This is a genomic window from Limnoraphis robusta BA-68 BA1, from assembly GCF_034932365.1.
Classification (GTDB): Bacteria; Cyanobacteriota; Cyanobacteriia; order Cyanobacteriales; family Microcoleaceae; genus Capilliphycus; species Capilliphycus robustus.
The window spans coordinates 16,310-131,652 of record NZ_JAYGHR010000062.1 but is presented as its reverse complement, the minus strand read 5'-3'; the positions used below and the strand labels follow the sequence as shown (position 1 = coordinate 131,652).

Sequence of the window (115,343 nt, the reverse complement as noted above, 5' to 3'; positions counted from 1 at the left end):
TGAGAGAAAAAAGTTAGCACCTTGCCATCTACCGGATGAGTCCTCTAAGGATTATAATACTGAGATTCAAGGGCAGTAGAACAGATCAATCTAGATGGATCAAGTTTTTATGAGCGATCGCATATCTTCCTTTGTAATACCCCGATTTTACCAAACTGCTATTGCCCTGGGGAGCAATTTGGGTGACTCTGCTGAAACCTTAGAAAAAGCCCTGCAAACTCTTGATCACATTCCCGAAATTCGGGTCAAACGGCGATCAAGTTGGTACAAAACGGCCCCCATAGGCCCAGCGCAACCGGACTATCTCAACGCTTGTGCTTTGCTAGAAGTACAACTCACACCTTACCAATTACTCCAAACTTTACTCAACGTTGAAAATCAATTTGGTCGTGTTCGTCAAGAGCGTTGGGGGCCACGAACTCTTGACCTGGATTTAATTTTGTTTGAGGATTTTATCTTAGAAACTCCTGATCTACAAGTTCCCCATCCTCGTATGAGTGAACGGGCTTTTGTTTTGGTTCCTTTAGCAGAGATTGCGCCCCATTGGATCGATCCGATCTCCGGGAAGACAATTGCTGAATTGCTTGAACAAGTGGAGCGATCAGGAGCAGTAACTTAGTTGACAATTTATGGTACAACACGGTACTATCTGTAAGATAACAGAATACATCTATGCAACGAGCCTTTGTAAGAATTGCGGTGTAAGCATTGACCGTGATTTGAATGCCAGCCTAAATTTAGAACGTTTTGCCGAAGGCTATTCGGTTTAAGCCTGTCTGACCGGGTGCTGCCGACAGTCCGGGGTGATGCAGGAAGTAAACATTAACACGGTTTGTACCGCGTTATATCAGTTTTATAAAGCAGTCAATAAAGTCTTATCCATTTGAAGTTTGGATGTCTTTCTTTAGGTGACTTGATCTAAAAAAAGTCCATTGTATCTAAGACTGCCTTGATTTTCGGAACTTCATGGGTTCTGATCAGATCAGTTTTTCCGAGAAGAGCAAGTACAGCAAAAAAAAGTTGACCATTGCGACGTTCTTCTCCAAAGAATTCAAAGGCATGGGGAAGTTGTTGACAAATCGGAAATCCTAACGTCCTCAGTCGAAAGCTGGTGAGCATCGTTTTCATTTGATAGCGAATTCTCAGCAGACTTTCTTTGAGATTTTGGTATTCAAAACCAAACCCAGCATCGATAAAGATTTTCTTGACTCCTAAGCCAGTGGCGACTTCTATTTCTCTCGCGAAATACTCGTACATTAGCTCAACCGGATCGTCTCCTACCGTAAAGTTAACAACTTCCCTGGCATTTCCCCCTTGAAGGTAGCAAATGATCACTCCAGCATCGAATTCTGAAACCAGTCGATAAATGGCTTCGCTGTCTGTCGAACCCGTCAAGTTGATTATATTTGCCCCAGCTTGCAAGCATTCTTTTGCCACTTGCGGGTAGTATGTTTCTATAGACGTCAAAATTCCCCGTTTGTGCAGATCACGAAGCAAAGGAATAATCATGCTGATTTGTTGAAAATCCTCCACTCGCTCTGCCTGGCTGCCTGTTGCTTCCGAACCAATATCAATAATATCAGCGCCCCCAGCATTCAGAATAATGCTACGACGAACCGCTTGCTCTGTCGTCAAGCAAATACTTTCTTTGTGTTTGGAATCTTTAGAAAGATTGACAACGCCTAAAATTGCTGATCGCACGTTAAAATCGAAGATCTGATCGCCGATCGCAAATGTTTCAACTTGGGCATCAAGAGCAGGCCGATATTTTTCGTGAATTTCGTAGAGATCCTCAAGCCGAAGCATAGGTAAATCGTGTTAACCGAGATGGTTTTCTATTAGGTTCGTTCAAAGCTTAACACCCCATAGACTACAATTTCCAGCCTCCCGATACTTCTAATACTTGGCCTGTGATATAGTCGGCTGTGGGAGCAATTAAAAACCTAACCGCATTGGTGATTTCTTGTAGGGTGGCGGGGCGTTTGCTGGGTAAGCGAGGAATAACCCCTTCTAAACCAACGGAATTTTCAACAACTCCGGGTGCGATGATGTTGGCGGTAATCTGATCGGGTATCAGTTCAACGGCTAGGGATTTGGTATAAATAATAATGCCCGTTTTAGCAATCATATAGGGTGTATCGAGGTTTCGAGCAAGGACGTTTTGAGCGCTTGCACAGGCAAAATTAATGATACGACCCCCGCCTGCGGCTTTGAGATAGGGAATGGCTGTGCGAGTCGTGTAAAAGGTAGAATTCAGGTTGGAGTTAAGGATTTCGTGCCATTCTTCTAGAGAAACTTCGCTTGTTTTCCGTTGCAAAAAGTTGCCAACATTGTTGATCATCACTGATAATCCTCCTAAACGATCAGCAGCCTGATCAACGAGTGATTGGGCGCGATCGCTGTCGGTAATATCTGCCTGAAGGGTGATTGCTTTAACGCCATAGGTTTGGGCTTCCTGAGCGGCTTGGTTGGCCGCTTGTTGATTGCGGTTGTAGTGAAAGGCAACATCAAATCCTTGTTGGGCCAGATCGAGGGCGATCGCTCGTCCGATCCCCGTTGCTGATCCCGTGACGAGTGCTTGTTTTAGCATTCTGATTTTGCCTCTTGATCAGTAATAACATTGAATTTGTATCTTTTTATGTTACCCCAGTTGATTTACGTTAGGATTAATCATCTTAAAGCTTAGAATCAACTGGGGTTTGTTGCTGTAGGAATCAAAATTTTTTCGCCAACACTAATCTGAGAATGGGAGGAACCCCTCAAAAATCTGTTGAAGAATTCGTAACCCAACCATGTTAAAACGATAAACAGCAGAATATCAACAATTAGAGGAGGGGATTTTCGCGTAGACACTCTACTGAATAGGATCACTTCAATAGTAGTATAGATCAACACCACCATGAAACCTATTGTTTTCTGTGATTTTGATGGCACGATAACCGCCGAAGAAACTTTTGTTGCCATGCTCAAACAGTTTACTCCTAAAATGTCGGCGGAGATTATGCCAAAATTGTACAATCGAGAGTTAACCCTACGTCAAGGGGTACGACAGATGTTGGAGTCGATTCCTTCGGTACGATATCCAGAAGTGATTGCCTTTTCTCAAAGTCAGCAGATTCGCCCTGGATTGGTAGAATTGATTGATTTTTTGGATAGTCAAGCGGTTCCTTTTGTCGTGGTTTCCGGGGGAATTCGGATTATGGTTGAAACGGTATTAGGCGAATTAATCAATCGGGTTGCGGCGATTTATGCTGTTGATATTGACAGTCAGGGAGAGTATTGGCGGGTTAAATCTGAGTTTGAAGCTGGCACTGAATTAGTTGCCAAAGTGAAGATTATGGATTTGTATGAAAGTGATGAAAAAGTAGCGATTGGAGATTCAGTCACCGACTTAAATATGGCTCTGAGTTCGCCGCTTGTGTTTGCTCGAGATCGCCTTGCTCAATACCTTGATCATCAGCAAAAATCTTATATTTTTTGGAATGACTTTTTTGAAGTCCGCGATTATTTGGCTCAACGTTGGAATCGCTAGTTGTTCTCGATTTTATTAGTTTGGAGGCTGAATTGATATGGCTAAATTTACTCGGATTTTATCGATTGATGGCGGCGGCGTGCGCGGTTTAATCCCAGCTAAAATTTTGATTTATGTTGAGCAAAAATTACAGGAAAAAACGGGAAATCCCCAGGCTAAACTGGCTGAATATTTTGATTTGCTTGCCGGGAGTAGTGCCGGAGGGATTTTAACGAGCTTATATTTATGTCCTGATCCCAACTCGCCAACTAAACCCATGCTATCCGCAGAGGAAGTCTTACAGTTTTATTATGAGAAGTCTGATCAAATTTTTGCAAAATCCTTTTTGCATAGTTTACTGAATTTTGGAGGATTTCTCAATGAAAAGTATTCTCACTATAGCTTTGAAAAACTCTTGGCTACTTTCTTTGGAGATTTAAGATTGAGTCAACTTTTAAAGCCAAGTTTAATTACGGCTTATGAAATTGAACAACGCAAAGCTCATTTTTTTACTCAACATGATGCACGGCTTGATTCTCGATATGATTTTTTAGTTCGAGATGTTGTTCGTTCGACAAGTGCGGCTCCGACTTTTTTTGAAGTTGCTCAAATTAGATCTCTGAAAAATGAAGTTTATACCTTTGTCGATGGGGGTGTTTTTGCCAATAATCCCGCCCTTTGTGCTTATGCAGAAGTTCGTCATAAATTTAACCGTTACTTTAATTTAGATGAACGTTATGAAAGTGGCCCGACTGCCAATGAAATGGTTATTCTTTCTTTAGGAACGGGCGATGTTAAACGAATCTATCCCTACAATAAAGCGAGAAACTGGGGTAAGATTGAATGGTTAATTCCGTTGTTTGATATCATTATGACGGGAGTATCTGAAACCGTTGATTATCAGATGAAGCAAATTTATGACGCGATCGAAAAACATAGCCAATATCTGCGAATTAGTCCGGTTTTGAAGGGTCAAGATATATTCCCGATTGATAATACTTCAGACGTTAATCTTCGGAGTATTGTTAAGTTAGGTCAAGAACAAACCGAAAAATATCAAAATCGTCTGGATGATTTTATTGATTTGTTGTTGATGTAGCGTCAAAAAATTAGTGAAGATTGCAGGAACAATTAAAATCATTCAAACCGTCAGAGATCACTAGACAGCACACCGCCGGATAAACCATGTTTAAAGATGCTCGGAATGCTCAAATTTTGTTTCTTTCCCTCTTTTTAGGTTTAGGGGTTAATACCCGAGACTGGACCATTAAACCTGAATTCATTATAGCAGTGATTGGCACTTGTTTATTAACCCAGGGTTTGATGATTGGGTTACAACAATTAAATTCTCAATCGCTTCAAGTTGGGGACTTTAATAAAGCAAGTTTATCCTCCTGGAAAAGTGCTGTAATTACCGCTTTGGGATTATGTTTATTATTGCGGGCGAACAGTGAAACAACGATGATACTCGCCGGAGTTTGTGCGATCGCCAGTAAGTTTATTTTACATTACCGAGGCAAACATTTCTTCAACCCAGCTAACTTTGGAATTATTACGGCTTTAACCCTCACCTCCGATGCTTGGGTTTCTCCGGGACAATGGGGAACCGAAAGCTGGTATTTTCTGTTATTCTTAGGACTGGGTGGAATGATCTTAAAACAAGTCGGACGTTGGGAAACCTCAGCCACATTTTTAGCCACCTACGCCGGACTAGAAGCCATTCGTCATCTCTATTTAGGATGGAGTTTTGATGTCTATACTCATCAGTTAATGAGTGGGAGTTTGCTATTATTTGCCCTATTTATGTTAACCGATCCTCGTTCCATTCCCAATGCTTCTAAAAGTCGGATCATTTGGGCAATTAGTATCGCTGTTCTCACGTTTATTCTACAGCATTTATTCTTTTTGTCAACCGCTATATTTTGGGCGTTATTTCTCCTTTCTCCCCTAACGCTAGTTTTCGATGAAATTTGGTCAAATCCTCGGTTTATCTGGTTAAATTATCGCTCAACTCAGTTTTCCCTTTAACCTTTTTTTTCTTTTGTTGACTGACCATGAAAAAGATTCCTCAACTTTCAATTATCCTCCCTTTAATTCTAGCAGCTTTTACTCTATTTGCGCCCTCTGCTTGGGCGTTTTGTGGATTTTACGTCGCGAAAGCCGATAGTCGTTTATACAACCAAGCCTCACAAGTTATTCTGGCGAGAAATGGAAATCGCACCGTTTTAACAATGGCGAATGACTACAAAGGAGACGTTAAAGATTTTGCTTTAGTTGTTCCGGTTCCAGTTGTTTTAACTGAAGATCAGGTGCGAGTCGGTGAACCCAAAATCATTGAACGAATTGATGCTTTTAGTGCGCCTCGACTGGTTGAATATTTTGATGATAATCCTTGTATGACTTATTCCGGTGGAGGCACCCGAGGCGGAGGAGATGTGTTTCTGCAATCAGCCCCGGAAGCTGAACCCCAAAGCAATAAAACCTTAGGTGTCACAATTGAATCTCGCTTTACCGTCGGAGAATATGATATTATTATTTTAAGCGCAAAAGAATCCGATGGATTAGAAACTTGGCTGATTCAGAACGGGTATCAAATCCCTCAAGGAGCGAGTCAGCTTTTACAACCTTATATTCGACAAAATTTAAAGTTTTTTGTTGCTAAAGTCAATTTAACCGAATTTGATCAGGCGGGTTTTCAATCGTTACGTCCATTGATGATGGCTTATGAATCACCCCGATTTATGTTACCGATTCGCTTAGGGATGATGAACGCCACCGGAGAACAAGATTTAATTGTTTACTTGCTTTCTCCTCAAGGTCAAACCGAAATGACCAACTATCGAACAGTGAAAATTCCGTCTAATGTAGACGTTCCTGAATTTATTCAAAATAAGTTTGCCGATTTCTACCAAGCAATGTTTAAAACAGCCTATGAACAAGAACAAAAAAGAGTCGGATTTTTAGAATATTCTTGGAATATGCAAGGCTGTGATCCTTGTGCGGCTGACCCCTTAACCCCTGAAGAATTGAAGCAAGCAGGTGTCTTTTGGTTAAACCCCGGACAACAGACAAATGTGTTTATCAGTCGGGTTCATCTGCGGTATACTCGTGAGACGTTCCCGGAAGATTTACAGTTTCAAGAAACCGGAAATCAAGAGTTATTTCAAGGACGATATGTGATTAATCATCCCTACACAGGTGAAATGACTTGCGATCTCGCTGACGCCTATCAAGAATCTGTTCGCGATCGACAAGAAGAAGAAATCCAAAATTTAGCCCGGTTAACCAATTGGAATATTAACGATATTCGCAGTCAAGCCCATTTACTCCCCGTTGAAGAAAAACCCTGGTGGCGGCAGTTATGGGATTAACGAACTAACTGTGACATTTTATTAAGTTAGATTGAGAGACTCATCCCTAGTTTTTGGGCAGATTTCCTGCTATAAATAGAGTGAATCTCTGCCAAAAATACCCCCATTAGAAAGGCTATGGAAATTGAGCGGACCTATGAACGTTTACCTTTGGAGTGGCACAAAGAAACCCTCAACAATGATCGCCGTTGGTTAGAGTCAATTATTCGCAATGCAGCACCCTTTTCTGACGGATGGACAAAAGCCCGTATTGTGCAGCTTGCTTACACTCAACCCACAGGCGTTAAACCCGAAACGGTTTATGGTTTACCCACCTATGGCGGTTATAACAGAGAACAGGCGATTGTCGAGGCAATTCATTCAACTTGTGATCCGAATGAATACCCAGAATTTGCCAAACAAGTGAATGAAAATTACGTGATTCGCACCCTGAATAATTGGCACAATAAACAGTTTACCCCGGCGGTGAGTCGCAACTTTGAAGTTTTTGTGAATCGAGAATATTCTAACATCTTTTTAGTCATTAGTACAGCCCCAACGTCATTAAATGTGGCTCGAAAATTACCGCCAATCGATAAATTTCGTCCCCTCTTTAATATTGCGGAGTTGGGGATTATCCTGCGATCGCAAAACTTCAAACGCTTGACTCTAAGAACTCATGGTTACTCAACTCCCGCCGAACAATTCTATACATCTTTTGATAGTGAAGCGGAATCCTTGTGCTTGAAAGGGCCGATTAATTATATTGGCACCTTAGAAGATAAAAGTGCTTATATTGGCTATACTTGGCCGGGAGAACAACCCTTTTTTACTCCCGCACTTTGGACAGATGCGCGATACAATTGGGGGATTTTCTTCAAGTTTTTATTAACGATGGCGTTATTGGCTTTGACAGCCGGAACAGTGCTTTATATCCTTGCGGCTTTAGCCATTGTTCCCCTCTTACAAACTTTCGGACTAGAACCCATTTTAGATCCGCTTTGGGCTTGGTTCAACTTCTCAAAAATCGGAGCATTAATTGCACAGTGGCAAGCAGTGGTTTTTGTCGTGTTTGTCCTGTGGTTATTATTAATGCAAATTTTGCGATTAGTCGTCTATCAACGCGATCGCTATCGAGCCATTCATTACGGCGCACCAGACTTAGCAGAGTTCTTTTGGCGCTTAGATAAAGTCTTGGGGCAAAATCCTTATATGAGTATGCCGTTTGACCCCGAAACTCAACCAGATAGGAGTTTTCCCCCTTTAAACGTCAATTTAATCGGGCATAGTATGGGAGGATTAGTATTAGTCAATGTTTTAAGGATATTATCCGATAAATTCGGCAAAGACGAACGAATAGAAGAAGAAAAAAATCAGATGGGAGATTATCTAATTCTAAATAAACTCATTTTATCTGCCCCTGATATCCCCCTAGAATTCCTGCGAGAAGGACGGAATAACTATGTCCGCTCTGCCATTCAACGCTGTCAAGAAATTTACTTATTTTCCAGTGATCGAGATCTCGTTCTCCGATATCTGTCTTTACTCGGCAATTGGTTTACCGAACCCAGTTTAGAAATGTCAGGATTACGGTTAGGAAATGTTTATCTAAAACCGATTAAAACCGTGCAGAATCAGAGCGAATATCGTCCTTATGTTCGAGTGATGGTAACAACACAACCTGCCGTAGAACCCACTTCAGCCTACGACTTATTTGAAAAGTTCAATTATCTCGACTGTTCCCAAATGAAAGGCGTAAATACCGTTGATTGGCAGTTAAATATCTGGAATGGTTTGATGATTGATGCGATAAATACCATTGCAAATTTTCGCAAAAAAATTGATGTACATAGCGGTTATTACCTCGTTGAGACACCGAGTTTTGATATCTTGAAATTTTTGATTACCCGAGATGACTTGTCTCACACCGAAGCGATCGCTGAAATTAACCGTTTAATCAAAGATACACCCATCCGTTTCTGGCCTTGTCAACCGTTTATGAGTCGGGGAACTCGTTAGACAGTGACCAGTTTTTCAGTGAACAGTGACCAGTAAACAGTGACCAGTAAACAGTGACCAGTGACCAGTGACCAGTAAACAGTGACCAGTGACCAGTGACCAGTTATCAGTGACCAGTTATCAGTGACCAGTTATCAGTGATAACTAATAACTAATAACTAATAACTGTAAACTGTAAACTGTAAAAACTGGTCACTGTAAACTGTAAACTGTAAACTGTAATAAACCCGCTCTTACTTCAGTTCTCAGGTTGTCTTTCCCGGAGAATAAACTCAGCAACCCGCAAATCGACTGGAGTGGTAACTTTTAGATTGGTTTCCTCCCCTTCAACAATCCGAACAGGTAAACCACACTTTTCAAACAGCGCCGCATCATCTGTCACCGCCCAACCTTGAGACTGTCCGCTATCGTGACATTGTTTCAACAACTTCACCTCAAAGCCTTGGGGAGTTTGGGCAGCCCATAACTGTTGTCGATCTGGGGTATCTTGAATGAAGCCATTATTATCAACAATTTTAATCGTATCTTTAACAGGAATCGCGGCAATTAAACCCGGACAAGTTTGCAACACCTCCGCACAACGATTAAATAACGCAGGCGTCGCCAAACATCGGGCGCCATCGTGAATTAACACCCGTTCCGCCTCGGGGGGTAAAGCCTGTAAGCCGTTGTAAACCGACTCCTGACGGGTTGAACCGCCTGGAATGAACTGGATGGGGGTTGTGAGGTTTAGTTGGGCGAGAATCGCTTCAAAATCGGGGAAATCAATGGGTTGACCGATAATTCCTATCCAGGTGATCGCAGTAGAAGCTTCTGCGGCTTTGAGTGTCCAGGCCAGTAAGGGTTGATCAAGGAGAGTCAGAAGCAGTTTATTGCGGGAAGATCCCATGCGTCGCCCCAGGCCTGCTGCCGGAATTAATAAGTGCATTTTGAGATTTTGAGTCTGTAAGGTGGTATTCCATTAAAATTAAGCTGTTCAGTAGATTAACTTGTATAGAGATGAGAATACTAGCCCTTGTCCCTGGCGGAATTGGCGATCAAGTTTTGTTCTTTCCGACTTTAGACGATCTCAAACAAGCTTACCCCCAAGCCCAAATTTCTGTCGTGGTTGAACCCAGGGCTAAAGGTGCTTATCGGGTGTGTAAATCGGTTTCCGAAGTCCTCACCTATGATTTTAAAGACCGCAATAGCCTCGCAGACTGGGGAAATTTTCTCGGCATTGTTCGAGAACGAGAGTTTGATTTGGTGGTATCTTTGGGACAACGATGGACAGTCGGTTTGTTGTTGTGGCTGACGGGAATTCCCCAACGGGTAGGATATGCTGGAAGTGGAGGGGCGGCTTTTCTCACCAATGCGGTTCCCCTGAAAACCGAACAATATGCCGCCGAAATGTATCACGATTTGCTGCAAGGATTGGATTTAAGCGTACCGTTTAAGGGATTGGCGATCAATGTTCCTAAATCCGATATTAGCTGGGCTGAGGCGACTCAGCAACAGCTAGGGGTTAAAGACAGTGGTTATATCCTGATTCATGGCGGTTCTAGTCTGTTGGCTCAACAAAAGGGAATTGACAAGATTTATCCCGTTGAGAAATGGCAGAAAGTGATTCAAGATATGCAGCAACAACAACCGAATTTACCTGTTGTTGTTGTTAAGGGGCCAGAAGATCAGGCTTGGGTGAGTCAGTTAACCCAGGTTTGTCGAGAGGTGAAGGTGACAACGCCGGGAGATATTGGTAAACTTGCGGCAATGATTGCGGCAGCGAATTTGATGATTTGTACCGACAGTGCGCCCATGCACTTAGCCGTTGCGGTGGGAACTTATACCATTGCCTTGTTTGGGCCTACTGACCCCGAGAAATTATTACCGAAAAGCGATCGCGTCATTGCGGTGAAATCTCCGACCGGGAAAATAGCCGATCTCTCACCCGACGATATTCTCAAAAAAGTTTGGGGAGGTTGAAGTTTGAGGGCGGGTTTAGTTATAAATCTCTTTGAACAAAATAGTTGAGCGCAGTCCCCACCTAGAATTTTTAATTTAGGTGGGGGAGCGCGAAACAACAAAAATAAGCGGAGCATCCTTAGTCTGGTTTTTCCTGATTTTTCACATACTCAATCAGTTTATCCAGGGTGGCTCCAGTTCCTACTGTAATTAAAGCGTAGCTACTGGCCCAAAACATAGGTTTTGATGACCAGTAGAACTGCTTCAGGTGCTGCTCATGTTCTTTCCTCGTCAGTCGAGAGGAAACGGTTTTTAGATTGTTAACCAGCCGTGAAAGCTCAATACTGGGGATAGCCTCAAACAAAATGTGGATATGGTCGCTTTCCCCATTAAATTCCACCAATTCACAATCCCATTTGTGCAATGTCTCTCTAAAAATCTCGTTCAGCCTGTCAATCATCTCGCTGGTCAGGCTTTTATTCCTGAACTTAGTTACAAGCACGAGATGATAGATTAACCGAAATGCTGAATTGGAGCGAGTCTTGAGTCTAGTCATAGTCATGTAACCAACCCTAGAACTAAGTTGACAACCAAGTGGTACTAGAGTAGCATGATATTTATCTAAGCTGAGGTCGAAGCTATGGTCAAGAAGAAAGTTAAAAAGCAATCCAAGCGGAAAAAAACCGAGAAAGAGTCAAACATCAGAACCGATGTATGGCAATTAGCAATGACCTCCGAGCAGCGTCGATTAGCAATCTTGACCGTAGCGCAATACCGACATTTTCTGAAGCCATTAGTGCTTATTAGCTATTGGAATTGGGGAAATCTCTCGGGATTAAACAGCAACGAAAGAGTCAATACTCTAGAAAAGCTGGTTCACAAAACAGAGGATAATCCTAATCCCAAATACTATTGGTATTTCCAGAAAAGTATTAGTCGTTATCCTTCATTCCAGAAATTCCCCAGTTATCTAAGACGTGCTGCGATTCAAGATGCTTTAGGTATTGTTAGTAGCTTCTTTACTCGCTGGGATACTTGGAACAGAGGAGAACGGAAGCATCGGTACGACAAGCCACCCAGGTTGACCGTGATGTGCAACAGCTATCCAGCTTTGTACAAAGGTCAACAAGTTAAATATCACTCCAACTTCGATGCAGTAGAGCTAAAAATATGGAATGGTACTGACTGGGTTTGGATGAAAAATATTCCCGTCAAAAAACATGGAAAAAGTCGGCATATCAGAGAAGGAGCAAAGCTCTTATCTCCCTCTTTCATTGCCAATAAACGAAGTGTGCATCTTTCCATGCCTGTAGAGGTTAATCCTCAATCTCTACCCGATTCAGATTATATTTGTGCTATTGATATTGGTATAAACACAACAGCAACCTGCTCAATAATTGGCAAGGACGGTACTGTAAAAGCCAGGAAATTCATTAATCCTGCTAGAGACATAGACCATCGAGACCAGCGTAAACAGCGCATTGCTACCAAATCCAAGCTAACTCGGAAAATCATTAACCAAGATTTGCCCAAGGGCTTCTGCCAAGGTTTATATCGAAAATCCAAAAACATCAACAAACACATTGCTCAAACTGTTTCGAGACAGATTGTTGAGTTGGCCCAAAAACATCATGTCAGTGTGATTGTGTTTGAGGACTTGTCGAATTGGAAAGCCAAAGGCGGGAAACAGGGTTCTCTGCAAAAACAGAGATTTCATCAATGGTGCAAGGACAAATTGGTTGAACTGACCATCCAGAAATTCTCCGAATTAGGCGGAAAAGTGAGCAAGATTAACGCCAAGTACACCAGTGCTTATGCCTTTGATGGTAGTGGCTTAATCAAGCGGAGCAATAAGAAGTATTCCCAAGCCATATTTGAGAACAACTTGCGCTACAACGCCGATTTATCCGCTTCTTACAACATCGGTGCCAGATATTGGTACGCGGTATTAACAAATAGTAAATTTACTAGGGTCTGGGAAGGCAAAAGTTCCTCCCAGACGCTGCGAACGCCAGTGACGCTTAGTACCTTATGGGGTCTAAGCAAAGCCTAGCATAAGAATCCCCAGCTAGAATTTTAATTGAGCTGGGGTGCGTTCAACCCGTCTAGACTTTCAGCGAAAATCAAAACAGATAGCATCAAAAAAGATGATTGGGGCGGGTTTAGTTCGGTTGTTGTCAGAGCAATAAATCTTGCTGAACCCGCCCCTACTGGGAAAATTAGATGTATTTTATCGGAACATACTGCTGACTGAAGTATCTTCGTGAATACGCCAAATGGTTTCTCCCAGCAAGTTAGCAACAGACAGCACCGTTAACTGCTTAAATTGTTTTTCCGGGGGAACTGGAATGGTATTGGTGACAATCACTTCTTCAAACAATCCTTCCGATAACCGTTGAACTGCGGGGGGAGAGAAAACCGCATGAGTCGCACAAGCATAAACTTGTCGAGCGCCTTTTTCCCGCAGCAGTCTCGCGCCTTCGGTAATTGTGCCTGCGGTGTCAATCATATCGTCCACCAACACCGCCGTTTTCCCTTCAACGTCTCCGATGACGTTTAACACTTCAGCCACGTTGTGAGACTGACGTCGTTTGTCGATAATTGCCAAGGGCGCATCATCCAACTTCTTCGCAAAGGCTCTCGCCCTAGCAACACCGCCGACATCGGGAGAAACCACCACGATATCGGGTAAATTCTTACTCGCTAGGTAGTCCAGCAACACCGGAGAACCATAAACATGGTCGAAGGGAATGTCAAAATAGCCCTGAATTTGCGCGGAGTGTAAGTCCATTGCTAAAACTCGACTCGCACCCGCTTCTGTAATTAGATTCGCCACCAATTTCGCCGTAATTGATTCTCGACCTGCCGTTTTGCGATCAGCTCTGGCATACCCATAATAAGGGATAACGGCTGTCACTTGGCGAGCCGATGCACGACGACAAGCATCAACCATAATCAACAATTCCATCAAGTGATCATTGACGGGATGGCAGCAGGGTTGAATCAAGTAAACATCGCAACCGCGAATGGATTCTTGAATCTGCACATACAATTCACCATCCGCAAATTGTTTGCGAATCATCGGGCCTAAGTCCAGCCCGAGATAGCGACTCACTTCCGTCGCCAGTGAGATATTTGACGAGCCGGAAAACAGTCGCAGTCGATTATGATCGGGAACCAAAGGTTCCGGATGGGGAACAGGTAAAGTAGCAGAACGGATCACGGTATGGCCTCGCAGTTCATTCATGGAAATCTTACCACTGTTATGGGGGAGCAAATCAGGATTGACAGGACATAGACCCATAGAGCCTCAGCTTCGTTCCGGTCTTTCGCTTACTAACTTAACAGCCACAACTTCAGCATCAATCTATCAAAAGTGGGTCTCTCTTTTATTGTTAAAAATTCTGCGTCAAATTAAAATGGGGGAAATACGGATCTTGATCTCAAAGTGGATACATCTACTAAGTTCAAACCGATTTCAGAAAACCTTAATCCTCATCCCCTAGACCCGGCAAATGGGGGATCTTTTTACAAAAGGTACAGTGCATGAGTTTAAAGGATCAAATCAGCGAAGAGATTAAAGCGGCGATGAAAGCTCAGGATAAAGTCCGGCTAGAGGCGGTTCGCAGCATTAAGAAGGTTTTGATTGAGAAAGAAAGTGAGGTCAGAGGTAAGGGTCAAGATACTCTGACACCTGAACAGGAACTTGAGGTGTTAATGCAGCAAGCCAAACAACGACGAGATTCTATTGAACAATATCAAAAAGCTGGACGCTCAGACTTAGTTGACACCGAAAAAGCCGAATTAGCCATCATTGAAGAATACCTCCCTCAGCAACTTTCAGATTCTGAGGTGGCTTCTATTGTTGATGAAATTATTGCTGAAGTTGGGGCGAGTTCGGCTAAAGATATGGGGAAAGTTATGGGGCTAGCCATGCAGCGCTTGAAAGGTCAAGCTGATGGCAAAAAAGTCCAAGAATGGGTCAAAACGAAGTTAAGTTCATAGCGATAAATTCCTAGAACAATATTACTCTCCCGTCTCCGTATTTTCTCGGAGACCCCAATATCGAGTCAACATCACATCAATGATTAAAGCCTTGCTGGTTGACTGCATGGGAACCTTAACTACCACCCTCTCCGGTCAACCCTTTCCCCAACATTCCCACGATTTACAACCCCTTGCAGGTGTCACCGACGCGATCGCCTATTTCTATCGAAGCGGATGGAAAATTATCGCTCACTCCAATCAAGATCAGATTAATCATCCGACTACTCCTCAATCTCTAGAAGCCGTTCAACAGCAAGTTGTCTATACTTTGCAGTTGTTTCCCGCTATTAGCAAGGTTTATTTTAGTGATTGGACTGGGGAATATTGTTGGTCTGTAGAACTCGATTTTTCCGTTCAAAACAAAGTTCAAATCATTCAAACCCAATATCAACGCTCAGATTTCCTCAATCTTAGCCGCCCCGGTCAACAACACTATGATTCTTTTCGTAAACCCGGCGCCGGAATGTTGAGATTAGCTCTATTACAACTAACAGATGATCCTCAAGAAGTTTGGGTGATTAGTAACCATGCTGTAGATCGAGATGCGGCGATCGCAGCTAAAGTTAATTTTTGTCCCACTCCCACCTGGTTAAAACGATACAAAGAATTTTAACACCAGTTCCTCCCCTGTCAGATTTGTTGTATATCCATCCGTAATGCCTACACCGATTTACAACCTTTGCTACCCTGAGCAATGGACAAAAAATAAAAGCTCCCAAACCCTTGATTAAAAGGATGAGGAAGCTGAAAAAGTCATCTAAAAATCTATCTCGGAAAACCAAAGGATCTAAACGGTATGAAAGCCAAAGAAAGCAGTTAGCTAAATTTCACGCTAAAGTAGCTGATACCCGAACCCATTTCCTGCACAAACTGCTATCGAAAACTGATATAACACGGTATAAACCGTATTAATGTTTCGTTCCTGCATCACCCCGGACTGTCGGCAGCACCCGGTCAGACAGGCTTTTTACCGAGAAGCCCTCGGCATAATGTAATATAGCACTACGCATTATGGTTAGGACATTAGTAAAAGCTGAAAACCTTTTTTATCTAACTTTTGCCTTTTGCCTTTTGCCTTTTGCCTAGCGCGTAGCGCTATAAATTTAGGCTAGCATTCAAATCACGGTCAACGCTTACACCGCAAGCCTGACAGTTGAAAACTCGTTCTTTCAGAGCTATTTGTTGAACGTGACCGCAATTTGAACAGGTCTTAGTTGACGGATAAAATCTGTCAGCAAAAACTACTCTTGAACCATACAGACTTATACTCAACTTGGCGGCGAATTTCAGAAAAAGCAGAATCAGCAATAGCACCTGCTAACTTATGATTCTTTAACATCCCAGAAACATTCAAGTCTTCTAACCCGATGACTGCGTGGTTTTTGCATAGCCATGAGGTTAATTTGTGAATTGTATCTTTCCGAACCCTCAAACCCAATCTCAGAGCCAGGTTAAGCAGAAGCGGCGACGGGTTCCCACCCGGGTTATTCCGGCTTGAGGCGCACGCGCTTACCCCCGCCGGAGACTTGCAGGGTTTGGCCGCTCACCCAGGACCCCGCCGGTGACGCTAGCCACAGGAAGGCGTTGGCAATATCCTGGGGTTTACCTGCCCGCCCGGTCAGGTTATCGGGGTGAGCCAGGGCATACTGGGCTTTTTCATCCAAACCCGCCGCCGCATAGCCCTCAGTGATCACCGTACCGATAAGCACCGTGTTGATGCGAACTTGCTTGGCAAAATAGTGAGCCAAACCCAGCATCATGTGGTTGAGGGCAGCTTTGGCGGCGGAGTAGGCGATGAAGTCAAAGGCAGGTAAAACCCCCACCAAAGAACCCGAGTTGGTAATAGAGGCATTTTCAGCTTGCAGGAGATAGGGGCGGCAAACGGAGGTCATCCGCATGGCCGACAGGGTATTGAGCTTGTAGCTGTCGATCATCTCTTCTAAGGGAACATCGAGGGGATCGTCGTAGGCTTTGCCCCAACCGACGTTATTAACCAAAGTTGAAACGCCCCCAAAGGCTTCGACGGTTTTGGCGACGCACCCTTGAATGTCCGCCTCAACAGTGACGTTGCAGCCCACACCTAACACTTCATTGCCCGTTTCAGCTTGGATCGCCGCCGCCGTTGCTTGGGCTTTTTCCCCGTTCAGGTCGGCGATCATCACCTTCGCTCCCGCACCCGAAAAGGTTTTGGCAATGGCTTCTCCAATGTTTTGGGCGCCGCCCGTTACGATCGCCACCTGGCCGTTCATCCGAAAGTCAGCAAACGCATCAAAATTGCTCATGGTCGTTTTTTTGTTAGGTTTGAATACTCTGAAATCCAATCAGGCGAGGCAGTCCCGGCCTCTCTCAGCAAGCGTTTAATCTAATTCCTGAACGCCGCCGCCGCTAACAGTCAGCACTTGCCCGCTAACCCAACTCGCCGCAGGGGAACAGAGAAACAGTGCCGCATAAGCGATATCGCTGGGTTCTCCCAACCGTGCCAAGGGCGTATGCTTGAGCATGGTTTTTTCAACTTTGGGGGTCAGTACCGTTGCCAGGGCATCGGTTTTAATCGCACCGGGGGCGATCGCGTTCACCCGAATTCCCTTGGGTCCCAAATCGAAGGCGATATTCCGGGTCAGGTGGCTGACGGCGGCTTTGGAGGAACTATAAGAAGCCATATTGACGTTCTTATTTTCCGCCGACATCGAAGAAATATTTAAAATCGCCCCCTGTCCTGCTGCTTCCATGTGGGGGGCGCACAGTTGGCACAAATGAAACACCGAAAATACATTCAGCTTGTAAGCCCAAATAAAAGTGTCCATCGGCATATCAAAGGGTTTCGGCCCGCCGCCGCCAGCATTGTTGACCAGCAGGGTGATTTTGCCAAAAGCATCCAGGGCAGACCGAACCAAATTTTCCAGATCCGAGTCCTTCGTCACATCGCAAGCCACAGCCACAGCCTGACCGCCCTTTTCCTTAATGCCGTTGGCGACGGCTGCCGCAGTGTCTTCTTTCAAATCGCTGACCACTACCGCCGCCCCGGCCTCGGCAAACAGTTCGGCAATGCCCCGACCAATGCCGGCTCCGCCCCCCGTCACGATCGCGACTTGACCCTCGAGCTTAAACGCTTCCAAAACAGTCATACCCAAAAAATCTCCACAATGTTAAATACTTAGAACCTGTCGTTATAGCAGTTCTCAACTAAGCCCGGTTCAACCTGCTGTTATCCCTCAAAAACCTACTCTGGCCGCAACATGGCTTTCATAACCGCCGCATTAATAAACCAAGAGGCAATCCCGGCGATCGCCCCCAAGATAATGGCGCCGACCAGTGGAGTAACCAAAATCGTCCCCAAAAACTTTTGTAAGAAGAGAGCCACCAATGTCACCGTACCAAAGGCAAACAGAGAATAAAATAGAACCGTTCTCACCCCAAAAAATAAAAAGGGTCGGTTCAAAAGCTCAGGGAATGGAACCGAGAAATCTTTGGCTTTTTTGCTAAAGGTAAAAAAAGCGATCGTTCCCAAGATGAGGGACAGGATAAATGCCGTCATCACTCCCGTCGAGAAAACCGTTTTTTCGTGGGCTGATATCGTGTCAACGGTCAAAGGTATCGTCTCTTTTCCTCGAAACATAAACCAGCCGATCGCACCATTGATTATGGCGTTGATAACACCACTCGTCACGGCATTCTTTTGAATGAAATCATTGGCCTGATGTGAGGCGGGAACCATATAGCTACCCTTCGAGATCTGGCTCTTACTGAACAACTTTGGAGCAGTGTACAGTTAAAAGGTAAAAAATTCGTGTAATTTTGAACAGATCCTCTTGCTGATTCTGAAAGCTCAACATTGAACCATGAGAATTCTGCTGGCTTCCCCTGACAAAACCCTGCGAAGCAAGCTGCATCAAGATTTATCTCGCCACAGTTTCGTTGTCGATGTCGCCACCGATGGCGAGGAGGCTTGGGAATTGCTCCAGGCGTTTATGTACGATGCGGTCTTGCTGGAGTTACTGTTACCCAAGCTGGATGGAATTGACCTATGTCGTCGCTTGCGGGATGTGGGCAACCCCGTGCTTATTTTGTTGATGCGGTCGCCTTCCGGTGCGGGGACTTGTATCGAGGGTTTAGATAGTGGCGCCGATACTTGTTTGATGAAACCCATTGAGACCCCAGAACTCCTAGCCCATCTCCGGGCTTTGGCGCGGCGGGGCCTTCGTCGAGCCAGCCCCCTGCTAACCTGGGGGCCGTTGTCTCTCAATCCCATCTCCCGACAGATCACCTGCCACGGTCAAGTTTTGAAAGTCAACCGCAAGGAATATCAAATCCTGGAGCTATTTCTGAGCCATCCCCGGCAAATGTTTTCTCGCGGCGAGATGGGCGATCGCCTGTGGACATTGGATGATCAATTACCCACCGACGCCACCATCAAGAGCCACATCCGTAGTATTCGCCGCCAACTCGAACGGGCGGGTATTCAAGATTTTATTCAGACCCACTACGGTCAGGGGTACTGTCTCGATCCGGTTTACAACGTGGAAACCCAGCCCTCTAACGGAGTACCCTGTCCCCCAGAAGGGATGCTCGATTCTATTACCGCTAACATTTGGCAAGAATTGATGGTGGCGAATGCCCGTCTACACCAAGAAATTGAGTGTCGCAGACATATTGAGGCTCAACTGCGGCGATCGCAAATGATGTTGCGAAATGCTCAACGAGTGGCTCAAGTCGGGTGTTGGGAGTTCGATATGGAAACTCGCAAAACCTACTGGACTGAGGAACTTTTTCTGATTCATGGTCTCGATCCGAATCAGCCAGCCCCCACCTCTGAAGAAGTTTTTGCCCTAATTCACCCCGATGATCTTCAACTCCATGAGGAGGCTATTCGGGTTCTAGCAATTAGAAGAGAACCATTTGAAGCTAATTTACGCATCATTCGGGTCAATGATGGGGAAGTTCGCTATATCAACGCCCGAGGCGGTCCGGTTTTCGATAGTTCAGGCGCGGTGATCAAGTTGACGGGAACGACTTTAGATGTTACCCAATGGCTCCGATAGATCCAGATTACCTAAGCCGACGAGGGCGTGATTAGGAAGCCCAAATCGTGAGATTTGGAATCCCCAAGATTCAGCAATGGGGAGAATGTTCAGGGGGAATTTTAACTCTAAAGTGCGGAGAATAATTGCAACACCATCGGCTATCTTAAATCGCCCCGCAAATGGTAGCATACCCCAATCAATTCAAACCCTTTAGTTATGAAAAATACCCCTCTTTTGTCAACAGATTTAATAGCTATAAAGCAGATGGGACAATGGATGTAGAATTACAAATTCTTAAGCATTTAGCCCGAGATGCACAACCAACAGTTTCGGTGATCGATCAATATTGTCAGGGATATAAAGATCTATTTCCAGCAAGTAAGAAGTTATGAATGTTTTAAATACTTACATCTGGGGATAATCTCACCAAAGTGATCAAAATGTTAATGCAAGGTTGAAAACCTATAATAATTCAAGAAATTTTAGAAGTTTCTGCTGCCTTTATCAGTAAATGGAAAACCTGCTATGCGTGCGTTGGTATTGAAGGGCTAAAGCTTAAATATAAAGGCTCAAGTGGGTATCTATCTGATTGCGATCGCCAACAAGTTATTCAATGGCTAAAAAGTCAAAAGCAAATTAAGCTAGAGAAATTATCAAATCATCTGGAGGATAACTATAGATGGAATGAAAGAAAACGCAAACTGTTTAAACCTAGTCATCTACGGAAAGCATGGGAACGACTTAAACAGCAAAATTGGTTTCTTGATGTATCTACCAACAACTAAGTAATAACAGCAGATATCAATGGTACTAGGGATCTGACAAGTTATTTTAGCAAGATTCTTCAACTCCCCCTTCCCCACCCCTAAACGATAAGCTTCAATAATCTATAAAAGCTTAAATGTTCAGAACATTCTATCAAACAGCCCGTTTTACAAAACTTAACTCGAAAATAATTCTCAATTAGCAAACGGGCTTGCGTTCTTTCAGCCTTTTTGGTAGGATTATCTCAAATCATAATACAGGAATGGTCTGACCTATAAGGTATTTTGACTCTTTTAGGCGGCTGAAACCCTTATTTAATCGTACCTCTGCCTCGTTTTTGGTCAAGTTTTTACCCCTTCCCTTTCTCTGTGACGAACAAATTTTCACCATCCTTTTTTACCCCCACTTGACAGAATCTTGAAAATGTGCATTCGCCGAAATCTTAGATGCTATCGGTAATGCTACTAAAATTAAACGCCTTCACCCGTACCCCCGGAACCACAACACTGCCGTAACGTTCAACCTGACTCAAGCCATCTACTTCTGCAAAGAGTTCTGGCAAGCGTTGATTAAAGCGTAAATTCTTAATCGGATAGGCAATTTTCCCGTCTTCGATCCAGAACGTTCCATCCCGCGTCATTCCCGTTACCTCCAACGTGCGGGGGTTTACATATCGCACATACCAAGCGCGACTGACCAAAATTCCCCGTTCTGTTTGAGCAATCAAATCCGCCAAACTTTGCGGTGATCCGGCCATCACAACCGGATACATCGCCCCATTCGCCTCAACGCCCTGCTGGGCTGCCCAATAGCGACTGTAGGATAACGTTTGGGGAACCCCATCTTTAATCACAGACAAATTATCTTTTTTCAGCCCATCTGCAAAAAACGTCGAATCCCCAATTAAAGGATGCGCCGGATCTCGCTGCACATTCACCAACGGACTAAACATCGCTTCCCCGACGCGGTTTCCGGCAGGTTTTCCTTGTTCATCCATCCGCGACATAAACGATCGCCCTTCATCAGCAGCCCGAGCATCCAAATTAAACATCACCCACATCAACAACTCCGCAAAGGCAGCCCCATCAAAGATGACCGGATAAACCCCAGGCTGAACTTCACGGGGATTACGGGCAGAGTAAGCCCGGTTAATAATCGTTTCGGTGAGGGATTCTATCGGTAAATCTTGAATACTAATCGCACTGCGTTTACTCCAAGCAGAACCCTTGTCTATTTTTGCAGTAAACCCAAAATCAGCACTCGTCAGACGGTTACAAGCCCTCAACCCCAGAGAATTGCCAATGGCTAATAATTCCGCTTCACTGCTGAGAGTTCCCGAACCTTCAACATTCGCATCCTGACTCATTTTGCAAATCGTTTGAACTCGTTCTCCGCGTTGTAGGGGGGAAAAACAAGCCGTTGCTTGATCAAAAGCCGGGATGCGGTTTTCATAGGTTTGCGGTTCTAACAACGGTACCCATTCGGGATCTTCCGGGGCAATGGTTGCGAGTTCCTCTGAGCGTTTAATCGTCGCTTTAATCGCCTCGGGGTCTAATTCAGTTGTAGAGGTTGTAGCACTGCGCTTACCAAAATAGCTGGTAATCGAGAGGGTAAACTTGGTACTGCTGACGTTTTGAGTAATTTGATTTTCTGAATAGCGAGTCAGTGCTTCTTCACTGTTGCTGAGACTGACAAACACATCTTCAGCTTCCGATTGTTGGATCACCGTTTCAATCAGAGACAGAGCTTCATCTTCAGACAACAGATTGGGTGCAGTAGCAACAGTCATAAATAAAAGGAAGTAAAAGAAACCGAATAGCGATCGCGGAAGATGCGACTACTTTTTTTAGGGATGATCTGCCCACAATATAACAGTACCGAGACACATCAGAACCGTTTTTGAAGCATAAACTCACAACAAAAACATACATCTCCCGAAAATCCGCTCTTTGTGCCTTTGTGTCGAGCGTGTTTTTTCTTCAATTGAGAGCATCATAATATAGATTATCAGAAAAGTTGCTGCAAATAAACCCCTTTCTCTACAATGCCTTCAACTCCAACCCTGCCTCTGGTCAAACATCCTGAACGCCTAGAAAGTCGGTTAACAGAAATTCCGCCTGTTCCGGGAGTCTATTTAATGCGCGATCGCTCGGATCAGATCTTATATATCGGGAAGTCGAAAAAATTGCGATCGCGAGTTCGTTCCTATTTTCGGGATTATAACCGCCACAGTCCTCGGATTGCCATGATGCTCCAACAGGTAACAGAAATAGAGTTTATTGTCACCGATACCGAAGCCGAAGCCTTAGCCTTAGAAGCCAATCTGATTAAACAGCATCAGCCTTATTTTAATGTGCTGCTGAAAGATGACAAAAAATATCCCTATCTCTGTATTACCTGGTCTGAAGAATATCCCCGCATTTTCATTACCCGCAAACGCCGTTTAGGAAAAGCCAAAGATCGCTATTATGGTCCCTACGTTGATACCCGACTGTTACGCAGTACCCTACATTTAGTTCAACAAATTTTTCCCTTGCGTCAACGTCCGAAACCCTTGTTTAAAGATCGTCCTTGTTTGAACTATGATATCGGGCGATGTCCGGGAGTTTGTCAACAGTTAATCTCTCCCGAAGACTATCATCAAATTATCCAAAAAGTTGCCATGATCTTTCAAGGGAGAACCGGAGAATTGATTGACTCTTTAAACCAACAAATGGAAACTGCTGCTGAAACCCTCAATTTTGAAACCGCAGCCAAAATTAGAGATCAAATACAAGGACTAAAATCACTCAATGCCGATCAGAAAGTCTCTCTCCCCGATGACAGAGTATCGAGAGATGCCATTGCCTTAGCAGCTAACGATAAACTTGCCTGTATTCAACTGTTTCAAATTCGGGCAGGTCAACTGGTGGGGCGGTTGGGGTTTCAGGCGGAAGTTATCCAGTTTGATCCACAAAAAGAATCAGAATTTGGGGCAATTTTACAACGGGTTCTCGAAGACCATTATCAAACGGTTGATCCAGTGGAAATTCCCAGTGAAATTTTGGTTCAATATCCCTTACCGGAAGAATCTATTCTAGCCAACTGGTTGAGTGACTATAAAGGTCGAAAAGTCACCATTGTTAACCCGCAACGCCAAACCAAAGCAGAATTAATAGAACTGGTTGAACGCAATGCAGGCTATGAACTTGAACGAGTGCAAAAATTTAGCGATCGCCATCATCAAGCCTTACAAGATTTAGCCGAAGTTCTCGATCTTCCTGACATTCCTCATCGCATCGAAGGTTATGATATTTCCCATATTCAAGGTTCAGATGCAGTGGCTTCTCGGGTGGTATTTATTGACGGTTTACCTGCCAACCAACAATACCGACATTATAAGATTAGAAACCCCGAAGTCAAGTCAGGACGTTCGGATGATTTTGCCAGTTTAGCTGAAGTCATCGGACGACGGTTTCGAGATTATCCGATATTAACGCCTGAAAAAATAGCCGCCGATAAACCCGATTTAATTATGATAGATGGCGGGAAAGGTCAACTGTCAGCAGTGGTGAAAGTGTTATCCGAGTTGAACCTATTAGAAGATTTGCGTGTCATTAGTTTAGCCAAACAACGGGAAGAAATCTTTCTTCCGGGTGAGTCCTTCCCTCTGGAAACCGACGCCGAACAACCGGGAGTTCAACTGTTACGACGTCTGCGAGATGAAGCCCATCGGTTTGCGGTGAGTTTCCATCGAGACAAACGTAGTCAACGGATGAAGCGATCGCGTTTAGATGAAATTCCCGGCTTAGGACAGCATCGCCAAAAACAACTCTTAGCCCATTTTCGGTCTATTGATTATCTTCGCATGGCAACTCCCGAACAAATAACTGAAGTCCCCGGAATTGGGTTAAAATTAGCCCAAGAAATCTATCACTATTTTCATCCGACATCGGATGTCAAAGATGCGACAATAGATTAGGAAAGGGAAGCCACAACCAACTTCCAGGGTGTCTAGGAAATTATGACTAATGCTTAAATAGAATTAAATTCTCTAACCCTCGATGACCCATGCCTGCCAGCAGCTTATCTCAATTTGATTCTAGCCTGGATGCGGCGATTAACCCCAACCCGTTAACGGTTTCTCCGCAAACGCCTCTGTCTGAAGTCTTTAGCTTGATGTGTCGGTCTAGAAAGACTTGTCAGCTTTTTACAGATGATCAGATCGAAGATGTAGAGACCCGTTGTGTTTTGGTGATAGATGATGATCGCCTCGTTGGACTGTTGACTCCTGGGGATATTGTCCGATTAATTGCAGAGGGAATGCTGGATGTTCAGGTTAGCATCTCGGAAGTAATGACGGTTGAACCGATTACCCTAAAGCGATCGCAATTTGAAAATCCGTTTACCCTCATTCACCGATTCAATCAATACCAGATTTGTCATCTTCCGATTCTATCCGATCAAGGGCAGGTTCTAGGATTAGTCACTCTAGAGAGTCTTCGCTGTTGCTTACCGCCTTTAGACTTTCTCAAATTTCGCCGCGTCGAAGAGGTGATGAGTCGAGAGGTGATTTATCTTTCCCCAAGTGCTACTGTTAAACAAGCCACCCAACAACTCGCGAAATCTCAAAACAATTGTCTTGTGATTGCTGAGAAAATTTATAATTATCAACTTCAGCCTTTGGGTTTCATCACAGCCGGGGATTTAGTTCAGTTTTATGCTTTGGGGTTAGATGATCGCATCCGAGTAGATCAAATTATGAATTTCGGCTTGCCATTGATTCACCCGGATGATAATCTAATAGAAGCGGATCGGCGAATACAGCAACATCGGATCTCTCAATTGTTTGTCAGTTCACAATCGGGACAGATTGCGGGAATCATCACCCCAAACTGCATTTTAAAGGGTCTAGATGCGATGGAAATGTACGGAGTGATTCAACTTCTCCAACAACAGGTGAGTCTACTCCTAAGCCCTCAAAACGGTAAAGTTGCCCCCCCTCAACCCGATCTTAATGCGGCGATTGTAGAAACGGTCAGTAACTTAGTTGTGGTACTTGATAGCCAAGGACGAATTGTTCGGTTTAATCAAGCCTCGGAAGCGGTAACGGGATATTCGTTTCGAGAAGTGCGAAATCAAATTTTCTGGGAAATCTTTCTCTCGTCTGAGGAACAACAGCAATTCAAAGCCAATTTTCAAACCTTACCGTCTTCTGAGTTTCCCCCTCAGCAGGAACTCACTTGGCTAACAAAAGGGGGTTTACAGGCCCGCACGGTTTCCCATTTTAATAGTACCCTATATAACGATGCAGGTCAAGTGGAATATGTAATTTTGACGGGAGAGGATATTACGCAATATCGTCAGAGGGAAAATGTTTATGATCAACTGACGGAAGAACTGAAAAACCGAGTGGATGAAGGCGGCGAAAAATCAACCCAAGATCTGGCGAAATATCGCGGTAGTGAAAGTCAATCTCAATCGGAAAAAGAGAGATTAAAGTTTTTATTATCAGCCAATCCAGCGATTATTTATAGCTGTGATTATCAGACCTATAAAGCCACATTTGTCAGTGAAAATGTGCGGCTAATTTTAGGGTATGACCCTGAAGAATTTTTAGAGAGTTATGAGTTTTGGTGGGAGCGAGTGCATCCCGATGATCAAGCCTTTATAGCGGTAGAAATGAACAAAATTTCCGAACAGGGTTACTATCGCTACGAATATCGGTTTCGTCATCAAGATGGTAATTATCGTTGGATGCGGGATGAAGTGAAATTAGTTCAGGATGAAAGGGGAAATCCTGTTGAATTAGTGGGATACTGGATCGAAATTAGTGAGTATAAGCAAACCGAAGTAATTCTAAAAGAACAAGAAGCCATTCTCAGTAGTTTGTGTAACAGCACAACCTTAATGATGGGAGTTGTGGAAATACTGGATAATAATATACGTCATCTGTGGGATAATCCAGCAACCGCAAAATTATTAGGCTGTGAAGTTCAGCAGTTAAAACATCAAACCTGTCGGGGGTTAGGAATTCCAGAAAACTTAACTGTACTGTGGGTCAAACATTGTCAGGAAACCCAACAGACTCAGAAACCGGCTCACTTTGAATATACTCATCAAACCATCAAGGGAAAAAATTGGTTTTCCGCCACAATTTGTCCTGTTCCGGGAAACTTTTCTCGTCCGCGATGCTGCTATGTTGTTGAAGATATTACCGAACGAAAACGCACCGAAGAAGCCCTGCGTCATAGCACTCAAAACCTATTAGAATCTCAACGCATTGCTCATCTGGGAAATTGGGATTTTGATGTAACAACAGGAAAGATTAGTTGGTCAGAAGAAGTGTTTCGGATTTTCGGGTTAGACCCTTGCGAAGAGGAACCCAACCTAGAAGAATGGCTAGAGATGATTCACTCCGAAGATCGGGAACAGTGCTACAACATTTTACAACGAAGCCTGAACACAGGAGAATATTTTGATATCGAGTATCGCCTGATTCGTCCCGATGGGGAACTGCGTTATCTTCACAGTCAAGGAGAAGTGATCGAAAACCTACACAGCCAAGCGATACGGCTGTTTGGAGTGATAATAGACATTACCGAGCAGAAACTAGCCGATCAAGCGTTGTGCGCCTCAGAAGCCCGTTATCGTGGGCTGGTGGAACAAATGCCTGCTACAGTTTACACGATAACGGTGGGGGAAGCGAGTATGCCGCTTTATATTAGTCCTCACATTGAACAAATGTTAGGATATACGACAGATGAATGGATGAGTAACCCGCAATTGTGGTGTCAATGTCTGCATCCCGATGATCGAGAACAGATGAGTAATCGCTTAAAAAATTTACCATCCCATGATCGCCCGTTTGTTTGTGAGTATCGGCTGTTAACGCGCAATCAGGATGTATTATGGGTACAAGATGCAGCCGTTGTGATTCGAGATGAGGACAATACTGCGATTTTGCTACAAGGGGTAATGCTGGATATTACCGAACGCAAACACACGGAAGTTGCACTGAGACAAAGTGAAGAACGGTTTAGTACCTTAATTCGGAATTTGAGTGTTGGCGTAACGTTACATGGGTCTGAGGGTGAAGTGTTGTTATGTAATCCTAAAGCATGGCAATTAGTGGGGTTATCGGAAGCGGAACTCTTAGGGATAACATCTCTCCCTCCAGAATGGAAAATGATTCACGAAGATGGTTCTCCTTTCCCGTATAACACTCATCCGGTTCCCCAAGCAATTCTAACTCGTCAAGCGGTGAAAAATGTGTTGATGGGGATTTATCGTCCGGCGGTGAAAGCGGAAGCCGAAACGGAGTTAATCTGGGTTTTGGTGAGTGCTGAACCGCAACTGAGAGAAGATGGAACGGTTCAACAGGTGATTTGTACCTGTAGCGATATTACCATCTTGAAAAAAGTTCAGGAAGATTTACGCACCAGTGAACAACTTTATCGCACCATTGCCCATAATTTTCCCAATGGGACTATCTTTTTGTTTGATCGCAATTTACGCTATCTCGTCGCTGATGGTCAAGGACTCGCCCATTTACAACTGCGTCGAGAAGCGTTAGAAGGTTATACTTTGTCGGAGGTGTTATCGGCGGAAACTTGTACTTCGGTTGAACCGTTGTATCAAACGGCGTTAGCGGGAAGTGAACGGGTCGAAGAAATTCAATATCAAGATCAGACTTATCTCGTTCGGGCGGTGCCGATTAGAAATGAAGAGGGTGAGGTGATTTTAGGGATGATTGTTTATCAGAATATCACAGAACACAAACAAGCCGAACTGGCTTTACAACGAGCAAACCAACATCTGGCTGAAATTAACCAACGCTTAGAACAGTCTGTTCAAGAGTTAGAGCAACGCCACCGGGAATCGGCTATTATTAATCAAATGATTGAGTTTTTGCAAGCTTGTCATGGGGTTGAGGAGGCTTACGGGCCGATTTCTGAGTTTCTCAAACAGCTTTTTCCGGGTTGTAGCGGCACGGTATTATTGAGTAATCAAAAAACGAATCAAGTGGAGTCTATCGCGACATTTGGGGAATTAGCGGCTTGTGAACTGAACCTGGCTTTTGATGATTGTTGGGCGCTGCGACGGGGACAAATTCACCTGGCTAGTGACAGTCAACCGGGTTTGTTTTGTACTCATGTTCAGCGTGATCCTTTACCAACGGCTTCTTTGTGTATTCCAACGATAGTTCAAGGACAGGCTTTTGGATTATTTTATCTGCGAACCCAAGAATTTGAGGGGTTAAGTAAAGGTCAACAACAGTTAGCCCAAACGGTGGCGGAACAGATTTCTTTGGGTTTATCTAATTTACAACTGCGGGAGGAGTTGCACAACCAAAGTATTCGTGATCCGTTAACGGGGTTGTTTAACCGTCGTTATTTGAAAGAGGTTTTACAGCGAGAATTTCAGCGATCGCAACGTTCGGGTCAACCGTTAGGAATTATTATGGTTGATATTGATTATTTTAAGCAATTTAATGATCATTTTGGTCACGAGGCGGGAGATGTGGTTTTGCAGGAAGTCGCCCGGTTCCTTCAGCGTCAAATTAGATTATCGGATGTCGCCTGTCGCTACGGAGGTGAGGAGATGACGTTGATTTTACCGGAGATGTCGTTAGAAACTGTAAAAGCGAGGGCGGAACAGTTGTGTGAAGGAATTCGACAACTTCAGTTATCCTATCAAGGGAAAGATTTAGGACGGATAACGGCTTCCTTTGGGGTGGCTGGTTTTCCCGATCAGGGTTCGACACCGGAAACTGTGATTAAAAAGGCAGACGAAGCGTTATATCAAGCTAAAAATCAAGGTCGAAATCAGGTTATTTGTGCTTAAGAGGCCACTGTTGTAGGGGCGGGTTCATTACAGTTTACAGTTATACAGTGACCAGTTATCAGTTATTAGTTATTAGTTATCAGTTATCAGTGTTTACTGTTCACTGGTCACTCTCTTACAAACTGTGCTTCTGGCGGAAACCGCGCCCGTCGCAAGTTTGCGCTGTTCACTGTTTAAACCCGCCCCGCTTCCAATTTTGCTCGATTATTTTAGCCAATATTTAATATTCTACCAGACTTTTCAAATCTTCTACGAAAGCAGCCAATAAATCGGCTGAATTGACCTGTTGGGCGACCCAGGCGTTTGCTCCCATTTTAGCATGGTGGCGGCGATCGCAAATGGTTTTTCCTTTTGTCCATTTCCCGAAGACTTCTACTTCAACTCTACCCCGTCGAAATTGTAGGGTTTCAGGATAAAATAAATAGGCTAAAGTAACCGCATCGTGAACTAAAAACCCCGATATTCCTTGGGTTTCTCGGTAGGAAAGGGAGGTTTGAGTCATGGCTTTGGCTAAGGCGAGGATAAACTGAGAAATCGGACTTTCGGGGTTGACTTCAGCAATATTCTCCGCCATTTCGGGAAGAAAAATCAGCGATCGCGTCACATCTAAGGGTAAAATAACTAAATTATTACTGCTATTAAAAACGATTTCTGCGGCTTCAAGACTGTAAGCGATATTAAATTCGGCTTCTGGGGTAACATTTCCTGCAACGTTAAAAGCACCGCCCATAATGATAATTTCTTTGGCTTGTTTTAAAATGCCGGGAAATTTGGTTTCGGCGGAGGCTAAATTGGTTAAAGGGGCGAGGGCGACTATTGTAATTTCTCCGGGAAATGCGGTTAATTTTTCGATGATTATTTCATCGGAATATCTGGCTTTTTCATAGGATTTTTGGGGAGAAGGTAAGGTTTTGGCTAAATTTCCTAAGCCATCATTGCCGTGAATATGGGCTGCATCGGCAATTTCTTTTTGGGTTTTAATCATGCCTCGTCCGACTTCTATTTGTGGAAAATCGGTCAGTTGGAGGAGTTTACAAGCATTGGTAAAGGTGAGTTTTGCATTCACATTTCCCTCAACTGAAGTGACGGCTAAAAGTTCGGCGAATCCTTGTTTTACTAAACTGATTAACCACAACAATGCAAAGGCATCATCGCCGCCGGGGTCAGTATCGAGAATAATTTTAGGGGGAGATATTTGTGGATTCATGTTGGTTGAAATTTATCTATGTTTTCGGGTATAAAAACCCGGTTTCTTTGAGAAACCGGGTTTTTTATGATGAACTCAAGAGTTTTTGAGCGGCAACTTGAACAACTTTTTTAAACACTCGTAATTCTGTATAATATTGTTGGGGTTCAACGGCTTCATAGACAACAACACCGCCACTGTTAATAATAGCCGCTTCTAACATGAGATTATCGATCATCTCAAATTGTTCAATCAACAGTCCATCTTGATCTAAGGTTTCTGAGGTTTTATTCAAAACTCGTTCAGGGTAAAGACGACTATCATTAGTATACCCAAAAATAGGCTTTCCTAATGCGGTCATGTATCCCATTTCAAAAGCGGTTCCTGCATCTAAACTGGGACTGCGAAACGGAGTCATATTGGCAATGATTAAATCACAGCTATTCATTAAGTTAATATTACAATCATAAATCTTGATTGCAGCTTCACGAGGGGTTAAGTTGGTTAAATCTAAACTAGCATCAAAGGGAAATACCCCCTCAAAGCCATAGTTTTGACAAATCTGTTTTTTTGCCTCTGCCATTTTTAAGGGTTCAGGTAAAAAGACATCGGGGCCAGCTAAATAAACTCGCACAACTAAGTTCCTTAGAAAGTTAGATGTTTTTAGGTTAAGTTTATGATACCATCTTCACCAACATTGTGATAAACCAAAGTTAAATAAAATAGCTTATGAGTTTAATTGTGTTTGGCAGTATTAACATGGACTTAGTGGTTAAAACCCCTCGTTTACCGAGTCCAGGAGAAACATTACAAGGGGAACATTTTTTTACTGCCCCCGGTGGAAAAGGTGCAAACCAAGCGGTAGCAGCAGCGCGTTTAGGGGCGTTAACTTATTTGGTGGGGCGAGTGGGAAAAGATAGTTTGGGAGAGGAACTTTTAGCCCATCTCAACGAAACGGGAGTCCAAACGGAAGGGGTTCAAATTGATGCCGAAACGAGTTCAGGTGTGGCAATGATTGCCGTTGATCAAAAGAGCGAAAATACGATTATTATTATCCCTGGGGCGAATGGTAAAGTTGCAGGTTCAGATGTTGAAAGATTAACCCATTTATTGCCTCATGCTAGGGCGTTACTGTTGCAGTTAGAGGTGCCGTTACCTGGGATTAAATTAGCGGCTAAAGCGGCCAAAGAAGCGGGTGTAAAAGTGATTTTAGATCCGGCTCCGGCTCCGAAAAGTTTACCGGATGAACTTTACCCCTTGATTGATATTATAACACCGAACGAAACAGAAGCCAAGCGATTAACGGGATTAGATTTAGCCGAAGAAGAAAACTGTATCAAAGCGGCGGAAAAATTGCTTGAACGAGGTGTTAAAACGGTTGTCTTAAAATTAGGTTCAAGAGGGGTTTTTTGTATGAACGTTGCCGAACATTTTAGAGTGGAAGCTTTCCCGGTTCAAGCGATTGATACCGTTGCGGCGGGAGATGCGTTTAATGGGGCGATGGCGGCTGCTTTTGAACAGGGTTTATCGTTAAGAGAAGCGGTAATTTGGGGAACGGCGGCGGGGGCGTTAGCAACGACAAAATCAGGGGCGCAACCTTCACTTCCAGACCGAGAAACCTTTGATGCTTTTTTAAATTCTCACTAAATCTCTATCTTTTGATAGTCAACATATCTAACTTAAGGATGAAGATGAATTGAGAAAGTTTTTACTAAGCTAAGGCAATGAAAATGAGAATAAAAAAAGGAAATAATAATGCCAGACGACGTTTTTAATCGAAATTTGCCCGAGGTTGATCCGACGGAAGTTGAAGATAGAAGAACTGTTATCGCGGATGAAAATCGCTCTTTTCTGGAAAAAGTGATGAAAAAAAGCGGTTTTGCCGATCTTTATGATGCCCGAGATTTTACGGAAGTTGTCTTCCGAGTGATGCGAGATTTGATGACAACAGAAGCAGCCGATCGCGTAGCAGATGAACTGCATACCGAAGCGTTACCAACGAAAGAAAAATCACTCCAAATGGAAGTGACTGAACTTTGGAAAGATACCAACCCCATTGTAGGCTTTTTAAGTCGGGTTCGTCCACCTTGGCAGGGGCCAGGAATCTTTAAAATTGACGCGGATCGCTTCTTATTCCGAGTCGCAAATGAAGGTGGACTTCCGAAAACCGTTGATCGGGAACAAGCGGTTTCAGCCGTATTTTCAGCGACAAAAGATGAACTTTCAGAAGAACGAATTCAAGAAGTTTCTAGTTGGCTTCCCGGAAAAGTCAAACAACTTTGGGAACAAGCATAGACAGTTTACAGTTTACAGTTTACTGGTCACTGATAACTGTAAACTGTAATGAACCCGCCCTTAAGATTTTAATAACCTTAAACCGCTTAAGGTGACTAAAACGGTTGAACCTTCATGTCCGATGACGCCTAACGGCAGATTAATTTGACCTGCAAAATTAGCGACTAAAAGTAAACCAATAAATGATAAAGCAAACACAATATTTTGGCGTACAATTCGATTAGAACGACGACCTAAATTAACGGCTTCGGGTAATTTGTCTAAACGATCCGCCATTAACACAATATCTGCCGTTTCTAAGGCTACATCCGTTCCGCCTCCTCCCATTGCAATACCGACTGTTGCGAGGGCTAAAGCAGGCGCGTCGTTAATTCCATCTCCAATCATGGCAACGGTGTTATATTGCTGTTTTAATTGTCGAATAACGGTTAGTTTATCTTCAGGCAATAAGTTAGCATAAATTTGTGTAATTCCCAAAGATTGAGCGACAGTATCGGCGGTGCGTTGGTTGTCGCCTGTTAACATAACAATCTGTTGAATTCCCATTTTATTTAACCGTTCAATCACGCTTTTGGCTTCAGTTCTAACGGTATCTGAAACTGCTATTAATCCTAATATTTCCTGATCTTTCGCCACCCAAATCACCGTTTTTCCTTCATTTTCTAAGCGATAGGTTTCCGCTTCTAGGTTCTGATGATGTTGAGAAAGTTCGCTGATCACAAAACTCGCTTTTCCGACAATCACGGATTGATTTTCAACGGTTCCCAGAATTCCTAAACCTGCTTTGGCTTGTACATTTTTTGCGGTTAAAAGTTGTAGATTTTGGGCAGAATTTTCACCCGTTATGGCTTCTCCGATGGGATGTTCAGAAACGGCTTCTAAAGCCGCAGCCAGTTGTAAGACTGTTTCGGGAGAATTGCCTTCTGTGGGAATGATTTCAACCACTTGTAATTTTCCCGTTGTTAAGGTTCCGGTTTTATCAAAAGCAATTGCTTTTATTGTGCCAATTTTTTCTAATTGCGCCCCATTTTTAAACAAAATCCCCTGACGCGCCCCATTGGCAATTCCTGAGAGTAAAGCAGGCATAATTGCCGCCATTAATGCACAAGGAGAAGCGACTACTAAAAAAATTAAAGCCCTATAAATGGTGATTTCCCAATTCCAACCGAATAAAAGAGGCGGAAGAATTGCCAGTAAAATTCCTCCTATCACAATAACTTTAGCATAATTTCGTTCAAATTTTTCGATAAATTGTTGAGAGGGCGGGGCTTCGGTTTTGGCTTGTTCAACTAAACGAATGACTCGTTGAATTAAACTACTTTCAGGGGATTTATGCACTCGTAAACGTAACGCCCCATGACCATTTAACGTTCCGGCAAACACTTCATCCCCGATGGTTTTTTCAATAGGAATAGATTCTCCGGTAATCGAAGCTTGATTAAGATGACTCTGACCTTCTATAATTAAAGCATCTGTGGGAATAAGTTCACCGGGTTTGACAATCACAATATCATTGATTTGGAGTTGATCAATCGGAATTTCAACTTCTTCAAAATTTTGAGAGGAGTCGTTTAAAAACCCAGTTTCTTGGGGGGAATTAGGGGTATAAATAGGGAATTGACTGTCAGAAACCGGGTTTTGGTGAATCTTACGAAGGGTTCTGGCTGTATCCGGTGCAACTGTCATTAAACGGCGAATATTGCGTTCAGTGCGTTGCATGGCGAAACTTTCTAACGCCCCACTAATCGCAAAAATTAGGATTAAAATTGCCCCATCAATTATTAAAGTATAATCTCGTTGCCATAACCCTAAACTTGCCGCTCCCAAAGCTGCCACCATCATCAATAAATCAACATCTAGCTGATGTTCTTCAAACAGAGTGGTTAATCCTTCTTTGGTGCTTTCATAGCCCCCAATCACATAAGCAGCCGGAAGCAAGAATAAGGCAATCCCCACCCAACCTAAGTTTAAAAATAACCAACCTAAAAACACTAAAATAGCACAACTAGCAGCAGCGAAAGCTTCGGGATGTTTGTGGAGAAGCTGACGAAAATTTGGAGTAGAAAGAAAACGGGTCATGGCTTGTGTAGAGTCTAATAATTTTATAAGTTTAGGACGATTCCGCTCAAAACAATCTGAAATCATACTAAAACCTCACCCCACAACTTGGGCAAAAACATGATAATCTGTGAAGGAAAGATATCGGTGCTGAGTGATCAATTCCATGACGCAATTCCAGGCTAAACCTCACAATTGGCTAAAAAACAGTGAACCTGTGGATCGAGTGGCGATCGCACTAATGATCGTGTTAACGGTGCTGATTGGAATGATGTTACTCAGTGGCGATCGCAGTACACCGAAAGTCCGAGAATTTAGCTGGAATAACAAACATATTAGCGCCCTGGATACCGGATTTATTTTAACGTTCAATCGTCCGATGAATCGCGAAAGTGTAGAGCGAAATCTGCGAATTGATCCGCCCCTTCCCGGTAAAATCAGTTGGGCAGGCCGACGGATGGCTTATACTTTAGTTGAACCAGCCCCCTACGGAACGCCCTATAGCGTGCAGTTAAAGGATGCCAGCGATCAGTTGTACGCAGGTAACACCGGACAGGTGATTGAACCGTTTACAGGCTATTTTCGCACTCGTGATCGGGCTTTTGCTTATATTGGAGTCACAGGAGACCAACAAGGGCGATTAATATTAGTTAATCTCTCCCAAGAAAGCCCCCAACCCATTGCACTCACGCCTGATGATTTAGTGGTTTTGGAGTTTGAACCCTATCCCGATAGCGATCAAATTCTGTTTTCAGCGATTTCCCGCAAAGATCAAGCCCAAGGAAAATTTGAGTCACAACTCTACACCGTGACGACTGGAGTTAATCCCAATTCTCCCCAACAAAAGCAACCCAAACGCAGCCAACCCCAAGGAGTGGTTAAGTTACTGCTAGATAGTCAAAACTATCGCAATCTCAAATTTGACCTATCTCCCAATGGCCAAAGGATTGTCGTTCAGAGAGTGAGTAAAAAAAATCCCGCCGATTCGGGTCCTTGGATTATTGAGTCGGGTGATTCGCCAGAACCCCTGAAAACGGAGGGCGGCGACTTTTTGATTGGCCCGGATAGTCAATCGTTGCTGATTGCTCAAGGGCCAGATTTAACGACTATTTTACCTCTAGAACCCGGATCTGAACCCTTAGAATTTTTACCCCGATATGGTCAAGTTCTCGGCTTTGCCAACGATGGTTCAGCCGCCGTGATGGTAAGATTTAACCAGGATGGGACGCGATCGCTATTTTTGGTGAATAATCAAGGGGAAGAACGAGAACTCTATCGCACGCCTCCTTTTGGTAATATTTTGAATGCTCAGTTTGATCCGAGTAACACGTTGTTATTTTGTTTGTTAACGGAATTGTTAGATGAGCAGCAAGAATATAAAGAACAGCCCTATATTGCGGTGATTGATCTAGAAAGCAGTGAGTTGGCGCCGTTGGTGATTTTACCGAATCAACAAGAGATTAATATGAGTTTGTCACCGGATGGTTTGGCTTTGCTGTTTGATCAAACGGTGATTAAAAGTCAGCAAAATTCACAGGAATCAGAAAATTCAGCCCGGAGTTCAGGGGGTGATGCGATTATTACCAGTCGCTTGTGGATACTTCCCCTAGAAATATTATCCGATCCGACTCAATCGGAAATCAAGCCGGAAGAATTGCCATTTTTTGGGTTTAATCCCCGTTGGTTGCCTTAATTTTTGTTTGATTGAATATTTTTCAGAAAATTTTGTTCATTTGGATCGAGGGAATGAGGATTGTCAGCAGATTTTGCTCGTTCAGACTGCTCTTTTAATCGGTTGCTGGCGTGATCTCTGGCTTTTTCAATCACTTGTTTTCTAGGTTCGGTTTTGCCAATAAAATCTTTGGTTTTATCTAAACCTTGATAGATTTTATCAGCAGCCTCTTCGGAACGATTGGCCGCGCTGTCTAAATCTAAGTTTTTATTACTTTGAGACTGATTATTAACGCCATAAACTTGATAATAATCTGCTTCGGGTGTCAGAGAAGCGGCAAAAGCTGGCGTTGAACTCCAACTATTAAAACTGAAAAATAAAACGGAAAATAGTACAGCAAAGCCGAAGACTTTTATTTGAAAACGCGAAAGTAAACGTTTCATTTGTTCTCCTGAGTTTATTTATAATTTTACTTTTTGACTTATTGTAAAATAGAATAAATCAGGTTAACCTCTATCGAAGGGAGAGTTATGACCTTTGAGATTTTTAACGTAAATAAAGGATAGCCTTGTATTCAAGCATCAATTCTTAAATCCCAGCTATCCCTTACCCTATAAATTTGTATTAATTTGATGTAACTTTAGGGCTTCATTTGATCGCCAACAGAAGAAGTCCCATCCTCAGCTAATTGAGGATTTCGTTGTTCAAACACTTGGCGTTGTTTGGCGCGAAATTCGGCGGCGGCATCCTGAATATTATTTTTTTGCTGATCATAAACAGAATTCACATCAAGATCCAAAGTTCCCATTTGCGCCCGATGAATCAGATTGTACATGGTACTTTGATCAATACCGAGACTTGTACCGCTATCATTGTGTTGACTGTTAAAATCCTGAAGTGGACTCAAATTGCTTTGTTGAGCAACAGTAGCCTGTGACAATAGCGTTAAACTGACTCCAACTGCGGATAGCATAGACAAAGCCATCCCCACACCAGATTTGACTTTGAGTTTCATTGCGTTCACACCTAAATTGCTATTTCTAACGATAGACTAATTGACCTTATTTTAACCCTCCCTTGAGAGAGAGGGTGACAAACTCTATCGAATTTTACTGAGAAGCTTGACTTACGCAAAGCGACGACGGAGAAGCGGTTGAATCACCAATAACGCCGCGATCGCAAATCCCAATAAAACAAGGATGGTATTAGCCAAAGAAATATTCGCAAACGGGGCTTGCATTACGATACTACCGAAAGACCAATCTTCATGTAAATAAAGATAACGAATCGGTTCAATGGCGTAACTGAGGGGGTTCAAGGAAGCAACCACCTGTAACCAACCGGGCATAAATGAAAGCGGTGCTAAAGCGGTACTGGCAAATAATAGCGGTAAATTCGTGACAAAAATCACGGCAATTAATTCAATGTGTCCCGGTAACGCAAACGCCAAACCCAAACTTAAACCCGTTACCCCCAAAACCAACAAAAACACCATCAAAGCAATCAAACCCAATTCAGGAATTCCCGGAAGTCCCGCCCCCAGAAAAGCGCCCGCCGCCATGATAGCGGAGGTTTGGACAAAACTCATGGTGATCATAAAAATTGCCGAGGCGATAACAATCGAAAAACGGGTGGTTAACGGCGCGACTAATAAACGGTTCAAAAAGCCAAATTCCCGGTCAAACATCACGGGTAATCCCGCATTTAACGCTCCTGCAAAAGCGGTAAAAACAATGATACCCGCACCGAGAAATTGAGCATAATTTTGGCTTTCTCCAAACAAACCTTTGGGTGCATTTTGAAACAGCGCCCCAAACAAAATTAACCACATTAACGGCTGAATGACACCCGCAATCAAGGTAGACGGACGACGCTGAAGCTGAATAAACAACCGACGAGTTAAAGCTAGGGTTTCTTGGAGAAATTCGCCTACGGGATTGGGTTGAATGGTTTCCCGTTGACTCGGAGATAAACTCAGATTCGATGAAGTTGGTGTTGTGCTACTACTCATATTGATGATATCTTGTGACAAGTTTGTTAACAATTTTCAGCAAGACGTTTAAGGGAATAATCCTCTGGAAAACCGATGCCTTCAATGTTGGGTGTTAGGTGTCAGGTAGGGGCGCATTACAGTTTACAGTTATCAGTTATCAGTGACCAGTTTTTACAGTTTACAGTTACCAGTTTTTACAGTTATCACTGGTTACTGTTCACTGGTTACTGGTCACTGGTTACTGGTCACTGGTCACTGGTCACTGGTCACTGGTCACTGTTTACTGGTCACTGGTCACTGTAAAACACCTTAACGCATATTCTGTTTTTTCTCAGCCTTGGGGTCACGAACCGCTACCGCCGCGAGTTCCGCATCCATTAACGTTCGACCCGTCGCCGCGAGATAAACATCATCTAAACTGGGTCTAGATTGGGCAATCCCAAAGGTCGGTAAACCTGCATCCTTTAACGCTTGTTGTACTGTCAATAGCGCATCAGTTTGAGATTGAACCACCAAGTTGAGAGAATTTCCTTGAGCGGTATTAATAATCGCTTCAGTCACAAATGGTAAAGCTTCCAGCAGAGATTTCGCTTTTTGGGCTTCCTCCATCGGCGAAAACTCGCGAATTCTCAGAGTAATGCGATCGCCCCCGACTTGATCTTTGAGTTGAGAAGGAGTTCCCGTCGCAATCACCATCCCCTGATCAATAATCGCCACGCGATCGGCCAAAGCGTCCACTTCTTCTAAATAGTGACTCGTGATCAAAACCGTAGTTCCCGCTTGACGCAACTGGCGCAGAAAATCCCAAACTGCCACACGGCTTTCAATATCTAAACCCACAGTCGGTTCATCTAAAACCAAGACATCCGGTTGATGGAGGAGTCCCGCCGCGAGGTCTAGGCGTTTACGAATACCGCCGGAATAAGTACCACTTTTCAGGTTCGCCCAATCTGCTAAACCCAATAAATTGATCACCTTGGCAATCCGATCTTTAATCGTTGGCCGAGGCAGATGATAAAGTGCCGCTTGTAATTCTAGCAACTCACGACCCGTTAGCACCTTGTCTAAGGCGACTTCTTGGGCGACATAGCCGAGGCGTTGTCGCGCTTGTCGGGGATGTTTGACTACATCTACCCCAGAGACTTCTAGGCGACCTGCATCGGGGGTGATTAACGTACACAAGGCTCGTAGAGTCGTGGTTTTACCCGCACCGTTCGGGCCAAGTAAGCCAAAAATTTCCCCCGGTTTGATTTCTAGGGAGACCTCTTTGACCGCCTCTACAGAACCATAACGTTTTTGCAGTTTTTCAATGAGAATCGCAGGAGTCATTTTACACTTCCATTGGGGACTGCCCTTGTTGATATCACTTGTATTTTAAGAGATCCCATAAAAACCCGGAGAAGTCCAACAAAAGACATCAGGTGAGGAAAACCGACTACCGGATGAGAAAAATAGATTTCCCAGTCGTATAACTACAAGGATTGATATTTTCGGGGTGCTTTTGGGAAAACTAGAGATTAAGGCAAACAGTATCTATGTATCGAGTATCTATCGGGACTGCTGATGGCGATCAATCATTGACTGTTAAGATGGAATCGATATGCAGTTAGGATGGCAATCCCAGAGCAGACAAAGCATCTACTGATGGCCAACAAAACGTTGATCTGTTGACTATAAATATTGAGGGGATCGCTTAAGGTTCTAAGAATTAAGTGTAAACGGTTACAGAAGATGAATTTTAATCCAGAGCGACTCCAGCAAATACAGGCTGCATCTTTAGGATTTCACATCCAGCATTCGTTTTGATCAATTGTCCTGAAATCATTCTCCTGAAGGAAGTTCTGTCTAATGAGTCGGATTTTGATTGCTGAAGATGAACCTCGGATCGCCGCCTTTCTCGAAAAGGGACTGAAAGCTAATGGCTACACCACAACAGTCGCTAACGATGGCGATGACGCCTTACAAAAAGCATTGGGAAATCAATTTGACTTGCTTATCCTGGATTTGAATCTTCCTCATCAGGATGGCTTTCAAATCTTGAAGCAGTTACGGGGTCAGGGAGAAACAGTCCCGATCATTATCTTAACCGCTCGTGATGATCTCGAAGATAAAGTCGCAGGCCTCGAAGAAGGGGCGGATGATTATGTGACTAAACCCTTTCGCTTTGCGGAGTTACTCGCCAGGGTTCGCGCCCGTTTGCGCCATCAAACCTCTGCACCGATGAAAGAGGAACGGGTGTTAACCGCAGGGGATATTCTCCTGGACTTGTATACTCGTCAAGCCCAAGTCGGTGATTGTCCCATCAAACTTTCTGCTAAAGAATTTCAGCTTCTCGAAACCTTGATGCGTCATCCCGAACAAGTGATGAGTCGAGAGCAACTACTGGATCGCGTTTGGGGGTATGATTACGATCCGGGATCTAATATTGTTGATGTCTATGTGGGATATCTGCGGAAAAAACTTGGAGGCGATCGCATTGAAACGGTGAGAGGGATGGGTTATCGGCTCTGTCCTTAATTTGTGGAAATATTAGGGAACCGGATTTGGAAAATCACGTCTTAAATAAAAAGGTTCTGACTCCCGGATTCAGATCGGAGCCGTTGACAACAGTCGCCCTATTAATCTTCTAAAATCTATCGAAAGATAGAGACAAAAGAGAAATTTATAAGGTAATTTTCTTAACTTTTTTTAAGGAAGCTTGACAATCCATCAAAATTAATTTTTGAGTCATTCCGTTAGATCAATCTCAACAAAAACGGAGTGACTTATTTTTGGATCAAAAAAATTTGTATGAATAAATTATAACTTTTAGATCTCAGTAAAAACACGTAAATTGCCCGATTTAATTTTAGCTATCACTTAGAGATTGATACTAAAATCCTTGCGATATGATGCTTTCAAGACTTTCTAGGGCGGATTTCAAAGTTCCGTGTTTTCACCGATGCCGTTGTTGGAGTCAGGGTGTAAAAATTGAATATGTAGGTCTAAAAAATCATAAAAATCTTCTCATCTGACCCTCATAGAGATCTTAAAACTGTTGATTAGAATCAGGGTATAGAACAAAAAGTTCGGTGTAAGGCCTCAGATTAAATCCTGAAAGATGAGAACTAAAAAATCCAAGCTGAAAGGAGGACATCAATTCAGGCTTGAAACGAAGCTAATCACAGCTCAATTCTAGGGTCTTTATCAACCGAATTCCCCCTTCTAGTCTGGGTGAAATCTCGAAGGGAAAAGTAGACTCCGGTTAGTCACTAACCTACAGATTTTTTTTGAGTAAAGTTTTTGTAATTTAACTAGAGGTTTTATTTAGCTATGGATGACTTAATTTTTGACCCCTTAACTGGCCTTCCTGTTAACGAAGAAACCCAAACCATCACAGAAGAACCCGTTGAGTCTGTGGATGTTGTACCGGGAGACTCAGACGATGAACCCGTCGAAATTACAATAGTAGAAGACGGCGATGATGACGGCGATGATGAGGATGACACCGATGATGAGGATGATGACATCGACGACAACATTGACGATATTAATCAACCCGTAGATGTCACCTCAGACGATGATATAGATGATGACATCGACGACGGTTCAGAAACGCCTGTTGATGAGACCCCTATCCCCGTCGAACCCGATGGCGGAATAGGAGACGGCGCAGAACCCCTTCCTGACGAAGCGGTACAAACAGGAGTTGAACTGGATGATACAGAATCAACAGATGATATCCTGGAAGAATTATTTGATGTAGATGCTTACTTAGAATTCAACGCCGACATCAAAGCCTTAGTAGATGCAGGTCAACTGGATGCGAAAGCACACTTTGATGAGTTTGGTAAGTTTGAAGGTCGGGAATTTAGCTACATTTTTAATATCACCGAATACTCAGAGAAAAACATTGATGTTGCCCAAGTTGTCAGCCGTCAAAGTTTACTCACCCATTTCCTAGAATCTGGCATCAAAGAAGGACGGGAATTTAACAGCTTATTTAAAGTTCAGAAGTACCTAGAAAAGAATACTGACCTCGATAGCATTTTCCAAGGTGAAGGTAAATTTTTCGGAGCTTTCCGTCACTTCCTGCGGTTTGGACAATACGAACAACGCGAATGCGGCGACTTCTTTAAACCCGGCGAATATCTCAGCTTTAACTCCGATTTAGAGTCTTTTGTTCAAGGTGGTCAATTCAGTCTGTTCAAGCATTTTTCTCAGTTTGGGAAGAAAGAAAGACGGGAATTTAGCAACTTCTTTAAAGTTGGTGAATACTTAGAACTCAACCAAGACCTGGTTGAATTTGTTCAGTCCGGTCAAATTAATCTGGTTGACCACTGGTTCAAGTTTGGACGGTTTGAAAATCGTGAGTTTAGCTTCTCCTTCTCGGTTTCTAAAGTTCTAGAAGTTCTGCAAATTTCTAGCATCGCTGAGTTAGATATCGAACAATTAGTTGAGTCTATTGTTAGCAACCTGAACCTCATTTTAGGCGATGATGATGACGCCGATGATGATGACGCCGATGATGATGATGCCGATGATGATGACGCCGATGATGATGATGCCGATGACGATGATGACGATGATGATGATGACGCCGATGATGATGATGACGCCGATGATGATGATATAGCAGGAGAGGATGGCGACGACTCCGACGTTGGCGGTGAAGGGAATGACGGTATTGTTGGAGAAGTTCCTCCTGTCAACATTCCCGAGGAGCCTGGTGAAACTCCCGAGGAGCCTGGTGAAACTCCCGAGGAGCCTGGTGAAACTCCCGAGGAGCCTGGTGAAACTCCCGAGGAGCCTGGTGAAACTCCCGAGGAGCCGGGTGAAGTAGAACCCGTATCTCAGGTTTATCTCAACATTAAAGTTGTTAAAGGGAACGTAGAACTGTTAGAAAAACTCGGTATTACAGGTGAAATTAGCAGCGAAGAACTGCAAGACTTGTTACTCGAAAAAGACTTGTCTGACCTGAAAGGAGTCAAGCTTTCTAAGTTTTTTGATGTTGATAAACTTTTGAAGCAATTTGATGCAGAAATCAAAGCTTTCTTTGAAGTTGAATCTGTTGAAACCCTGAATTTAGGACAGTTAATCCAATTCGTTCAAGAGGAAGTTGTTGGCAAAGGAAACAGTCCTTCAGCTAAAGTTAACTTTGATTATCTCAAAGCAATTCACGGCGAAAAGCTAACTGAAGAACTGGGAGAAAATCCAACTCCTGAACAAATTCTTGAATATCTAGAAGAAAAAGGAATTAAAGAAGGTTTAAATACTTCTGCTTTCCTAGACTTCAACTTCATCAAAAAACAATACGGTGAAGAAATTCGCGAAGAAATTGATGTTGAGAATGCCAGCGAACTTACCGATGAACAAGTTATCGACAGTGCGAACTTAGAAATTGAGGTTGATGTCGAATATTCTAAAGTAAAATATGCAGTTCAACTGGCTCAATTCTTTAATATTGAAATCGAGCAAGTTAGCAGCTTAGAAGTTTCTCAAATCAAGAGCTTTGTCCTCGAGCAAGAGTTAAGTGGTTCTGTATTTGACTTCAAGAAACTGCGTAAAGAACTTAAAGGATTTGAAAAAGAAATCAAAGACTTTTTCAAAGGTGGAGTTAAAGACTTCGATGACTTAACCGATGGTCAACTCAAAGCGTTCTTAAAAGGCGAAGGTTTTAAACTCGGACTCTTGAAAGAAGTTGTTGATGTTGAATACCTGAAAGAAGTCTATCAAGAAGCTTTAACAGTTCAATTCGGTGCTGATGTTACCGTTGATGAAACCTTAGAATTTATCTACGGTGGAAAACACCCTTACATCGATGAAAAATGGGTTCGGAAGCAATTCAAAGATGAACTGGAAGACTTTGCAGAATCTATCGGTAAGAAAGAAAAAGACCTGACTTTTGAGGAAATTAAAGAATATTTCTTCACCGAAGGGTTTGAAGCGGAAAAACAACTGTCTGCATTCCAAGTCGAACTTTATCGCACAGAAAATGCTTCAGCACTGACAAGTTTCTTCAAAGTTAGCGATGTTAGTTTAATCAGTTCCGAACAAGTCTACAAGTACATGGTGACGGTTGGCTTGGAACAAGGAATTGACCTTTCAACCTACATTGAAGAAGAAACTGTAGAAGTTTACCGCACAGAATTCGCTGAGAAAATCGCATCTTTCTACAATATTGAAGTCACTGAAGTTAGTGAACTTAATGTCAATGTTGTGATTGATTTTGTAGTCGGTGGTTTATCTCAAGAGATTGACTTTGACTACTTCCGTCAAACTTTTGAAGGCGATGTTCAAGCTACCTTTGGTGTAGAGTCTATTATCGAAGTTAGCAAACTGCAAATTGTTGAATTCGTCTACGAACAAGAAGGTGCAGTTGAGTTTAGCAAGTTAAACTGGTTCAACGCTAAAGAATACAAAGCAGAATTCGGAGAAGAACTTGAAGCCGCACTGAAAGAATACTATGCCGAATTCAAAGATATTTCTGAACTTTCCTTCGAGCAAGTCTTCAAGTTTGCTATCGAACACAGCGAAGAATTTAGCTTAGAAGGATTAGTTGACCTCGAGTACGTTAAAGACACTTACGCGGCTGCAATTGCTGAAGCGCTGGGTGTTGATATCGCCGCTATTACAGGTGAAGATGTTGTAACGGTTTCTGACACTGAAATTCTCGAGTTCTTAGCGGAAACAAATGTTACTGCAATTGCTGACTATGCGGATGTTGATGAAGATGGTGTCACCGACGAATTAGCAACAGAATGGTTTACACAGTCGAACGTTGTCAGTGTGGAAGGTGGAGAACAAGACATTAATTATGACTTCGTTCGCTATCAACTGACTCAGGTTATTACCGCAGAAAATCTCACCAGTGTTTCGGAAATTCTAGAGATTGAGTTAACTGCTGTCGAGGATATTGATACTCTCACGAACGAACAAGTTGCTCAGTTAATTTCTGATAGCGAGTTCGAGGAAATTCTGGGTGAAGAAACAACAATTGAACTGGTACCGGCTGAGTTTAACCTAGAGTTCGTTGTCTCTGTTTACGGTGAACAAATCATTACCGCTCTTGACTTAGAAGCGGATGCTGTAATTACTCAAGAACAAGTCATTGAATACTTCAGCACAACTTTCGCTACCGAAATTGAAGAGTTTCTGGGTGATGAAGGCGATGATGATGATGATGCTGAAGGCGATGATGATGCTGAAGGCGATGATGATGCTGAAGGAGATGATGATGCTGAAGGCGATGATGATGCTGAAGGCGATGATGATGTAGAAGGAGATGATGATGCTGAAGGCGATGATGATGTAGAAGGAGATGATGATGCTGAAGGAGATGATGATGCTGAAGGAGATGATGATGCTGAAGGCGATGATGATGTAGAAGGCGATGATGATGTAGAAGGAGATGATGATGCTGAAGGAGATGCTCCCTTTACCGATGCGGATGTTCTAGAATACATCAAACAACTCGATGTTACAACGGTTGCTAAACAAGTCGAAGTTGATGAAGAGTACGTTGAGTTCCAACTAAACAGTTTAGTCGAAGCAGGAACCGTTACCGTCGAAGAAATTAACACCATCCTCTCTGTTACAGTTACCAATGTTGAAGAACTGACTGCTCAACAACTGGTTCAACTGTCTGGAAGCGAAACATTCCAAAGCTTTGAACTCAAACTGGTTCAGTCTGAAATTAGCTACGAATATATTCGTCAAACGCAGACTACCGAAATTGCGACATTCTATGAAGTCTCAGAAGACGATGTTCTGCGGGGAGAAGTTGTTCCTCTGACGGATGCGGATATTCTCGATGGTTTAGATGATACCTTCGCTAACCTCGATGTTAATTACCTGAAATATCAAATCTCGCAGTTAACGGTTGAACAACAAAATCAATTGTTAGCAGAGTTTGAAATTGAAGTCACCGATATCTCTAAACTCAGCGTTAAACAGGTCGTTGATATCTGCTTCAGTCGCGAGTTCGAGGAAATTCTCGGAGAAGAAAAGGTCAAATATAGTCCTATTGACCTCGACAAATACCGTGAAGATAACGCAGAAGAAATCGCCAAGTTCTATCACGATATGGATGATGACTCTGATGATGATTCGGATGATGATTCGGATGACTCTGATGATGATTCGGATGATGATTCTGAAGAAATGGATGATGATTCCGATGATGATTCCGATGATGATTCCGATGATGATTCTGAAGAAATGGATGATGATTCCGATGATGACTTGGATGATGATTCTGACGACTTGGATGATGATTCCGATGATGACTTGGATGATGATTCCGATGATGACTTGGATGATGATTCCGATGATGATTCTGATGATTCTGATGATGGCGTAGGTGATAACGTTGATGACCCCGACGACATGGAAGGTGGAGAAGTCGATGTTACTTCCATCCCCGATAAAGACTTAATCAAGTTCATGTTCGGTAAGGGATGGAAAAACGGAATCAACCCGTTAGAATATGTCGATGAAGACTCTGAAAACTACCTGCGAGAAGAATTTAAACATGAACTCGCAGAACGGTTTGAAATTGCGGTTGAACAAGTTGCAGAACTTCCTTCTGAAATGGTTGTCGGAGGTGTGTACAGCAAGTTTGTTGCAAAAGAAGAAGTCGATGTCGAGTTCTACAAATCTACCCAAAAGACTGTTTTAGAAGCCAATTTTGGAGTCTCAGTTGAGGAACTCAGCGAAAGCCAAATTGTTGAACACGCTTCAACCTACGGCTTGGCAAATAGCTTAGAATTGTCTCCGGTTGATGTTCATGGATTTGTCGAAGAATATAAGTCTGAACTCGCAGAACACTTCGAGATTTCTGTTGAAAAAGTCGCCGAACTTGATGCTTCAATTGTCAAGACGTTCATCTTAGAAACGGCTTCAGAAATCGGACTGGAAGTTGGAGGGTTTGTTAACCTCGAATACTATCGCGGTTTAGAAGAAGTGGTTGAAAACTACCGAGTTGAACAGGTTTATTCCTTCAACTATGAAGCTGCTTTCGAGTATACCGAAACACAAGCAGTCAGCACTTCTGCTATTCTCGATACTGAGTGGTTCCGCCAAGAAAATGCTGCGTTGATTGAGCAAAATCTAGAGGAACTTGATACTGATGAAAGCGGTGAGGTTGAAGATGATGAATTAATCGGTGAAATGCAGGGTCAATTCCTCGAAGAAGGTTTAGAAACTGATGACTCTTATGACCTCGATGAATACATCGCAGAAAATGGAGATGTCCTGACTGATTTCTACGGTAAACCTCTCGATGAAATTAGTAACCGTCAAGTTGTTGAGTATGCTTTCGGTGCAGGTTTAGAAGAGGGTGTTGACCCCTACAGCAATGAATTCCTGACTGAAAATCCTGAGTTACAATTGGATACATTCATCACCAATAATACTCAACAATTAACTCAATTCTACGGGGTTCAAGAAGTGACTCAAATCAACTTCTATCAAGCCTATCAATATCAAGTTTCCTTCGGTTTAGTGGGTACGACAACTGATTCTTCTGAAGGAATTGTCTAACGGTTAGCCACCTTCTTCCGCCTTCCTAGTTCAACTGGGGAGGTGAGAAAACCCCTCTCGTCACAATTGGTCTAAAATAAACGAGGTGTTAGGTCTTCGGACTTAGCACCTCATTTTACTGTGACCCGTGTTTTCAGTCATATAAAACGGGTCTAGTCAGATTAGATTTACAGTGATAAATTTAGGAGATTAACTATCCCGAAATACTTCTGTTTTCGTTGAAAAGTTCATCGACAGACAAGTAAACCATTCATAGAGAAAGGAGAGAGGAGATGAGGAGTTCACTTAAACCCATGAAATCTCGTTTAGGCGGATTAGGAGTTGCCCTAACCATCGCTTTTGCGGCTATTGAGGCGATCGCACAAATCGATTTAGCAATCCTAACAGAAATTCTCGGAGATAACAACGAAGTCTTTATCGAAAACCAAGTTGCCCAAGAAAACGATAATGCGACTATCGGCGAAGAAGTCCGCACCGAACAAGCCCGAGCGCAGATTGATTTTAACACAGGCGCATCGGGACGAATCACCGAAAATTCTGCGATTGTTGTGGGTCAATGTATCGAAGTCCAACAAGGGGTTTTAGTGGCTTCTGGCCCTGCTAACGGTTGTCTTTCCGGGTTCGCTGTCGGTGTCCAAGGAACGATTTATTTAATGAGCGCTGATGAAGACGGAATTGGTACAATAAACGTTTTAGAAGGTGAAATTCAACTGGCTCTCCAAGATAACCCCGATGACCCCAACGCCCTAACCATTACAGCCGGACAGAGGGTTGCAAGCTTAACACAGGGTTTAGCGCTGACGGAAGTTCTGATAGAACAAATGACCAAAGAAGAATACGAAGCGATTATTACCGGGCCGTTATTTAGAGGGTATCAAAATCCATTACGGGATCAAGATAAAATTGATGAAGTTTGTAAACGGCTTTATGGAAGTTGTCTGGCTGTGGGAAGTGAACCGCCACAACCCCCCACACCCGTTCGAGGTCTATGGTAAGAATACATTAAGATTTGAGAAAGCACGGGTTGTCGTCAACTCGTGACTTCTTTTTAAGCGGTAGAAGCAGTATGACCTTGAAACGACCCAAACGTGTAAAATGGTATCAGTGGAAAAATATCTTTCAACGATCGCCTTTATTTCACTCCTTTGATAAATGTCTGTGGTTTCGCATTTACCTGGCGTTAGTCATTGCTTATATTGGTCTACTGTTTGTTAACCGCATTGAAAACTGGGTTGCAGGTGAAACCATTTGTCAGGTACAAGACACGGCTTTACATTGTATTACTCAGGAAATCCTCTCACTGATTACCGTTGACCATATCGAAAGCTTCAGTATTTCAACGGTTGCGGTTTTATATTTACTCGAAAGTCGTAAACGCCGACAACGGGCGATTTATGAAGCATGGCAGGTGGTTGATAGTGCTGCAACTTCTGGAGTTTCCGCTAGTCGAGCTAGACTAAAAGCCCTCGAAGACCTCAATAATGAAGGTGTTTCTCTCGATGGACTCGATATTTCTCAAGCCTATCTCAAACAGATTAACCTATCGGGCGCCAGTTTGAGCGAAGCGAACTTAGAGGGAGCCAACTTACAAGGGTCTAGCCTGAGTCATGCTAATCTCAGTGGAGCGAACCTACAAGGTGCTGACTTACAAGGCGCCAATCTCCATGAAACGAACTTCACAGGTGCCAACCTCACAGGTGCCAACCTCGAAGGGGCGAACCTCAAATGTGCAGACTTTCAGGGTGCTAACTTGCAAGGAAGCCATCTCAAACAAGCCTATTCTCTACGAAAAGCTAAATTTGTACAAGCTAACCTCTCGGCTGTGGATTTTCAGGGCGTTAATTTACGCGGAGCCAATCTCAAACAGGCTAATTTGTGCGAAGCTAATCTCACGGATGCGAATCTCTCTGAAGCGAATTTAGAGCAAGCAGAATTGATGGGCGCTGAACTCCAAGGTGCAAATGTAAAAGGGGCGAACCTACGTCAAGCCTATTTAGTGAGAACAAACCATTTACGAGAGGTTCAAAATTTGCGAGAAGCAGACTTACAAGGGGCGAATTTAACTCGGGCGAACTTGCGGGATGTTAACCTACAACAAGCTAAACTGGAAAAGGCTAACTTGCAACTCGCTATCTTACAGGGAGCTGATTTGAGGGAAGCTAACTTAACAAAAGCGAACTTGAGAGAAGCGAAACTTCAAGAGGCTAAACTTCAAGGGGCTAACTTTGAACGGGCTAATTTAGAAGCTGCAAATTTAGCTCAAGCCAACTTTCAAGGTGCAAATTTGACTGATGCGAATTTGTGTGGAGCCTGTTTGAATCATACTCAATTCTATCAAGCTATTCTGATTAGAGTTGATTTTTATTCCGTTGATGAGCTGTTTGACACGGATTTTCAAGATGCTAATTTTAAAGAAGCTAACCTCAAAGGTGCTAATCTCCGAGGTGTTCATCTGAAAAATGCGAACTTTCACCAAGCCAACCTCAAACACGCAAATTTGAGCGATGCGGAAATTATCAACCCTCTACAAATTCAATCGGCTCAAAATTATTGGGAGGCTGAATACAATGACGATTTTCGCAAAAAAATTCATCTCTAATTGGCTCTTAAATTTGACATAAATCAGATGAGATTTCCTCAACAGATTTCTGATGATTTTGAGAGGAATTCTTCCCTACAGTTTTGGGAAAAACACCTTTCTGATAAGCTGTAATTTGAGTAGGTGTCAGCAAATCCATAAAATCTGCAAGTTCGCTATAGGTAATACATTGAACTTCGGGTTGACCACAAACGGCTTCCGCAAACTGAAATAACGCATTCCAATAGGCACCGTTATTCCAAGCTGAAAAATGATGACCAATATGTATGGGGGCGCGATTTCCGTTATAGTTACTCTCAAAATAGTTCATATAACTTTTGAACATATCTTCTTCATACCGTTTGGCTTGACTGGGGTTATGTTTTGCCTTAGAATGAAGATAATAAAAGTTATAATCCATTGACAATAAACTTTGTTTGGTTAAAGCAGTTGTAATACTCGCTAACGGAAAATTCCAAACGCCGTTTTGTTTTTGCGGCCAATAGTTAAGTTGGTTCGAGCGACTGGTATCATACCGAAATCCTTCTTTTTCTAAGGTTTTAAATAAACCGGGACTGATTCCTAATTCCGGCGCTCTAAATCCTTGAATTGCACTGCGGTCAAAGGCGAGACGACCTGTTAAACCGTTGAGTTGATAAGCGTCAAAAATGAACTTGTCAAAGTATTCAAACTCTTTTTTCCAGTCGGCTTCACTCCAGTTATTGCCGTTAAAATGACCAACAGCATGGGAAGCAATTTCATGTCCGTCTTGATAGGCTAAATTAAGCTGTTCGAGTCGTTGTTTCACTTCATCGGCTGAACCGCCCCAACCAATGGCTGAACGTCCGAGACCCTTTCCGGCGGGGGCATCGTAGAGTTTGCGGTTGTCATTGTTGACAAAATAAACGGCACTGATAAAATAAGTAAAGCGGAGATTAATGTCTTTCTGTTCTAACGTTTTTGCAAAGTTTCGGGACTTGTTCCAGGCCTCTAGAGAACTAGAACCATCGAAGGCTAATAATACAAATTGTGGAGGAACTTCTGGGGGTTGTATTAATCCTTCATTTCGCAAAATTTGAGACAAAAATCGACTATCCCAACGATTAGATTGACAAGAATTTCCCCCATCTGCGTTAGTACAAGCTGTTACTAATTGTTGAGGAAAAGGGCCGATAGCATTCTTTCCTTCTACACAATAACCTGTAATCGAATTGAAGCGAGAACCATCAGGACAGCGTTGATTTCCGTAGGCTTTGAGAAAGAGTGTTTCCGACCATTGGTTATTATTGCAGCTACTTCCGCCTCCCCAGTCCACACATTTTTCAATCATTTTTTGGGTGACTGGCCCCCATGCGGTTTTGCCATCTGAACAATAATATCCGCCTTTATCATTAACCTGTTTTGTTTCAAAAATGGGGGAGTCTGCAACAACTTCTTTAGATACTTTGGGTTTGGTTTCTATTTCTTGGAGAGAAACACTTGATGAGGTTGTACAAGCTGAGAGTGACAGGAATAAACCCCAGTAAATAAAACCCTGATGCCATAAGTTTAACTTCAATTTTCTCAGCACATTAAACCCCTTGGTGAGACCGTTTGAACACCCATCAGAAAAGTCTCTGAAATTTGGACATTAAAAAATGCGTTAACGCCTCGTCTTTGAGGGTTAACTTTGATGGGTATTTTAAGCGAAAAACTGCGTTGAAGTCAAGAGGTTTAGGCTAATTTTGGGTTAATTTTGTGTTGGGTTCATTCTTTAAGAGGACAGCTTGTATTCTAAGGGTTCACAGAATTGCTGAATACCTGTTTTTATCGCATAGATAACAACGGGAGTCACCAACAGTTGGGGACAAGTATTTTGTGCAATTAAATGTCCAACCATTTTACTAATATTCCCTTGCAACAATTCCTCGCGGTATTCTTGATTACAAATTGTCACCCGATATCGCTTCGCTACACCATCCAACCAATTTTCTGAGGTTGTCGGTGTTTGTCCCACTTGGATGGCGAGGGAAATGGCTGCATCTTCAATATCTCCCTCACAGTCTTCTATGGTATCCAAGGCTTCTAAGGCTTGCGGATATTCTGAGAGTTGGGAACGAAATTGAGCAATTTCTTGAGACGTTAAAATAACCATCTATCCTAAATTGATATTTTTTTCTATTTTATAGCTTAGGAACCATTTCATCATCAAACCAAGCCGTTAAAGCAACAGCTAAAGCATCGGCTGCATCATCGGGTTTCGGAATTTTATCTAAGTCTAACTCTCGGGCAACAGCATTTTGGACTTCTCGTTTGTCGGCGTTACCGTAACCTGTTAACGCTTGTTTAATTTGGGGAGGCGTAAACTCAACCAAGGGAATTTTTTCTTGGGCTAAAACCAACATTAAAATCCCTCGGGCTTGAGCGACGGGAATGGTACTTCCCATGCGATAAAAAAACAATTTTTCTGCAACCGCTAAATCAGGTTTAAACTGTTCAATTAACGTGTGTAAATCATCATAAATCGTACAAAGACGCTTTCCCATTTCCTGATGAGCGGGTGTTTTAATCACACCAAAATCAACAAGAGAAACGGAATAACGGCCATCCCGTTCCCTTGTATTTTGACAATGAATCACACCAAAGCCCAAAGTCGCGAGTCCCGGATCAAATCCAATAATACGTCTTGGCATGGGTTAGGGGTTTTTAAAGGTTTAATGTTCCACTTTCTAGCCCTTTAACCCCCTAAATTAATTCCCCTCCCCGGGTTCGGGTAAACCAAATACTTGACGGAAAACTTTCTGGACTTTATATCCTGAATCTATCGACTCTAAGGGATCTTTTCGCAGACGATGACGCAAACATAACGTAATTACCCGACCAATATCTTCGACTGTTACCTCTGTGCGACCTTCTAGGGCGGCTAAGGCTTTGGCGGCGCGGTTTGTAACAATATCCCCTCGCAAGCCGTCAACATCCAATTCTGCACAAACTTGAGAAATTTTGACTCGAAAATCATAGTCAATTTCTACAGAAGAAAGTCTTTCTTGAGCGTCAATAATCGTCTGTTGTAGTTGTTCTTGATCGCTGACATACTGATCGAGAAATTCTTTAGGTTGGCGATCAAAAGCAGTGCGTTGTTCAACAATTTTTACCCGCAAATTCGGTTCTTTAACCGTGCGAATTTCCGCGTGCATTCCAAAACGATCTAACAGTTGAGGGCGTAATTCACCTTCTTCTGGGTTTCCTGAACCGACTAATACAAATCGCGCTGGATGACGGATAGAGATTCCTTCTCGTTCAACGGTATTCCAACCACTGGCCGCAGAATCTAATAATACATCAACTAAGTGATCATCTAACAGGTTCACCTCATCAACATAGAGGATACCGCGATTAGCTTTGGCAAGTAAACCCGGTTCAAAGGCTTTCACCCCTTCAGCGAGCGCTTTTTCAATATCAATCGTGCCACAGACGCGATCTTCCGTCGCCCCCAGAGGTAAATCAACCATCGGTACTTTTTTACGCGCGACGGGAACTGAGAGTTGGTTGAAAACTCGTTCACGCACGCTATCACTCATCAATTCGGGATCGTCTGGATGGCTATTGAAGGGATCATCTGCAACGATATCAATTTCGGGTAATAAGTCAGCCAACGCTCTAATTGTAGTCGATTTGCCCGTTCCGCGATCGCCCATAATCATCACACCACCGATTTTAGGGTCAATCACATTCAGCAGCAAAGCCAGTTTCATCTCTTCCTGACCGACAATCGCCGTGAAGGGGAAAACAGCACGACGGGCTAGGCTAGCTGTTGATTTTGCATTTTCAGTCGTGACGACAGTTGAACTCACAGTTTTTCAATTCTCTATTCCGATGTACCGCCTTTTATTGTCTCATATATTTGTAGGGGCGAGTCAATTGTCTAAACGGGCGCATCACCATGCGCCCCTACAGTCGGGTTTCGGGTTTCGGGTGGGTTCACATCCATTTATAGCGCCGTTGCGCTGAGGTACATCCCAAAAACCCGGTTTCGCAGAAGAAACCGGGTTTTTAATTGAGTTTCTGGGTTAATGCTTGAAAATTAAGCGGGTTTGGCTTCGGCGCTACGTTGTAACACTTGGCGAATTGAGGCTTTTTCAATTAACCCGACTAACATTCCATTTCGCATCACGGCTAATTCATTAATTTGTTCTTTTTCAAATAAAGTAACAACATCGAGTAATGAACGTTCGGCGTCTATCGTATTAGAAAGTTCAATGGGTTGCATCAGGTCTTTGACTTGAGTGGTCGGCCATTGAGAAGTAGGAATGGCTCTCATCTGATCGACTTTAAATTGACCTAACAATTGACCTTCTTCGTTAACAATAAAGAACCGTCTGGCTTGAGCTTTTCCGATGATATATTCATTGGCTAATTCGCGCAAGGATAAATCCTCAGAAATAATCGGAGTATCGTTACTCAGGGCATCTTCTGCGGTGAACTCAGAAAGTTTGCTGCGTAATGTGGCATCTTGGGCTAAAACCCCTGCATTTTGTAACAGGAACCAACCGATTAAGATTGTCCAAAAGTTGGGGAATTGACCGAAGAATAACGCCGGAAGGAATCCTAATGCGATCGCTGTCCATCCCAAGGCTTGACCGACTCGGCTTGCCCAAATTACACCTGTATACTGTTTTCCTGTAATTTTCCAAACGATGGCTTTAAGCACGTTTCCACCATCAAGCGGTAAGCCAGGAATCAGGTTAAATAATGCCAGGGCGAGGTTAATATAAGCCAGTAGACCCACCATTGCCCCCAAAGGCCCGCTTGTTGCGATACTTGCACCAATTCCACTTAGAAGTAGAAATAACAGAATACTCACCGCAGGGCCAGCGATCGCAATCCAAAAGGCACCACCGGGGGTTTTAGCTTCTTTGTCTAAACTCGCCAGTCCACCAAATAGAAATAACGTAATTGATTTAACGTTAATTCCTTGTTTGATCGCGACAAAACTATGTCCGAGTTCGTGGGCTAATACTGATGCAAATAATAGCAGAGCGGCGACTAAACCGAGTAAGGCTGCACTCGCCCCGCCCAAGGTGGGAAATTCTGCTGCTAGGTTGGTTCCGTAACTAAATGTCATTAATCCCAGTACAATAAACCAGGAAGCATTCACATAGAACGGAATCCCGAATAAGTTACCGACTCGTATAGAGTTATTCATTAAGAATGACCTCTGAATTCATCTTGTTTAAAAGGTGTATTACCTTAATTTAATCTATGAACCTATCGTAACGAAATGTAAACAATATGTGCCATCTCTTATTTTTCGTATCTACCGTCTATTGAGGTACGGTTTTCGCTGGGTTCGTCTATTGATTTTTCCGATTTGAAGATTTTTATGCTCTGGTAGCGAAAAACTGGTATAATTACTCTTGTGATAGAAATCACAGTTTATGAAGAAGCAAGTCACTAGGTTTTTCTAGTGCTGTCACAAAGACGTAATTCAATTTGTCACCGATTAAATTAACAAAATGGAAGATGATTAAGGGTGATGAAAAATAAAATTTTAACGAATGCCCTTAATTAATCTTCTCCAACAGCGCTGTTTACGCAATCCTTGCATCGGTCAGCCATAGCAACTCTATCTCAAGGTAAATATTTTTGCACAACAGTCCAACCTGTTAGAGAAACGACGGCAAAGGCAAATAATAGCACGATATTGGTACTAATATGAAGCGATCGCGCCCAAGGTCGTGAAGGATGAATTTGAGTTGAACTCCAAGCTGAAACCAAGACTAAACTAACAACTGTTAGTCCCGCAGGCAAGTGGGCTGAATGACCGAGATTCCCATAATAACCGATGGTGCCAATCAAACCAATTGCCAACAGGAGTAAGACTAATCCGACCATTGTAGCGCCAATCAGGTAATGAGCCGTTCGTAAACCCTGAGGGCGAGGCTGTTTCACATTACGAGTATAAAACATCCAACTACCTGTGACGGCGAGCATCAGGTAAGCCAGTAGCGAAAATCCCATTGACCAAGCGGCTATCTTCCACAGCCACAGAAAAGACGGAAGGTTCATCAGAAGTTCCTAATTTGGGCTTCAGTGATGTAGGTGTTGCGTTATACAACCCATCAATGATCACTAGGGCGATGACTACAAAGATAGCATTGCAGGTGTACCCAACTGCGGGTTTAGAGAAAAATTTGGCGAGACTAGGAGTAATAGCAGTCTGAGGGTGAACGTTTTCTGAGATCGGGTATGTTGAACTTGTGAACATAAAAAATTAAACCACTCTACTTCATCACTAGAATGGCTTATATTTTCATTAAGTGCGTTAAATTTAGATAAAAAATCAATGAGAAAATTTTTACTTGATTTGAATTCAGTTTAATTCTTGTATTATTTGGAAATAAAATGAACCCAAAAATCCCCATCAGCCATACAAGTTCGCCGGATTAGACCGTAAGAATAGCGTAAATAAGCGCCACTTGAATCGGTTCGATATCCACTGGAGAACCATTCACCATAGGGATCGTGAACAATTAACCCATAGTCATCATAACCCACCACAGGCATGATATGACCAAAGGCGGTAAAATATCCGTGAATCACGCAGGGTTTTCCCTCGGCTAACCAGTCTTTTAAATCATCCATATCTCCTTTTTCTGTAAAATAATCTTTACAGCCATAATCTCTAACAATTTTTGCCAGATCATAGGGACTCCAACGACTATATCCTCTTTGGATCGCATATTCATACAGTTCATCTTCAAACTGTCCGTAACTTTTACGACGAGGCCTATTATAGTAGGCTAAACACATCGCCATTGACGTCACGTTACAAGCGCCTGTCGGATTAAAGAAATTATCCGTTTGAGGTTTGTAGGGAAAGCTATCTAATCGCACTTTTTTCGGTCTAATTTTGGGATAAATGAGTTTACTTCCTTCATAGATTTCAGCGTGTTTTTCAAAGATGTACCAAATCGATTGCTCTTGAAAAGATTGACCTCGAAATGCAACTCGGACATGACCTCGAACGGGTTCAAAAGCAATCAGAGAAAAAGACAGTTCTGCTTTCATTCCCTGTCTTTCAGATTCACTGAGTTCGCTAGATTGAACAGGTCTAAGTTTTAAGATGGTTTCCTGAGTAATTTTGAGAACCAGTGCAGGATTAGGTAATTCTTCGGGTTTGGTTGTGATTAACATTTGAGCGGTATTAGTCGCTAAATATCCCGGTTCCCCACACTCCATCAAGGTTTGAAATCGATGTAAAGCTGCGGTTGATAATGAACCAAATTTCCCATCAACAGGGGGGTCAAGCAAACCTAAGTTAACAAGGAGCGTCTGAATCTGACGAGTTAACTCCTCATCTGCGGCGATCGCTTTGATATCATAACGGTGATCTGTTCCTACGATATCCTGTAGTTTCATATGGGATGGAAATATCTTGAGAGTGGTTTGCTTTCTCGGTTATTATATCCTTGAAGTTAGGCTTTAGCGTTATCAATTTTTTGAGGATTCTAGAAGGCTGTAATCTTCAATTCTCAACTGGAGTTTAGACCAAAGCTTGAATAATAAGTCAATATCCCAAGTAGATCAAAGCTGAAATCCGAGAAAATTTCAATAAAAATTTCAGTTATTGTTTCAATTTCTTCGCTTTCTTTTGACTTTCAAACTTTCCACTACTCTTTTTGACAATGGGATACCTCGGTTTCTTGTTTCTTTTTTGACCTTTTAGCCAACCGGGGGATTTTCCGCTCTTGTTTGGGTAAACAGGTAGGTGTACCAATCTCTAGTCAACCACCCCACGCACAAGGCTGAGGGGGCTTGTAACTAGGCAAGATGACTGCCCGAAACATATGGCGCATTGACTGACGCCTGCTCCTGGGTCCCATTCTGGGTAGAAGAGTGATTGAGATGCGCGATCGCATTGAAAGAGTTAGTTAGCAAGGGTTATAAGATTGACAATCCAACTGTTCACTGTAGAATGGTAGGATAGAAGAAAATTGTGCCGACAAACAATTTGTAAACAATACTGTTAAGTCATCGATGCCTCCCGTAGAGTCGAACGCTTCTCCAGAACAGCCCGAGAAAATCTACCTGCCGAAAACGAGCGAATCCGAAACTCTCAAAAAGATTCGCCACACAACCTCTCATGTCATGGCGATGGCGGTTCAGAAGCTCTTTCCAAAGGCTCAGGTAACGATTGGCCCTTGGATTGAAAATGGCTTCTACTACGATTTTGACAGCCCAGAGCCATTTACCGAAAAAGATCTCAAAGCCATTCAAAAAGAAATGGCGAAAATCATCAAGCGCAAATTACCCATCGTCCGCGAAGAAGTGACTCGTGAAGAAGCCAAACGTCGGATTGAGGCATTGGGTGAACCCTACAAATTAGAGATTTTAGAAGGTTTAGAAGATCCTATTACCCTTTATCACCTGGGCGATCAATGGTGGGATTTGTGTGCAGGCCCCCACGTTGAAAATACAGCCGATATTAACCCCAAAGCGATTGAACTCGAAAGTTTAGCAGGCGCTTACTGGCGAGGGGATGAAACCAAAGCCCAACTTCAGCGTATTTATGGTACGGCTTGGGAAACCCCCGAACAGTTAGCTGAATATAAACGCCGCAAGGAAGAAGCCCTAAAACGGGATCACCGTAAACTCGGTAAAGAGTTAGGACTATTTATTTTTGCGGATGTTGTTGGGCCAGGTCTACCGTTGTGGACTCCCAAGGGAACTGTCCTGCGAAGCACTTTAGAAGATTTCCTGAAAAAAGAACAACTCAAACGGGGCTATTTACCTGTTGTTACGCCCCATATTGCCAGAATTGATCTGTTTAAAACATCAGGACATTGGCAACAATATCGTGAAGATATGTTTCCGATGATGGCAGAAGATGAAGAAGCGGCGAAACTCGAACAGGGATTTGTTCTCAAACCGATGAACTGTCCGTTTCACATCCAAATTTATAAGAGTGAATTACGTTCTTATCGAGAACTTCCCATCCGACTGGCGGAATTTGGGACAGTCTACCGTTATGAACAGTCGGGAGAACTGGGCGGTTTAACGAGGGTTCGTGGGTTTACCGTTGATGATTCTCATTTATTTGTGACTCCCGAACAGCTTGATAGCGAGTTCTTGAATGTTGTTGATTTAATTTTGTCCGTTTTTGGCAAATTAAAACTGAGTAACTTTAAAGCACGACTGAGTTTCCGTGATCCAGAATCTGATAAATATATTGGGTCTGATGAAGTTTGGAATACCGCAGAATCAGCTATTCAACGAGCCGTTGAAACCCTAGAAATGGATCATTTTCTCGGAATCGGAGAAGCAGCTTTTTATGGGCCAAAACTGGACTTTATCTTTCAAGATGTTTTAGACCGAGAATGGCAACTCGGAACGGTACAGGTAGATTATAATTTACCCGAACGCTTTGATCTAGAATATGTTGCTGAAGATGGCACTCGTAAACGTCCCGTAATGATTCACCGAGCGCCCTTTGGTTCCCTCGAACGGTTGATCGGGATTTTGATCGAACAATATGCGGGAGATTTTCCTTTGTGGTTAGCACCCGAACAAATTCGCTTGTTAGCGGTGAGTGATGAGTTTTTACCCTATACTCAAGACGTGGTGCAGAAAATGCGATCGCTAGACATTCGCGCCTCAGTCGATAGTAGCCGCGAACGGTTAGGCAAACAAATTCGCAACGCGGAAAAGGATAAAATCCCTGTCATGGCGGTTGTGGGAGCCAAAGAGGTTGAGGCGAATAGTCTCAGTATTCGGACTCGTGTCTCTGGTGAATTGGGTACGCTGCCAGTGAATGAAGTCTGTAAACGGATGCAAAATGCGATCGCTAATTTTGAAGACTTTTAAAGTGTAGGTAAAATCGCTAGCGAATGCTGACCAATGCGAATAAATTTGATATCATCGATTTGCAGATGGTATTAGCTAGTCGTGGTTATTCCCTTCTCCTGCAGAAAGGGTTTCACAAACAGATAGCTTGACCTTTGAAAAATCTTTGAGACTAGACTGTTTCTTTGATCTCGAGTGCAATGCGATGTAGATGTAGGGGACATCAAATTTCCCTCAACTCAAACTTTGTTAGGTAATATTACAATTTTTTCTGATATCCTATCGAGGGAACATAGTGTTTATCGGATAATATTGTGCATTGAATGAAGCTAGGGGGATCGGGTATAATGGACTTAGACAAATTCAACTAAAACAAATTTATATGAGTCCCACCAAAAAGGAAATTGAGTCTTTGTTGAAAAATTTACCCGATGATTGTTCCCTCGAAGATGTCCAATATCACCTGTATGTGATTGAAAAATTTCGACATGGACTTGCTGTTTTGGATACAGCTCGAAAACTAACACAAGATGAAGCAGAAGGTTTACTGAGTAAATGGATTATCAAGTAGTTTGGTCGCCAAAAGCCTTAGATGATATTGATGCAATTGCTGCTTATATTGCCAGAGATTCTGTCTCCTATGCAGCCGCAGTGGTGCAACGGATCATTGAGGTAACTCGCAAATTGAGTGACTGTCCCCAATTGGGTAACGTCGTTCAAGAGTTTGGTGATGAAACTATTCGAGAACAGTTTGCATATACCTATCGAATTTTATATCGAGTTAAGGATGAGACTGTGACGGTTGTAGCCGTCGTTCACGGAAAACGATTATTGAAGTTATAGTTACAGCCCAAAAAATCCCTCTCATTTCTCTCTGGAAGCGAGAGGGTTTTCTCATTCTTGAATTAAACTTGAGCCTGAAAAACTGGGTTTCTCCGAGAAACCCGGTTTTTAATTAGATAAACGCGCCGCCTCCTCTACGACGAACCCCAATCACAGACGGACGAGGAGGGCCGTTCGGGTCGCCTTCAACATTACTCGGCCAGTTGCTACCACGCGGTACCAAACGTTCTTGATTAAACAGCGTTCCGTCTAAACTCAACATCGGGATAGAACGACTGAGTTTAACGCCATCACCAATGGGGACATCTTCACCCGGATGCTGAACAGACAGAAGCAAAGTTTCATCCTGTCCAGCAGCATTGCGGATAAAGTAAGGCCCCGTCATTTCACAACGGGGTGGGCCGTAGGCAAAGGGAACAATCATACCTGCCATTTGCCCGCTCATCGGGATGTAGAACAGCCAGTTATTGCCAAATACACCCGTTAAATTCCCTGATGCTCCGGTGGTCGTATGATCAATTTCTCGCGCCTCTGGACTTGCTCCGGTTGTGAAACCGTTGTGGTTGCTCGTAGACATATCCGTTACACCCCAGATATTTCCCTTGCTGTCAAACTCTAGGTTGTCAACATTGGCATAGCCTGCCCCTCCTAACGCTCCACCTTCGCCTCCTTTAACCAGGCTACTCCAGGTAAATCTCAAAGCGGCTGGATCATTATTGGCTTCAGCGATTTTGATCAAATCTCCCGATGTTTGAGGTGCGGTGATATCTGGGGTGTATTTACTGACTGTAAAAATCCGAGAGTCGGGATAACCATCGCTACCCGGTTCTGAGTCCGTGTAAGCTACGAAGATTTCTCCCGTCATGGGACTCACTTCTAAGTCCTCTGGACGAGCGCTGGGAGTTCCCCCAACCAAATTGGCTGCGGCGAAGGCATCGACGAGAACAGCCCCTTGAGAAGTGTAGAAATCTGCTAAAGTCTTGCCTCGATAACCCGGTATTGCAGTGGCTTCGTTAGTCAAATCGACGACGAGAGTACCCCCATCTTCCGTTTCTCCCGCAATTCCTGCCCGCTTGGGTAAGCGAACTCGACCATCCCGTTGGGCTTCACCGAGAAACTGCAACTCAACGGATGCAATTTCACTAGGAACGTTAGGATTGGTGGGAGTTTGCAGCGTTAGAGGAATCCATTCTCCCGTACCATCCGCGTTGAACTTCGCAACATAGAGGGTTCCGAGTTCAAACAAAGAACTATTAACCGCAGCAGTGGGTGACTCTACCACGCCTGCACTGACAAATTTCCAAGTATGTCCGCCTCGACGGTCATCTCCCATATATCCAACCAAGGGACGACCGGGTTCAACCCGAAATCCAATATTTTCATGGCGAAAACGGCCTAAATAGGAGTGCTTGCGGGGACGGAAGTTCGGATCGCCAGGGGCTACTTCCACCATCCAACCGTATTTTTCACCGACCAAGCCAAATTCAGCCCCAACTGTACCGTCGATGTATCCGGTTTGTGTGCCGTTCGGCAGAACTCCTTCCTGCACCCCAACAAAAAATTCTTCAGAACCCTGGAAGTTTTCTTCTGCGGTAAGAATGGTTCCCCAAGGGGTTGTACCGCCTGAGCAGTTGTAAGCCGTACCAATAATCCGATTTCCTAAACCATCAGAACTCAAGGGGAAAACTTCTGTTGCGGCAGGCCCAGTTCCAATTAAGTAATTGGTGTCTCCTTGGCGATTTCCCCAAGAGGTGACGCTTTGATAACCGTCGCTACGTTCGGCGTTAATTCCTAAACCCGAAAGTCCATGAATGCGTCGGTTAAACGAATTACCCGATTCTACCGCAAAGCGACCATCTGCGCCTTTTCTGATAAAGAGAATTGAGCCGCCCAGGTTGTAGAGAAATTCTCCTAAAGTGGCTCGGTTGCGAGTCGATAAGTCTAAACCGAGTACCGTAGGAGCCGTTGATCCGAATGCAGCTAAGGCTGGGTCAGTCTCTGGTGCAACAGGTGAGATCGGATAGGAAACATATTCGTGGTTCACCCACAGGAACCCTTCAGAAAAGTCGCTGCTAGTGGGGATAAAGCTGGTGTAGTCGCAGTTGTAACCAAAGTAGTCATTGGAACTTGGGAAAACGCGATCGCCCCAACGCACAATGACATAATACTCATACTCTGGCGGAACAACGACATTATCAAAGACTTCGTAAAACGGTAAGTTGAGATCTTGTCCGGGTGAGAGCATTCCCATTCCAGTGGGAAGAACACCACCATTTCCGGCTGTCGGAACCGCACTGGGCATTAAAGTGTAGGCTTCTAGGGGATGAGGAAGCTTTACCGGGGTAAAAGCAACGGTTTGAGCCTGAGCAATACTGCTGTTTCTAGCAAACAAGCTGGACTCTATTTTAGGGGCGAGTGTCGCTGCTGCTGCACTACTACCAAAGAAAATTAAGAATTGCCGACGACTGTATTTAGACATTGAAGTTTAACTCTTTTTTCTCTACGTTTGCTGTAGAGAGGGTAGATGACCGTTCTCCTCTCTTACGGTTAGCTGAAATGAATCAAAAAAACTTATACTCTCCGGAACTGATTCCCCAAGATTTGAAAGATATACATAGAGAGATATCGCTTTATGAATTGCTTGGTTGGGTGTCTCAGATGATAAGCGTTGCTAAGTTGTGATTGATTCACTCAACTAACACGTCAGCCTTTAGTAGTTTATTCCTAGATCTTTAAAATCCGTTAATAAAAACATTAACTAAGAAGTAATTAAATTTAGGTTAATTTTCGGTTAATTTGTCTCAAAAATTCCCTTCTCATGTTTTAATCATCTCTGAACCCTGGATCATCTTCTCTTGCTCTACGACGTGGGCTTGAACGAGGTTCAAGTCGAATAACATTAGGAGATTCAGGACTGGGTTGAGTTTGTGGAGAATTGCTCTGAGTCGGTTGAGCGGTTGTCTGAGTGGGTTGAGGGGGAGGCGGGGGAACAGGAGAAGCTGACGGTTGAGAACGAGGCGGTTGAGCGGTTGGCTGAGGTGGGGTTCTCCCTGGGGAAACAGAACGTGAGGTGGACTGAGTGGGAGTATTATTTCTATAACCGAGTAGAGACTGTGATGGGGGAAAATATCTGGTCCACTCGGAAACATCGCTGTTTGCTTGCCATTGACTTCGAGTGACTCGAGTTCTTAAAATAGGAACAGTTTGACCACCTCGTTCACCGAGAATCATAATTGTAATTGCTTCAAGGGTTGAGTTTTCTTTAAAGGCTTGTTCGATAGATTGTTTGGCTAATGTTTCTGCTTTTTGAACTAACACATTGTAAGAAGGAGTGTTAGCATCAATGGTGAGATGACGTTCATTAACTTCCGCAACAGCAATAGAACTCCAAAGCCAGAAGCTACTCAGGGTGAGGATAGTAATCTTTGATAAATGATTGAAAACCCACATGGAAATACTAAAATTTTACAAAGTCAAGCAGAATAAGCATAGCAACTCTACTTTAAATTTGTGTTAAAATAAGGTTAAATTAATCAAGTCTATATAGAATATCTAGAAGCTTTTGGGATTTGGATTGATGATTACGATAAGTTTTTCGATGAAAGAGCAAAAGTAGTAAGCCGTCAACTCTCCAAAAGAATGATTAGACAGGAAATAGATGAAAGAGGGCAATCAAATTTAGTGGATAATTTTGAGCAAGAACGAACAACTATTGAGGAGTAGCTATGGGATTGATAAACTGTTAGTCGGGAAAAAACGATAATTTAAACAAAATACATCCCAATTTATGATCCCAATTTTAAAGATTTTTATGTTTGTTAATACTAAGATTTTAGGAGTGTAGAGTTTATGATTCGGTTTATCAAAAAAGCTGTTCAAGATCTATCTTCAGGACGTAATATTGAATACTACATCACGTTGGCTTTTATTTTCATCATCCTGGCTTTAGACATCTTTAATCTAGCTTCCCCTGATATCTTGACCAATATTACATTAGCTGTTTTAGCCCTCGTTGTCTCTACCAGTCTGAGTACAAGAGAAAGTCTTGAAGAACTCTCAAATAAACTGACTCAAACCCAAAGTGCAGATGATTTTTTCTGGACAGCTAAACGTTCAATTGAGCCTGATTTATCGAAAGCAAAATACATCGGAATTGCCGGAGCGATACTGAGCCGAACCCTCCGCGATTATTCAGCTACATTAGAAGAACGGTTGAGAGTAGGATCGACAGTAAGAATCATTTTAATGGACCCCATGAGTACAGCTCCAGATCAAGCTGTGCTGCGTAGCAAAGGAGTGAGTAATCGTCAATTCTACATTGATTTGTTGCGTCCTAACCTTGAAAGAATTAGAATGTTAGCCTCTTCCTCTGACAAAATTGAATTGGGATTACTTCCCTACAAACCTGCTTTTGGGATAATCGTTATCGATCCTGATGAAACTTATGGACGAATCATTGTAGAAATATATCCACACCATTCTGATTCCTTCGCTCCTACTTTTGAGTTAAATCCAAGTCGTGATCCTCATTGGTACAAACATTTTCGAGAACAATTTGATAGTTTGTGGAAGGGTTGTGGTCAAAGACATTTTTCAGCAGAAGAAATCCATCAATTACTTGAGGAAGTACAATCGATTTAGAGTCGTTAATCACGCCGCGCAAGAATTTCTGGAGTGGTATTTGTACAAAACTCAGTTGAACAGGTTCCTGTCGTCAGTTGTAAGACACAATGAAAGCGATCGGTGGGGATAGTATCTGAATCCCATCAGCCTGGGTTTAGGGTAAAGTTACCTTTGTTTTATTCGTAATGGTAGTATTTTGAAGGGGATGACAATCAATATTGAGTTGGGATTTTAGGTTGTGATCTTAGAATCAACACCCCTTATCCATGCTACAATCTTTTCATGCTAACACGACGCTTAACTTACCGACTTTATCTAACCAAGCAACAAGAAGACAGGCTGCATTACGCCCGAAAGCTGCACTGCCTTCTATATAATGCTGCGGTTGCTAATCGTCGAACTCAGTACCATAAATTCAATCATTCCGTTAATTATCTTGAGCAGCAAAACTCCCTACCCGCTTTCAAGGAAGTATGGACTGACTACAAACAGTTAGGTTCTCACGCATTGCAAGCGACTTTAAAGCGTGTGGACTTTGCGTTCCAAAGGTTTTTTAACGGGTTGAGTAAGTATCCCAAATTCAAGTCGTCTAGATTCTACGGAGGATGGACTTATCCTGATAAACAATCATGGAAAGTTCATTCAATTGGAGATAACGGATATTTGGAGTTAAAAGACTTGGGATTTCAGGTACAGATGAGAGGTAAAGCTCGAACCTGGGGAGATCCGACTACTTGCACAATTCTTTGGAAAAATGGATTATGGTACGCTTCTCTCACCGTTAACTGCGAACCCGTTCGGGAATTAGGAAGGGAAATTGTTGGAGCGGATTTTGGATGTAAAACTGCCATTGCTTTTAGCGATGGTACTATTGTTGAATCTCCTAAATTTCTCAAACAAGCTGAGTCGGAAATTAAAAAGTTATCAAAACAGTTGAGGCGAAAGCAGCGACCCATAAAAGGGAAGCAAAAAGGCTCTCGTCGGTGGAAGAAAGTACAGAGTAAACTTGCCAAGGTTAAGCGTAAGGTTGCCAATCAGAGAGTTAATTGGGTTCACCAAGTCGCAGCAGATCTCACTAGCCGTAACAGCATCGTTGTGACTGAAAAGATTAATCTCAAAGGTATGACCCGTAAAGCGAAAAAAGGGAGTAAGCGGAAACGTCAAAAAGCCGGATTGAATAAATCCCTTCTTGATGTAGGTATTGGAATGCTAAAACAAGCCATTACTTATAAATTAGAAGAAGGTAAAGGTTTTGTTGTTCACGCACCAACCAAACAGTTGAAACCCACTCAACGGTGTAACGAATGCTGGGAATTAACGCCCAAAAGTTTGAGCGACAGATTGCATATCTGCCAACATTGCTCTAATCAAGATGACCGAGATATCAACTCAGCAAAAGTATGTTTAACATGGTATCGGCGTAAGGAACTTGCGTCGTCAGTCGCAGATGAGTCTAGCTCTACTTCAAAGGCTGCAAAATTTTGTGGATCTATGAGGCAACTGGCTCAAATGAAGCGACAGAAACCGCCATCTCAGTCGAAGACGGATGGCGTGTAGTTCATGATCACACCGTTGGTTTCCGACAATCACCGGAGTACCAAGAGTGGCGTTCTCTACTGCATCATTTTTACGAGCCTTTTCCAAAGGTCGAACATTATGAAGTTGTCTTTCAGACTTCTGAAAGTATAGTAAGTGAAGTATGGAAGAAATTTTAATTGAATTTGTCAACACACTGGATTCGTTATTCAAGAAACTGCAAGAGGAAGTCGGAAACACTTCCGGCGTTTCACAGTTAACGATCAGCCAATTTCAATATATCGATGCCATCCATCAGCTTGGAGAACCCACCATTACAGAAATTGCAGAAAAGCTGTCCATCACCAAAGCTTCAGTCACCGCAGGAATTAATAAGCTGACTCAAAGGGGATATGTCACAAAAACCCAGTCTCGTGAGGATAAACGGGTTTTTCGGGTTTGTTTGACAGAAAGAGGTATGCAGCTAGTTAACGCCAAATATCAAGCCCTGAAAGAGTATGGAGACTTTATCAGCGCAGCCCTGAGTGAAGACGAAGCCAGACAATTCCAAGCCACAATCACGAAGTTGGTCAAACTCTTTCGACAAACCGAGTCTTCCTGATCTATAATTAGTTAGCCTAACTAATTTAAAGCAGCTTATGTTGATCACGATGCTAGCAGTAGGTACAAGGGGAGATGTACAACCTTACATTGCTCTGGGGGTAGCACTAAAGAGGGCAGGAGACTACACCATTCGGATTGCCGCGTCTGAAACCTTCGAGAGTTTTGTCAAGGGGTTCGGACTAGAGTTTTACCCCCTTCAAGGTGACATCTCCAAAATCGCTTCAAATCTTCAGGCTAGAAAAGCGATGGAAGCCGACAACCCGCTCAAGATCATCCTCAGTTTCAACACGCTGAAATCCCTTGTTTTTGACGGGCAGAAGGATCTTTATGATGCTTGTCAAGGTTCAGACGCGATCATTTATCATCCGGGGGCTGCTATCGGGTATTTTGTCGCTCAGGCTTTGAATATTCCCAGTATTTTCGCGTCGCCATTTCCGATGACACCCACACAAGACTACCCATCACTAATTTTTTACGACTCAGTACACCTCGGAAAAAGGATCAATTATCTCACCCATCTCCTGTTTGAACAAACGATGTGGGGGATGTCGAGATCGCCTATCAAAGAATTCTGGAAACAGAAATTTGGCCGTATTCCCCAAAATTTTACAAATCCGTTCAAAAAACAACAAACGAAAAACTATCCAACAATTGTTTCTTGCAGTAATCATGTGTTTCCAAAGCCGCAGGACTGGCCCGAATATGTGCAGAACACAGGCTATTGGTTTTTAGACGAAGGGGATAATTGGCATCCGACTGATGCGCTACAGGACTTTCTAGCAAGCGGAAAACCCCCGGTTTACGTTGGTTTTGGTAGTCTAGGCAATCCCACTAAAGCGGCTCAAAGAACAGAATTAGTGATTGATGCGCTTCAACGATCGGGCCAACGGGGTGTATTAGCGACGGGATGGAGTGGGATGACGAAGCTCGATACAATTCCTGAAAATATATTTATGCTGGAAAGTGCGCCTCATGCTTGGTTATTTCCCCGGATGTCAGCCGTCGTTCATCATGGGGGTGCAGGAACAACGGCGGCTGGTTTCAGGGCTGGTGTACCGAGTATTTTAATTCCACACGCAAACGATCAATTTGCTTGGGGACGACGTGTTTATGAACTGGGTGTTGGTGCCAAACCCATTCCCCGAAAAAAGCTCACTTCAGAAAAATTATCTGCGGCGATTACCTCTGTTTTGACAACAGAAATACAACAGAAAGCTAAAATATTAGGGAAAAAGATTGAGAGTGAAAAGGGAGCTAAAAGAGCGGCTCAAGTGATTACTCGCTGTCTTGAACAACAACGATAAGGCGATCGAGTTGATAGCGCTACACCTTAAGGTTAGGACATTTTAAAGATTGAAACCTATTCACAGCTTGCTGTTGCCTCTCGATTTAAGTAGCACTATACAATATCCGATATTCATCTAAAATTCTAAGTTAGACCGCTTAAGTTACTGGTTAGAGTAGGGAGTTGTAGATGGAATATTTACCTGATTTATCAAAATTACCAATTCCCCAGGATGATGGGGCGTGTAATCACCTGTTGAGTGAGAGATTACCTCAATTAACACTCACTTCTACTGGCGGTAATCAATTAGACTTGTCAACCCTTTTGGGAAAGGTTGTTCTTTACTGTTATCCTATGACGAAGCAACCTAATGTACCAATACCTGACGGATGGGAAGAGATACCGGGCGCTGCGGGTTGTACTTGGCAATCTTGTGCTTTTCGGGATTATCATGCTGAATTACAAACTCTGGGAGTTCAGGTATACGGACTTAGTACACAAGACTCATCATCCCAACAAGAAGCAGTTGAACGACTGCACTTGCCCTTTGAACTTCTCAGCGATGCAGATTTTCTACTCACAACCTCATTAAAATTACCTACCTTTGAGGTAGAGGGAAAACGATTAATTAAGCGACTCACCCTGATAGCAGATGGGGGAACAATTGTTAAAGTCTTTTATCCCGTTTTCCCACCCGACAAAAACGCACAAGAGGTTATGGAATGGCTCGTGCAGAATACTGTCTAAAGCAGAATGGAAACACATCAATAACAATAAGCTTAGTTAGGCTGTGTTTGAAGATAAGCTAAAATAAGAGTAATTCCTACTACCCGATAACTGACATGGCAACCGCAGCGCGTGTTATTCAGAGTGACCCTGATATCTTAGGTGGAACTCCTGTTTTTGTTGGAACTCGTGTACCCATGAAAACTTGGCTTGATTATCATAACAGCACAACCCCCCAAACCTGGAACCGAAGCTGCTTGGGAAAAACTGCGGGCAGCAAAAGCAAGGCGCGAATCTAAGGTATAATTTGATTAAACAGAACAGCCTGCTAGCTTTCTAGCACCTGTGCTAACGTCTAAATAGATCCAGCTTTAAAATTTATGACTGTTTTAGCACAAGAGATTCTTAAGAATTTTGATCGCTTACCTGATGCAGAGCAACTTGAGGTTGCGGTAGAAATTTTGAGGCGGCTTGTCCATTTGGATTTTCCACCATTAACAGATGAAGACTTGGTTTTAAATGCTGAGGAGTTATTCTTAACACTAGATCAGCAAGAAGCAGATTATGAGTAGTCCTGAACGTGGCGAAGTTTGGCTTGTTGATCTGGGCTATGTTGCAAAAGTTAGACCCTGTTTGGTGGTCAGTATTCCTGCTTTCGAGCAAGATCGAGCGTTAGCCACTCTAGTTCCTCATACAACCAGTCCAAGAGGTTCACGTTTTGAGGTAGATGTTAAAGCTAAATTCTTGAAGTCTGGTGTCTTCGATGTGCAGAATATTATTACCATTCCTCACGCAAAACTCCTCAGAAAACTGGGTGAATTAAACTCGGAACAGTTAGGAAAAATTGAAGAGACTTTGTTGTTGTGGCTGGGGTTTCAGGATCTAGATTCCGATTAATTTAAGACTGTCTAAAACTGATTAGCAACTAATATAAATATGAACTGGAAAGATATAGATAGAAAACAAATTGTTATTGTTGTTTTGGCTATTATTTGTGTAGGTGTATTATTGGCAATCACTTTATCAGATGGTAGACCGTTTAACAATAACAATAGAAATGCACTTGTATATGAAAATCTTTATAATGAACAGAAAGTTCAAATAGAAGATATGAGAAAGAGAGTATTGGAGTTGACTGGTGAGAATGAAAGATTAAAGTCTGATTTACAAGGGGGTCGAAGTACAGCAGAAGAGCAAGAAGCCCTCGCCAAGAAAGGGCAAGAACTTGATAGACGCGAGAACTTTTTGAACAAGAAAGAGGATAAACTGATTGCAGATAGAGTTGATTTAGAAAATAATATGCGAGATTTTTATGACACTATGGGAACTACGAGAGAGGAAGTAGGACAAGCCAAACAAATCAAAATAGATTATGACGATACAAAAAAATTGTTAGATCAAACACTTAAGGAAAGAAATAATTGGAGGAGCTTTTTTTACGGTTTATTAGTAACGTCTGTGATTGTAGTTGTGATTTTAGTATTGTATGCTCTTAAATTGAACTACATTAAGACACAACTAGAAAGATTTGTAGAAATGCTCAAAACCGAACTAAAAGATCCATCTGTATCAGTTGACCGTATTAGAACACAGACGAATACATTTATACATACACTACAATTGACAGACGAAGATAAATCTCAGAAAGCCTTGAAATCCAGCAGCGAACTCAATGGGGGTAATTTCAAATAGCCCCCTGATGTCTAACTCATTATGGCAAGGGATCGTTTAAAGTCGCTTGTTATGCTGCCTAGTTTACAGGTTGGTGTTGCTGATTTTAGCTGTTCGTTTGCTTCCTGTTAGCTTGTTTATTTCTTAGAACTCTACTTTAATACCTCTGTGAGTGTTGGATAAGAGGGTTTAACATCAAAAACAGAAGGATTAACAGGGTTTTGGTAGGTAAAATAACGATAGTTTAAACAAAATCTATCCCAGTCTGCCATCTGAATTTTAAACACTTTTATGATAATATTGGTAAGTACAGGAGATAAATTAATACGAAAATAGATTTTTTTATGATAAAACTTACAAATTTCTTCAACGGTTTCATTAACACTAATCGCTGGATTTCCTAAAATAACCTGTTCAGTTTCGGATGAAGTGGGAGGATGATTAACAAAATAATAAACAACTTTAGCGATATCTTCGGCGTGGATAAAATGAAACCCGCCATCTGCTTTTAACCAACGAATTAAATCTAGCCATTTGATCACATCCGGTAAACCCGAAGATAAATGAGAATAGGGTTTATTTGTATCTCCTCCGAATACAAAAGTTGGGAATAATATTCTTAAAGGCGGTAACGTTTGTTTAAGGCTTAATAATTGATGCAAACATTCATATTTTGAACGAACATAATCGGTTCCAATTTCTCCCGCTTCTTTTAGCATTTGATTATCTCGCCCTAAAACACTCGCGGTTGAAAAGTAGAGAATTTGTTCACAAACTTCTGGGTTGAGAGATTGAATTAACCGCAAGCTACTATTAACATTAACTTCAAAAACTTCCTCAATTCCTCCCCAAGAAGTCGCCGCTAAAATGGCTATATTAATCGTAGGTAAAAGTTCGCTATATTGTTCAATATCTCGCAAATCGGCTTGAATAATAAAAATCCCTGAACGGGCTGTATAATCAAACCCCAATTTCTCCGGGTTCCGAACCAAAAAATACAATTCATAATCCGTTTGTTGAATCAGAATTTCAGCAATATAGTGACCAATACAGCCACTCGCCCCGGTGATTAAAATTCGTTTAGTCATAGAAGAAATAAAAGAATAAACGGATAGATTTTAGACTCAACTCGAAAATGCTACCCGTCATTCTTCAGCCTGTTCAACTTAAACGGGAACTGCTAACAATTGGTCTGCTTGTTTAGCCGTTTCAAAGAAATAGGCAACATTTTCTTCGGGGGTTTTTTGCAAAACGCCATGTCCGAGATTAAGGATATGACCGCGATTTCCTGCTTTTTGAATGGTTTCTAAAATGCGATCGCGAATTAGCTGTTTTGACCCAAATAAAACGCAAGGATCGATATTTCCCTGAACTCCCAGATGATGACCGATACGACTTCTCGCTTCTGCCATATCTACAGTCCAGTCTACACTAATCATATCAACGCCGGATTTTGACATCCGTTCTAATATTCCCGAACTACCATTAATATACAAAATCATTGGTGTATCGGGATGCGTTTGCTTCACCAAATCAACGACTCGTTTTTGATAGGGTAACGCAAACGTTTCGTAATCTTGAGGGGCTAATTGACCTGCCCAAGAGTCAAACATTTGGACAATTTGAGCGCCAGAATCAATCTGATAGCGAACATAAACTGCAATTGAATCTGCGAGTTTTCCGAGGAGTTGATGCAGCATTTCCGGTTCAGAAAATGCCATACCTTTGATAACAGTGTAATCCTTAGAACTTTTCCCTTCAATGGCGTAAGCGGCTAACGTCCAGGGAGCGCCAACAAACCCTAAAACTGCGGCGTTATTTCCGACTTCTTGACGCAAAGTTTGTAAAATCTCGCGAATAAACGGCAGAGATTCTTCAGGTTCAAGGGGATAAAGTTGTTCAATTTGAGATAAACTGCGGATGGGCGGATCAATAATCGGCCCCTTGCTTTCGATAATATCGAAATTAATCCCCATTCCCGGTAAAGGAGTGAGAATATCAGAGAACAAAATCACACCATCGGGAGCAAAAGCGCGATAGGGTTGTAGAGAGATTTCAACAGCGATGTCAGTTTTTTCAGAGCGATCGCGAAAAGAAGGGTATTGGTCGCGCAAATCTCGATAGGCTTTCATATAGCGTCCCGCCTGTCGCATCATCCATACGGGAGGGCGGTCTAACTGTTCTCCACGCGCAGCCCGCAACAGATAGGGGATTGGGGTCGATTCACTCATTTCAACTTCACTTTACTTTATATTAATGATTTGAATGCTTCTATATAGAGTATCATCAGGTGCGATCGCATCCGATCAAATTTCAGACGGTCGCCAGGGAAAAGATGAGGCGAAGATAGACAAATTGCACTCAGCAACGGCGTTTGTCCCCTTTGGTTTGAAAGTAACATTTTATTGCATCGATAACGCTCTAGGATTTTTTCAGAACCCGAACCATTTTTCCGATCAGATTCGTTTGCAAACTCCAAACGATGGCACCAAAGGGAATCGCAACCAGAATCCCTAAAAATAGGTGAAAGGCGACGGGAGAAAAACTAGAAAACAGATAGTCAGGTGATGTGGGTTGGGGATTGGGGGAAAAGTAGCCGGGAAACCATTGGCTGAGAATGGTAATCGCAGGTTCGTTGGCAACTTGGGAAGAAATCCCGCTAACAGCTAATCCGGTACTAACGACGGTAACGAGGAGTTCTAGGCGTTGTTGGCGGTTTTGGGCGGCACCTTCGCTAAAGCGATCGATCTCCGCTTGTTCAATTTCTACTATACCCCGAATCGTATCAATTGACTGTTGTAAAGTTGCTTGTGTCGGGGAAAGATAGTTGAGATGAGTTTGGATTTGGCGCAGATCGCGATCGCCACTTTGTTGAATAAACTCTTGCCAATATTGAGGAATGTCTCCTAACTCTTTGAGCTTTTCTAAGCAGCTTTTGTAATTTTTTATATTAGTATCTAGGGATGTACAATAAGTTTTGATATCGCTTAAGCACTGACTATATTTTACCATGTTTTCGGGTAGTTGTATCAAGGTTTGCTTTAATTTTTCTAGACGAATTTTTCTGTCGTTATTTTTCATGCAGTCAGGAAATTTATCCAAAATACCTTTTAATTGGCTGTAGAGATCTCTGGCTTGTTGATAACTTGTGTCAGCCTCCAAAGAGATAAAGTGAATTTTATGATAACAGCAAAGTAGGGTTAATAACCAGTCATAGCCTTCACCTAATCTATCAATACTTGAACTCAGTTGATTATTCAATAATACCAAAAGATGATATTGCTGATTTAAGCGATCAGAGTCGCTAGAAGCTATCAGCTTAAACTCAAATAATAAACTACCAAATAAATTTCCTTTACTTTCTAACTTTGGGTTAAGGGCTGTTTCTGCTAATAAAGCATTTGCACATTTTTTTGCAAGTTCCTCACATTCACTTTCAGTGAGATCGACTTCAGCATATAGCCAAAGAGTTTGTCCTAAATTCGCTTGAATGATAGTAGGCAGTAGAGATTTTGGCTTGAAGACTTGAAGCTGAGGAATATTAATTTCTTGAGTTGGATCGAGAGATAAAGTTAAATCAGCCGCATAGGTATCATGGAGGCGAAACGCATGGAGATTACCATGAATTTGAAAGCCTTCTGCTGTAGGAATACTCCCCCAGTCAATATCGTCACGATATGTTAGCTTGTATTTTTCTCGCTCTTTTTTTGCGGGCTTATAGATGTTTTCGGTATAGCATTGTAGATGCGATCGCAAATCTTTTAGTTCAGTAAAAGGAAACACTTCGTCTCCTAATTTAGCCAGATTTTCCCATAATATTGAAGCTTCATCATCAACTTCATCTAAAGCATTATTAAAGCTTTGACAGAGGTGAAACGCAAAGAGACTTATGCTAAAATTTTTCACAATAAAATTGCTCAACTCAATAGATTTCTCATTCTTCAATACTCTTTAATCCTGAGTGAATTTTAGATCAATTTCCACGCTATGGATTAAATAGATCATGTACTCGATGAACTCGATTGAGAATTATCATCAGCCGAGGGTTTATTTTTAATCATAATATTGTCTAGTAATTCTCGGCTAGTTGGGTTGGGTTCTCCTACAGGCGTTGGCGATTTTGTATTACGAAGGCCTAATGGTTCCCCTGATTCTAAAGAAGTCGAATTCGTGAGTTTTCTGTGTTGATTATCATAAGCTTCTAGAAGCTGACTGTCATTTTGAGAGTCTAACCAATCTTCAATAGCTTCAGCAATATTCTCGTCGTCTTCTAAGTCTTTAGTTTGCTGATAGATTTGATTGAAAGATTCCTGAGAAATTATTCCCCTTTTATACAGATTGATGAATGCTTGAGTGCTAGCGAGGTATATAGACATGAATTATTCTCCTTTTCCAACGATACAAAATGCAGACCAATAATCGGGGGAATTAAACAGTTTTGTAGTTGCACCCATTTCTTGCTTCCATTTCTCGAAGTATCCTTCTAATTTAACTCGCCAAACTCGAATTAAGTTTGATTGACTCACCCAAGTTTGAAAACCTTCAACGGTAGTATTCCGTAGCCAAAATTGAGCAGTTCGCAGGGCAAGGGCAATATTATCTTGCTGCTGGAGTTCTTCATAAAATTTTATCATCAATAAAGCGGTAGCAGTGGCATCAACTTCCCAGAGGCTACTGACAACATTTGTACTTCCCGCTAATAGAAAGCCGTAGGGTAGACTAATATATTCATCGCTGATATTGTTGAAATCGGGAATTCCAGTTTCACAAGCCGAAAGAGTCACCAGGCGGCAGTTTTCCAGGCGAAAATAGGCGATAATTTCTGCCAGAGTGAGGTTATCGTCAGCAAGCACCAACCCGGAATCAAGGGGAGAATTTGGGTTAAAGTAACCATGACAGAAGAAAAATAGACAATGAGCCGATTTTAGATCTTCTAGTGGAGTCAGGGTTTGTGTATTTGTATTTGTGGGTAATAGTGCCGCTTTGGTGGCTTTTCCTTTTCTGAGAATATTACTATGGGAAAACTGTTTTTTAATCGCCCCAACTGCACCTAAATCCTTTTCGTATTTTTCATATAAATCAGGAGTCGGTGTTTGAACCGCAAACAGCTTGTCAAAATCTGAACGCTGACGGGTTTTAACCTGTTGCAACAGTTGGCAACTGGGGGCGTAGCTAACACCCTTGGGGAAAATATCGAGTAGGTAACTGGGTTCAGTTTCGGCATATTCCTCCGTAGGGGTGCAAGGCTTGCGCCCTTTTGGATCGGGTTCTAGAAATAGGCTGGCCGTCTCTGGTTTAACAGGTAAAGCGTGTAATGGAAACAGATGCAAAAAGCGGTGAGGAATCAGAATGAGTCGGTTACAGGAAGCGGGGAGATGGGCGAGAAGTTCATCGAGATGGAGAATATCAGCAAGTTTTTGTAGTTCGTCGGTGAGTTTGTCACGCCAAGTATCTCGTTCAGAATAGTAATTTTGCAGGTAGGTATTTGCCCAATTCCCTAACTGTTCAAAATCATCAATAGTAGACTGCCAGACAATGACCTCTCCCCCAGCCCCTCTCCTAGAAGTAGAGGGGGGAACGATACCTTCAACTCCTCGACTATCCGATGAAGGCGGAAGGATAATAAAAGCAAGGAACGTCTCATCAACAAGATACCACTCAATAACCGCAGTTTCGCTATCGAGAATTTGCTGGAATGTATCGAACTGGAAACCATAACCAACGGGAAGATATTGATCCTGCAATTGGTTACGCTGTTGTCGCAAATCTTGCAGACGTTGGGCTAATTCTTGATAATTTTCAACTTGACCCTTTTGAATTTGGTATTGGGCGCTGGCAATGTCGTCGCGGAGTTGGGCGAGTTTGTTGGCAACATCGGTTGGGAAAATATTCTGGGAGTCGCGGAGAAGGATTTGTTCAACCAGGTTGCGAGTTTTGCTGCGTTCGGCATATTCTAGGGCTTCTATGGGTTGATTGAGTTGCAGACAGGTTTCTACTATGCCAATATAGATTCGATTGTGTTCTTCGGCAAGTTTCTGTTTGCTTTCATCTCCCGATAGAATCTCCTCTCGCAAAGATTCGGTAGCATTGATCGCATCAGAGAAGGTATTGTAAGCATCTTGCCATTTCTCGGAATCTTGGTAGGCAACTCCCAAATTGAATAAAGTTTGGGTATAGTTTTCAGGAAAGGCATCGCAGGTGTCAACTTCCAAAGCTTTTTTGTAAGATGCGATCGCCTTTTCCAAATTTTCGGCTTTTTCTCCGCGAATACGGTTACTGTAGGCAGCAGCCAAGTTATTGTGGGTCGTTGCCCATTCATAAGGAAAGGCATCGCGGGTGAGAACTTCCACCGCTTTTTCATAGGATGCGATCGCCTCCTCCAAATTTTCCGCTTTTTCTCCGCGAATACGGTTACTGTAGGCAGCAGCCAAGTTATTGTGAGTCCTTGCCCATTCCACAGGAAAAGCATCGCGGGTGCGAACTTCCAGGGCTTTTTTGTAAGATGTGATCGCCATCTCCAAATTTTCGGCTTCTTCTCCGCGAATACGGTTACTGTAGGCAGCAGCCAAGTTATTGTGAGTCCTTCCCCATTCATAAGGAAAGGCATCGCGGGTGAGAACTTCCACCGCTTTTTCATAGGATGCGATCGCCGTTTCCAAATTTTCCGCTTTTTCTCCGCGAATGCGGTTTCTGTAGGCATTTGCCAAGTTATTCTGAGTCGTTGCCCATTCAAAAGGAAAAGCTTCGCCGGTGTAAACTTCCAAAGCATTTTCGTAGGATGCGATCGCCATTTCCAAATTTTCCGCTTTTTCTCCGCGAATGCGGTCACTGTAGGCATTTGCCAAGTTATTGTGAGTCATTGCCCAGTCTTCTGGAAAGGCTTCGCGGGTGAGAACTTCCAAAGCTTTTTTGTAGAGTGCGATCGCCATCTTCACATTTTTGGCTTTTTCTCCGCGAATACGCTCTATGTAGGCATTTGCCAAGTTATTCTGAGTCATTGCCCAGCCTTCTGGAAAGCCATCGCGGGTGTAAACTTCCAGGGCATTTTCGTAGGATGCGATCGCCCTCTCCGCATTTTCGGCTTTTTCTCCGCGAATGCGTTTTCTGTAGGCATTTGCCAAGTTATTGTGAGTGTCTGCCCAGCCTTCTGGAAAGCCATCGCGGGTATTAACAATCAAAGCATTTTCGCAGAATGCGATCGCCGTCTCCACATTTTCGGCTTTTTCTCCGCGAATGCGGTTATGGTAGGCTGTTGCCAAGTTATTCTGAGTCGTTGCCCATTCCACAGGAAAGCCATCGCGGGTGTAAACGTCCAGGGCTTTTTCGTAGGATGTGATCGCCGTTTCCATATTGCTGGCTTTGTTGCCCCGGGGAAACTGTTGGATGAGGTTGCCAAATTGCACTAAAACAGCAGCAATAGACTGTGCCTGTTGAGGTTCGGCTTCTGATAGCGTCTGGGTTGCCCAAGCTTGCAAGATTTGTGTCAAGCCATCATCAAGTTTATCTAAGTTAGCTTGCAGCAGAGGATAAACCACTTTTTTGTCACCCTGACTGTCCTGTGTTGCCTGCAAAACCTCCATTAAAAACTGCAAATAGTCCTGCGGTGTAGCTGATATCCTTATTCCCAACATCTGGGCTATTTCAGATGCCATATTCCTCAACCAACCCGCTATATTTTCGTTCTCCTCTGCTGCCATCTGTTCGGCAACTTGTTGCATCACTGCTACCAACCCCGCATCCACAAGTTCGGAGTTGGCTTGTAAAATCTGGGCTTCTTCCCCACTGTCACACTTCAACAAGTCTTTAATCAGTCTAACGTAAGCCTGCACGCGGTTTTCGTCCATTTGGCTGCTACTCCGTTTACCAAAATCTGTATCTGATCTACAGGGGGAAATAGCGCACTCCCGAACAAAAATTCACCATCAAAAGTGAAATATTACCAAGTCTATTCCAAATTACAGTTTGTTGTAAAGTGTGTTTGACTTTTTGGTATATAGATTTACTACTGCGTCTACCTGAGTCTTATCTTCTTCCTAAAAAAACTGAGAAGCTCAATATAAATGATGAAGAATGAATGATGAAAAAGGTTTGATTATAGGAAAACAGATATTTTTTATTCTAAGAATTAATCTTTTTGATCGTTCATTATTTATATTGATCGTTCATCCTTCAGAGATATTATTAATAATTTTACCTAAATCTACCCTCTTTAGAGAGAATTGCCGCACAGAAATTTATTCCTTTTTATAGATTAGTCTCTAGACCCAACTGTTACCCGAGAGGGATGTGAAAGCGATGAAATTGAGCGATCTTAGGGATAACAGTCGAAATCGATGAGGTTAACAATGAGAGCTACTACTGAAGGTACTGAGCTTTACAGACGTGCTGTAGGCGTTTTCAAAGATCGCCATGATATCGAGAGAGCAATTCGCAAATTTAAAGATGCCAATTATGATATGAATCGAGTTTCCTTAATTGCCCGAAACATTGAGAATGTTGAAGGGGCAGACGAAATTAGAGATCATGGAGAAGGAAACGAAGCGTCTGAAGGGGCGGGAATTGGTGCAGTAACAGGTACCGTTTTAGGTGGTATTACAGGTTTACTGATTGGTTTAGGGAGCTTGGCAATTCCGGGAGTAGGACCAGCGCTCGTCGCCGGAGAACTGTCTGCATTAGGAACAACCGCAGCAGGTGCAGGTATTGGCGCATTGACTGGAGGACTGGTGGGATCATTAACGGGAATGGGAATTCCAGAAGATAATGCCAAAGTCTATGAAAATCGCGTCAAAGCAGGTGATTATTTGTTAATGGTTAGTGGAACTGACGCTCAATTAGTTCAAGCTGAAGCGATTATGCGTGATGCTGGGATCGTTGATTTTGGGATCTATAATGCACCTGATCTCAATGGGGGAACCGACCGCCATCCCCGCTTAGATTAGTCATTAAAAACCACTGAAATTAGGGAACCTCGAGGAATACTTTTTTGAAAAGGGTTCACTCTTCGGGGTGTCCCTTTTTTCGGGTAATTCAACAAATAAAATTAGTTTTTAAGTTGACAACTTGCTAAACGAGAAAAAATAGCCGGACTGAGATTTGGTGTACATTTCATCAACGGCTCATCTTGATTGGCTTGAACACAGTTAACGTTCAATCCCCAAAGCGGCACATCCGTTTTCTGCTTTAAATCTTTCATCTGAACATCTTTTGTTATGGAACCCCCTGAAGCTAGGGCAGGTAAATGTCCGGGATTGGCTTGAAAATCAAAAGTTAATTCCTCGTAGGATTTCCAACTTTGAGCCGATCTCCAGTTGACTTCTTGGGAATAATGTTCAAATAATTCTGATAGACTCAATGATTTTGAAATCTGACGATGTTGAAGATTCATCCAAATTTTATGCTGAGTTCTAAAGCTAAATTTCCCTCGACTATATTGATCCCAGAGTTGATCAATCTTGAGTAAATCTTCACAGGGGAATTTAGCAATATCCGCTTCAGTCAAATAAACCGATTTCGAGAGCTGATCGGGATATTTCTGAAGCACCATCAACATCATCCGATAAGTTTGTCTGTCTGCTTTGAGAAAAGCACCAGCAGCTAACATTTTTGAGAGTCGTTCATAGTCAGGTTTTTTGTGCGGAAGTTCAGATACAGTTGCCGTTCTAGCCATCCCAATCACCAGAGAAGCAATCGCACTGACAACCCCCAAGACAACAATTATTCGTTCTCGGTTCACCATCAATCCTATCGTGATTAGCTATCGTTCATCGTCGGTTTGCTAACATCTCCCCCGAGAGTTCAACCCCAATCGCGGAATCCCTTTTTAACAGAAAGTTAGCAACTCCGAGTTCGATTGGCCGAAAGCATCGGGGAAAACAGATAGCGACTTACCAACGCGGGTAGGTTAAGTGCTTTTGTTGGACAATCTCAGCATACAACTGTTCCATTTGCGTAATATTCCGACTGAGTGTATACCGATCTAAGACACGCTGACGAGCTTTGTATCCTAAGAGCGTGGTTAACTCTTGATGATCTCGAAACAGGGGTAATAAAGTTCGCAACTGAGTCGCTACAGCGTGGGTTTCTAAGACAATTCCAGCCCCTCCTTCGAGGACTTCTCCATCAGCCCCTGCATCTGTGGCAATACAGGCGACACCACAAGCCATTGCTTCAAGTAATGATAGCGATAACCCCTCGACTAAAGAGGGTAAAATAAAGACATCAGCTCCCCGTAAAATTTCAATGCGTTGGTCTTCATCCCCAACAAAGCCTAACCAGATTATGCCATCTTCGAGGCCATAGTACATCTGTAACGACGTCGCTAGCGGCCCATCCCCAACAATCACCAACCGAGAATCTCGCCCCATTTCCAACTTTTTCCAAGCTTTGAGGAGAGACTCAACATTTTTTTCAGGGGCGAGGCGACCTTGATAGACAAACACTCGCTCTGTTTTGAGTTGAGATTTCAGACGTGATGGCCCTGGAGAATACTTCAGTTCATCAACCCCATTGGGAATGACCACAACTTTTTGTTGAGAGACACCCAACCGGACTAACAAATCTCGTTGAATTTGTGAAAAGACAATTACAGAATCGTAATTTGCCAGAAAAGGGGCATAAATTTGATACATCAGGTGTTGGGTTCCCGATGTCAAATTACGAAGTTTGCGATCAAAAGGTGGATGAAAAGTCGCCACCAAGGGCAGATTCAGTTCCTCACAAATTTCGGGAAGCACAAAATCGAGCGGTGATAGCGTTAACGACGCATGAACCAAATCGGGTTTCAATTGTCGCAACGACTGCATTAAGACCTTACTCGATTTGAACGTGGGAATGGTATAGATTTGGGATTTGTACAGACAAGGCAGAGGAACTTCTTGAGTCATTACAGGGGGTGTCCGCCCCTCGCTATCCAACGGCCAATTCTCAGTCCCGATTTTCCATTTCCCATTTTCTACCGGCCATTCGTCTCGACGTTCAGCGTTAGAGAGTTCTGAGGCAAAATGGAGGAAACTGACTTGATATCCTCGGTCTAATAGGCTGTTGGTGACTTCTCTCGAATAGGTAACATTCCCACAAAACGGTGATTTTTTTCCAAGCCAAGCTATATGCACAGGTCAATAAGAGTTTTATTCGTTGGTTTTGGATGAATTTACCACGAATAAGCTTCTCCGCATCGAAATTCACTGATTATCCTTCTCTGGGGGTAGAACAGTGAACAGTTTACAGTTCTACTGACTTCTGACTGCCTGTTGCCTTTTGCCTAACTTTCTTGTATGGAGATGTACCAGGTTAAAATCCCGCCAACCGTTGCCATCGCGGCTAAACCAACAAAGACTGCGGACAAGCCCAGATAGGTTTCTGCGACTCCTGCTAAAGCAAGCGGTAAACTCAGAGCAATATTAACTGCATTATTTTGCAAGCCAAAGACTTTTCCCCGCATTTCTTCGGGTGTTTCGGCTTGGATAGTCGTTTGCATGGGGATAGCAACCACCGACGCACACAGACCCAATATAATAATCAATACAAAAGTAGAAATGAGCTGTTGGCCAAATATAGCCAGACCCATCAAACAAGTCGCCAGTCCAATTGAACCAATTAATGCAAGCTGGATGTGAGAGAATCGATGCCCCAGGTGGCCCAGTAGAGCGGCACCAATCGCCATCCCCACACCTGCGGCGGCTAGTAAAAAGCCAAATTGAGAAGATTTGAGTTCAGGGATGATCTCTGCTAAACGCACCGCGAGAACCGCAAGAGCGGCAAAAATGCTAAATAAAATAATCAGTTGAATCAGGGCATTGCGAACTTTATGATGATTACTGAGATATTTCACCCCATCGCGTAAATCTTCTAAAATATGAGGACTTTCAAGTTGGTTAAAGTCTCTTTTTTCTCGCAGTTTCAGTCCCATTAATAGCAAGCCCGCGATCGCATAAGCTCCTCCTACGATTAATTCTTTGCCAATATTCATCCCCCAACCGATTGTTTCAAAGAATAGATCGGCGAGTGCTAAAAGGGGTTCTCCTACGGCAAAACCAATAATCACTGAAGCCATCATTGTTGTGGTATACAGTGAGTTGGCCGATAATAAATGATTTCGTTTAACAATTAAGGGAATAGCCGCTTGTTCGGCGGGAGCAAAAAACTGAGTTAAGGTAGACACTAAAAACGTAATCGTGAGTAATAGGCAAAACCCCAAGGGGAGTTGACCTAAATTCATATTATTGGAGAGCCAAAGTAGTAGAGGCAGCAGCAAAACAAATCCACCTCGTAGGAGATTCGTTAGTACCAAAACAGCTTTTTTCGGCCACCTATCAACATAGGCTCCGGCGGCTGCCCCAAATAATACGGCGGGAATGGTAAAGGCAATCATCACGGCTGAAACCCAACCGCTAATCGTTTGATCCGCTTGCTGAAAGCGAGTAGAAATCAAGGCAATCATCAAAACTAGATAAACTTTATCTGCGAGTTGAGAAAAGACCTGCCCACTCCAGAGAACTAAGAAGTTCTGATTTTTGAGTACAGGCCAAAAGCCCCGTTCCTCTTTTTCTAGTAGCATATCTGACGAAACAGATGGCTGGCTTTTGATGGGATTGCTCGTCGATTTTGAGGGATGATTTCCATTTCCATTGCTTTCAGGATTCAAAGGAATTTCGGGAGTTGAAAAACCTTCTACATAACCATTTTTTCCCTCTTTAGTCAGGTGGGATTTTTGATCAAAAGACTTTTTCTCGGGATTTAGCGATCGCATTATTTTTTAAAAGATATAGCAAAATTAGCAAATTCGGGAAGTTCAGAAAACGCGACTCAATTGCGGTAATGATAGAGGATAAAAACGATTAACTTAATATTTTTTAACAGGTTTGTGAGCCAATTTTTTTGAATTTGTTTCCCTCATTAAATGGCAATGATGCCGATCATTGAGCATAGCGAGTTCAGCCTAACTCTTGTTTGATGAACGGGATCACCCCAATGGTCAGTCCGAAAACCCAATTGTTGAGTATTCTGATTAAAATCTAGAAAACGAGTTTAACCTAGACTTCAAAATGAATAGCTCAGTTGAAATTGCTCAACATAGGTGTCAATCAAGGCAGCAGAACGAATAGCACGTCCTAATTGATACTCAGCATAGCGCCGCAGAAGGCGTTCAACCGATACCCAATCAGATAAGGGAATAGAGGGGGCGGTTGACAGAGTAGCCCTTTGTTGAGACTTTAGCTCCCATTCAAGCTCATCACTCAATTGGGGATGAGCCAATCTTTGCAAGATAGCTAACTGAACTGCACTTAGTTTAACATGGAGCTGCCCCCCAAAGCCTTGAGAAATGGCTCTAGGATGGCGATCGCTCCTTTTCGGAATCGGTTTTTCCGCCTCTAGACTGATAGTTCCCCCTGCATCGAGGCTAAAACCGACTCGCCAATCAGGATCGCTGAAATTCGCCACGAGGGGACGTTGTGTCAGACAACAGTGTTGAACTTGGGGAGCAACACCTGTCCAAGCGAGGAGGTGAAACATCCCCTGCGTCAGAGAAGCAATAATAGCGGTGATATTTTCGATTTCCGGGGTATTGGACAAATTTTCAAGCCGCTCTAAATGTTCATTAAACAATAAAAAGAGTTCTTCTTGGGGTTGTTCACTCAGGGCGATCAATAACACTAATTCAGCTAAATACTGACTCGCCGCAAGTTTACCGAGATTTTGACTCAAACCTCCGTAGGATTTAATCATGTCTGCTTGGGTAATGCGATCGAGCGATCGCCCCTTAGACAGCAACAGTTCATTGACAACAAACAATTCACAACGCCCCCCCAGTTTAGAGCGGGGTTTTCGGGTTCCGGGGGCTACGGCTCGAATTAAGCCGTATTCAGGGGTTAAAATCGTGAGGATGCGATCGGACTCTCCTAAAGCAGTTCCCTTTAAATTAATTCCGGTAGCGGTGTAAGTTCGATTCATAGCAGGGTTGGGTTAATGGTTTTGATCGGTTTCATCTCGCTGAGAGAGTAAATGAACACCGCGAGAGGTTCCTAAACGATTGGCTCCGGCTAGAATCAGATCGGCGGCTTGTTCGTAGGTGGTAATTCCACCGGAAGCTTTAATCCCAATTCGTCCTCTGGTAAGATTTTTAAGTAGACGCACATCAGCAACGGTTGCTCCCCCATATAAGCCTGTACTGGTTTTGAGAAAATCCACTCCGGCATCCATTAAAACTTCGGCTGCAAGTTGTTTTTCGGCATCTGTCAGAACTGCCGTTTCTAGAATCGCTTTAACGCTTTGATCAGTTTGTTCGCAGATTTCAGCAATTTCTCGGTACAGTTCCTCGGTTTTTGCGGTTTTGACCCAACTTAAATTAATCACGACGTCCAACTCAGTCGCCCCATTTTCAACGGCTTCTAAGCTTTCATAGAGTTTGACAGCAGAAGTCGTTGCGCCACTGGGAAAGCCAATCACACTGCAAACTTTCGGGGATTGACCGTGTAGTATATCCGCGACTTGACGCACGTAGCTGGGATAGACACAAACTGCTGCGAACTTGTATCGTAACGCTTCAGCACAGCATTGTTCGATTTGCTGAGGGGTAGCGGCGGGGTTGAGTAGGGTGTGATCGATAAAGGGCGCAATATCGAGATCTGTATCTAGATAAGATTGAGTTCCCATAAGGTTGGACTCCTTTTTACAGTTATCAGTGACCAGTGTTCTAGGGGCGGCTTCTACAAAGAGTTGTATTTGTGAGTAGCAATCTACATATTCTCGCCCCCGACTACAAAGATTCCTAAAAGATTCCTATTTCTGAGTGATCAGCCGGGGCGGGTTTATATAACTTATTTGTGGGAAGACATACATTTGTTCGGAGGTGCGCCCCTACATACAACACTCTTCCTATTTGCGTTATCATAACAAAAGTTAATAATTTTTTCAGATTAAAGTCACAGGGTAGAGCAAATATGACGGTTAAAGTCGGAGACACGGCACCTAATTTTACCTTAACGTCTCAAACCGGAGAATCAGTGAGTTTAGGAGACTTCCGGGGAAAAACGGCAGTTGTGCTGTATTTCTACCCGAAGGACGATACGCCGGGATGTACTGCTGAAGCTTGTGCATTTCGCGATAGTTATCAAGTGTTTAAAGATGCGGGTGCTGAGGTAATTGGTGTGAGTTCGGACTCAATAAATGATCACAAACAATTTGCCAACAAATACAATTTACCCTTCGTCTTGCTAAGTGATTCTAGCAATAAAGTTCGTCAACTTTACGGAGTTCCGGCGACATTGTGGATACTTCCGGGGCGAGTCACTTATGTGATTGATAAACAAGGCGTTGTGCGGCACATTTTTGATTCGATGCTTGATTTTAAAGCCCATGTTGATCAAGCCCTGCTGACTCTTAAAGGCATTCCCGCTTAACCGTTTACAGTTGTAGGGGTAATTGATGAATTACTCCTACCAGTCACCAGTGTTGTATGTAGGGGTGCGCCTCCGAACAGATGTAGGTCTTCCCACAAATAAGTTATATAGCGCGAAGTGCTATAAATAGGTGACTGGGGAGGGGGAGGGCGGGTTGATGTAGACTGTTGCTCAGAAATACAAATCTTTGACAGAACCCGCCCCTACAACGGGTGACTGAAAAAACGGTTTATTCTTCCCGTGCATAGAGGAGGAATTGAGGGAGTCGCATGGTGAAGGTGGAACCGTGACCTAACTCACTCATTACGGTTAATTCTCCGCCCATAAGTTCGCAGAGTTTGCGGGTAATGGTTAAACCTAAACCTGTTCCTCCAAATTTGCGAGTGGTGCTTTCATCAGCTTGAGTAAAGGGATTAAACACGGTTGTAATTTGTTGGGGACTCATGCCAATTCCGCTATCAATCACCTGAAAAATAACATAGGGAATAGGTCGTAGAGAACTATCAGACCAAGAAGCTAAATCAACCCTAAGTAAATCCCTTTCTGAACGAGAATTAGGGAGATCAGGAGCAGGAACAGTGGGGAGTTCAGCCTTGGGATCAGGGTTTTCTTCTTGCCATACTTTTAAGGTGACTAAACCCTGTTCAGTAAATTTGCAAGCATTACTTAACAGATTCAATAACGACTGTCTCACCTTAGTAATATCGGTGTGGATGATGTCGATTTTATCACCAATTTCTATTTGAAAAGTATTAGTATTTTTCTCGGCTAGCGGTGCAATGGTTGTTTCAACTTCCCAAAGCAGAGTTGTTACTTTGTAGGTTTCTAAATGAAAATTCATGCGACCCGCTTCAATTTTTGAGAAGTCGAGAATATCATTAATGAGGTTGAGTAGATGATGACCCGCAACGTGAATATTTTTCAAGTCTCCGACGAAATCTTCTAAACCCATATCTTGAGCATCTTCTTTCAGGAGTTCGCTATAGCCAAGAATGGCATTCAGGGGGGTTCGGAGTTCGTGACTCATATTGGCTAAAAACAAACTTTTAGCGCGGTTGGCGGCTTCTGCGGCTTCTTTGGCGGTGCGAAGTTCTGAAGCTTGCTTGCGATCGGTGATATCATTAGCCATGATTAATAGACATTCTGTTCCTGCTAAGTCGATTAACTCGATAGAAATTAACCAATGACGAATTTCTGCCTGTTGATTGTAAACTTGGACTTCGACATTACTAAGGTGATGTTGCTGTTGCAAAACCTGTCGGAGTTTTAGATGTTCATCGGGGTCAACCCACATTTTTAAATATTGTGTGTTGTTATTAATCACTTGTTGTCGTTCCCACCCCAATTGACGTAGAAAACTGTCATTCACATCTAGAAAACATTCCTCAGAAAAGGTGCAAATTCCTATTCCAATGGGACTGGCTGCGAAGGCTTTAGAAAATCGTTGTTCACTGGCGCGTAATGCCATTTCTGAGCGTTTGCGTTCTGTGATATCTTGTACTGTACCTGTGATCCGAGTGGGTGAAATTACGGTTTGTTCACAGACGAAGCGTTCGTGACCATCTGGTAAGAGCAAGCGATAATCAATGATATAAGGATGTTGCAGGGAAAGAACTTGATTGACAGACTGACGGACTAACTCTCGATCTTCGGGATGAACGGACTGGAAAAATAGCTCTAAACTGGCGGGAACGGACTGGGGTTTTAAGTTTAAAATGCGATACAGTTCATCAGACCAGTCGAGAATTTGACCCCGAATAATCAAGTCCCAGTGACCCACTTGAGCAATGGCTTGGGCGTGGGCTAAACTGGCTTCGCTCCTTCGCAGGGAGGCTTCAGCCTGTTGACGTTCGGCGACGGTTGCGGCGAGAACCAAGCCTGTGATCACCATTACCCCAATAAAAGCTTGCAGGGAGAAGATTTGGGGAATATCTGTCGCCCGATCAATAAACGGGCCACTGTCGCGCATTAGACCCCAAACGGCAAAAATAGCGGTTAAAACGTGAGCAATGGCAGCGCCCCTTTGTCCAAACCGCAGGGAAGCCCAAACAATGAGCGGGAAGGGCAGGTATTCGAGGGGATAGCGAATGGAGGCGGTACGGGTACGAGAACAGAAGACGAACCAGTTTAAGGCTAAACTGAACAACAGCCAGATCAAGACTTCTAGCAGGTGGATCAGTTGAGTGGCTTGTTCAGTTAAAGTCTGTTGTGGACTGTCAGGCGTTGAGGGCGAGGAACGACTTCTCCAGAGTCGTAAGAGGGTGGCAATAACTGAATGTTCTGTTGTGTCTTGTTGTTTGTATCGATCTTGTAGCCGGACTCCCCAACTGAGAACTAAGGGGCTAACCACAAGAATACCGACGGCGTTTGCTAACCAATAGCCCATCCAAACTTGATCAAAGTTTGTCCAGTCTGACAGCGTAATGGACTGATGTACAGCCATCAGGCTAGAACTCAGGAGGCTCGAAACGGCACTTGCTAAGATAATCAGTCCTAAAACGTCTTTGAGGCGTTGGAGTCGGCAGGAAAAGTCGATTTGCTGTAACAGCCAAGTTCCCAAACTGACTTGTAGCGTTGCACCTAGACTGAAAATCACGGCGATGGGAATGGATGTACTAAGCTGTAAGAGGTGGGAAAAAAAAGCACCGAGAGCAATTCCGGGCCAGTATTGACTTCCAAACAGCAAGAGCGCAGCTTGAGCAATTCCGGCGACGGGTAGAAAAATGATATCTGTTGGGCTGGGTATGAGGGTCTCAATTGTCAGCTTTGCCGTTGCAAAATAAACAGCAGCAATGAGCCAGATTGTCGTCAGGTATTGTCCTGTTTTACCCTTCACAATGTTATGGAGCTGAGTCTGCATTTGAATGGTTTTGTGTTAGGGGTGGCATTTGCCCCTAGTTTCTAGGTTAATCTGCTGAAGTCTCTGAGGTTCAAGATTTTTTTCAAAGATCGGAGAACCTTCTATCAGCACAGGAGTATCCGCGCACTGAGTCAATGGAGCTGTTAAAGTTGAGGGTGATCGGCACTTGAGGGTGTTTGGAGTAAAATGAAGCCTCAATCAATACAATCAGACTGCTGTCCGATGAGAGCCGTTAAAATTCGTCCTCACTAGGCGAGTCAATGATAGTCTGCTATCGGGTTGTAGCTCTTTTCGGCTTTCAGTCCTGTAGAATTTAGGCAACTTAACGGATTAGTGGTGTCTGAGAGACTCAGACAGACCTCCCAAATTCATTCTAACTATTGCTTTGGCTATATTATTGAATTTATGAATGGCTGCTATCGAAGACTGATATAATACAGTACAAAACGTATTAATGCTTCGTTCCTGTCTTGCAAAGTTCCTTCTCGAGCGGTTTCCGCCGAGATCGGACTTTGCGCTGCATCACCCCGGACTGTCGGCAGCACCCGGTCAGACAGGCTTTTTACCAAGAAGCCCTCGGCATAATGTAATAAATTCAGACTCGCATTTAAATCACGGTCAACGCTTACACCGCAATTATTACAGTTAAAAACTCGTTCTTTCAGTGGCATTTCTTGAACGTGACCGCAACTTGAACAGGTCTTAGTTGATGGATAGAATCTATCAGCAAAAACTACTACTGAGCCGTACCACTCGGACTTATACTCAACTTGGCGGCGAATTTCATAAAAAGCAGAATCAGCAATAGCACCCGCTAACTTATGATTCTTTAACATCCCAGAAACATTCAAATCCTCTAACCCGATGACTGCGTGGTTTTTGCATAGCCATGAGGTTAATTTGTGAATTCCATCTTTTCGGATGTTTGTGACTCGCTGATAAGCTTTCGCTAATTTGAGTTTGGCTTTATTCCTGTTATTGGAACCCTTCTGTTTTCTAGAAAGTTCACGCTGAAGTCTCGCTAGATTTTTTTGAGCTTTTTTGTAAGCTCTGGGGTTAGCGAAAACAGTACCATCTGAACAGGTCGCCAATGCCTTAACTCCAACATCAACACCCAGATATTCTCGGGATTTAACAGTCTGTTCTGGCTCAAATTCGTAAGCTACAGACAGATACCAAGAATCAGCGACTCGACTAATTGTGACTCGCTTTGTGTTGATTTCAGGTAGGGGTTCATAAGTGAATATCCATCCAATAAAAGGAAGCTTCAATCTCCTCCCTGAAAACCTCATTACTTGGCCACAATTATCTAAAGTAAAGCTATCATTTCTGCCTTTTTTCTTGAATTTAGGATGTTTGGCAACACCTTTAAAAAAGCGACTGAAAGCTTCCCCTAAGTGCATGAAGGCAAATTGATAAACTCTAGAACTTAGCGTTGACTGCCAGGGATAGTTTGGCTTAATGTGATTGGTGTAGAACTTTTTTAGCTTATTCGTTGAAGGTTTTAAACCCTGTTTGTAAGCTTCATTCCACATCGCTAACGCCCAGTTCCAAACCCACCTAGAATATCCGGCGTGGGTCGCCATTAAGGTTCTTTGACGGTTGTTCAGCTTCAGTTTGGTCTTGAAGGCTCGTTGCATAGATCTATTATCTGATCTTACAGATAGTACCGTGTTGTACCATAAATCGTCTACTAAGTTACTGCTCTAGACATTTTGACCTGTCTCCAGAATTGTACCAAATTTATCCAGGGTTTTAGCTGGGGCTGTTGTCTGTGGAGAACAGCATCTCTCAATCGGAGTTGATAATCTTCAGCTCATGATCAATTAATTTAAGGGGGTTTTGGGTATGGGTTGATAAACTTTGTACCTTTGATCATCATAAATCATCGTCCAACCCGCACAAGGATTTGTATCACCGAGTTCTGTTATTACATGAGTAATTTGATAAGTTTTGACGACTTCTTCTAAGGCTTGACACCGTGTTTCTCGAAAGTCGGGGGAATAAAATCTCTGTGCCATCATTAATCGATTATGCCATTCGATGACTTCAATATCTTTGTAGGGATGAGATTTATAATTCGCTAAAATGGGTACACCTGTATATAATCGGAATTCGATAAAGTTTCCAGACGTATGAGGGACTAAATATAAATCTTCGGGTTGTTTTTTTGACTTGACAAAATCCATCAAATTTGCATAATCGGGGCGGTTTTGTAGTTGTCTAATTTGGTCTTCAGCACCGACAATGACATAAAGCGAGAGAATGATTAAACTGAGAAACACAATAGATTTTTGATATTTTTGTAAAAAGCCTGGAAATTGATCAAAGAGGTTAGCGAGAAAAACCGCAAGAATCAGAGCTGTTGATAAGGGAACTAAAAAGGCGGAAACCCGCCAAGGAGTGATAAATCCTAATGTATTATTATTGATTAAAAATTGGAATAATGTTGCAACTGTTGCGACGGTAAATGGAATGAATAAAATTAAAAACATTTCGGTTTTCAGAACCAGATAAATCGCTAAAACAATCACTAAAATTTGTACGAATGCAATGCTATCAAACCAAGCTGTTGGAAAGGAATGATGGGGAATACGACTAACTATTAAACTTTTCGCGAGTGTTGCGACTTCGGGAGAGGTGGGTTGAAACACAAAAAACATATACAGCGTTACAGGTAACACCAAGAGAAAGGATACCCAACCGACGAAAAATATTTGTTTAATTGGTTCTCCTTTTTTATATAAAATAATCAGATAGGATAACGTTATTAAGGCTGCACTCGGAAGATAAGCCGGATGAACGGTTGCTGCTCCCGCTAATGCGAATAAAGACCAGAATATTTGTTCTCGCAGAAATAAGTGAATGGATAAAATAATCAAAATCCCAAAGTTACTGGTTTGAAAGTAGTCTCCTAAAATGTATTGTTCAGCGACACCTGAATGGAGATAAATATGGGTTTTAAAGTCTAATATTTGGATTTTTAGACAGTGTATTGTGACAATAAAAACAAGATAAATAATTTGTTTAACGTTTGTGTTAAACTTAAATAAGCTCTCAGCTATTCCGATAAAACTATAGACATAGATTCCGAACAAAATAATATAATAAAAATAAAAGCAGTAGGGATGTAAATAAGCATAAGTTAAGTGAACTAAAGCTGTAAAAACAGGTAAAGGGTCTAATGTATTGGCTAGCCAATCTTGATTGAGGTATCCGAGTCCTGCTTTGGCGAGTCCCTGCAAAAATTTAGTATTTTGATTCGAGGTATAAAGCGGTTCCTGAACATAGGAAATTCCGAGAACTATCCCTAATATTAAAATTTCCCCGAGGACAGATAATCTGGATTTTAAAATCTTTAAATTGATCACTGTTTTCAAGGTCTCCTCCTGTTTTCATTTTTATAATTCCATCAGACAATCTGCTTCTAAAACCATTACCTTTTCTGTTGTTAATACAGAACATTGTTGCAGGGTTTGACTCAGAGCAGGAGTTTTTCCTTGCTCAAAATCAGCTAAAATCTCTTGACCTAAAGAATGATACCATTGTCTTAACCAGTGATTTTTTAGCAGATATTCCGGCGTAAATGCTATGTTGTCTAAGACAATAAAATCAAATTGATGAGTTTTAATCAAATTTTGTACTACAGTTAAATCAGAACTATATTGAGCTTTAATTAACTCCATCGCTCGTTGCTGAATTTGACTGTAATACCCTAAATGATAGGGAATTGCATATTCCCAAGCGACCCAAACTGAACGTTGAGAAAAGCTCGGAATATTATCCGCTACTTTAGAAATTGAAGCAATTAAAGTATCTTTCGGTTGCTGGGAAAAAAAGTGATAAATTTCTGTTTCTTTGGCAAAAATAAAGCTTGTTTTTGGAAACTTTCCCCAAAAGCAAGACCCTAAAATAATTCCGAGTCCGAGACAGACTGTTAAACTAAAAGCGATCACCCGTTTGGCTTTTTTACGGGGATATTGACTCGCCCAAGTTAACACGATATCTAATAATACACAGAGGCTTATTCCTGCTGCTAACGCTAAACACAGACGAAAGGTATAACAGGTATAACGACTGGGAAGATGGAGTTTGAACAACATCAAATGAGCGGCGATAAACCAACTGATAGAGGAGATTAAAACCGAGGGTAATATGTTGATATGAGGGGTTATTTTTTGCAAGAGTGGAAGTCTTGCTTTGAATAAAAAGAATAACGGAAGTAATAAACCTGCGCTCATCAGTGGAGGTCTAAATAAATATTTGGGGAATAAACCACTGCGTTGACCTGTGATGAAAAAATCCCAGAGATTATCTTGAAAAAATGCACTATTTCCCGCTCCTCCAAACTCCGACATTGTTTTAGCTTCAGCAACGGAAATCACTGGTGCAAATTCACTCGAAGTCGCCGCATAATATAAAACAACTATAAAAGTTATTCCCAGTCCAATAATGCTAACCCAGCGATTTTTGATATCGTTCGTTAAACGGACTGATTTTTTATTCCAGTCAAATAGTCTGAGGATTAAAATACCTGCACTAATTAACACAGCTTGCGGGTAAAATAGTCCTAATAGGGCGATAAAGATGGCAACTCCTAAAACAGATTTTCGCAGTAGATAATAGAGAAATCCTAAAAATAACGGATAAACAAATGCTCTAGGGGTGGCTGATACTAAGTCATCATTGAACCAAAGTTGTTGATTGAGTAAAATTGATGAAATAAATCCAGACAAAGGAAGAGGTAACAGTTCTAAAGCGACGTAAAAACAATAAAAAGTCGCAACAATATCTAGTCCCAAAGGAATAATTTTACCGATAAAAATAGGATCGATTCCTAAATGGGTAAATAGCCAATATAAACTTCGATAACCTTCAGGTGCTACGGATTGAAAATAGTCAGCTATTAAATCATCAGTAAACAACTCAGCATCAAGAAACCTCTGCATCCAAAAAATATGTTTTCTCGCATCATCTTGAATAACATACTCACTGCTAAAAGCTTCTTGTACTGCTAATAAACTGTAAATCGTTGCAAAGGTCAAGCTCAAACTGAGCCAAAACTTGATTGATGAACGCCCAATTTTAGTAGAAGAACGAGTTAAAAAACTTTGTACAGGCAAAATGGGGATTTGAAAAATTGTTAAAATCATTTCTCCTTGACTTCAGCTAGATAGACATCGGTGCGATATACAATATAAACCAATCCTTGCTCATCTTTCCATCTGTGGTATAATTCCTGCAACTGAGCGATAATTTCTTCGGCTTCACGACCCTGAATCGGAATATAGGACGCACTTTGAGTTCGACCGATTAATTCAGTTACATCTAAGGCTTGATAATGGCTAAACATTTGATGACGCTGATTTTCAAAAGCTGAACTTTCTAGGAGTGCCGTAATCGGTCTGGGATGTTTTTTCTGGAGAATTGAATGATATTGAGATGATTGCTTAAAGATGGTACTATATTCTTGAGTAAATTGATCCTTTCGATAGCGATGATTCCAGACAATCGCAACTCGTCCAGATGGTTTTAAAATCCGATAAAATTCTCGGAGAGTCGGTTCAGGAATAAACCAATGAAACGCTTGAAAAGTCGTCACTAAATCAACAGATTGATCGGCTAAATAAGTGGCTTCGGCTGTCCCTTCTAACCACTCAACTCGGGGATGAGGAGTCGCCATTTGTCTCATCGCTTCATTCGGTTCAACTGCTAACACTTGAATCCCTTTATCCGCCAATAAACGCGCAGAAATTCCCGTCCCTGCGCCGATATCCGCCGCAATCATTGTGTTAACATTACCCAGTCCCTCTATAATATTTGCGATCGCTTCGGAAGGATAACTCGGTCTATACTGAGCATATTCCCTCGCTCTCAAGGAGAACCGAGTTAGAGGGTTCTTCGCGTAGAGGGGTAGACTATCTGAGTTGATTTCCGTCATAACTTCAGTTGAGATTGACGTGATTCATCCTGATAATACCGTCTAATGTGCTAATTTGTTACGTTAATCATCCGGCGAAATTTCTGATCGTATTACGGACAGAATAATTCCGAAATCATTATAGATCGAGGTGCTATGTTCGTTCAACGCTTGCGTCAATTTCTCACGACTCCACAGACTGCATCCCGGCAACGAACCCTATTTTGGTTTTCACTCAGTCTGACGTTTAGCGTCATCTATAGTATTCTTGTTTTACAGCAAGCTTTTGATGGAGAATATGTCGTTCAAGATGATGCTCGTAAGCATATTTTTTGGATGCGACGTTTTGTTGATACCGAATTATTTCCCAATGATTTAATAGCCGACTTTTTTCAATCTGTTGAACCTGTAGGACTGACTGCTGTTTATCGGTTTTTTATTCATTTTGGTCTTGATCCAATGGTGATTAATAAATGTTTGCCATTGGTTTTAGGGGTAATTATGACTGGTTATTGTTTCGGGATTTGTTTACAACTTTTCCCCGTTCCCTTCGCCGCATTTATCGCGTCTTTGTTGTTTAATCAAAGTATCTGGATGAAGGATATTTTTGTCGCAGCGATCGCTTCATCCTTTTCTTATCCGCTATTTTTTGCATTTCTCTACTATTTCCTCAAAAAATCAAGGATTTCTTGTTTAATTGCTCTGATTTTACAAGGATTATTTTATCCTCCAACTGTACTTGTATCAGCCGGATTATTTTTGCTCAATTTAATTCAATTTAAAAATAATAAAATACGCTTAAATTCCAATAAAAAACTGTTTATATTTTATATAATGGGATTAATCCTGGCAAGTTTAATGCTGCTTTCCTATTTAATCAGTTCATCGGAATATGGGCCTATTATTAACGTTGCAGAAGCCAGAAATTTACCCGAATTTCAACCCAGAGGACGAGGAAGTTTTTTCAATGATAATCCTATTGAATATTGGTTTTTAGGAATTCGGAGTGGCATGATTCCTCGAGAGTTATTAAGTCCTCTTACCCTTTGTTTCGGCTTGTTTTTACCGATTTTAATCAAGTTTCCCTGTCAGTTTACCCTGGTTAAACAGATTAAAAACTCGGTTTTTTTTCGACAACTTTTATTCGTGTCTCTGAGTCTTTTTTTCTTGGCTCATCTTTTTCTCTTTTATTTGTTTTTACCCAGTCGATACATCAATCATAGTTTTTATCTTTTAATTGCCATTTCTACGGGAATTACTTTAACAGTTTTGATTGATTATATTTTAAGTTTTGCGGAAAAACATTCAAGTTATCAACTCAAAAACGATCAAATCTTTTCAAGAAGTATCAAATTTAAACTGGGTTCATTCATCGCTTTAGGAGTAACGACAATCCTTGGTATTGCGGTGATTTTTTATCCTTCATTTCTTGACGAATTCACCTCTCCTAGCTACAGAGAACCTAAAGAAGCGAGTCTCCATGACTTTTTATCTCAACAACCCAAAGATATACTGATTGCTAGTCTATCACACGAAGCTGATCATATTCCCTCCTTTGCTCAACGTTCTGTTTTAATCGCTTGGGAATATTCAATTCCCTATCAAGTGGGTTATCATCGTCAAATTCGCCAAAGAGCAATGGATTTAATTGATGCTCAATATACTCAAAATATACAAGTTTTACGGAATTTCATTCAAACTTATGGTGTTGATTTAATTCTACTCGATGACAATGCTTTTCTTCCCTACTATTTAACGGATAATAATTGGTTTAGACAATGGGAATTTAAAGCAGAGGAAGTCGCATCTATACTTAAAGCAAAGACTCCCCCTGCGGTGATTAACACATTAGTTAGTGCCTGTTCAGTCTATCAAACAGATACTTTCATTGTTGTGGATGCAAACTGTATTTTAAAAGTCTCTAAAACTCCATAAGTGTCTCAAACCGTGTGATAAAGTTGGCGGACTGACTGGGTGGGATTTGAGTCAGAAGCCGTCTGAGAGGAGTTGAGTATTTCTTGATAAACTTCAGAAATTTTCAGGGCTTTATTACTCCAGATAAAGTCTTTGGCTCTTTCAACAGAGTTAACAGACATCTGAGAGTATAATTGTTGATCTTCAGCCAAAATTTTGATTTTTTCTTTCACCTGTTCAACGAGATATTCACGGGAACGAGGTTCTATTTTGAATCCAGTTTTTTCGGTTACATATTCGCCAATACCACCGTAATCAGCAACAATACAAGGAAGTCCACAAGCCATCGCTTCTATGACAACCGCACCCCCAAATTCTCGGATGGAGGGAAAGCAAAAAACATCTGCTTGTCGGTAGTAATTAACCGTTTCTGGTTGAGGAACCCAACCTGTAAAGTTAACCTGATTACTCAAGTGCAAATCCTGCACCATTTTCTCTAGATTCCCTTTTTCTGAACCATCTCCTACGATGGTGAGTTTCACTCGATTTTTCAGGGAAGATTCTAATTTTCCAATGGCTTCAATCACAACATCCGCACATTTATAAGGAACCAGCCGCCCTACAAATAAGAGGTTTATCGGACGATCTGAAATTGCAGATCTTTCTACTTCAATAATAGAGTCATGATCAATACCATTTTCAGATAAAAGAGAAATTCTTTCATCGGGAATGGCAAAGAGTTTCTGCACCAGGCTTAACGTATAGGTCGAACCGGAAAAAATGTGAGTCGCTTTTTTGTAGGTTTCAACATAACCCGGAATTAGATATCGACCTAAGACTCTTAAGAAATTAAGACCTGCATTTTCTTTTTTGGCTGTTTCTTGAAACCCCGGAGGAAATGGAATTCCGCCATTAACTGGCCCTAATAGAAAAGGAATATTTTTCTTTTGACAAGCCTGGATAATCTTGTGAGGATATCGCGGCACCATCGGTGTAATGGCATGAACGATATCGTATTCTCCTTGAAGAACTTTTTGCTTAAAAGCTTGATACACCTGATGATCAAACTCGGCATAAACGGGATAGCTGAGGAGATGATATAAAGGCCAATTGACTCGACCTTTCATGGCTAAACTCGGAACCGATTTATAATATTGTTTTATGGCAGCACTTTCAGGAATATAAACAATATTTTCATACCCTTTGTTTTCCAATGCAGGTTTATTTCTTTCGTGGGTCACGAGAGTGACATCTGCAAGTTGACGAATTGCTTTAAAAAAGTTGTACCCAACCAACGGTACAGAGGGCCAATCCGGGTTGCATTGCTCTAGGACGAGTAAAATTTTCAGTTTTTTGTTTGTTGGTGCTGTCATTTTTTTGTCCGATTAACGACTGGTTTACAAGAAAAGCGACCTTTTTTAAAATCATACTAACAACAGGTCGAATGGCTCTTTAAAATGTGAAAATAAAATGAATGTAACATGAGAAGATTAATCATCTAAATGTCTAGCTACATAAGTTTATTTTCGACTTGAACGCACCCAGATTGACATCTACATTATTATAACAGTGTTCCAAATGAATCAATCTGTTTTTTGGTAGAAAAGTATACGATTTTTGGGAAACTTTATAGAGAATTAATGTTTCATCTAAACAAAGAAATTCCCAGACTTGCTAGATTGCTTTGATGACAAGCAGCGATACATTCGTAAATGATAGCCTGGAACTTCAGACTTAAAATCTGGTTCGTGACTACAGTTGTGCATTTCCGGTTCAAAGGGAGCTGAAAAATTGATTAACCATAAATTCACAGGTCGGCTTGAACGATCAATGGTACGGCTGAGTGTAGTCATGGGAATCTCTGGATTACCAAGTTTTTGAGCGAGAAGAAATTGCGGCAGATTCTCTGTTATTCCTAAGCGCTTCAACTCCCAAGCAATACTCATCATTTCTCCTGTTTGTTCGTGACTTTTATGAACGGTTGCAATTAAAGTTGGGATGTTTGGCGTTAAAGATTCAGCAATATAATCAGCCGCTAAATCAGAACGATCCGGTTTTTGATAAGCGAGATGAGTCGCCACCGTGAATGCTCCTATTAATCCTACACATCCAATCAATACAATTCCTTTCTGTCGCCAATAATATTTTCCTGGTATTTCCCAACACACCGCAAAAGCCGCAGCAACCAGAAGAATAATCGCCGGAAAATAGGTAAAATGATAACGAGCAACCAGCGTTAAATCCATGCTAAAACCATAGGTGATGGTGAGAATGATTAAAATCGCGCTGGTTATAAATCCCGCTAAAATAATTTTAGGCCATCGCCAATGTTGCGGATATAACAGCCAACTGTCTTTTAGAAGTTTCCCTGTTAAAACAACGACACCCAAAATTATCAAACCCGAAAGCACTATTACAGATAACGGCTGATTTTCTACAGGCAAAATGACAATCATTGTACTAATCCAGGCAATCAATCGAACAATCGGTTCGAGAAAATCTCCCACCGGATCACCATGAAACGTCCAGCGAATTAACTCACTATCAGGATTAGAAATATTCAGAAAAATCGGCAGCCAAACTAACCCTCCGACTGCACTCCCAACGGCAGCAAGATAAACACCTCTCCAGGTTTTCCAAGGGGGAATTTTAAACGGTTGAAATCGGCAACTTTTTAACCAAAATGCCAACATAACTAGACCTTCAGCAGCCAGCGTAAAAACAACAAAGAAATGGACAGCAATCCCCAGAGTATTGATGATAACCCACAATAAACCGATCCAAACAGGTAGAGAATTTTTTTGTTGAATTTTTAAAATTGTTGTAATTAAGCAGCCGAGAGATGCTATAATAAAAATGACAGCTAAGGTGTAGTGTCGGGCTTCCTGTGCCAAATAAACGCCATAGGGAGAAATAGCCATCAAAGCCGCCGCCATTTGTGCAACCAGAGCAGAACGAAACGCCAGCCAAGCCAGTGCAAACATAGCCGGAACCGTAGCTGCTCCCAGGATAGCACTCAGCGATCGCGCCCCCCAAATCGAAACAAAATCCCCATCCTGACCAAACAGCTTCACCCAAAGATGAGTCAGCATGAAATACACAGGCGGATGGTTGCTCTCCCGGAATAAATTTTCCGGTACTGACGCAATAGAGGTAGTAGAGTCCAGTCGCAACGGGGACAGCAAAGTGTCCAGAGAAATCGGCACATCAAAAGGCAAACTGCGGAAACGATGCCCTAAACTAAAGACGAGGGTGGCAAATTCATCACTCCAGACGGGTTTAGAAGCCAACAAAGTCAGTCGCAACCCCAAAGCCAACACAAACCAACAGCCCAACAACAACAAGCCGTAAAAGCGACTTCTGTGAAAAGCCCAAAAAGTTTGCATAGAGGTTTGTTTTATCATGAACTTATACAAGATATACCTTGATAAACGCCAAATTTCGCATCATCGGTCTGATTTGAGGAAGCCTACAGGCTACTCTGAAGCTTTAAAAACTCCGTTCTATTTTGAACGATTGACCGGAAGATAGTTTTTTAATATCCGGCGTTAAATCTAACCAAGGTTGTAATTGACCTCGTTGAAACGTCCGACTCATCACCACATATATTGAGGTTTGATCACTGCCAATTCCTGCACCTGTTATCCCCTGCCAAGAGGTAGCCGATAATTCATCTGTAATCTGCCATTGATTGTTTTCCCAGCGAAAATAGCGTTTAAATCTAAAAGGAGCAGGTTCTTTTCCCGTGATTAACATTTTCTGTAAAAGCTTGCGAATTAAGTTCGGAAAAAACCGCCCAAAGGTTAACATTACCCCTCGTAAAATCATTAATTTAATCGGAGACATTTGAGTTTGTTTTGCCCAACCCAATTGTCCGGCTACTGAAATTTCATCTTGTTCAACTTTAACAGCGTAGGAATCAATTAAGTGGCTGACTGCATTTTTGAACTTTCTTCCTTGTCGAACTTGCAAAGATAAATGACTGTCTGAAACCACTAACTTGTCCTCTCTAAACAGTTTAAATACACCCCCTTTATTCAGGGCAATATATAATTCTACTCCGGGTCGGCGTTTAATCAAAATTTGCGCTTCCTGTAACCAAATACTCGCGACATCACGGGGCATCGGTTGAGGACGTTCAGGAATAAAATCCCGCCATGCTAACAGATAATTCCAAGTATGATGACCAATAATATGATCGTCGCCATAACAAGCCCCTAAACCCTCTTTTAAACCTTGCAAAAATTGATCATTAATTCGCAGGGCATCCGGCAGCCAGAGACCCACTAATTCAAAGCCATGCGGAAAGAAATTATAAGTATTGCGACTGGCATATTCGCCGCCATAACTGCCGTCAGGATGAATAAAATGAGCCGCCACTTCAACCGCTTTAGAAAGCGCATCTTTTAAGCGGTTATCGGGTTTAAGACGCTCAAATTGTGCTAAACAAGAGATTGTTAGCGTATGATAACCCGGGTCACACCCAGCATATTCTTTAAACCATCCTTCTGAACTTTGCCAAGATAATAACCGATCTAAACGGCTGGCAATTGTCCGCCGCCATTTAGAGGTTTGTAAGAGTTGGCTTAAGCGTTCTAAACAGAGAATAATTAAGGCTTCATGGTTTGATAATTGACCGCTTTCGTAGTGATTTGCCAGCCAATTTGCCCGTCGTTCAAAAAACTGTAACGCCTCATAATCCATTAATCCTAATAAAATATAACTTTCTACACAAGCCAACAGAGAAAAAGCCGCCGCTCCCGTCGCTCGTTCAAAAGGAAAATAGTCATCACAGGAACCATCAGGATGGCTAGTACGAGCCGCATAGATAATACCCGCCTCTACCCATTCCCGCAGCATCGGTTGTTTGTAATAGGGGTTATCCGTAATATTCGTCTCGTAAGCCAAAGCTAAGGGCCAGACGAACTCCTGCGCCATCCCACTGGGGAAATCAATAATTTTATAATGCCAAAAATTGCGGTCAAAACAGCCATAGGTAGGGCTGTGGGGATTTCGGTCTAACAGGGTTAGAATTTTGGGTATTTGGGCGAGGGCTTCACGGGCAAAGAGATCTCTACTCACGATACAAAACAGAGGTTGGCGGATGCACAGAATATTAACATAACAGCTTATTTTACTGCATGAATCTACAAAGTCTCTATCCCCAGATTTGAGAATAGAGACTAAATTGAGTGAAAATTTAACGGTTGAGTCTACAGACGGCTATGAGAACCATCGCAATATAGCAATTATCATACTGCTGAGGTACAGGACTTTATGCTTTTGCCTCTTGCCTTGCCCGAAGCGCTATATTTTGAGTTTAGAACAGACTTTTTGGGATGAAAAGTAGACACTTCAAAGTCAGTTAGTATCCTTGAGGATACTGACCGGCTACCAGTTTTTACAGTGAGCAGTTAACAATGAGCGCCTATTGCCTTACTCAGACTTTTGTAGCTCAATTTCTTGTGCTGCTAATATTTTGATTTCTTCTCGTTCGAGATGGGGTAACTTCAATAATACTCCCGCAAAAAACCAATAATAAACCGCAACTGGATCAGTATCGAGGGGGTACCAATAAGAGTTATAACTAATCAGAAAAATAAACACCCAAAAAATAACACCGTAACCTCGTAAACTGGGATCTTGAACTTGATGATAAGCTTTAAACCCTTGAAAAGTTAGGGTCGTAACCACAGCAAAAAAGGCGATTACACCTAACGGCCCAATTTCGTAAAGTAACTTCGGATAATAAGTTTCTATCAGTCGGGTATCTCCCAAGGCACGCCCCGCATTTGTAGCCCGTCCTAAACCATTTCCTAATACGCCTTCATGTTTGCTCGCCGTCCATTCTGCTTGGTCTGTCACAAATTCCGTCGGGGGAGAAGCATTCCAACGAGAAATAAAACTCTCCATTCGTTGGGCAATAATACTCGGAAAAAGGAGATGAGTTCCCCCCATAAATAAAACAATTCCTAATAAAAGAATGACTAACCGTTTGAGTTGAGGAATGTGACTGGTTGCAATCACTAAAATAACAATAATCATCGGAACAGCTAATAAAGCTGTACGTTGACCGCAGAGAGTCGCATTTAATACCACCAGAGACAAAGACAACCAACCGGCGGTTCGCCAAGACAATTTAGGGTCACTAAATGCCGTTGAAAAGCAGAAAAAACTACTAGAAATTAAAAACCAAGCCCAATGCCAAGGCGCGACAAATGTACCCGGTAAACGAATAAAATTATCAGCCGCATAGTAGCCTAATGCTCCCCCCACTAAACATTTTCGTTGGAGATTTGCTCGCAGTAGTAAATGTTCAGGGAGACCCGTATTATCAGGGCATCGACCTGTGACCACTAACCAATATTGGATCACACCTAAAACACAGCAAATAATCACCAGAATCACCTGTAAACGAGTCAAGAAATGGAGTTCTTCTCGATTGCGAATCAGGACATAAGCACAGAGAATCAGGGGAATATATCCCATCAAAACTTTTAGACCAAAAACCCCCAATAATAAAGCCTTTCCGCCGGGATTTGAACTTAATTGTTGTCCGCCATTGACGTAGATTAAGGTCAGAATTGAAATTCCTAATAAGCTCAAAAGCGGTATTTTTAAAGACTTGGGAATAATTAGGGGTAAATGCTGTTTACGTGCGGTTTGAATAATCGCGATCAATGCAGGAAAATAGAGTCCATCTTTTGCTAAATGAAAAATCGGATGATCGTTACCAATCCAGTAAGCAACAGTACCCGCAAAGGGAGTATAAATAAGGAAAATCCAAAGGGCTGTACGGGGATATCGGTAAGATAGAGTCAAACAAAAAATGGCAGTGATTGCCAATAAAATTATATTCAACGATAAGCCATTTCCAAACATCAAACAACCCACGAGAAAAGCCCCCCCTGTCACCCAGAGGACGAAGGGTATTTTCTCGGGTGTTTGAGTTTCATCCTCAAAATCAGTCTCAAAATTAGTCTCAAAATTTTCCTCCCCGCTATCACGGGCAGAGTCTAAAGAATTCTGCGCCTCGGCGGGTTTAGGTTTGCTTTTGGGGTTTGACATTGAAGCACTCTGGTATCAGTGAAATAACTTGGATTCAAGTTCTCCTTGCCAAATTTTCTGAACTTTTATCTGTTGATCCAATGCTAGCCGATCATAAGCTTGCAGGATCTCTTCGTGAGTATGGTGAATAATTAATGCCTTGAGTTGAGCGGCAGTTTGAGCCTTTAATAAGGCTACCTTCAGAACTTCAAGGTTGCTTGTCATTTTGATTGGTATTTCTTGCAAGATCTGGCTCTGTTGGGTTGAAGTCGTGATCAGTTGTGTTTTCCGGGTGAGTGTGTTCGAGGTGTTGTTGCCACTCTAACAACTGTTGATACATCTTTTCGTTGACTTGAAATATGGGGTTTTTGGGGTGATTTTTCTCAGACATTTTAATGCTTGATCTCAAGTGAGGATTGACAATTGATATCTCTGTTCAGCTAAATTAAAGGCTGAACAAGAGGGAAAATAATCCCCACTAACGAGCCTCCGAGTAATGTTAAAAGGGAGAGACTGGCGATCGCAAAACCGAGAAATCGTTTTTCGGCAGCCTGATAGTAACCCCAAGCATAAACAATACGTCCAATAATCCAAATAGCACCGAGACTCGCCCCCCAAGTCGGACTAATAAACTCTGAAAATAACCATAATGCAGGCAAGAAAAGAACGAGTTGTTCTAGTGTATTTTGTTGAACTCGGACAACTCGCTCAAAATTCGGATCACCACTCATTTGAGGTGGCATAATCTTATATTTAGCTCTCGCTCGACCGACATTAAGCGTTAAAACAAAATACACAAGTAGAGCGATCACCGTCACTAAACTCGGCCAATATGACATCAGAACCCCCTTGTTGAATTGCTGTTTTCTTCCCCTATGCTAACCCTTCTGAGTCTTGTTAGAGAAAGAATTTTGACAAGGAGGTTTGCTGAACACTTAGCGGCTTTCGGTCAGTTGTTTTTGAGGCAGAGGGGTGTACTCAGCAACAATACGACGGAATTCATCACCTTCGATGGTTTCCCGTTCAAGCAATAATTCTACGAGATGATCCATCAAGGCTCGATTTTCCAGGACAATTTCACAGGCTCTTTGATAACAATGCAAGGCAATTTCCCGGACTTGATGATCGATTTGGGTAGCGATTTTTTCAGAATATTCGGACTGGGCTGGCCATCCGCGACCGAGAAAGACTTCCGAACTCGGACTTTCCAAAGAAACTGGCCCCAAGTCCGACATTCCGTAACGAGTGACCATTTCCCGAGCTAAATTCGTCACCCGTTGGATATCGTTACTCGCCCCGACGGTGATTTCCGCATCCCCAAAGATCACCTCTTCTGAGGCGCGTCCCCCTAATGCAATGGTAATTTGATCCATCAACCAAGATCGGGTATACAAACCGCTATCAACCATTTCTTCATTAAAGACTTGTTGAGCAAAACCGCCCACTCCGCCGGAACGAGGAATGATCGTCACTTTATTAAGCGGATCAGAATTTTCCAACAGCGTCATTAATAGGGCGTGTCCGATTTCATGGTAAGCAATCAGCCGTTTTTTCTTGCTATCAAGCAAGGGAGTTAAGGCTAAACCAATTGTGATCCGATCAACCGCATCATCAATTTCCAGTAGAGAAATCGACTCTTTGCGGCGACGAGCGGTGAGAATTGCCGCTTCATTCAACAAGTTCGCCAGATCAGCCCCAGAAAAGCCCGGAGTCCGACGGGCGATCGCTTCTAAAGAGACATCATCAGAAAGTTTTTTATTGCGGGCGTGAACCTTTAAAATGCCTAAGCGACCGTTATAACCGGGTAAATCAACAATCACCTGTCGATCAAAACGACCCGGACGCAACAGAGCGGTATCTAAGACATCAGGGCGGTTGGTTGCGGCAATGATAATAATGCCTGTATTGCCTTCAAAGCCATCCATTTCGGTGAGTAACTGGTTGAGGGTTTGTTCCCGTTCATCGTTCCCTCCGCCTATTCCTGCGCCTCGCTGACGACCGACCGCATCAATTTCATCAATAAACACAATACAGGGAGAATTTTCTTTGGCTTTTCTAAACAGATCGCGCACCCGGGAAGCCCCGACTCCGACAAACATTTCCACAAATTCTGAACCGGAAATGCTGAAGAAAGGGACACCTGCTTCTCCGGCGATCGCTTTGGCGAGGAGGGTTTTTCCTGTTCCGGGCGGCCCTACCAGCAGAACCCCTTTAGGAATCTTCGCACCGATGGCGGTAAAGCGTTCTGGCTGTTTCAAGAAGGTGACAACTTCCTGCAATTCTTCTTTGGCTTCTTCAATTCCGGCGACATCATCAAACAAAATCCCAGTTTTAGCTTCCATTTGAAATCTGGCTCTTGATTTGCCAAAGTTCATCGCTTGTCCAGACGCCTGGGTTGAACGGCGAAGAATCATCAGCAAAAATGCCAAGACGACAAAGATCACCAAGAGGTTGACAATTAACCCCATTGCTGCGCTGTTATCAGCAGTGGGTCTGACCTCATAATCAATGTTTTGGGCGCGTGCTGTCTGTAACAGTTCGGGGTTGCGATCAAATAACTGCACAACATAGGGAGAAGTTGCTTTTTCGTCTCCTTTCAGGGTGACTTTAGCAATTTGTCGAGCTGGATCTTCTTCGATACGTTGAACTTCCCCCGCCTCCATTTTCTGCAACAGTTCGCTGTAGTCTAGGGATTTCGGAGTGTTATCGGCTAAGGCTGGAGTTCCCAAGAGTATGCCTTGAGTAATCATCCAACTGCCCAATATTCGCCAGAGGTGTCGGTTTTTGATGGATCGAACTGTCAAAGCACCAGTCGCAAGCCGTCCAATCCATACTTGTTTCCAGGAGCTTTTCATATTTCTGTGCCTTTTTCGCTGTTGCTATTACGTTATGGTCAGTGGGGGTGTATCTTTTAGTTTAACGTTCTCTAGGCTTCTGTGAATCAATTTTAACCTTATTTTTTTTATAAATAGTCTAGCTTTTTCGTGAGTTCGTTCTTTCAACGAGTCACAAAAGAGGAATATTATTAGGTGGTAACGATTAGAGCTATTTTTACTCGGCTTCTCAAAAACTGTTCTCTGACTTCATCTAATCATTATTGTTTTTCTGTTGGTTTCTCCAAATTTGAGGGGCGACTCCATGATACTTGCGAAACTGTCTGGAAAAGTGACAAGAGCTTTGATAGCCAATCCGACGGGCAATTTGTTCTACTGTGTAGCAAGTTTCTTTCAGGAGCGCTCGGGCTGCCTTCATCCGTCGCTCAATAATCCAGCGATTCACTGTTTTTCCCGTTAAAGATCCCACTTGACTGGTCAAATAAGCAGGTGAATACCCTGCGTTTTCAGCCACTTCAGCGAGAGTAATTGTTCGCCAATAGTTTGCTTCAATAAAATTGAACACTTTCTTGAGCGATTCTTCAAAAGGAAAAGAAGAATAGTCTTCTGACTGAGCAATGTTTTCGGAAACCTCTATCTCTTCTGGAACAGTTTCAGTTGGAGTTTGACCAAATTTTAGGGCATATCCCTGCTGTAAAATAGAGCGTTTTTTGATCTGTGAAAGAACAGCTTCAGTTAAGTCTTGCAAACGACAAGGCTTTGTGAGATAGTCGTCTGCACCTAACTCCATCGCTTGTCTAAAATGATCTTTCTCCCATTTTGCCGTCAGAAAAATAAACGGAATGATCGCAGTTTCAGGGCATTGTCGCAAAGCATTTAAAACACCATACCCATCGAGTTCTGGCATGATAATATCGCAGATAATCACTTCAGGCAGATGCTTACGGGCAAGCTCCAGCCCGATCATCCCATTTTCTGCTGCTATCGGCATAAATCCTTCAGCTTCCAAACTATCAATAAAGAGCTGTCGGGTCGGATAATCGTCTTCAACAATTAAAACCTTTGCAGAAGACGCATTTTCAGAAGAAGAAGATGCACTCATCATTGCTGTGCTTATTGTCATGGGTTTCACGTCAATTACTTGATTACAGAAGTCGATTAGACTTGTTTCAATTCAAAAACAGTACAAAAATCAGTTAACAAGAGTAAACATTACTGCGTTTTTGAAACACAGCTTTTTCAACATAGTTAGGTACAAGTTTGTTCACCAAAAGCTACTCTTATCGAGCAGCATGATTGACAATACCATTCCACTCATTGGCTTGAGCTAGTGGTACAATTCACTCATTCAATGGTTATTAAATTCAATCTTACACCCCCCTCAATCTTTTCCTTAAAAAATGAGGAAGTTTAATGAATTCATCACAAGCAGCTGAAAAAAACCAGGCTTAATTTGTTCAAGTGTAATGCTCATTAAGCACCCTCAAGTTCCACAAAACAATAAATTTGTGATTGGGGAACTCTTCTGCTTTTGAACTGCTAGTTGAAATCTATTCTTAATTATTGTAACGTTTGACCTGGAAATTAGTCAAGTCCAGAAAAAATGTTCAAGATTGTTTAAGATTTGCGGATAGAAGTCGTCATTATAAAGACAAAAAACCCTACCCTTAATTTAGGATTAAATTAATGTATTCTTTTGTATTGAAAATTCAAAAAAAGGGGTTATAGCGCTACGCGCAAGTCAGAAGTCAGAAGTCAGAAGTCAGAAGTAGACTACAGCAGGCTTTCAGCTTTTACTAATGTCCTAACCATAATGCGTAGTGCTATAGAACCCATATAGCAGAAGTCAGGAGACACCGAGACAGGAGACAGAATTGAAACCTTTATCATAAAAGGATTTGACAGAAAAACAGTGTCCTAATCAACTCTTTCTCTGCTATAAATGAGATCAATCGCAGTATTGACAGGCAAATAGATGTCAAGAATTCAGCTAACGATTCTGTTGAGTTTTATAGGCGGTTGCATAGACGGCTGTACACAACAATCAGCCTCAAGGGATTCAACTGTCGAAGCCGCCAGAAATACGCTCAAACTTTCGATGATATGATCAGTTTCTGGTAGTGTTTGAGGCACTACAGTTTTAAAAGTTTGATGAGCGATTTCAAAAGCTCTTTTGAGCGAGTCGCGATCACAACAGCTTGCTGCGCTGGCGAGTTGAGCGTAGGTTGTAGAAAGTCGCTGCAAAATACCACGACTTTCTGGGGAACCCATCATAATCTCTAAACAAAGAGAATCATTTTGAGCAAAAAGACGACTAGCTTGAGCGATCGCCAACCGATACAACGGACTAGACAACTCCAGACTCCGAGCCACATCAACCCCCTCAGTCGCCAAAAACACACCCAAACCAAAAGTCATAAAATGGCGAATTCCCTGCACCGTCCCCATCATTCGATCATGCTCTGTCGCCGAACTGGTTCTCAGTTTACCGCCATTCCGCTCAATCAGCCTCAACAGCCAATCAAAAGCAGTTTCGCTTCGCCCCGGACAAACCACAACATTTTGAGATAAAAAAGAACCTATTCCAGGGCCAAACATCGGGTGTAATCCCATAACCGGGCCAGAATGATAAGTGAGCATCGCCTCAACAATGGGTGCTTTAATACTAATAATGTCAGTCAAAGCTGTCGTCTCTCGTAGGTATGAGGCTGCTTTTTTGATCACACTAACAGCTTGCTGAGTTGGTACACAAACCATCACCAGATCCGCATTTCCCAACAGCGCCTCAGCATCATCCCAATCATCGCGGCCCATGATCCTCACCTGATGTCCAGCACAGGTAAGTTGTTCAGCAAAAAACTGACCCATTTTACCCGTCCCGCCAATCAGTGTCACCTGCTGAGGCCAATCGGTTCGGCCGAGATCTTCGGTAACAGAGGGAGTAATCGTCGCCGCAGCCGCCGCACTGGTTAATAAATTGCGCCAAACAAACTCCGGTACACCCGCGTGATCTAACTCCGTTTTCAGTACCGCCGAATTCATGTGATTACTTTGCTCTTCAGCGATCGCAGCGATCCGTTCTCCGAGTAACTTAACAAGCTGACGATCAATATCTTCTAACTTTGATGGAGATTTTGAACAAAACACCATTATATTTACCTGTTTTTCAGTTATCACTCAGCAGTATTGTCGGGGCAGGTTTATACAGTTATCAGTTATCAGTTATCAGTGACCAGTGAAGACAGTGACCAGTGAAGACAGTGAACAGTCAACAGTGACCAGTAATAACTGTAAAAACTGTAAACTGTAAACTGTAAACTGTAAACTGTAAAAACCCGCTCCTACAGGGGTTTGTTTAAACGAGGGCAGCAACTCGTTGAGGAAGGAGTTCAGCCGCTAAAACATCAAACTCATTGGGTGTCATAGATTGCGGCCCATCAGAGAGCGCCTTAGCGGGATTGGGATGAACTTCGATCATCAACGCATCAGTACCCGCCGCAACAGCCGCTTTTGCCATCGGCAGCACAAACTCCGACTTCCCAGTAGCGTGACTGGGGTCGATCATAATCGGTAAATGAGTCAGGGTTCGCAACACAGGAATCACCGATAAATCCAGAGTATTGCGAGTATACTTGCGATCAAAAGTCCGAATACCGCGTTCACACAAAATCACGTTAGGGTTGCCTGAAGCCAACACATATTCAGCCGCCATCAGCCAATCATCTACTGTCGCAGCAATTCCCCGCTTCAGCAACACAGGCTTATCTTGAGCGCCAACTTTTTTGAGGAGAGAGAAATTTTGCATATTGCGAGCGCCAATTTGCAGGACATCCGCCACCTCAGCCACCGCCTGCAAATCAGCCGTGTCCATAACTTCGGTAATAATCCCCAGCCCCGTCGCCGAACGAGCGGCATCAAGCATCTCTAAAGCACTTTCACCATGACCTTGAAAAGCGTAGGGTGAAGTTCTCGGCTTGTAAGCGCCTCCGCGTAAAAACTTAGCCCCGGCTACTTTAACCCGTTTAGCCGTTTCGACAATCATCTCCTCATTTTCCACCGAACAAGGCCCTGCGACTATCACCAACGGATGATCTTCACCGAAATAAACATCACCATTGGGCGTGGAGACTTTCACCCCACTCGCTTGTCCATGACGAAACTCTCGGCTTGCCCGTTTAAAAGGCTTTTCAATGCGTACAACCTGCTCGATCCAGGGATTCATATTTTGAATCTGATCTTTGTTGAGTAAGGCCGTTTCACCGATTAATCCTAATACAGTTTTATGCTGACCCACACTTTTTTCAACTTTGACATTCCACTGTTCGGAGAGTGCTTCGCTAATGATTTCAACTTCAGAACTGGGAACACCGGACTTGAGAATAACGATCATAATTGACTCCTGTTTGTGATTAGTAATTGAGACGTTAACTATCGCATAAAAATTGACTGAGTTCTTCTAACTTTTGCCAAGCCAGTCCACTGGCTAAAATCTCTTTAGCGGTGGCAACACCTTTACTAATGCTGTCCGCGTAGGAAACAGATTCACCCACATAGAGCGCCATTGCTGCATTGAGAGCAACGACATCCTGTTGGGGTTGTGTCCCTTTGCCTTGCAACACCGCTTTGAGAATTTCCGCATTCGTATTGACATCGCCACCCTTGATCGCGTCTGTCGGGGTTATCGGAATGCCAGAATCTTGAGGTGAGAGAACGGTAAGATTGATCGTGTGTTCGCCCACTTGGCCGTTGTCCGTCTTGCTAACAAAAGCAGCATCGGTTAGATCAGCTAAACCCGCTTCATCTAAGCCTTCGCGTCCATGTAGAACAACGGCTCGGCTGATATTAAGCTGGGTGAGAGCCAGAGCAACCGTTTCGACTAAAGACGAGTCATAAACCCCGATAACTTGTCCAGTGGGCTGCATCGGGTTCAGCAACGGGCCGAGTATGTTAAAAACCGTGCGAACTTTCAGCGTTTTACGCAAGGGCATAATCGCCTTAAACGCCGGATGCCAACCCGGAGCGAATAAAAAGGTAATGCCCACCTCATCAACTGCCGCTTCTACCCGTTCAGGACTCGCTGACAGATTGATGCCCAGCGCTTCTAATACATCAGCAGACCCAGTTTTGCTAGAACTGGAGCGATTGCCATGTTTAGCAACTTTCACCCCTGCTGCTGCCGCGACAAAAGCCACTGCTGTGGAAATATTAAACGTGGAGGCGCCATCACCACCCGTTCCACAAGTGTCGATCATCGGGACAGTATCGAGGCGAGAATTCGACTGAACCGCCTGTTCACGCAATACTTTGACCATACCGACTAACTCACTAGCCGAAACCCCTTTCGACTGAATAGCGGCTAGAATTGCCCCAGACATCACCGCCGGAATTTCCTCAGTCAGCCAACCCCGCATGAGAACAGAGGCCTGTTCAACCGAGAGCGAGCGCCGATCTAAAAGCTGAGTCAGTAACTCCGGCCAGTTTTGTTCTGTAGGGGCGACTGGTGACGCGCTGGGGCGTCTAGTAATGTTAGTGTTTGGAGAAATTAATGTTGTCATAAAAGGCAATCATGCAAAAGGGAAAAGGCAAGAGGCAACAGGCAAAAGGCAAAAGGCAGAAGGCAAGATTGCTAACTGGTCACTGGTAACTGTTCACTGGTCACTGTTTACTGGTAACTGGTCACTGATAACTGGTCACTGTAAAAACTGGTCACTGATAACTGGTCACTGGTCACTGTAAAAGCTGGTCACTGATCAAGGGCTTTGATAACGGTTTGAACATCTTTATCACCCCGGCCCGAACAGTTGAGAACAATTCGAGGACTACCCGTTAGCGTCGGACAGAGAACGTCTAGATAGGCGATCGCATGAGCCGTTTCTAACGCTGGAATAATCCCTTCAAGAGACGAGAGCAATTGAAAACCCTCTAACGCCTGTTCGTCGGTGACGCTATAATATTCGGCGCGACCAATATCTTTGAGGTAGCTGTGTTCAGGGCCAACGCCGGGATAATCGAGTCCAGCACTAATAGAATGAGCCTCAACAATTTGACCTTCGTTGTCTTGTAGCAAGTAACTCATCGCACCATGCAAAACCCCAATTTTTCCTTGAGTTAACGTTGCTGCGTGTTTGTCAGTTTCGACGCCTTCACCTGCTGCCTCTACGCCTATCATCCGAACATCAGCATCTTCGACAAATTCGTGAAACAATCCCATCGCGTTAGAACCACCGCCGACGCAAGCCAGTAAAATATCGGGTAAACCGCCCCATTTTTCTAGGCATTGAGCGCGAGTCTCTTTGCCGATAATTGCATGAAAGTCTCTGACAATCATCGGGTACGGATGGGGGCCTGCCACCGAGCCGAGAATATAGTGCGTCGTTTCTACGTTTGTTACCCAGTCCCGAATGGCTTCTGAAGTTGCATCTTTCAGGGTGCCTGTTCCCGCTTCAACCGGACGAACTTCTGCCCCTAACAGCCGCATTCTAAACACATTCAGGGCTTGCCGTTCAATATCTTGTACCCCCATGTAAATCACACACTCCAAACCAAACCGAGCGCAGACGGTAGCCGTAGCGACGCCATGTTGACCTGCCCCTGTTTCGGCGATAATGCGCTGTTTGCCCATACATTTAGCCAGCAACGCTTGACCCAGAGCATTATTAATCTTGTGAGCGCCTGTGTGGTTGAGGTCTTCTCGTTTGAGATAAATTTGCGGTCCACTACCATCAGGTTTAGCATAACGTTCGGAGAGTCGTTCCGCAAAATAAAGCGGACTGGGGCGACCGACATAATCTTTCAACAAACCCTCTAGACGCTCGTTAAACTCAGGGTCGTTAATATAGCGATGATACTCAGTTTCTAACTCACTGAGGGCAGGCATGAGCGTTTCTGGGACATATTTACCCCCAAAGGCGCCGAACCGTCCGAGTGCGTCGGGTCGTTGATTTGTGATGTTAGAAAGTGTTGGACGTTCATTCAAACTAACCATTGTCAAAAAATCCTTTTTCTAGGGAACAGTTTTCTGTAGGGGCGGGTTCAGAGAAAATCTACAATTGTTAGCAACAACCTGTATAAACCCGCCCGTCACCTTAACAAAATTCATCGCTAACCATTGTCAAAAAATCCTTTTTCTAGGGAACAATTTTCTGTAGGGGCGGGTTCAGATAAAATCTACAATTGTCACTCTTCAACCTGTATAAACCCGCCCGTATTAACAAAATTCATCGCTAACCATTGTCAAAAAATCCTTTTTCTAGGGAACAGTTTTCTGTAGGGGCGGGTTCAGATAAAATCTACAATTGTTAGCAACAACCTGTATAAACCCGCCCGTCACCTTAACAAAATTCATCGCTAACCATTGTCAAAAAATCCTTTTTCTAGGGAACAGTTTTCTGTAGGGGCGGGTTCAGAGAAAATCTACAATTGTTAGCAACAACCTGTATAAACCCGCCCGTCACCTTAACAAAATTCATCGCTA

At 42.7% G+C, this 115,343-nt stretch carries 88 protein-coding genes and 2 pseudogenes; 37 read left to right on the top strand and 53 right to left on the bottom strand.

The window, feature by feature from the left end; genetic code table 11:
* The first annotated feature begins 109 nt into the window (after positions 1-109).
* The gene (gene folK, locus VB836_RS14975) at positions 110-619 is read left to right on the top strand and encodes a 2-amino-4-hydroxy-6-hydroxymethyldihydropteridine diphosphokinase (protein ID WP_323220362.1); all 510 of its coding nucleotides are present in this window, start codon (positions 110-112) and stop codon (positions 617-619) included.
* A gap of 299 nt (positions 620-918) precedes the next feature.
* Here the strand turns inward: folK and VB836_RS14970 are convergent, their stop codons facing one another.
* Together VB836_RS14970 and tmpR are read right to left on the bottom strand one after the other, a co-directional pair.
* Positions 919-1,806 (bottom strand): dihydropteroate synthase, encoded by an 888-nt coding sequence (locus tag VB836_RS14970; protein WP_323220249.1) that lies wholly within the window; start codon positions 1,804-1,806, stop codon positions 919-921.
* 64 nt (positions 1,807-1,870) lie between these two features.
* Positions 1,871-2,590 (bottom strand): bifunctional dihydropteridine reductase/dihydrofolate reductase TmpR, encoded by a 720-nt coding sequence (tmpR, locus tag VB836_RS14965; RefSeq protein WP_323220247.1) that lies wholly within the window; start codon positions 2,588-2,590, stop codon positions 1,871-1,873.
* Between the two features lie 309 nt (positions 2,591-2,899).
* Here tmpR and VB836_RS14960 point away from each other — a divergent pair, with 309 nt between their 5' ends.
* The 5 genes from VB836_RS14960 (at position 2,900) to VB836_RS14940 (ending at position 8,880) form a co-directional block, all read left to right on the top strand.
* The gene (locus tag VB836_RS14960) at positions 2,900-3,532 is read left to right on the top strand and encodes an HAD-IB family phosphatase (RefSeq protein ID WP_046276475.1); all 633 of its coding nucleotides are present in this window, start codon (positions 2,900-2,902) and stop codon (positions 3,530-3,532) included.
* A 37-nt stretch (positions 3,533-3,569) separates the two neighbouring features.
* Positions 3,570-4,610, top strand: a complete 1,041-nt coding sequence (locus VB836_RS14955) for a patatin-like phospholipase family protein (RefSeq protein WP_323220244.1) — start codon at positions 3,570-3,572, stop codon at positions 4,608-4,610.
* A gap of 86 nt (positions 4,611-4,696) precedes the next feature.
* Complete coding sequence (locus VB836_RS14950) at positions 4,697-5,539, top strand: RnfABCDGE type electron transport complex subunit D (RefSeq protein WP_323220242.1); 843 nt, start codon at positions 4,697-4,699, stop codon at positions 5,537-5,539.
* Between the two features lie 26 nt (positions 5,540-5,565).
* A complete protein-coding gene (locus VB836_RS14945) occupies positions 5,566-6,882 on the top strand; it encodes a DUF2330 domain-containing protein (RefSeq protein WP_323220240.1) in 1,317 nt (438 codons plus the stop codon).
* A gap of 117 nt (positions 6,883-6,999) precedes the next feature.
* Positions 7,000-8,880 (top strand): alpha/beta hydrolase, encoded by a 1,881-nt coding sequence (locus tag VB836_RS14940; RefSeq protein ID WP_323220238.1) that lies wholly within the window; start codon positions 7,000-7,002, stop codon positions 8,878-8,880.
* 238 nt (positions 8,881-9,118) lie between these two features.
* On the opposite strand, the gene ispD is transcribed toward VB836_RS14940, so the two are convergent.
* Positions 9,119-9,808 carry a 2-C-methyl-D-erythritol 4-phosphate cytidylyltransferase gene (ispD, locus tag VB836_RS14935; protein WP_323220236.1) on the bottom strand — a complete coding sequence of 230 codons (690 nt, stop codon included), beginning with the start codon at positions 9,806-9,808 and terminating at the stop codon, positions 9,119-9,121.
* 71 nt (positions 9,809-9,879) lie between these two features.
* Here ispD and VB836_RS14930 point away from each other — a divergent pair, with 71 nt between their 5' ends.
* Positions 9,880-10,842, top strand: coding sequence for a glycosyltransferase family 9 protein (locus VB836_RS14930; RefSeq protein WP_046280124.1), 963 nt, complete (start codon positions 9,880-9,882; stop codon positions 10,840-10,842).
* A 118-nt stretch (positions 10,843-10,960) separates the two neighbouring features.
* Here the strand turns inward: VB836_RS14930 and tnpA are convergent, their stop codons facing one another.
* The gene (tnpA, locus tag VB836_RS14925; RefSeq protein WP_323220234.1) at positions 10,961-11,383 is read right to left on the bottom strand and encodes an IS200/IS605 family transposase; all 423 of its coding nucleotides are present in this window, start codon (positions 11,381-11,383) and stop codon (positions 10,961-10,963) included.
* A 78-nt stretch (positions 11,384-11,461) separates the two neighbouring features.
* On the opposite strand from tnpA, the gene VB836_RS14920 reads away from it, so the two are divergent.
* A complete protein-coding gene (locus VB836_RS14920; protein ID WP_323220232.1) occupies positions 11,462-12,874 on the top strand; it encodes a transposase in 1,413 nt (470 codons plus the stop codon).
* 177 nt (positions 12,875-13,051) lie between these two features.
* On the opposite strand, the gene VB836_RS14915 is transcribed toward VB836_RS14920, so the two are convergent.
* A complete protein-coding gene (locus VB836_RS14915) occupies positions 13,052-14,044 on the bottom strand; it encodes a ribose-phosphate pyrophosphokinase (RefSeq protein ID WP_323220360.1) in 993 nt (330 codons plus the stop codon).
* A gap of 323 nt (positions 14,045-14,367) precedes the next feature.
* Here VB836_RS14915 and VB836_RS14910 point away from each other — a divergent pair, with 323 nt between their 5' ends.
* The 3 genes from VB836_RS14910 to VB836_RS30370 all read left to right on the top strand — a co-directional run bounded on the left by VB836_RS14910 (position 14,368) and on the right by VB836_RS30370 (position 15,780).
* A complete protein-coding gene (locus VB836_RS14910) occupies positions 14,368-14,826 on the top strand; it encodes a GatB/YqeY domain-containing protein (protein WP_323220231.1) in 459 nt (152 codons plus the stop codon).
* 79 nt (positions 14,827-14,905) lie between these two features.
* Complete coding sequence (locus VB836_RS14905; RefSeq protein ID WP_323220230.1) at positions 14,906-15,481, top strand: hypothetical protein; 576 nt, start codon at positions 14,906-14,908, stop codon at positions 15,479-15,481.
* A 74-nt stretch (positions 15,482-15,555) separates the two neighbouring features.
* On the top strand, positions 15,556-15,780 hold the full coding sequence (locus VB836_RS30370; protein WP_407659677.1) for a transposase: 225 nt from the start codon (positions 15,556-15,558) through the stop codon (positions 15,778-15,780).
* Between the two features lie 183 nt (positions 15,781-15,963).
* On the opposite strand, the pseudogene VB836_RS14900 reads toward VB836_RS30370, so the two are convergent.
* The 4 genes and pseudogenes from VB836_RS14900 to VB836_RS14885 all read right to left on the bottom strand — a co-directional run.
* Positions 15,964-16,294, bottom strand: a pseudogene (locus VB836_RS14900) (RNA-guided endonuclease InsQ/TnpB family protein); the annotation flags it as partial.
* Positions 16,295-16,352: 58 nt separating this feature from the next.
* Positions 16,353-17,150: an SDR family oxidoreductase gene (locus VB836_RS14895; protein WP_046278232.1), complete on the bottom strand. Its 798-nt coding sequence runs from the start codon at positions 17,148-17,150 to the stop codon at positions 16,353-16,355.
* A gap of 75 nt (positions 17,151-17,225) precedes the next feature.
* Positions 17,226-17,993 carry a 7-alpha-hydroxysteroid dehydrogenase gene (gene hdhA, locus VB836_RS14890; protein WP_323220227.1) on the bottom strand — a complete coding sequence of 256 codons (768 nt, stop codon included), beginning with the start codon at positions 17,991-17,993 and terminating at the stop codon, positions 17,226-17,228.
* A gap of 95 nt (positions 17,994-18,088) precedes the next feature.
* Entirely contained in the window at positions 18,089-18,583 is a 495-nt protein-coding gene (locus tag VB836_RS14885) for a permease (RefSeq protein WP_323220225.1), read from the bottom strand.
* 124 nt (positions 18,584-18,707) lie between these two features.
* Between VB836_RS14885 and VB836_RS14880 the strand changes: the two genes are divergently transcribed.
* Together VB836_RS14880 and VB836_RS14875 are read left to right on the top strand one after the other, a co-directional pair.
* Positions 18,708-19,907, top strand: a complete 1,200-nt coding sequence (locus VB836_RS14880) for a response regulator (RefSeq protein ID WP_323220223.1) — start codon at positions 18,708-18,710, stop codon at positions 19,905-19,907.
* A 254-nt stretch (positions 19,908-20,161) separates the two neighbouring features.
* Positions 20,162-20,315: pseudogene (locus tag VB836_RS14875) on the top strand (IS701 family transposase); the annotation flags it as partial.
* A 781-nt stretch (positions 20,316-21,096) separates the two neighbouring features.
* On the opposite strand, the gene VB836_RS14870 reads toward VB836_RS14875, so the two are convergent.
* On the bottom strand, positions 21,097-22,443 hold the full coding sequence (locus VB836_RS14870) for a TldD/PmbA family protein (RefSeq protein WP_323220221.1): 1,347 nt from the start codon (positions 22,441-22,443) through the stop codon (positions 21,097-21,099).
* Between the two features lie 255 nt (positions 22,444-22,698).
* Here VB836_RS14870 and uvrC point away from each other — a divergent pair, with 255 nt between their 5' ends.
* Complete coding sequence (gene uvrC, locus VB836_RS14865) at positions 22,699-24,615, top strand: excinuclease ABC subunit UvrC (protein ID WP_323220219.1); 1,917 nt, start codon at positions 22,699-22,701, stop codon at positions 24,613-24,615.
* Positions 24,616-24,704: 89 nt separating this feature from the next.
* Entirely contained in the window at positions 24,705-29,480 is a 4,776-nt protein-coding gene (locus tag VB836_RS14860; RefSeq protein ID WP_323220217.1) for a PAS domain S-box protein, read from the top strand.
* A gap of 220 nt (positions 29,481-29,700) precedes the next feature.
* On the opposite strand, the gene VB836_RS14855 is transcribed toward VB836_RS14860, so the two are convergent.
* Together VB836_RS14855 and VB836_RS14850 are read right to left on the bottom strand one after the other, a co-directional pair.
* Complete coding sequence (locus VB836_RS14855; protein ID WP_046279953.1) at positions 29,701-30,687, bottom strand: nucleoside hydrolase; 987 nt, start codon at positions 30,685-30,687, stop codon at positions 29,701-29,703.
* Between the two features lie 64 nt (positions 30,688-30,751).
* On the bottom strand, positions 30,752-31,300 hold the full coding sequence (locus VB836_RS14850) for a nucleoside 2-deoxyribosyltransferase (RefSeq protein ID WP_046279952.1): 549 nt from the start codon (positions 31,298-31,300) through the stop codon (positions 30,752-30,754).
* A 95-nt stretch (positions 31,301-31,395) separates the two neighbouring features.
* On the opposite strand from VB836_RS14850, the gene rbsK reads away from it, so the two are divergent.
* A complete protein-coding gene (rbsK, locus tag VB836_RS14845; RefSeq protein ID WP_046279951.1) occupies positions 31,396-32,313 on the top strand; it encodes a ribokinase in 918 nt (305 codons plus the stop codon).
* 108 nt (positions 32,314-32,421) lie between these two features.
* A complete protein-coding gene (locus tag VB836_RS14840; RefSeq protein WP_323220213.1) occupies positions 32,422-32,961 on the top strand; it encodes a DUF2267 domain-containing protein in 540 nt (179 codons plus the stop codon).
* 60 nt (positions 32,962-33,021) lie between these two features.
* Here the strand turns inward: VB836_RS14840 and VB836_RS14835 are convergent, their stop codons facing one another.
* Positions 33,022-35,106: a heavy metal translocating P-type ATPase gene (locus VB836_RS14835; protein ID WP_407659676.1), complete on the bottom strand. Its 2,085-nt coding sequence runs from the start codon at positions 35,104-35,106 to the stop codon at positions 33,022-33,024.
* 79 nt (positions 35,107-35,185) lie between these two features.
* Here VB836_RS14835 and VB836_RS14830 point away from each other — a divergent pair, with 79 nt between their 5' ends.
* Positions 35,186-36,712: an Ig-like domain-containing protein gene (locus VB836_RS14830; RefSeq protein ID WP_323220211.1), complete on the top strand. Its 1,527-nt coding sequence runs from the start codon at positions 35,186-35,188 to the stop codon at positions 36,710-36,712.
* Here VB836_RS14830 and VB836_RS14825 read toward each other — a convergent pair.
* The 4 genes from VB836_RS14825 to VB836_RS14810 form a co-directional block, all read right to left on the bottom strand.
* Entirely contained in the window at positions 36,709-37,134 is a 426-nt protein-coding gene (locus VB836_RS14825; protein ID WP_323220209.1) for a hypothetical protein, read from the bottom strand. The two genes, VB836_RS14830 and VB836_RS14825, sit on opposite strands and share 4 nt — an antisense overlap.
* A gap of 197 nt (positions 37,135-37,331) precedes the next feature.
* Positions 37,332-37,706 carry a hypothetical protein gene (locus VB836_RS14820; RefSeq protein ID WP_323220207.1) on the bottom strand — a complete coding sequence of 125 codons (375 nt, stop codon included), beginning with the start codon at positions 37,704-37,706 and terminating at the stop codon, positions 37,332-37,334.
* A 111-nt stretch (positions 37,707-37,817) separates the two neighbouring features.
* Complete coding sequence (locus tag VB836_RS14815) at positions 37,818-38,702, bottom strand: ABC transporter permease (RefSeq protein WP_323220205.1); 885 nt, start codon at positions 38,700-38,702, stop codon at positions 37,818-37,820.
* Between the two features lie 291 nt (positions 38,703-38,993).
* The gene (locus VB836_RS14810) at positions 38,994-40,013 is read right to left on the bottom strand and encodes a daunorubicin resistance protein DrrA family ABC transporter ATP-binding protein (RefSeq protein WP_046279964.1); all 1,020 of its coding nucleotides are present in this window, start codon (positions 40,011-40,013) and stop codon (positions 38,994-38,996) included.
* Positions 40,014-40,532: 519 nt separating this feature from the next.
* Between VB836_RS14810 and VB836_RS14805 the strand changes: the two genes are divergently transcribed.
* The 4 genes from VB836_RS14805 to VB836_RS14790 all read left to right on the top strand — a co-directional run bounded on the left by VB836_RS14805 (position 40,533) and on the right by VB836_RS14790 (position 50,805).
* Complete coding sequence (locus VB836_RS14805) at positions 40,533-41,201, top strand: response regulator transcription factor (protein WP_046279963.1); 669 nt, start codon at positions 40,533-40,535, stop codon at positions 41,199-41,201.
* A 795-nt stretch (positions 41,202-41,996) separates the two neighbouring features.
* On the top strand, positions 41,997-48,206 hold the full coding sequence (locus VB836_RS14800) for a hypothetical protein (protein WP_323220202.1): 6,210 nt from the start codon (positions 41,997-41,999) through the stop codon (positions 48,204-48,206).
* Positions 48,207-48,499: 293 nt separating this feature from the next.
* Positions 48,500-49,201, top strand: a complete 702-nt coding sequence (locus VB836_RS14795) for a hypothetical protein (protein ID WP_323220200.1) — start codon at positions 48,500-48,502, stop codon at positions 49,199-49,201.
* Between the two features lie 71 nt (positions 49,202-49,272).
* Positions 49,273-50,805 (top strand): pentapeptide repeat-containing protein, encoded by a 1,533-nt coding sequence (locus VB836_RS14790; RefSeq protein ID WP_323220198.1) that lies wholly within the window; start codon positions 49,273-49,275, stop codon positions 50,803-50,805.
* 7 nt (positions 50,806-50,812) lie between these two features.
* Here the strand turns inward: VB836_RS14790 and VB836_RS14785 are convergent, their stop codons facing one another.
* From VB836_RS14785 to VB836_RS14755, 7 genes are all read right to left on the bottom strand, one after another.
* Positions 50,813-52,342: a polysaccharide deacetylase family protein gene (locus VB836_RS14785; protein WP_323220196.1), complete on the bottom strand. Its 1,530-nt coding sequence runs from the start codon at positions 52,340-52,342 to the stop codon at positions 50,813-50,815.
* Positions 52,343-52,537: 195 nt separating this feature from the next.
* A complete protein-coding gene (locus VB836_RS14780) occupies positions 52,538-52,918 on the bottom strand; it encodes a hypothetical protein (RefSeq protein WP_323220195.1) in 381 nt (126 codons plus the stop codon).
* Between the two features lie 28 nt (positions 52,919-52,946).
* Positions 52,947-53,456 (bottom strand): crossover junction endodeoxyribonuclease RuvC, encoded by a 510-nt coding sequence (ruvC, locus tag VB836_RS14775; protein WP_323220193.1) that lies wholly within the window; start codon positions 53,454-53,456, stop codon positions 52,947-52,949.
* A gap of 57 nt (positions 53,457-53,513) precedes the next feature.
* Positions 53,514-54,617 (bottom strand): magnesium chelatase ATPase subunit I, encoded by a 1,104-nt coding sequence (bchI, locus tag VB836_RS14770; protein WP_046279959.1) that lies wholly within the window; start codon positions 54,615-54,617, stop codon positions 53,514-53,516.
* 230 nt (positions 54,618-54,847) lie between these two features.
* On the bottom strand, positions 54,848-55,969 hold the full coding sequence (locus VB836_RS14765; RefSeq protein ID WP_323220191.1) for a site-2 protease family protein: 1,122 nt from the start codon (positions 55,967-55,969) through the stop codon (positions 54,848-54,850).
* Positions 55,970-56,394: 425 nt separating this feature from the next.
* Positions 56,395-56,832 (bottom strand): DUF4079 domain-containing protein, encoded by a 438-nt coding sequence (locus tag VB836_RS14760; protein WP_323220189.1) that lies wholly within the window; start codon positions 56,830-56,832, stop codon positions 56,395-56,397.
* Positions 56,833-57,153: 321 nt separating this feature from the next.
* Positions 57,154-58,185 (bottom strand): C39 family peptidase, encoded by a 1,032-nt coding sequence (locus tag VB836_RS14755; protein ID WP_323220187.1) that lies wholly within the window; start codon positions 58,183-58,185, stop codon positions 57,154-57,156.
* 618 nt (positions 58,186-58,803) lie between these two features.
* Here VB836_RS14755 and thrS point away from each other — a divergent pair.
* The 3 genes from thrS to VB836_RS14740 all read left to right on the top strand — a co-directional run bounded on the left by thrS (position 58,804) and on the right by VB836_RS14740 (position 61,452).
* On the top strand, positions 58,804-60,630 hold the full coding sequence (gene thrS, locus VB836_RS14750) for a threonine--tRNA ligase (RefSeq protein WP_323220185.1): 1,827 nt from the start codon (positions 58,804-58,806) through the stop codon (positions 60,628-60,630).
* A 361-nt stretch (positions 60,631-60,991) separates the two neighbouring features.
* Positions 60,992-61,180 (top strand): hypothetical protein, encoded by a 189-nt coding sequence (locus tag VB836_RS14745; protein ID WP_046279026.1) that lies wholly within the window; start codon positions 60,992-60,994, stop codon positions 61,178-61,180.
* Positions 61,165-61,452, top strand: coding sequence for a type II toxin-antitoxin system RelE/ParE family toxin (locus VB836_RS14740; protein ID WP_323220183.1), 288 nt, complete (start codon positions 61,165-61,167; stop codon positions 61,450-61,452). Before VB836_RS14745 ends, VB836_RS14740 begins: the two co-directional genes overlap by 16 nt.
* A 112-nt stretch (positions 61,453-61,564) precedes the next feature.
* On the opposite strand, the gene VB836_RS14735 is transcribed toward VB836_RS14740, so the two are convergent.
* Both VB836_RS14735 and VB836_RS14730 read right to left on the bottom strand, forming a co-directional pair.
* Entirely contained in the window at positions 61,565-63,931 is a 2,367-nt protein-coding gene (locus tag VB836_RS14735) for a PhoX family protein (RefSeq protein WP_323220181.1), read from the bottom strand.
* 344 nt (positions 63,932-64,275) lie between these two features.
* A complete protein-coding gene (locus VB836_RS14730) occupies positions 64,276-64,902 on the bottom strand; it encodes a hypothetical protein (RefSeq protein ID WP_323220179.1) in 627 nt (208 codons plus the stop codon).
* A gap of 399 nt (positions 64,903-65,301) precedes the next feature.
* Here VB836_RS14730 and VB836_RS14725 point away from each other — a divergent pair, with 399 nt between their 5' ends.
* From VB836_RS14725 to VB836_RS14685, 9 genes are all read left to right on the top strand, one after another.
* Positions 65,302-66,093: a hypothetical protein gene (locus VB836_RS14725; protein WP_323220177.1), complete on the top strand. Its 792-nt coding sequence runs from the start codon at positions 65,302-65,304 to the stop codon at positions 66,091-66,093.
* 264 nt (positions 66,094-66,357) lie between these two features.
* A complete protein-coding gene (locus VB836_RS14720; RefSeq protein ID WP_323220175.1) occupies positions 66,358-67,632 on the top strand; it encodes an RNA-guided endonuclease InsQ/TnpB family protein in 1,275 nt (424 codons plus the stop codon).
* A gap of 142 nt (positions 67,633-67,774) precedes the next feature.
* Entirely contained in the window at positions 67,775-68,212 is a 438-nt protein-coding gene (locus tag VB836_RS14715) for a MarR family winged helix-turn-helix transcriptional regulator (protein ID WP_323220173.1), read from the top strand.
* Between the two features lie 49 nt (positions 68,213-68,261).
* Complete coding sequence (locus VB836_RS14710; RefSeq protein ID WP_323220170.1) at positions 68,262-69,518, top strand: glycosyltransferase; 1,257 nt, start codon at positions 68,262-68,264, stop codon at positions 69,516-69,518.
* A 170-nt stretch (positions 69,519-69,688) separates the two neighbouring features.
* Complete coding sequence (locus tag VB836_RS14705; protein WP_323220168.1) at positions 69,689-70,246, top strand: peroxiredoxin; 558 nt, start codon at positions 69,689-69,691, stop codon at positions 70,244-70,246.
* Between the two features lie 95 nt (positions 70,247-70,341).
* Positions 70,342-70,524: a DUF433 domain-containing protein gene (locus VB836_RS14700; protein WP_323220166.1), complete on the top strand. Its 183-nt coding sequence runs from the start codon at positions 70,342-70,344 to the stop codon at positions 70,522-70,524.
* Between the two features lie 81 nt (positions 70,525-70,605).
* Positions 70,606-70,797 carry a hypothetical protein gene (locus tag VB836_RS14695; RefSeq protein ID WP_323220164.1) on the top strand — a complete coding sequence of 64 codons (192 nt, stop codon included), beginning with the start codon at positions 70,606-70,608 and terminating at the stop codon, positions 70,795-70,797.
* On the top strand, positions 70,790-71,122 hold the full coding sequence (locus VB836_RS14690; RefSeq protein WP_323220162.1) for a type II toxin-antitoxin system PemK/MazF family toxin: 333 nt from the start codon (positions 70,790-70,792) through the stop codon (positions 71,120-71,122). Before VB836_RS14695 ends, VB836_RS14690 begins: the two co-directional genes overlap by 8 nt.
* Positions 71,123-71,161: 39 nt before the next feature.
* On the top strand, positions 71,162-71,917 hold the full coding sequence (locus VB836_RS14685; protein ID WP_323220160.1) for a hypothetical protein: 756 nt from the start codon (positions 71,162-71,164) through the stop codon (positions 71,915-71,917).
* 131 nt (positions 71,918-72,048) lie between these two features.
* Here VB836_RS14685 and VB836_RS14680 read toward each other — a convergent pair whose 3' ends face one another.
* From VB836_RS14680 to VB836_RS14660, 5 genes are all read right to left on the bottom strand, one after another.
* On the bottom strand, positions 72,049-72,984 hold the full coding sequence (locus VB836_RS14680) for an NAD-dependent epimerase/dehydratase family protein (protein WP_323220158.1): 936 nt from the start codon (positions 72,982-72,984) through the stop codon (positions 72,049-72,051).
* A 78-nt stretch (positions 72,985-73,062) separates the two neighbouring features.
* A complete protein-coding gene (gene hemE / locus VB836_RS14675) occupies positions 73,063-74,127 on the bottom strand; it encodes a uroporphyrinogen decarboxylase (RefSeq protein WP_323220156.1) in 1,065 nt (354 codons plus the stop codon).
* Between the two features lie 190 nt (positions 74,128-74,317).
* The gene (locus VB836_RS14670) at positions 74,318-75,802 is read right to left on the bottom strand and encodes an AAA family ATPase (RefSeq protein WP_323220154.1); all 1,485 of its coding nucleotides are present in this window, start codon (positions 75,800-75,802) and stop codon (positions 74,318-74,320) included.
* Between the two features lie 95 nt (positions 75,803-75,897).
* Positions 75,898-76,272, bottom strand: coding sequence for a hypothetical protein (locus VB836_RS14665; protein ID WP_323220152.1), 375 nt, complete (start codon positions 76,270-76,272; stop codon positions 75,898-75,900).
* A 3-nt stretch (positions 76,273-76,275) separates the two neighbouring features.
* Positions 76,276-79,740: a CHAT domain-containing tetratricopeptide repeat protein gene (locus VB836_RS14660; RefSeq protein WP_323220150.1), complete on the bottom strand. Its 3,465-nt coding sequence runs from the start codon at positions 79,738-79,740 to the stop codon at positions 76,276-76,278.
* 501 nt (positions 79,741-80,241) lie between these two features.
* Here VB836_RS14660 and VB836_RS14655 point away from each other — a divergent pair.
* On the top strand, positions 80,242-80,835 hold the full coding sequence (locus VB836_RS14655; RefSeq protein ID WP_323220148.1) for a signal transduction histidine kinase (STHK), LytS: 594 nt from the start codon (positions 80,242-80,244) through the stop codon (positions 80,833-80,835).
* 101 nt (positions 80,836-80,936) lie between these two features.
* Here the strand turns inward: VB836_RS14655 and VB836_RS14650 are convergent, their stop codons facing one another.
* From VB836_RS14650 to deoC, 5 genes are all read right to left on the bottom strand, one after another.
* Positions 80,937-81,632: a GUN4 domain-containing protein gene (locus VB836_RS14650; protein WP_323220146.1), complete on the bottom strand. Its 696-nt coding sequence runs from the start codon at positions 81,630-81,632 to the stop codon at positions 80,937-80,939.
* Positions 81,633-81,780: 148 nt separating this feature from the next.
* Positions 81,781-83,007, bottom strand: coding sequence for a glycosyltransferase family 4 protein (locus tag VB836_RS14645; RefSeq protein WP_323220144.1), 1,227 nt, complete (start codon positions 83,005-83,007; stop codon positions 81,781-81,783).
* Between the two features lie 149 nt (positions 83,008-83,156).
* Complete coding sequence (locus VB836_RS14640) at positions 83,157-84,644, bottom strand: MFS transporter (RefSeq protein WP_323220142.1); 1,488 nt, start codon at positions 84,642-84,644, stop codon at positions 83,157-83,159.
* 290 nt (positions 84,645-84,934) lie between these two features.
* Positions 84,935-85,846 (bottom strand): DNA repair protein RecO, encoded by a 912-nt coding sequence (recO, locus tag VB836_RS14635; RefSeq protein WP_323220140.1) that lies wholly within the window; start codon positions 85,844-85,846, stop codon positions 84,935-84,937.
* A gap of 12 nt (positions 85,847-85,858) precedes the next feature.
* The gene (gene deoC, locus VB836_RS14630; RefSeq protein WP_323220138.1) at positions 85,859-86,548 is read right to left on the bottom strand and encodes a deoxyribose-phosphate aldolase; all 690 of its coding nucleotides are present in this window, start codon (positions 86,546-86,548) and stop codon (positions 85,859-85,861) included.
* 287 nt (positions 86,549-86,835) lie between these two features.
* Here deoC and VB836_RS14625 point away from each other — a divergent pair, with 287 nt between their 5' ends.
* A complete protein-coding gene (locus VB836_RS14625) occupies positions 86,836-87,294 on the top strand; it encodes a peroxiredoxin (protein ID WP_323220136.1) in 459 nt (152 codons plus the stop codon).
* A gap of 229 nt (positions 87,295-87,523) precedes the next feature.
* Here the strand turns inward: VB836_RS14625 and VB836_RS14620 are convergent, their stop codons facing one another.
* From VB836_RS14620 to VB836_RS14600, 5 genes are all read right to left on the bottom strand, one after another.
* Positions 87,524-90,154, bottom strand: a complete 2,631-nt coding sequence (locus VB836_RS14620; protein ID WP_323220134.1) for an MASE1 domain-containing protein — start codon at positions 90,152-90,154, stop codon at positions 87,524-87,526.
* Positions 90,155-90,570: 416 nt separating this feature from the next.
* The gene (locus tag VB836_RS14615; protein WP_323220132.1) at positions 90,571-91,794 is read right to left on the bottom strand and encodes an RNA-guided endonuclease InsQ/TnpB family protein; all 1,224 of its coding nucleotides are present in this window, start codon (positions 91,792-91,794) and stop codon (positions 90,571-90,573) included.
* Between the two features lie 186 nt (positions 91,795-91,980).
* Complete coding sequence (locus VB836_RS14610; RefSeq protein ID WP_323220130.1) at positions 91,981-93,525, bottom strand: DUF6798 domain-containing protein; 1,545 nt, start codon at positions 93,523-93,525, stop codon at positions 91,981-91,983.
* A 30-nt stretch (positions 93,526-93,555) separates the two neighbouring features.
* Positions 93,556-95,307, bottom strand: a complete 1,752-nt coding sequence (locus tag VB836_RS14605) for a hypothetical protein (protein ID WP_323220128.1) — start codon at positions 95,305-95,307, stop codon at positions 93,556-93,558.
* Complete coding sequence (locus VB836_RS14600; protein WP_323220126.1) at positions 95,304-96,095, bottom strand: class I SAM-dependent methyltransferase; 792 nt, start codon at positions 96,093-96,095, stop codon at positions 95,304-95,306. Before VB836_RS14600 ends, VB836_RS14605 begins: the two co-directional genes overlap by 4 nt.
* A 135-nt stretch (positions 96,096-96,230) precedes the next feature.
* On the opposite strand from VB836_RS14600, the gene VB836_RS14595 reads away from it, so the two are divergent.
* Positions 96,231-98,009 carry a hypothetical protein gene (locus VB836_RS14595; RefSeq protein WP_323220125.1) on the top strand — a complete coding sequence of 593 codons (1,779 nt, stop codon included), beginning with the start codon at positions 96,231-96,233 and terminating at the stop codon, positions 98,007-98,009.
* A 5-nt stretch (positions 98,010-98,014) separates the two neighbouring features.
* Here the strand turns inward: VB836_RS14595 and VB836_RS14590 are convergent, their stop codons facing one another.
* The 12 genes from VB836_RS14590 to trpB all read right to left on the bottom strand — a co-directional run bounded on the left by VB836_RS14590 (position 98,015) and on the right by trpB (position 114,854).
* Positions 98,015-99,361, bottom strand: a complete 1,347-nt coding sequence (locus VB836_RS14590) for a glycosyltransferase family 4 protein (protein WP_323220123.1) — start codon at positions 99,359-99,361, stop codon at positions 98,015-98,017.
* 276 nt (positions 99,362-99,637) lie between these two features.
* Positions 99,638-101,374 carry a glycosyltransferase family 39 protein gene (locus VB836_RS14585; protein ID WP_323220121.1) on the bottom strand — a complete coding sequence of 579 codons (1,737 nt, stop codon included), beginning with the start codon at positions 101,372-101,374 and terminating at the stop codon, positions 99,638-99,640.
* 103 nt (positions 101,375-101,477) lie between these two features.
* The gene (locus VB836_RS14580) at positions 101,478-103,070 is read right to left on the bottom strand and encodes a hypothetical protein (protein ID WP_323220119.1); all 1,593 of its coding nucleotides are present in this window, start codon (positions 103,068-103,070) and stop codon (positions 101,478-101,480) included.
* 354 nt (positions 103,071-103,424) lie between these two features.
* Positions 103,425-105,056 carry a hormogonium polysaccharide biosynthesis protein HpsL gene (gene hpsL / locus VB836_RS14575; protein WP_323220117.1) on the bottom strand — a complete coding sequence of 544 codons (1,632 nt, stop codon included), beginning with the start codon at positions 105,054-105,056 and terminating at the stop codon, positions 103,425-103,427.
* Between the two features lie 15 nt (positions 105,057-105,071).
* Complete coding sequence (locus VB836_RS14570; protein ID WP_323220115.1) at positions 105,072-105,260, bottom strand: hypothetical protein; 189 nt, start codon at positions 105,258-105,260, stop codon at positions 105,072-105,074.
* A gap of 215 nt (positions 105,261-105,475) precedes the next feature.
* Positions 105,476-105,874 (bottom strand): MAPEG family protein, encoded by a 399-nt coding sequence (locus tag VB836_RS14565; protein ID WP_323220113.1) that lies wholly within the window; start codon positions 105,872-105,874, stop codon positions 105,476-105,478.
* Between the two features lie 96 nt (positions 105,875-105,970).
* A complete protein-coding gene (gene ftsH / locus VB836_RS14560) occupies positions 105,971-107,890 on the bottom strand; it encodes an ATP-dependent zinc metalloprotease FtsH (RefSeq protein WP_323220111.1) in 1,920 nt (639 codons plus the stop codon).
* 232 nt (positions 107,891-108,122) lie between these two features.
* Positions 108,123-108,992 carry a response regulator gene (locus tag VB836_RS14555; RefSeq protein ID WP_323220109.1) on the bottom strand — a complete coding sequence of 290 codons (870 nt, stop codon included), beginning with the start codon at positions 108,990-108,992 and terminating at the stop codon, positions 108,123-108,125.
* A gap of 863 nt (positions 108,993-109,855) precedes the next feature.
* On the bottom strand, positions 109,856-111,019 hold the full coding sequence (locus VB836_RS14550) for a prephenate dehydrogenase/arogenate dehydrogenase family protein (protein WP_323220107.1): 1,164 nt from the start codon (positions 111,017-111,019) through the stop codon (positions 109,856-109,858).
* Between the two features lie 205 nt (positions 111,020-111,224).
* Positions 111,225-112,259 carry a 3-deoxy-7-phosphoheptulonate synthase gene (gene aroF / locus VB836_RS14545; protein WP_323220105.1) on the bottom strand — a complete coding sequence of 345 codons (1,035 nt, stop codon included), beginning with the start codon at positions 112,257-112,259 and terminating at the stop codon, positions 111,225-111,227.
* 34 nt (positions 112,260-112,293) lie between these two features.
* Positions 112,294-113,424, bottom strand: coding sequence for an anthranilate phosphoribosyltransferase (gene trpD / locus VB836_RS14540; protein ID WP_323220103.1), 1,131 nt, complete (start codon positions 113,422-113,424; stop codon positions 112,294-112,296).
* A gap of 188 nt (positions 113,425-113,612) precedes the next feature.
* Entirely contained in the window at positions 113,613-114,854 is a 1,242-nt protein-coding gene (trpB, locus tag VB836_RS14535) for a tryptophan synthase subunit beta (RefSeq protein ID WP_323220101.1), read from the bottom strand.
* Positions 114,855-115,343 lie beyond the last annotated feature (489 nt).

What these genes read in the sequence shown, in the direction of transcription:
- VB836_RS14555 (WP_323220109.1), bottom strand. Translation starts at nt 108,992, where the DNA reads ATGACAATAAGCACAGCAATGATGAGTGCATCTTCTTCTTCTGAAAAT.
- VB836_RS14870 (WP_323220221.1), bottom strand. Translation starts at nt 22,443, where the DNA reads ATGACTGTTGCTACTGCACCCAATCTGTTGTCTGAAGATGAAGCTCTG.
- VB836_RS14955 (WP_323220244.1), top strand. Translation starts at nt 3,570, where the DNA reads ATGGCTAAATTTACTCGGATTTTATCGATTGATGGCGGCGGCGTGCGC.
- hemE (WP_323220156.1), bottom strand. Translation starts at nt 74,127, where the DNA reads ATGAGTGAATCGACCCCAATCCCCTATCTGTTGCGGGCTGCGCGTGGA.
- VB836_RS14615 (WP_323220132.1), bottom strand. Translation starts at nt 91,794, where the DNA reads ATGCAACGAGCCTTCAAGACCAAACTGAAGCTGAACAACCGTCAAAGA.
- VB836_RS14810 (WP_046279964.1), bottom strand. Translation starts at nt 40,013, where the DNA reads ATGACTCCTGCGATTCTCATTGAAAAACTGCAAAAACGTTATGGTTCT.
- hdhA (WP_323220227.1), bottom strand. Translation starts at nt 17,993, where the DNA reads ATGACTGTTTTGGAAGCGTTTAAGCTCGAGGGTCAAGTCGCGATCGTG.
- VB836_RS14860 (WP_323220217.1), top strand. Translation starts at nt 24,705, where the DNA reads ATGCCTGCCAGCAGCTTATCTCAATTTGATTCTAGCCTGGATGCGGCG.
- VB836_RS14650 (WP_323220146.1), bottom strand. Translation starts at nt 81,632, where the DNA reads ATGGTGAACCGAGAACGAATAATTGTTGTCTTGGGGGTTGTCAGTGCG.
- VB836_RS14945 (WP_323220240.1), top strand. Translation starts at nt 5,566, where the DNA reads ATGAAAAAGATTCCTCAACTTTCAATTATCCTCCCTTTAATTCTAGCA.
- VB836_RS14655 (WP_323220148.1), top strand. Translation starts at nt 80,242, where the DNA reads ATGAGAGCTACTACTGAAGGTACTGAGCTTTACAGACGTGCTGTAGGC.
- VB836_RS14550 (WP_323220107.1), bottom strand. Translation starts at nt 111,019, where the DNA reads ATGGTGTTTTGTTCAAAATCTCCATCAAAGTTAGAAGATATTGATCGT.
- VB836_RS14685 (WP_323220160.1), top strand. Translation starts at nt 71,162, where the DNA reads ATGAACTGGAAAGATATAGATAGAAAACAAATTGTTATTGTTGTTTTG.
- VB836_RS14585 (WP_323220121.1), bottom strand. Translation starts at nt 101,374, where the DNA reads ATGCAAACTTTTTGGGCTTTTCACAGAAGTCGCTTTTACGGCTTGTTG.
- VB836_RS14795 (WP_323220200.1), top strand. Translation starts at nt 48,500, where the DNA reads ATGAAATCTCGTTTAGGCGGATTAGGAGTTGCCCTAACCATCGCTTTT.
- uvrC (WP_323220219.1), top strand. Translation starts at nt 22,699, where the DNA reads ATGCCTTCAACTCCAACCCTGCCTCTGGTCAAACATCCTGAACGCCTA.
- VB836_RS14855 (WP_046279953.1), bottom strand. Translation starts at nt 30,687, where the DNA reads ATGAATCCACAAATATCTCCCCCTAAAATTATTCTCGATACTGACCCC.
- VB836_RS14840 (WP_323220213.1), top strand. Translation starts at nt 32,422, where the DNA reads ATGCCAGACGACGTTTTTAATCGAAATTTGCCCGAGGTTGATCCGACG.
- ftsH (WP_323220111.1), bottom strand. Translation starts at nt 107,890, where the DNA reads ATGAAAAGCTCCTGGAAACAAGTATGGATTGGACGGCTTGCGACTGGT.
- VB836_RS14720 (WP_323220175.1), top strand. Translation starts at nt 66,358, where the DNA reads ATGCTAACACGACGCTTAACTTACCGACTTTATCTAACCAAGCAACAA.
- VB836_RS14640 (WP_323220142.1), bottom strand. Translation starts at nt 84,644, where the DNA reads ATGCGATCGCTAAATCCCGAGAAAAAGTCTTTTGATCAAAAATCCCAC.
- VB836_RS14910 (WP_323220231.1), top strand. Translation starts at nt 14,368, where the DNA reads ATGAGTTTAAAGGATCAAATCAGCGAAGAGATTAAAGCGGCGATGAAA.
- VB836_RS14620 (WP_323220134.1), bottom strand. Translation starts at nt 90,154, where the DNA reads ATGCAGACTCAGCTCCATAACATTGTGAAGGGTAAAACAGGACAATAC.
- VB836_RS14820 (WP_323220207.1), bottom strand. Translation starts at nt 37,706, where the DNA reads ATGAAACTCAAAGTCAAATCTGGTGTGGGGATGGCTTTGTCTATGCTA.
- VB836_RS14605 (WP_323220128.1), bottom strand. Translation starts at nt 95,307, where the DNA reads ATGATTTTAACAATTTTTCAAATCCCCATTTTGCCTGTACAAAGTTTT.
- VB836_RS14920 (WP_323220232.1), top strand. Translation starts at nt 11,462, where the DNA reads ATGGTCAAGAAGAAAGTTAAAAAGCAATCCAAGCGGAAAAAAACCGAG.
- VB836_RS14885 (WP_323220225.1), bottom strand. Translation starts at nt 18,583, where the DNA reads ATGGTTCCCGCCTCACATCAGGCCAATGATTTCATTCAAAAGAATGCC.
- VB836_RS14740 (WP_323220183.1), top strand. Translation starts at nt 61,165, where the DNA reads ATGGATTATCAAGTAGTTTGGTCGCCAAAAGCCTTAGATGATATTGAT.
- ruvC (WP_323220193.1), bottom strand. Translation starts at nt 53,456, where the DNA reads ATGCCAAGACGTATTATTGGATTTGATCCGGGACTCGCGACTTTGGGC.
- VB836_RS14970 (WP_323220249.1), bottom strand. Translation starts at nt 1,806, where the DNA reads ATGCTTCGGCTTGAGGATCTCTACGAAATTCACGAAAAATATCGGCCT.
- ispD (WP_323220236.1), bottom strand. Translation starts at nt 9,808, where the DNA reads ATGCACTTATTAATTCCGGCAGCAGGCCTGGGGCGACGCATGGGATCT.
- VB836_RS14660 (WP_323220150.1), bottom strand. Translation starts at nt 79,740, where the DNA reads ATGGACGAAAACCGCGTGCAGGCTTACGTTAGACTGATTAAAGACTTG.
- deoC (WP_323220138.1), bottom strand. Translation starts at nt 86,548, where the DNA reads ATGGGAACTCAATCTTATCTAGATACAGATCTCGATATTGCGCCCTTT.
- VB836_RS14710 (WP_323220170.1), top strand. Translation starts at nt 68,262, where the DNA reads ATGCTAGCAGTAGGTACAAGGGGAGATGTACAACCTTACATTGCTCTG.
- trpD (WP_323220103.1), bottom strand. Translation starts at nt 113,424, where the DNA reads ATGACAACATTAATTTCTCCAAACACTAACATTACTAGACGCCCCAGC.
- VB836_RS14830 (WP_323220211.1), top strand. Translation starts at nt 35,186, where the DNA reads ATGACGCAATTCCAGGCTAAACCTCACAATTGGCTAAAAAACAGTGAA.
- VB836_RS14570 (WP_323220115.1), bottom strand. Translation starts at nt 105,260, where the DNA reads ATGACAAGCAACCTTGAAGTTCTGAAGGTAGCCTTATTAAAGGCTCAA.
- VB836_RS14745 (WP_046279026.1), top strand. Translation starts at nt 60,992, where the DNA reads ATGAGTCCCACCAAAAAGGAAATTGAGTCTTTGTTGAAAAATTTACCC.
- VB836_RS14735 (WP_323220181.1), bottom strand. Translation starts at nt 63,931, where the DNA reads ATGTCTAAATACAGTCGTCGGCAATTCTTAATTTTCTTTGGTAGTAGT.
- hpsL (WP_323220117.1), bottom strand. Translation starts at nt 105,056, where the DNA reads ATGTCAAACCCCAAAAGCAAACCTAAACCCGCCGAGGCGCAGAATTCT.
- VB836_RS14800 (WP_323220202.1), top strand. Translation starts at nt 41,997, where the DNA reads ATGGATGACTTAATTTTTGACCCCTTAACTGGCCTTCCTGTTAACGAA.
- VB836_RS14940 (WP_323220238.1), top strand. Translation starts at nt 7,000, where the DNA reads ATGGAAATTGAGCGGACCTATGAACGTTTACCTTTGGAGTGGCACAAA.
- VB836_RS14930 (WP_046280124.1), top strand. Translation starts at nt 9,880, where the DNA reads ATGAGAATACTAGCCCTTGTCCCTGGCGGAATTGGCGATCAAGTTTTG.
- VB836_RS14590 (WP_323220123.1), bottom strand. Translation starts at nt 99,361, where the DNA reads ATGACAGCACCAACAAACAAAAAACTGAAAATTTTACTCGTCCTAGAG.
- VB836_RS14595 (WP_323220125.1), top strand. Translation starts at nt 96,231, where the DNA reads ATGTTCGTTCAACGCTTGCGTCAATTTCTCACGACTCCACAGACTGCA.
- VB836_RS14700 (WP_323220166.1), top strand. Translation starts at nt 70,342, where the DNA reads ATGGCAACCGCAGCGCGTGTTATTCAGAGTGACCCTGATATCTTAGGT.
- VB836_RS14725 (WP_323220177.1), top strand. Translation starts at nt 65,302, where the DNA reads ATGATTCGGTTTATCAAAAAAGCTGTTCAAGATCTATCTTCAGGACGT.
- folK (WP_323220362.1), top strand. Translation starts at nt 110, where the DNA reads ATGAGCGATCGCATATCTTCCTTTGTAATACCCCGATTTTACCAAACT.
- VB836_RS14815 (WP_323220205.1), bottom strand. Translation starts at nt 38,702, where the DNA reads ATGAGTAGTAGCACAACACCAACTTCATCGAATCTGAGTTTATCTCCG.
- VB836_RS14680 (WP_323220158.1), bottom strand. Translation starts at nt 72,984, where the DNA reads ATGACTAAACGAATTTTAATCACCGGGGCGAGTGGCTGTATTGGTCAC.
- thrS (WP_323220185.1), top strand. Translation starts at nt 58,804, where the DNA reads ATGCCTCCCGTAGAGTCGAACGCTTCTCCAGAACAGCCCGAGAAAATC.
- VB836_RS14790 (WP_323220198.1), top strand. Translation starts at nt 49,273, where the DNA reads ATGACCTTGAAACGACCCAAACGTGTAAAATGGTATCAGTGGAAAAAT.
- tmpR (WP_323220247.1), bottom strand. Translation starts at nt 2,590, where the DNA reads ATGCTAAAACAAGCACTCGTCACGGGATCAGCAACGGGGATCGGACGA.
- VB836_RS14665 (WP_323220152.1), bottom strand. Translation starts at nt 76,272, where the DNA reads ATGTCTATATACCTCGCTAGCACTCAAGCATTCATCAATCTGTATAAA.
- VB836_RS14695 (WP_323220164.1), top strand. Translation starts at nt 70,606, where the DNA reads ATGACTGTTTTAGCACAAGAGATTCTTAAGAATTTTGATCGCTTACCT.
- VB836_RS14960 (WP_046276475.1), top strand. Translation starts at nt 2,900, where the DNA reads ATGAAACCTATTGTTTTCTGTGATTTTGATGGCACGATAACCGCCGAA.
- recO (WP_323220140.1), bottom strand. Translation starts at nt 85,846, where the DNA reads ATGAATCGAACTTACACCGCTACCGGAATTAATTTAAAGGGAACTGCT.
- VB836_RS14715 (WP_323220173.1), top strand. Translation starts at nt 67,775, where the DNA reads ATGGAAGAAATTTTAATTGAATTTGTCAACACACTGGATTCGTTATTC.
- VB836_RS14690 (WP_323220162.1), top strand. Translation starts at nt 70,790, where the DNA reads ATGAGTAGTCCTGAACGTGGCGAAGTTTGGCTTGTTGATCTGGGCTAT.
- VB836_RS14950 (WP_323220242.1), top strand. Translation starts at nt 4,697, where the DNA reads ATGTTTAAAGATGCTCGGAATGCTCAAATTTTGTTTCTTTCCCTCTTT.
- trpB (WP_323220101.1), bottom strand. Translation starts at nt 114,854, where the DNA reads ATGGTTAGTTTGAATGAACGTCCAACACTTTCTAACATCACAAATCAA.
- VB836_RS14755 (WP_323220187.1), bottom strand. Translation starts at nt 58,185, where the DNA reads ATGAAACTACAGGATATCGTAGGAACAGATCACCGTTATGATATCAAA.
- tnpA (WP_323220234.1), bottom strand. Translation starts at nt 11,383, where the DNA reads ATGACTATGACTAGACTCAAGACTCGCTCCAATTCAGCATTTCGGTTA.
- VB836_RS14730 (WP_323220179.1), bottom strand. Translation starts at nt 64,902, where the DNA reads ATGTGGGTTTTCAATCATTTATCAAAGATTACTATCCTCACCCTGAGT.
- VB836_RS14600 (WP_323220126.1), bottom strand. Translation starts at nt 96,095, where the DNA reads ATGACGGAAATCAACTCAGATAGTCTACCCCTCTACGCGAAGAACCCT.
- VB836_RS14805 (WP_046279963.1), top strand. Translation starts at nt 40,533, where the DNA reads ATGAGTCGGATTTTGATTGCTGAAGATGAACCTCGGATCGCCGCCTTT.
- VB836_RS14835 (WP_407659676.1), bottom strand. Translation starts at nt 35,106, where the DNA reads ATGATTTCAGATTGTTTTGAGCGGAATCGTCCTAAACTTATAAAATTA.
- VB836_RS14825 (WP_323220209.1), bottom strand. Translation starts at nt 37,134, where the DNA reads ATGAAACGTTTACTTTCGCGTTTTCAAATAAAAGTCTTCGGCTTTGCT.
- rbsK (WP_046279951.1), top strand. Translation starts at nt 31,396, where the DNA reads ATGAGTTTAATTGTGTTTGGCAGTATTAACATGGACTTAGTGGTTAAA.
- VB836_RS14625 (WP_323220136.1), top strand. Translation starts at nt 86,836, where the DNA reads ATGACGGTTAAAGTCGGAGACACGGCACCTAATTTTACCTTAACGTCT.
- VB836_RS14565 (WP_323220113.1), bottom strand. Translation starts at nt 105,874, where the DNA reads ATGTCATATTGGCCGAGTTTAGTGACGGTGATCGCTCTACTTGTGTAT.
- VB836_RS14895 (WP_046278232.1), bottom strand. Translation starts at nt 17,150, where the DNA reads ATGAGCAATTTTGATGCGTTTGCTGACTTTCGGATGAACGGCCAGGTG.
- VB836_RS14905 (WP_323220230.1), top strand. Translation starts at nt 14,906, where the DNA reads ATGATTAAAGCCTTGCTGGTTGACTGCATGGGAACCTTAACTACCACC.
- VB836_RS14880 (WP_323220223.1), top strand. Translation starts at nt 18,708, where the DNA reads ATGAGAATTCTGCTGGCTTCCCCTGACAAAACCCTGCGAAGCAAGCTG.
- VB836_RS14760 (WP_323220189.1), bottom strand. Translation starts at nt 56,832, where the DNA reads ATGAACCTTCCGTCTTTTCTGTGGCTGTGGAAGATAGCCGCTTGGTCA.
- VB836_RS14765 (WP_323220191.1), bottom strand. Translation starts at nt 55,969, where the DNA reads ATGAATAACTCTATACGAGTCGGTAACTTATTCGGGATTCCGTTCTAT.
- VB836_RS14705 (WP_323220168.1), top strand. Translation starts at nt 69,689, where the DNA reads ATGGAATATTTACCTGATTTATCAAAATTACCAATTCCCCAGGATGAT.
- VB836_RS14780 (WP_323220195.1), bottom strand. Translation starts at nt 52,918, where the DNA reads ATGGTTATTTTAACGTCTCAAGAAATTGCTCAATTTCGTTCCCAACTC.
- aroF (WP_323220105.1), bottom strand. Translation starts at nt 112,259, where the DNA reads ATGATCGTTATTCTCAAGTCCGGTGTTCCCAGTTCTGAAGTTGAAATC.